Annotated in this window: 110 protein-coding genes, 2 tRNA genes and 2 riboswitches (2 of these 114 only partly in view); of the genes, 59 read left to right on the top strand and 53 right to left on the bottom strand. The window is 60.3% G+C overall.

The window, feature by feature from the left end:
- A protein-coding gene (locus IFT66_RS05305) for a BMP family ABC transporter substrate-binding protein (protein WP_062456782.1) crosses the window boundary here: on the top strand, positions 1-875 show its 3' portion. 199 nt of this gene lie to the left of the window's left edge; the window shows 875 of its 1074 coding nt (coding positions 200-1074); its start codon lies off the left edge, out of view; it ends in the stop codon at positions 873-875.
- Positions 876-895: 20 nt separating this feature from the next.
- Here the strand turns inward: IFT66_RS05305 and IFT66_RS05300 are convergent, their stop codons facing one another.
- Positions 896-1072 carry a hypothetical protein gene (locus IFT66_RS05300; RefSeq protein WP_192077169.1) on the bottom strand — a complete coding sequence of 59 codons (177 nt, stop codon included), beginning with the start codon at positions 1070-1072 and terminating at the stop codon, positions 896-898.
- On the opposite strand from IFT66_RS05300, the gene glmU reads away from it, so the two are divergent.
- The 3 genes from glmU (at position 1008) to IFT66_RS05285 (ending at position 5209) form a co-directional block, all read left to right on the top strand.
- The gene (gene glmU, locus IFT66_RS05295) at positions 1008-2363 is read left to right on the top strand and encodes a bifunctional UDP-N-acetylglucosamine diphosphorylase/glucosamine-1-phosphate N-acetyltransferase GlmU (RefSeq protein WP_192076926.1); all 1356 of its coding nucleotides are present in this window, start codon (positions 1008-1010) and stop codon (positions 2361-2363) included. The two genes, IFT66_RS05300 and glmU, sit on opposite strands and share 65 nt — an antisense overlap.
- 203 nt (positions 2364-2566) lie before the next feature.
- Positions 2567-4393: a glutamine--fructose-6-phosphate transaminase (isomerizing) gene (gene glmS, locus IFT66_RS05290; protein ID WP_192076925.1), complete on the top strand. Its 1827-nt coding sequence runs from the start codon at positions 2567-2569 to the stop codon at positions 4391-4393.
- Positions 4394-4489: 96 nt separating this feature from the next.
- The gene (locus IFT66_RS05285; protein WP_192076924.1) at positions 4490-5209 is read left to right on the top strand and encodes a DUF502 domain-containing protein; all 720 of its coding nucleotides are present in this window, start codon (positions 4490-4492) and stop codon (positions 5207-5209) included.
- Here IFT66_RS05285 and recG read toward each other — a convergent pair.
- Positions 5206-7311, bottom strand: a complete 2106-nt coding sequence (recG, locus tag IFT66_RS05280) for an ATP-dependent DNA helicase RecG (protein ID WP_192076923.1) — start codon at positions 7309-7311, stop codon at positions 5206-5208. The genes IFT66_RS05285 and recG overlap by 4 nt on opposite strands.
- Before the next feature lie 91 nt (positions 7312-7402).
- Here recG and IFT66_RS05275 point away from each other — a divergent pair, with 91 nt between their 5' ends.
- The gene (locus IFT66_RS05275) at positions 7403-7726 is read left to right on the top strand and encodes an FAD assembly factor SdhE (RefSeq protein WP_192077143.1); all 324 of its coding nucleotides are present in this window, start codon (positions 7403-7405) and stop codon (positions 7724-7726) included.
- Positions 7723-11253, top strand: a complete 3531-nt coding sequence (gene mfd / locus IFT66_RS05270; protein WP_192076922.1) for a transcription-repair coupling factor — start codon at positions 7723-7725, stop codon at positions 11251-11253. The genes IFT66_RS05275 and mfd overlap by 4 nt, the downstream gene beginning before the upstream one ends.
- An 82-nt stretch (positions 11254-11335) precedes the next feature.
- Here mfd and IFT66_RS05265 read toward each other — a convergent pair whose 3' ends face one another.
- From IFT66_RS05265 to IFT66_RS05255, 3 genes are read right to left on the bottom strand one after another with little or no spacing between them, the layout of a single operon-like run.
- Positions 11336-12277, bottom strand: a complete 942-nt coding sequence (locus IFT66_RS05265) for an EamA family transporter (RefSeq protein ID WP_192076921.1) — start codon at positions 12275-12277, stop codon at positions 11336-11338.
- Between the two features lie 20 nt (positions 12278-12297).
- Positions 12298-12969: a DsbA family oxidoreductase gene (locus IFT66_RS05260; protein ID WP_192076920.1), complete on the bottom strand. Its 672-nt coding sequence runs from the start codon at positions 12967-12969 to the stop codon at positions 12298-12300.
- Between the two features lie 53 nt (positions 12970-13022).
- A complete protein-coding gene (locus tag IFT66_RS05255; protein ID WP_192077142.1) occupies positions 13023-14792 on the bottom strand; it encodes an extracellular solute-binding protein in 1770 nt (589 codons plus the stop codon).
- A gap of 333 nt (positions 14793-15125) precedes the next feature.
- Between IFT66_RS05255 and IFT66_RS05250 the strand changes: the two genes are divergently transcribed.
- The gene (locus IFT66_RS05250) at positions 15126-15782 is read left to right on the top strand and encodes an invasion associated locus B family protein (RefSeq protein ID WP_062456811.1); all 657 of its coding nucleotides are present in this window, start codon (positions 15126-15128) and stop codon (positions 15780-15782) included.
- Between the two features lie 88 nt (positions 15783-15870).
- Here the strand turns inward: IFT66_RS05250 and hspQ are convergent, their stop codons facing one another.
- The 4 genes from hspQ to IFT66_RS05230 all read right to left on the bottom strand — a co-directional run bounded on the left by hspQ (position 15871) and on the right by IFT66_RS05230 (position 19168).
- Positions 15871-16200 (bottom strand): heat shock protein HspQ, encoded by a 330-nt coding sequence (gene hspQ / locus IFT66_RS05245; protein WP_062456814.1) that lies wholly within the window; start codon positions 16198-16200, stop codon positions 15871-15873.
- Positions 16201-16292: 92 nt separating this feature from the next.
- A complete protein-coding gene (locus IFT66_RS05240) occupies positions 16293-17216 on the bottom strand; it encodes a DMT family transporter (protein WP_192076919.1) in 924 nt (307 codons plus the stop codon).
- Between the two features lie 132 nt (positions 17217-17348).
- Entirely contained in the window at positions 17349-18758 is a 1410-nt protein-coding gene (gene glnA / locus IFT66_RS05235) for a type I glutamate--ammonia ligase (RefSeq protein WP_192076918.1), read from the bottom strand.
- 71 nt (positions 18759-18829) lie between these two features.
- Positions 18830-19168, bottom strand: coding sequence for a P-II family nitrogen regulator (locus tag IFT66_RS05230; RefSeq protein ID WP_007753933.1), 339 nt, complete (start codon positions 19166-19168; stop codon positions 18830-18832).
- A 331-nt stretch (positions 19169-19499) separates the two neighbouring features.
- Here IFT66_RS05230 and IFT66_RS05225 point away from each other — a divergent pair, with 331 nt between their 5' ends.
- Complete coding sequence (locus tag IFT66_RS05225; protein WP_192076917.1) at positions 19500-20987, top strand: NAD(P)H-hydrate dehydratase; 1488 nt, start codon at positions 19500-19502, stop codon at positions 20985-20987.
- Here the strand turns inward: IFT66_RS05225 and IFT66_RS05220 are convergent.
- Positions 20984-21793, bottom strand: coding sequence for a DUF72 domain-containing protein (locus IFT66_RS05220; protein WP_199864755.1), 810 nt, complete (start codon positions 21791-21793; stop codon positions 20984-20986). The two genes, IFT66_RS05225 and IFT66_RS05220, sit on opposite strands and share 4 nt — an antisense overlap.
- Positions 21794-21832: 39 nt before the next feature.
- On the bottom strand, positions 21833-24754 hold the full coding sequence (uvrA, locus tag IFT66_RS05215; protein WP_192076915.1) for an excinuclease ABC subunit UvrA: 2922 nt from the start codon (positions 24752-24754) through the stop codon (positions 21833-21835).
- Between the two features lie 244 nt (positions 24755-24998).
- Between uvrA and IFT66_RS05210 the strand changes: the two genes are divergently transcribed.
- Positions 24999-25580 carry a single-stranded DNA-binding protein gene (locus IFT66_RS05210; RefSeq protein WP_192076914.1) on the top strand — a complete coding sequence of 194 codons (582 nt, stop codon included), beginning with the start codon at positions 24999-25001 and terminating at the stop codon, positions 25578-25580.
- Between the two features lie 17 nt (positions 25581-25597).
- On the opposite strand, the gene IFT66_RS05205 is transcribed toward IFT66_RS05210, so the two are convergent.
- Positions 25598-26773, bottom strand: a complete 1176-nt coding sequence (locus IFT66_RS05205; protein WP_113110525.1) for an HPP family protein — start codon at positions 26771-26773, stop codon at positions 25598-25600.
- Positions 26774-26807: 34 nt separating this feature from the next.
- Complete coding sequence (locus IFT66_RS05200; protein WP_113110524.1) at positions 26808-27440, bottom strand: MarC family protein; 633 nt, start codon at positions 27438-27440, stop codon at positions 26808-26810.
- 228 nt (positions 27441-27668) lie between these two features.
- Here IFT66_RS05200 and gyrA point away from each other — a divergent pair, with 228 nt between their 5' ends.
- Positions 27669-30530 carry a DNA gyrase subunit A gene (gene gyrA, locus IFT66_RS05195; protein ID WP_092662378.1) on the top strand — a complete coding sequence of 954 codons (2862 nt, stop codon included), beginning with the start codon at positions 27669-27671 and terminating at the stop codon, positions 30528-30530.
- Positions 30531-30981: 451 nt separating this feature from the next.
- Here the strand turns inward: gyrA and IFT66_RS05190 are convergent, their stop codons facing one another.
- Complete coding sequence (locus IFT66_RS05190; protein ID WP_192077168.1) at positions 30982-31164, bottom strand: hypothetical protein; 183 nt, start codon at positions 31162-31164, stop codon at positions 30982-30984.
- 420 nt (positions 31165-31584) lie between these two features.
- On the opposite strand from IFT66_RS05190, the gene coaD reads away from it, so the two are divergent.
- The 5 genes from coaD (at position 31585) to tgt (ending at position 35563) form a co-directional block, all read left to right on the top strand.
- On the top strand, positions 31585-32079 hold the full coding sequence (gene coaD, locus IFT66_RS05185; RefSeq protein WP_192076913.1) for a pantetheine-phosphate adenylyltransferase: 495 nt from the start codon (positions 31585-31587) through the stop codon (positions 32077-32079).
- Between the two features lie 31 nt (positions 32080-32110).
- Positions 32111-32683 carry a peptidylprolyl isomerase gene (locus IFT66_RS05180; RefSeq protein ID WP_062456848.1) on the top strand — a complete coding sequence of 191 codons (573 nt, stop codon included), beginning with the start codon at positions 32111-32113 and terminating at the stop codon, positions 32681-32683.
- Positions 32684-32760: 77 nt separating this feature from the next.
- The gene (locus IFT66_RS05175) at positions 32761-33270 is read left to right on the top strand and encodes a peptidylprolyl isomerase (protein ID WP_062456851.1); all 510 of its coding nucleotides are present in this window, start codon (positions 32761-32763) and stop codon (positions 33268-33270) included.
- A gap of 74 nt (positions 33271-33344) precedes the next feature.
- Entirely contained in the window at positions 33345-34433 is a 1089-nt protein-coding gene (queA, locus tag IFT66_RS05170; protein ID WP_192076912.1) for a tRNA preQ1(34) S-adenosylmethionine ribosyltransferase-isomerase QueA, read from the top strand.
- Complete coding sequence (gene tgt / locus IFT66_RS05165; RefSeq protein WP_192076911.1) at positions 34430-35563, top strand: tRNA guanosine(34) transglycosylase Tgt; 1134 nt, start codon at positions 34430-34432, stop codon at positions 35561-35563. Before queA ends, tgt begins: the two co-directional genes overlap by 4 nt.
- 47 nt (positions 35564-35610) lie before the next feature.
- Here tgt and IFT66_RS05160 read toward each other — a convergent pair whose 3' ends face one another.
- Positions 35611-36036, bottom strand: a complete 426-nt coding sequence (locus IFT66_RS05160; RefSeq protein ID WP_092662372.1) for a DUF4864 domain-containing protein — start codon at positions 36034-36036, stop codon at positions 35611-35613.
- A gap of 206 nt (positions 36037-36242) precedes the next feature.
- Here IFT66_RS05160 and IFT66_RS05155 point away from each other — a divergent pair, with 206 nt between their 5' ends.
- The 3 genes from IFT66_RS05155 to IFT66_RS05145 all read left to right on the top strand — a co-directional run bounded on the left by IFT66_RS05155 (position 36243) and on the right by IFT66_RS05145 (position 38682).
- Positions 36243-37388, top strand: coding sequence for an MFS transporter (locus IFT66_RS05155; RefSeq protein ID WP_192076910.1), 1146 nt, complete (start codon positions 36243-36245; stop codon positions 37386-37388).
- Between the two features lie 165 nt (positions 37389-37553).
- Positions 37554-38138 (top strand): J domain-containing protein, encoded by a 585-nt coding sequence (locus IFT66_RS05150; protein WP_062456866.1) that lies wholly within the window; start codon positions 37554-37556, stop codon positions 38136-38138.
- A gap of 64 nt (positions 38139-38202) precedes the next feature.
- Positions 38203-38682 carry a GNAT family N-acetyltransferase gene (locus tag IFT66_RS05145; protein WP_192076909.1) on the top strand — a complete coding sequence of 160 codons (480 nt, stop codon included), beginning with the start codon at positions 38203-38205 and terminating at the stop codon, positions 38680-38682.
- Between the two features lie 14 nt (positions 38683-38696).
- Here IFT66_RS05145 and IFT66_RS05140 read toward each other — a convergent pair whose 3' ends face one another.
- A complete protein-coding gene (locus IFT66_RS05140) occupies positions 38697-39860 on the bottom strand; it encodes an MFS transporter (protein ID WP_192076908.1) in 1164 nt (387 codons plus the stop codon).
- Between the two features lie 127 nt (positions 39861-39987).
- Between IFT66_RS05140 and IFT66_RS05135 the strand changes: the two genes are divergently transcribed.
- On the top strand, positions 39988-40761 hold the full coding sequence (locus IFT66_RS05135; protein ID WP_113110515.1) for a DeoR/GlpR family DNA-binding transcription regulator: 774 nt from the start codon (positions 39988-39990) through the stop codon (positions 40759-40761).
- A 69-nt stretch (positions 40762-40830) separates the two neighbouring features.
- Positions 40831-41211: a glyoxalase/bleomycin resistance/extradiol dioxygenase family protein gene (locus IFT66_RS05130; RefSeq protein ID WP_062456878.1), complete on the top strand. Its 381-nt coding sequence runs from the start codon at positions 40831-40833 to the stop codon at positions 41209-41211.
- 300 nt (positions 41212-41511) lie between these two features.
- On the opposite strand, the gene IFT66_RS05125 is transcribed toward IFT66_RS05130, so the two are convergent.
- The 7 genes from IFT66_RS05125 to IFT66_RS05095 form a co-directional block, all read right to left on the bottom strand.
- Positions 41512-42369, bottom strand: coding sequence for an MBL fold metallo-hydrolase (locus IFT66_RS05125; RefSeq protein WP_192076907.1), 858 nt, complete (start codon positions 42367-42369; stop codon positions 41512-41514).
- A 4-nt stretch (positions 42370-42373) separates the two neighbouring features.
- Positions 42374-43156: a TatD family hydrolase gene (locus IFT66_RS05120; protein WP_192076906.1), complete on the bottom strand. Its 783-nt coding sequence runs from the start codon at positions 43154-43156 to the stop codon at positions 42374-42376.
- Between the two features lie 8 nt (positions 43157-43164).
- Positions 43165-44721, bottom strand: a complete 1557-nt coding sequence (gene metG / locus IFT66_RS05115) for a methionine--tRNA ligase (RefSeq protein WP_192076905.1) — start codon at positions 44719-44721, stop codon at positions 43165-43167.
- A gap of 94 nt (positions 44722-44815) precedes the next feature.
- Positions 44816-45847, bottom strand: a complete 1032-nt coding sequence (locus tag IFT66_RS05110) for a DNA polymerase III subunit delta' (RefSeq protein WP_192076904.1) — start codon at positions 45845-45847, stop codon at positions 44816-44818.
- Entirely contained in the window at positions 45844-46566 is a 723-nt protein-coding gene (tmk, locus tag IFT66_RS05105) for a dTMP kinase (RefSeq protein ID WP_199864754.1), read from the bottom strand. Before tmk ends, IFT66_RS05110 begins: the two co-directional genes overlap by 4 nt.
- Positions 46567-46587: 21 nt before the next feature.
- Positions 46588-47757, bottom strand: a complete 1170-nt coding sequence (locus IFT66_RS05100; RefSeq protein WP_249406343.1) for a D-alanyl-D-alanine carboxypeptidase family protein — start codon at positions 47755-47757, stop codon at positions 46588-46590.
- 157 nt (positions 47758-47914) lie between these two features.
- A complete protein-coding gene (locus tag IFT66_RS05095) occupies positions 47915-49051 on the bottom strand; it encodes a septal ring lytic transglycosylase RlpA family protein (protein ID WP_082476292.1) in 1137 nt (378 codons plus the stop codon).
- A 324-nt stretch (positions 49052-49375) separates the two neighbouring features.
- Between IFT66_RS05095 and IFT66_RS05090 the strand changes: the two genes are divergently transcribed.
- Positions 49376-49465 (top strand) — tRNA-Ser (locus IFT66_RS05090).
- A 121-nt stretch (positions 49466-49586) separates the two neighbouring features.
- Positions 49587-50018 (top strand): response regulator, encoded by a 432-nt coding sequence (locus tag IFT66_RS05085; protein ID WP_192076903.1) that lies wholly within the window; start codon positions 49587-49589, stop codon positions 50016-50018.
- An 82-nt stretch (positions 50019-50100) separates the two neighbouring features.
- Here IFT66_RS05085 and IFT66_RS05080 read toward each other — a convergent pair whose 3' ends face one another.
- The 3 genes from IFT66_RS05080 to IFT66_RS05070 are packed head-to-tail and all read right to left on the bottom strand — an operon-like array spanning position 50101 to position 53759.
- Positions 50101-51108 carry a sensor histidine kinase gene (locus IFT66_RS05080; RefSeq protein WP_342344748.1) on the bottom strand — a complete coding sequence of 336 codons (1008 nt, stop codon included), beginning with the start codon at positions 51106-51108 and terminating at the stop codon, positions 50101-50103.
- 4 nt (positions 51109-51112) lie between these two features.
- Positions 51113-51571: a response regulator gene (locus tag IFT66_RS05075; RefSeq protein ID WP_062456905.1), complete on the bottom strand. Its 459-nt coding sequence runs from the start codon at positions 51569-51571 to the stop codon at positions 51113-51115.
- Positions 51564-53759 (bottom strand): ATP-binding protein, encoded by a 2196-nt coding sequence (locus tag IFT66_RS05070; protein ID WP_192076902.1) that lies wholly within the window; start codon positions 53757-53759, stop codon positions 51564-51566. Before IFT66_RS05070 ends, IFT66_RS05075 begins: the two co-directional genes overlap by 8 nt.
- 351 nt (positions 53760-54110) lie before the next feature.
- Here IFT66_RS05070 and IFT66_RS05065 point away from each other — a divergent pair, with 351 nt between their 5' ends.
- The 7 genes from IFT66_RS05065 to IFT66_RS05035 all read left to right on the top strand — a co-directional run bounded on the left by IFT66_RS05065 (position 54111) and on the right by IFT66_RS05035 (position 61533).
- Positions 54111-54272, top strand: coding sequence for a hypothetical protein (locus IFT66_RS05065; RefSeq protein ID WP_092662350.1), 162 nt, complete (start codon positions 54111-54113; stop codon positions 54270-54272).
- Positions 54273-54597: 325 nt separating this feature from the next.
- On the top strand, positions 54598-56490 hold the full coding sequence (locus tag IFT66_RS05060) for a peptidylprolyl isomerase (RefSeq protein ID WP_192076901.1): 1893 nt from the start codon (positions 54598-54600) through the stop codon (positions 56488-56490).
- A gap of 19 nt (positions 56491-56509) precedes the next feature.
- On the top strand, positions 56510-57526 hold the full coding sequence (trpD, locus tag IFT66_RS05055) for an anthranilate phosphoribosyltransferase (protein ID WP_062456914.1): 1017 nt from the start codon (positions 56510-56512) through the stop codon (positions 57524-57526).
- Positions 57527-57530: 4 nt separating this feature from the next.
- Positions 57531-58346, top strand: coding sequence for an indole-3-glycerol phosphate synthase TrpC (gene trpC, locus IFT66_RS05050; protein ID WP_062456917.1), 816 nt, complete (start codon positions 57531-57533; stop codon positions 58344-58346).
- The gene (moaC, locus tag IFT66_RS05045; protein ID WP_062456920.1) at positions 58346-58825 is read left to right on the top strand and encodes a cyclic pyranopterin monophosphate synthase MoaC; all 480 of its coding nucleotides are present in this window, start codon (positions 58346-58348) and stop codon (positions 58823-58825) included. Before trpC ends, moaC begins: the two co-directional genes overlap by 1 nt.
- Entirely contained in the window at positions 58825-60042 is a 1218-nt protein-coding gene (locus tag IFT66_RS05040) for a molybdopterin molybdotransferase MoeA (protein ID WP_192076900.1), read from the top strand. Before moaC ends, IFT66_RS05040 begins: the two co-directional genes overlap by 1 nt.
- A 24-nt stretch (positions 60043-60066) precedes the next feature.
- Positions 60067-61533: a cryptochrome/photolyase family protein gene (locus IFT66_RS05035; RefSeq protein WP_192076899.1), complete on the top strand. Its 1467-nt coding sequence runs from the start codon at positions 60067-60069 to the stop codon at positions 61531-61533.
- Between the two features lie 46 nt (positions 61534-61579).
- On the opposite strand, the gene IFT66_RS05030 is transcribed toward IFT66_RS05035, so the two are convergent.
- The 4 genes from IFT66_RS05030 to IFT66_RS05015 form a co-directional block, all read right to left on the bottom strand.
- The gene (locus IFT66_RS05030; RefSeq protein ID WP_192076898.1) at positions 61580-63208 is read right to left on the bottom strand and encodes a CTP synthase; all 1629 of its coding nucleotides are present in this window, start codon (positions 63206-63208) and stop codon (positions 61580-61582) included.
- A gap of 135 nt (positions 63209-63343) precedes the next feature.
- On the bottom strand, positions 63344-63796 hold the full coding sequence (gene secG / locus IFT66_RS05025; RefSeq protein WP_062456931.1) for a preprotein translocase subunit SecG: 453 nt from the start codon (positions 63794-63796) through the stop codon (positions 63344-63346).
- Positions 63797-63890: 94 nt separating this feature from the next.
- Positions 63891-64661, bottom strand: coding sequence for a triose-phosphate isomerase (tpiA, locus tag IFT66_RS05020; protein WP_192076897.1), 771 nt, complete (start codon positions 64659-64661; stop codon positions 63891-63893).
- Between the two features lie 244 nt (positions 64662-64905).
- A complete protein-coding gene (locus tag IFT66_RS05015) occupies positions 64906-65793 on the bottom strand; it encodes an alpha/beta hydrolase (protein ID WP_192076896.1) in 888 nt (295 codons plus the stop codon).
- A 195-nt stretch (positions 65794-65988) separates the two neighbouring features.
- Between IFT66_RS05015 and parE the strand changes: the two genes are divergently transcribed.
- The gene (parE, locus tag IFT66_RS05010; protein ID WP_082471923.1) at positions 65989-68040 is read left to right on the top strand and encodes a DNA topoisomerase IV subunit B; all 2052 of its coding nucleotides are present in this window, start codon (positions 65989-65991) and stop codon (positions 68038-68040) included.
- 37 nt (positions 68041-68077) lie between these two features.
- Here parE and IFT66_RS05005 read toward each other — a convergent pair whose 3' ends face one another.
- Positions 68078-70621: an HWE histidine kinase domain-containing protein gene (locus IFT66_RS05005; RefSeq protein WP_192077138.1), complete on the bottom strand. Its 2544-nt coding sequence runs from the start codon at positions 70619-70621 to the stop codon at positions 68078-68080.
- A gap of 268 nt (positions 70622-70889) precedes the next feature.
- Here IFT66_RS05005 and IFT66_RS05000 point away from each other — a divergent pair, with 268 nt between their 5' ends.
- Both IFT66_RS05000 and IFT66_RS04995 read left to right on the top strand, forming a co-directional pair.
- Entirely contained in the window at positions 70890-72098 is a 1209-nt protein-coding gene (locus IFT66_RS05000; protein WP_062580694.1) for an AI-2E family transporter, read from the top strand.
- An 84-nt stretch (positions 72099-72182) separates the two neighbouring features.
- The gene (locus tag IFT66_RS04995) at positions 72183-72620 is read left to right on the top strand and encodes a hypothetical protein (protein ID WP_062456943.1); all 438 of its coding nucleotides are present in this window, start codon (positions 72183-72185) and stop codon (positions 72618-72620) included.
- A 2-nt stretch (positions 72621-72622) separates the two neighbouring features.
- On the opposite strand, the gene IFT66_RS04990 is transcribed toward IFT66_RS04995, so the two are convergent.
- The 3 genes from IFT66_RS04990 to IFT66_RS04980 all read right to left on the bottom strand — a co-directional run bounded on the left by IFT66_RS04990 (position 72623) and on the right by IFT66_RS04980 (position 75082).
- Complete coding sequence (locus IFT66_RS04990) at positions 72623-73750, bottom strand: DUF2336 domain-containing protein (protein ID WP_192076895.1); 1128 nt, start codon at positions 73748-73750, stop codon at positions 72623-72625.
- A 149-nt stretch (positions 73751-73899) separates the two neighbouring features.
- A complete protein-coding gene (locus tag IFT66_RS04985) occupies positions 73900-74502 on the bottom strand; it encodes a flavin reductase family protein (protein ID WP_062580691.1) in 603 nt (200 codons plus the stop codon).
- 4 nt (positions 74503-74506) lie between these two features.
- Positions 74507-75082 carry a nitroreductase family protein gene (locus IFT66_RS04980; RefSeq protein ID WP_192076894.1) on the bottom strand — a complete coding sequence of 192 codons (576 nt, stop codon included), beginning with the start codon at positions 75080-75082 and terminating at the stop codon, positions 74507-74509.
- A 108-nt stretch (positions 75083-75190) separates the two neighbouring features.
- Between IFT66_RS04980 and IFT66_RS04975 the strand changes: the two genes are divergently transcribed.
- The gene (locus IFT66_RS04975) at positions 75191-76180 is read left to right on the top strand and encodes a hypothetical protein (protein WP_174196665.1); all 990 of its coding nucleotides are present in this window, start codon (positions 75191-75193) and stop codon (positions 76178-76180) included.
- A 15-nt stretch (positions 76181-76195) separates the two neighbouring features.
- On the opposite strand, the gene IFT66_RS04970 is transcribed toward IFT66_RS04975, so the two are convergent.
- From IFT66_RS04970 to IFT66_RS04955, 4 genes are all read right to left on the bottom strand, one after another.
- Positions 76196-77038: a lysophospholipid acyltransferase family protein gene (locus IFT66_RS04970; RefSeq protein WP_192076893.1), complete on the bottom strand. Its 843-nt coding sequence runs from the start codon at positions 77036-77038 to the stop codon at positions 76196-76198.
- Positions 77039-77144: 106 nt separating this feature from the next.
- Entirely contained in the window at positions 77145-79145 is a 2001-nt protein-coding gene (thrS, locus tag IFT66_RS04965) for a threonine--tRNA ligase (RefSeq protein WP_192076892.1), read from the bottom strand.
- A gap of 210 nt (positions 79146-79355) precedes the next feature.
- Positions 79356-79712: a membrane protein insertion efficiency factor YidD gene (gene yidD / locus IFT66_RS04960; protein ID WP_092662328.1), complete on the bottom strand. Its 357-nt coding sequence runs from the start codon at positions 79710-79712 to the stop codon at positions 79356-79358.
- Positions 79712-80161, bottom strand: a complete 450-nt coding sequence (locus tag IFT66_RS04955; RefSeq protein WP_062456964.1) for an iron-sulfur cluster assembly scaffold protein — start codon at positions 80159-80161, stop codon at positions 79712-79714. The genes yidD and IFT66_RS04955 overlap by 1 nt, the downstream gene beginning before the upstream one ends.
- Before the next feature lie 289 nt (positions 80162-80450).
- Here IFT66_RS04955 and folE point away from each other — a divergent pair, with 289 nt between their 5' ends.
- From folE to IFT66_RS04940, 3 genes are all read left to right on the top strand, one after another.
- Positions 80451-81065, top strand: a complete 615-nt coding sequence (folE, locus tag IFT66_RS04950) for a GTP cyclohydrolase I FolE (RefSeq protein ID WP_062458053.1) — start codon at positions 80451-80453, stop codon at positions 81063-81065.
- A gap of 8 nt (positions 81066-81073) precedes the next feature.
- Positions 81074-81544 carry a phosphoribosyl-AMP cyclohydrolase gene (gene hisI / locus IFT66_RS04945; protein WP_092662326.1) on the top strand — a complete coding sequence of 157 codons (471 nt, stop codon included), beginning with the start codon at positions 81074-81076 and terminating at the stop codon, positions 81542-81544.
- 104 nt (positions 81545-81648) lie between these two features.
- Positions 81649-82611, top strand: a complete 963-nt coding sequence (locus IFT66_RS04940) for a patatin-like phospholipase family protein (RefSeq protein ID WP_062458055.1) — start codon at positions 81649-81651, stop codon at positions 82609-82611.
- A 33-nt stretch (positions 82612-82644) separates the two neighbouring features.
- On the opposite strand, the gene IFT66_RS04935 is transcribed toward IFT66_RS04940, so the two are convergent.
- The gene (locus tag IFT66_RS04935) at positions 82645-83079 is read right to left on the bottom strand and encodes a CBS domain-containing protein (protein ID WP_062456971.1); all 435 of its coding nucleotides are present in this window, start codon (positions 83077-83079) and stop codon (positions 82645-82647) included.
- 100 nt (positions 83080-83179) lie between these two features.
- The gene (locus tag IFT66_RS04930) at positions 83180-83953 is read right to left on the bottom strand and encodes a rhomboid family intramembrane serine protease (protein WP_192076891.1); all 774 of its coding nucleotides are present in this window, start codon (positions 83951-83953) and stop codon (positions 83180-83182) included.
- Between the two features lie 226 nt (positions 83954-84179).
- Between IFT66_RS04930 and IFT66_RS04925 the strand changes: the two genes are divergently transcribed.
- From IFT66_RS04925 to IFT66_RS04900, 6 genes are all read left to right on the top strand, one after another.
- Complete coding sequence (locus IFT66_RS04925) at positions 84180-84767, top strand: PAS domain-containing protein (protein WP_062456974.1); 588 nt, start codon at positions 84180-84182, stop codon at positions 84765-84767.
- 73 nt (positions 84768-84840) lie between these two features.
- Positions 84841-85452 (top strand): PilZ domain-containing protein, encoded by a 612-nt coding sequence (locus tag IFT66_RS04920; RefSeq protein ID WP_192076890.1) that lies wholly within the window; start codon positions 84841-84843, stop codon positions 85450-85452.
- A gap of 574 nt (positions 85453-86026) precedes the next feature.
- Entirely contained in the window at positions 86027-86593 is a 567-nt protein-coding gene (locus tag IFT66_RS04915) for a transglutaminase-like cysteine peptidase (RefSeq protein ID WP_092662577.1), read from the top strand.
- A gap of 227 nt (positions 86594-86820) precedes the next feature.
- Positions 86821-87576, top strand: a complete 756-nt coding sequence (locus IFT66_RS04910; protein WP_174196669.1) for a hypothetical protein — start codon at positions 86821-86823, stop codon at positions 87574-87576.
- A gap of 118 nt (positions 87577-87694) precedes the next feature.
- Complete coding sequence (locus IFT66_RS04905; RefSeq protein ID WP_113167411.1) at positions 87695-89212, top strand: D-alanyl-D-alanine carboxypeptidase; 1518 nt, start codon at positions 87695-87697, stop codon at positions 89210-89212.
- A 103-nt stretch (positions 89213-89315) separates the two neighbouring features.
- Positions 89316-89600, top strand: coding sequence for a hypothetical protein (locus IFT66_RS04900; RefSeq protein ID WP_062456991.1), 285 nt, complete (start codon positions 89316-89318; stop codon positions 89598-89600).
- 19 nt (positions 89601-89619) lie between these two features.
- Here IFT66_RS04900 and IFT66_RS04895 read toward each other — a convergent pair whose 3' ends face one another.
- Together IFT66_RS04895 and IFT66_RS04890 are read right to left on the bottom strand one after the other, a co-directional pair.
- On the bottom strand, positions 89620-90057 hold the full coding sequence (locus tag IFT66_RS04895) for a DUF1489 family protein (RefSeq protein ID WP_062456994.1): 438 nt from the start codon (positions 90055-90057) through the stop codon (positions 89620-89622).
- A 75-nt stretch (positions 90058-90132) separates the two neighbouring features.
- Entirely contained in the window at positions 90133-91533 is a 1401-nt protein-coding gene (locus IFT66_RS04890) for an L-serine ammonia-lyase (RefSeq protein ID WP_192076889.1), read from the bottom strand.
- A gap of 218 nt (positions 91534-91751) precedes the next feature.
- Here IFT66_RS04890 and IFT66_RS04885 point away from each other — a divergent pair, with 218 nt between their 5' ends.
- Both IFT66_RS04885 and IFT66_RS04880 read left to right on the top strand, forming a co-directional pair.
- Positions 91752-92483 (top strand): DUF599 domain-containing protein, encoded by a 732-nt coding sequence (locus tag IFT66_RS04885; protein WP_062457000.1) that lies wholly within the window; start codon positions 91752-91754, stop codon positions 92481-92483.
- On the top strand, positions 92480-93469 hold the full coding sequence (locus IFT66_RS04880) for a heparan-alpha-glucosaminide N-acetyltransferase domain-containing protein (RefSeq protein ID WP_192076888.1): 990 nt from the start codon (positions 92480-92482) through the stop codon (positions 93467-93469). Before IFT66_RS04885 ends, IFT66_RS04880 begins: the two co-directional genes overlap by 4 nt.
- Before the next feature lie 4 nt (positions 93470-93473).
- On the opposite strand, the gene IFT66_RS04875 is transcribed toward IFT66_RS04880, so the two are convergent.
- On the bottom strand, positions 93474-93860 hold the full coding sequence (locus IFT66_RS04875) for a MerR family transcriptional regulator (protein ID WP_092662576.1): 387 nt from the start codon (positions 93858-93860) through the stop codon (positions 93474-93476).
- Between the two features lie 77 nt (positions 93861-93937).
- Positions 93938-95356 carry a magnesium transporter gene (gene mgtE / locus IFT66_RS04870; RefSeq protein WP_092662312.1) on the bottom strand — a complete coding sequence of 473 codons (1419 nt, stop codon included), beginning with the start codon at positions 95354-95356 and terminating at the stop codon, positions 93938-93940.
- Positions 95357-95570: 214 nt separating this feature from the next.
- Here mgtE and IFT66_RS04865 point away from each other — a divergent pair, with 214 nt between their 5' ends.
- Both IFT66_RS04865 and IFT66_RS04860 read left to right on the top strand, forming a co-directional pair.
- Positions 95571-96062 carry a peptide deformylase gene (locus IFT66_RS04865; protein ID WP_192076887.1) on the top strand — a complete coding sequence of 164 codons (492 nt, stop codon included), beginning with the start codon at positions 95571-95573 and terminating at the stop codon, positions 96060-96062.
- Positions 96063-96136: 74 nt separating this feature from the next.
- Positions 96137-96634, top strand: coding sequence for a BON domain-containing protein (locus IFT66_RS04860; RefSeq protein ID WP_092662308.1), 498 nt, complete (start codon positions 96137-96139; stop codon positions 96632-96634).
- 56 nt (positions 96635-96690) lie between these two features.
- Here IFT66_RS04860 and lipB read toward each other — a convergent pair whose 3' ends face one another.
- Positions 96691-97428 (bottom strand): lipoyl(octanoyl) transferase LipB, encoded by a 738-nt coding sequence (lipB, locus tag IFT66_RS04855; protein WP_192076886.1) that lies wholly within the window; start codon positions 97426-97428, stop codon positions 96691-96693.
- A gap of 176 nt (positions 97429-97604) precedes the next feature.
- On the opposite strand from lipB, the gene IFT66_RS04850 reads away from it, so the two are divergent.
- The 9 genes from IFT66_RS04850 (at position 97605) to fghA (ending at position 103501) form a co-directional block, all read left to right on the top strand.
- Positions 97605-97689, top strand: a tRNA-Leu gene (locus tag IFT66_RS04850).
- Positions 97690-97834: 145 nt separating this feature from the next.
- Positions 97835-98071, top strand: coding sequence for a hypothetical protein (locus tag IFT66_RS04845; protein ID WP_062580664.1), 237 nt, complete (start codon positions 97835-97837; stop codon positions 98069-98071).
- A gap of 141 nt (positions 98072-98212) precedes the next feature.
- Positions 98213-99133, top strand: coding sequence for a DMT family transporter (locus IFT66_RS04840; protein WP_192076885.1), 921 nt, complete (start codon positions 98213-98215; stop codon positions 99131-99133).
- A 74-nt stretch (positions 99134-99207) separates the two neighbouring features.
- On the top strand, positions 99208-99804 hold the full coding sequence (locus IFT66_RS04835) for a GNAT family N-acetyltransferase (RefSeq protein WP_249406341.1): 597 nt from the start codon (positions 99208-99210) through the stop codon (positions 99802-99804).
- Between the two features lie 105 nt (positions 99805-99909).
- A complete protein-coding gene (locus IFT66_RS04830) occupies positions 99910-101037 on the top strand; it encodes an S-(hydroxymethyl)glutathione dehydrogenase/class III alcohol dehydrogenase (RefSeq protein ID WP_184655013.1) in 1128 nt (375 codons plus the stop codon).
- Positions 101034-101495 (top strand): GNAT family N-acetyltransferase, encoded by a 462-nt coding sequence (locus tag IFT66_RS04825; protein ID WP_249406340.1) that lies wholly within the window; start codon positions 101034-101036, stop codon positions 101493-101495. The genes IFT66_RS04830 and IFT66_RS04825 overlap by 4 nt, the downstream gene beginning before the upstream one ends.
- Positions 101492-101938, top strand: a complete 447-nt coding sequence (locus tag IFT66_RS04820; protein WP_062457036.1) for a YaiI/YqxD family protein — start codon at positions 101492-101494, stop codon at positions 101936-101938. Before IFT66_RS04825 ends, IFT66_RS04820 begins: the two co-directional genes overlap by 4 nt.
- 31 nt (positions 101939-101969) lie before the next feature.
- Positions 101970-102641 carry a DUF1345 domain-containing protein gene (locus tag IFT66_RS04815; RefSeq protein WP_192076883.1) on the top strand — a complete coding sequence of 224 codons (672 nt, stop codon included), beginning with the start codon at positions 101970-101972 and terminating at the stop codon, positions 102639-102641.
- Positions 102642-102667: 26 nt separating this feature from the next.
- Positions 102668-103501 carry an S-formylglutathione hydrolase gene (gene fghA / locus IFT66_RS04810; RefSeq protein ID WP_062457042.1) on the top strand — a complete coding sequence of 278 codons (834 nt, stop codon included), beginning with the start codon at positions 102668-102670 and terminating at the stop codon, positions 103499-103501.
- 54 nt (positions 103502-103555) lie between these two features.
- On the opposite strand, the gene IFT66_RS04805 is transcribed toward fghA, so the two are convergent.
- The 6 genes from IFT66_RS04805 to crcB form a co-directional block, all read right to left on the bottom strand.
- On the bottom strand, positions 103556-103939 hold the full coding sequence (locus IFT66_RS04805) for a DoxX family protein (protein ID WP_062457045.1): 384 nt from the start codon (positions 103937-103939) through the stop codon (positions 103556-103558).
- Between the two features lie 93 nt (positions 103940-104032).
- The gene (locus IFT66_RS04800; protein WP_192076882.1) at positions 104033-104524 is read right to left on the bottom strand and encodes a hypothetical protein; all 492 of its coding nucleotides are present in this window, start codon (positions 104522-104524) and stop codon (positions 104033-104035) included.
- 56 nt (positions 104525-104580) lie between these two features.
- Positions 104581-105372, bottom strand: a complete 792-nt coding sequence (locus IFT66_RS04795; RefSeq protein WP_174196678.1) for an ATP12 family chaperone protein — start codon at positions 105370-105372, stop codon at positions 104581-104583.
- 9 nt (positions 105373-105381) lie between these two features.
- Complete coding sequence (locus tag IFT66_RS04790; RefSeq protein ID WP_192076881.1) at positions 105382-106035, bottom strand: HAD-IA family hydrolase; 654 nt, start codon at positions 106033-106035, stop codon at positions 105382-105384.
- Positions 106032-107024 carry an RluA family pseudouridine synthase gene (locus IFT66_RS04785; RefSeq protein ID WP_062457061.1) on the bottom strand — a complete coding sequence of 331 codons (993 nt, stop codon included), beginning with the start codon at positions 107022-107024 and terminating at the stop codon, positions 106032-106034. The genes IFT66_RS04790 and IFT66_RS04785 overlap by 4 nt, the downstream gene beginning before the upstream one ends.
- A gap of 38 nt (positions 107025-107062) precedes the next feature.
- A complete protein-coding gene (gene crcB / locus IFT66_RS04780; RefSeq protein WP_062457064.1) occupies positions 107063-107440 on the bottom strand; it encodes a fluoride efflux transporter CrcB in 378 nt (125 codons plus the stop codon).
- 117 nt (positions 107441-107557) lie between these two features.
- Between crcB and IFT66_RS04775 the strand changes: the two genes are divergently transcribed.
- A complete protein-coding gene (locus tag IFT66_RS04775) occupies positions 107558-107839 on the top strand; it encodes a hypothetical protein (protein WP_192076880.1) in 282 nt (93 codons plus the stop codon).
- A 3-nt stretch (positions 107840-107842) separates the two neighbouring features.
- Here the strand turns inward: IFT66_RS04775 and IFT66_RS23455 are convergent, their stop codons facing one another.
- Both IFT66_RS23455 and IFT66_RS04765 read right to left on the bottom strand, forming a co-directional pair.
- Positions 107843-109030 (bottom strand): GNAT family N-acetyltransferase, encoded by a 1188-nt coding sequence (locus IFT66_RS23455; RefSeq protein WP_192076879.1) that lies wholly within the window; start codon positions 109028-109030, stop codon positions 107843-107845.
- An 87-nt stretch (positions 109031-109117) separates the two neighbouring features.
- On the bottom strand, positions 109118-109663 hold the full coding sequence (locus IFT66_RS04765; RefSeq protein WP_192076878.1) for a copper chaperone PCu(A)C: 546 nt from the start codon (positions 109661-109663) through the stop codon (positions 109118-109120).
- 173 nt (positions 109664-109836) lie between these two features.
- A riboswitch (glycine riboswitch) is annotated at positions 109837-109923 on the top strand.
- Positions 109924-110008, top strand: a riboswitch (glycine riboswitch).
- An 85-nt stretch (positions 110009-110093) separates the two neighbouring features.
- Here IFT66_RS04765 and gcvT point away from each other — a divergent pair.
- The 3 genes from gcvT to gcvP form a co-directional block, all read left to right on the top strand.
- A complete protein-coding gene (gene gcvT, locus IFT66_RS04760; RefSeq protein ID WP_192076877.1) occupies positions 110094-111230 on the top strand; it encodes a glycine cleavage system aminomethyltransferase GcvT in 1137 nt (378 codons plus the stop codon).
- Positions 111231-111309: 79 nt separating this feature from the next.
- Complete coding sequence (gene gcvH, locus IFT66_RS04755; RefSeq protein ID WP_192076876.1) at positions 111310-111672, top strand: glycine cleavage system protein GcvH; 363 nt, start codon at positions 111310-111312, stop codon at positions 111670-111672.
- Positions 111669-113069 carry the beginning of an aminomethyl-transferring glycine dehydrogenase gene (gene gcvP / locus IFT66_RS04750; protein WP_192076875.1) on the top strand. 1473 nt of this gene lie beyond the right edge of the window, so 1401 of the gene's 2874 nt are visible here — the first part of the coding sequence; it begins with the start codon at positions 111669-111671; its stop codon lies beyond the right edge, outside the window. Before gcvH ends, gcvP begins: the two co-directional genes overlap by 4 nt.

Below are 113069 nucleotides of genomic sequence, written 5' to 3'. Positions count from 1 at the left end.
TCGAAAGCGTGCCGGAAGGTCCGGATGCCGAACGTGCGATCGAGCGCATGGCCCGCTCCGGTTGCGCGATCGTCTACACGACCTCGTTCGGCTTCATGGATGCGACCGTGAAGGTTGCCGCGAAATTCCCGGACGTGAAGTTCGAACATGCAACCGGCTTCAAGGCTGGTCCGAACCTCGCGACCTACAATTCGCGCTTCTACGAAGGCCGCTACATCCAGGGCCAGATCGCTGCGAAGATGTCGAAGAAGGGCGTTGCCGGCTACATCGCATCCTTCCCGATCCCGGAAGTGGTGATGGGCATCAACGCTTTCGAACTCGGTGCGAAGTCGGTCAATCCTGATTTCAAGCTCAAGGTCGTATGGGCCAACACCTGGTTCGACCCGGGCAAGGAAGCCGATGCCGCCAAGGCACTGGTCGACCAAGGCGTCGACATCCTGACCCAGCACACTGACACGACGGCACCGATGCAGGTTGCAGCCGAGCGCGGCATCTTCGCATTTGGTCAGGCATCCGACATGATCGCCGCCGGCCCGAAGACGCAGCTGACCGCGATCGTCGACACCTGGGGCGCCTATTACATCAAGCGTACCAAGGCACTTCTCGACGGTTCCTGGAAGTCGGAGCAGATCTGGGACGGCCTGAAGGACGGCATCCTGACGATGGCGCCCTACACCAACATGCCTGACGACGTGAAGGCGATGGCGGAAGAGACCGAAGCCAAGATCAAGTCCGGCGAACTGCATCCGTTCACCGGCCCAATCAACAAGCAGGACGGTTCCGAGTGGCTGAAGGCCGGCGAAAAGGCCGAGGACGGCGTTCTGCTCGGCATGAACTTCTACATCCAGGGCGTGGACGACAAGCTTCCGAAGTGAGCTCGTCTATAAGCTGAATTTCAAAGGGCGCCTTCATCGGCGCCCTTTTTGTTTCTGATGGACATATGCCGTTTATCGCCCTTCAAGACACTTGCTGCTACACAGGCGGCGATCGCCGAAGGAGATTCTGAAATGAGCCGTTCCTGCCTTGCCGTCATTCTTGCCGCTGGCGACAGCACGAGGATGAAATCGTCCATGTCGAAAGTTCTGCATCCGGTTGCCGGGCGGCCGATGATCGCGCATGTGATGGCAGCGGTCGCTTCGGCCGGCATGACGGACGCGGCGCTTGTGGTCGGCCGCGACGCAGACAAGGTTGCCAAGGCAGGCGCGATCGGCGGGATATCGGTCAAAGCTTTCCTGCAGACGGAGCGGCTCGGCACCGGACACGCAGTTCTCGCGGCGCGTGACGCGATCGCGGAAGGTTTCGACGACGTTCTGGTGGCCTATGCCGACGTTCCGTTGATCACCGCTGCCCCGTTCATGGCCGCTCGGGCTGAGTTGCAGAATGGCGCCGATGTCGTGGTCATCGGCTTCCACACGGACAAGCCGACCGGCTACGGGCGTCTTCTGGTGGAGAATGGTGAGCTTGTCGCCATCCGCGAGGAGAAGGATGCGACTGAGGAGGAACGCAAGGTCACCTGGTGCAATAGCGGCCTGATGGCAATCAATGGCGCCAAGGCTCTGGCCCTGCTCGAACAGATCGGCAATGCCAATGCCAAGGGCGAATATTACCTGACGGATCTGGTGGAGATCGCCCGCGCCAATGGCGGCAAGGTCGTTGCCGTGGATGCGCCGGAAACGGAGCTGACCGGCTGCAACAACCGGGCGGAACTCGCTTACATCGAGCGCCTGTGGCAGGAGCGTCGCCGACATGAACTGATGGTGTCCGGTGTCACCATGATTGCGCCGGAAACCGTTTTCCTTGCTTTCGACACGCAGATCGGACAGGACGCGCTGATCGAGCCGAATGTGGTGTTCGGACCCGGGGTGACGATCGATAGCGGTGCGGTCATTCACGCGTTTTCCCATATCGAAGGTGCGCATGTCAGTTCGGGTGCGACAGTCGGGCCATTCGCGCGTCTTCGCCCAGGTGCTGATCTCGCCGAGGGCTCGAAGGTAGGGAATTTCTGCGAGGTGAAGAACGGCAAGGTCGGCGAGGGCGCCAAGGTGAACCACCTGACCTATATCGGCGATGCCGTCATCGGCGCGCATGCCAATATCGGTGCCGGCACGATCACCTGCAACTATGACGGCGTCAACAAGCATGAGACCCGGATCGGCGCGAACAGCTTTATCGGATCCAACTCGTCATTGGTTGCGCCGGTGTCGATCGGCGATGGGGCCTATGTCGCGTCAGGCAGTGTAATTACCGAGGATGTGCCTGACGATGCGCTGGCCCTTGGTCGCGCCCGGCAGGACGTGAAGCCGGACCGCGCAAAGGTGATCCGCGAGCGCGCGCTGGCGATCAAGGCATCGAAGGCGAAGTAGCCGTCCGGGGCTACATTGAAGACGGAAGGATCCGTCGCTGCGGGAGGGGCAAGAACTGCTTCGAACAGGCCGCAGCGGCAGGTCCGACCCATTAAGGATTTCGCGTTACTGTTCGACATCGAAAGTGACCGCGCCGGTGATTGCACGGCGAGGGCAATCGGCTAGGACTTCGCGATCGAACGAGAAGAATTGGAGAGGCCTATATGTGCGGGATTGTCGGGATCGTAGGCCATGAGCCGGTAGCGACGCGTCTGGTCGAGGCGTTGCGGCGGCTGGAATACCGCGGCTATGATTCCGCCGGCGTCGCGACGATCCACAAGGGCAAGCTCGATCGCCGCCGCGCCGAGGGCAAGCTGTTCAACCTCGAGAAGAAGTTGGACGGAGAGCCGCTGCCGGGCACGATCGGGATTGCCCATACCCGCTGGGCAACGCATGGCGTTCCGAACGAGACGAACGCGCATCCGCATTTCGTCGACGGAGTCGCGGTTGTTCATAACGGCATCATCGAGAATTTCTCCGAACTCAAGGACGCCCTGATCGCCGACGGGGCTGTCTTCACCAGCCAGACGGATACGGAAGTCGTGGCACATCTGCTGGCGCATTACACGCGCGAAGGCCTGGGGCACCGCGAGGCAATGCTCGCCATGCTCAACCGCGTTTCCGGCGCCTATGCGCTGGTCGTGATGTTCGAGGACGAGCCCGGCACGATCTTTTCGGCGCGATTCGGGCCGCCGCTTGCCGTCGGTCATGGCCGGGGCGAGATGTTCTTAGGATCGGATGCGATTGCGCTCTCGCCCTTTACCAACGAGATCACCTATCTGGTCGATGGCGACTTCGCCATCATCACCCATGATCGTCTCGATGTCATCGACTACGAAGGCCGACCGGTTACCCGCAAGAGCCAGATCTCGCAGGCCGCGACCTTCATGGTCGACAAGGGCAACCATCGCCACTTCATGGAGAAGGAGATCTACGAGCAGCCGGAGATCATCTCCCATGCGCTTGCCCATTACATCGACTTTGCCACCAACACGGTGAAGCCGACGGATACGGCGATTGATTTCTCGACGGTGTCCGGTCTCGCGATCTCCGCCTGCGGTACGGCCTATCTGTCCGGTCTTATCGGCAAATACTGGTTCGAGCGGTACGCTCGCCTTCCCGTCGAGATCGACGTCGCCTCGGAATTCCGCTACCGCGAACTGCCGCTGTCGCCCAGCCAGGCGGCGCTGTTCATCTCGCAGTCCGGCGAGACAGCCGATACGCTCGCATCCCTGCGCTACTGCAAGGATCAGGGCCTCAAGATCGGCGCTATCGTCAACGTCCGCGAATCGACGATCGCGCGGGAATCGGATGCAGTGTTTCCAATTCTTGCAGGACCGGAGATAGGTGTCGCCTCGACCAAGGCCTTCACCTGCCAGCTCGCGGTTCTGGCGGCTCTTTCGATCCGTGCCGGTCGCGTCCGCGGGACGGTGACGGAGAGCGACGAGAAGGCGATGGTAAAGCACTTAGCCGAGATGCCGCGGATCATGAGCCGGGTATTGAACGACATCCAGCCGCAGATCGAGGCGCTTTCGCGAGAGCTTTCGCGCTTCAAGGATGTGCTTTATCTCGGGCGCGGCACGAGCTATCCGCTTGCACTGGAAGGTGCTCTGAAACTCAAGGAAATCTCCTACATTCACGCGGAAGGCTACGCAGCCGGCGAACTGAAGCACGGACCGATCGCCCTCATCGACGAGCACATGCCGGTCATCGTGATTGCACCACATGACCGGTTCTTCGAAAAGACCGTTTCGAACATGCAGGAAGTGGCGGCGCGCGGCGGCAAGATCATCTTCATCACCGACGAGAAGGGGGCCGCTGCCTCGAAACTTCCGACGATGGCGACGATCGTGCTGCCGAATGTAGACGAAATCATTTCACCGATGATCTTTTCGCTGCCGATCCAGCTGCTTGCCTACCACACGGCCGTGTTTATGGGCACCGATGTCGATCAGCCTCGCAACCTCGCCAAATCCGTCACCGTGGAGTGATCGGGAAAGGGTTGCTTTCCCTTGCATCGCAGCATTGCATCTTGCATTGTCGCATTCGATGAATGCGACAATGCAAGTCACAGGTAAGGAATTTTCATGAGCGACAGCCCAGAGCGCTTATCGCTGGCCGGTCGGCTCAGAAACAACTTTCTTACCGGCCTGATCATATGCGCGCCTTTGGCGATCACCATATGGCTGACCTTTACCTTCATCGACTGGGCCGATAGCTGGGTAACGCCCTACATTCCGCAGCGTTACGACCCCCAGTACTACTTCGACGTAACGATTCCCGGCACGGGTCTGCTGCTGGCCATGGTGATGATCACCATCATCGGCTTTCTCGGCAGGAACCTGATCGGTCGCTCGATCGTCAGTTTCGGTGAGTCGATCCTCAACCAGATGCCGCTTATCCGGACGATCTACAAGAGCGTCAAGCAGATCCTCGAGACGGTCCTGAAGGAACAGTCCACGTCCTTCAAGAAGTGCGGCATGGTGGAGTTTCCGACACCCGGCACCTGGGTGCTCGTGTTTATTGCCGGCGATGCACAGGGCGAGATTGCCGAGAAGCTCAACGCAGACGGCGAGGAGATGGTGGCGGTGTTCATGCCACCGACGCCTGTTCCGACGGCAGGTTTTCTGATGTTCGTGCGCAAAAGCCAGATCATCATGCTCGACATGACGCCGGAAGAGGGCGCCAAACTGTTAATCTCGGGTGGGCTTATATCGCCGGCCTATACGCCGAAGCCGGGCGAGGTCCCGATCCTCTCGGCACCGCAGGACATGCCCACTGTTACCACTCCGCCGACCGCCCTTTAGCCTGCGCGCAGGAAGCGGATCGCTTCGTCGCGTCGATGCAGATAGAGCAGGGCGCGTACGGCCTCGCCGCGTTCGCTTGTGAGGTCCGGATCTCGATCGAGGAGGTAGGTCGCGTCCTTGCGGGCGATCTCGAGAAGATCCGCGTGTGCTTCGAGGCTTGCGATCTTGAACCCGGGCGTGCCTGACTGGCGGGTGCCGAGGAGCTCTCCCTCGCCACGCAGTTTCAGGTCTTCCTCGGCGATCAGAAATCCGTCCTCGCTGTCGCGGAGAATCGACAAGCGCGCATGGCCGGTTTCGCTGAGCGGTCCCTTGTAGAGAAGAATGCAGGTGGAGGCTTCTTCTCCACGCCCCACACGCCCACGCAACTGGTGGAGCTGCGCCAGACCGAACCGCTCCGCATGTTCGATCACCATGATCGTCGCATCGGGCACGTCGACGCCGACCTCGACGACGGTGGTTGCCACAAGCAGGCGGATCTCGCCATTCTTGAAGGCGCTCATGACGGCGTCTTTTTCCGGTCCGGCCATTCGGCCATGGACAAGGCCGACATTGTCGGCACCGAGTTCCCGGGCAAGCACCGCGTAGCGTTCCTCGGCCGACATCAGTTCTGATACATCCGATTCCTCGACCAGCGGGCAGATCCAGTAGGCTTTCTTGCCCTCGGCGACGGCGCTTCGCAGGCGGCCGACGACGTCGCCTATCCGTTCGGTCGGGATCGTTACGGTCTGGATCGGCTTTCTGCCGGCCGGCTTCTCGGTCAGCTTGGACACATCCATGTCGCCGAAGGCAGCAAGAACCAGCGTGCGCGGGATGGGAGTCGCGGTCATGACGAGCATGTGCGGGGAGATGCCCTTGGCGGTCAGACGCAGACGCTGATGCACGCCGAACCGGTGCTGTTCGTCGACGACCGCCAGCATCAGGCTGTGATAGCTGACGGTATCCTGGAACAGCGCGTGGGTGCCAATGACGATCTGGGCCTCGCCCGAGGCGATCCGCTCGACGATGGCTTCGCGTTCGCGACCCTTGGTGCGGCCGGTCAGAAGTTCGACCGTGACGCCGGCGGCACCGGCCAGTTTCGAGATGGTCGAGAAATGCTGGCGGGCGAGGATTTCGGTCGGTGCCATCAGAACGGCCTGGCCGCCGGCTTCGACGGCGGCTGCCATCGCCAGAAGGGCCACCAGCGTCTTGCCGGCGCCGACATCGCCCTGCAGCAGCCGCAGCATGCGGTCTTCGCCTGCCATGTCCTTGATGATATCGTCGACGGAGGATTTCTGGCTGGGCGTCAGCGAAAAGGGCAGCGCGGCGACGAGACGGGCGGCAAGCTCGCCCTTTACCCGGATCGGCTGTCCCGGCACCTTGCGGATCTTCTGGCGCACCAGTGCCAGCGACACCTGGCCTGCGAGAAATTCGTCATAGGCCAAGCGGCGGCGTGCCTTGGACTGGGGATCGATATCCGTCTCGTCGCGCGGATCGTGAAGTTCCTGAAAGGCTTCCGTTACGGTAGGAAAGCCCTGACGCTGCGTGAGGCTCAAATCCGCCCATTCCGGGAACTGCGGCAGGCGTGCGATTGCAGCTTCGATCGTCCGGCGGAATGTCTTTGAAGAGAGGCCCGCGGTCATAGGATAGACTGGTTCCACAAGCGGCAGGTTTTCGGCTTCCGATACCTTCACCATGAAATCCGGATGGATCATCGAGGCGCGGCCGTTGAACCAGTCGACCTTGCCGCTGACCATGACCTGTTCGTTGACAGGAAGCGTCTTGTGCAGCCAGTCGCCCTTTGCCCTGAAGAAGGTGAGGGCGAGTTCGCCCGTCTCATCGTGCAGAAAGACCCGGTAGGGCTGGTTGGTCCGGGCCGGTGGCGGCTGATGCCGGTCGACGCGTCCCTCGATGGTGACAATCGCTCCCTGCGGCGCGAGCGCGATGCCCGGACGATTGCGGCGATCGATCAGCGAATAGGGCGCATGGAACAGGAGATCGACGACCCGGCAGTCTTCCGCATCCTCGCGTCCGGTGACACGCGCGATCAGGTCGGCGATCTTCGGGCCAACGCCGGGCAGCGATGAGACGGAGGCAAACAGCGGATCGAGGACGGCAGGACGCATGGTTGGCTAAATGGCGCAAGTTTTGCCCATTTGGCAAGGTGACGCGAGCCGAAAACAATCCTATATGAACCGCAAAACAGGGACTTGGCTTATGACTGGATTGGCACGCACCAGCGCGGATCTCGACCCCCGTCGCCGACGTATTCTCTATCGCTGCTGGCATCGCGGTATTCGCGAGATGGATCTCGTGTTCGGCAGCTTCGCCGAAGCGGAGATTTCCAACCTCTCCGATACCGAACTGGACGAGTTTGAAGTGATCATGGATGAGCAGGACCACGACCTGCACGCATGGATCACCGGCGCTATGGCGCTGCCCGAGGAGCGCAATACACCTCTGTTTGCGCGTATCGCCGCCTACAAGCCGGATTTCGATCCGGTAACGAAAGAGTCGTTGCAAGAGAAACTCGGCCAATGATTTCCGGATTTAACGCGAAGAAGATCGCGGCGGCCTCAACACCGCTGACGATCGGCAGTGTGCCGGCCGGCACCGAACCGCTTGTTCTTGCGGAACTGGCGCGGGCCGGACAGTCGGTTGCCTACGTTCTCTCGGACGGCCAGCGGATGCCGGATCTGGAGCAGATGCTGTCCTTCGTCGCGCCGGAAATCCCGGTTCTGTCGCTGCCGGCCTGGGACTGTCTGCCCTATGACCGTGTGTCGCCGAGTGCCGATGTCTCCGCGAGGAGACTTGCCGCCCTGTCGGGGCTGATCGCGCATGCCAAGAAGCCGCATCCGGCAATCGTGCTCGTCACGGTCAATGCGATGTTGCAGAAGATCGCGCCTGCTTCGGTCATCGAAAGCCTCGCGTTTTCGGCCAAGCCCGGCAATGTGATCCGCATGGATGACATCGCGGCGCGGCTTGAGCGCAACGGCTTCGACCGCGTTTCCACGGTTCGCGAAGTCGGCGAATTTGCGGTGCGCGGCGGTATCCTCGACGTGTTCGTGCCGGGTTCGGAAGAACCGGTGCGGCTGGATTTCTTCGGGGATACGCTGGAAAGCATCCGGTCGTTCGATCCGGCAAGCCAGCGCACGACGGGCCAGGCCCGCTCGCTCGACCTTAACCCGATGAGCGAAGTGACGCTGACGCCGGATACGATCAGCCGCTTCCGCACGAATTACCTTTCGCTGTTCGGTGCTGCCAACCGTGACGACGCGCTCTATCAGGCCGTATCCGAGGGGCGTCGCTACGCCGGCATGGAACACTGGCTGCCGTTGTTTTACGAGAAGCTCGAGACCGCATTCGACTATCTGAGCGGCTTCCGGATCGTTACCGATCACAACGCGCGCGAAGCGGCACTAGAGCGCTCCAAGCTCGTCAACGACTACTTCGAGGCACGCCGCGATCAAGCGAGCCTGGGCAAGGGCGCGGCCGCGCAGGCAACGCCCTACAAGCCGGTATCGCCGGGCCAGCTCTATCTCGACGGCAAGTCTTTTGCCGAAACCCTCGATGAGGTCGCGGCCATCCGGCTCACGCCCTTCAACGAGATGGATTCGGCCGGCCGGCCGGTTCTGACGCTGGATGCCCATACGGGGCCGCGCTGGGCGAAAAGCCAGGCGGAGACTGGGTCCGAGACCCAGGAACACGATTCCGATAGCGAGGTTCGTGTCAATATTTTCGATCTCGTCGTCAAGCACATCGCCGACAAGCGTGCCGAAGGCACGAAGGTTCTGATCACGGGTTGGTCCGCCGGCTCGCTTGACCGCCTGCTGCAGGTGCTGGACGAACGCGGCCTGAAGCGCATCAAGCCTATCGAAAAGCTGTCGGACCTTCAGAAGCTTGAAAAAGGCGAAGCGGCTTCGGCCGTAATGAGCCTGGAGGCGGGTTTCGAGACGGGCGACATCGCCGTGATCGGCGAGCAGGATATTCTCGGCGACCGCATGGTTCGGCGCGGCAAGCGCCGCAAGCGCGGTGCAGATTTCCTGACCGAAGTCGCGGGTCTCGATGAAGGATCGCTTGTCGTCCACGCCGAACACGGCATCGGTAAGTTTGTCGGCCTGATCACGATCGAGGCCGCCGGCGCGCCGCGGGCCTGTTTGGAACTGCATTATGCGGATCAGGCGAAGCTTTTCCTGCCCGTCGAAAATATCGACCTTCTGTCCCGCTACGGGTCGGATGCAGCGGAAGCCAATCTCGACAAGCTGGGTGGCGGCGCCTGGCAGGCCCGCAAGGCCAAGCTCAAGAAGCGCCTGCTCGATATGGCCGGCGACCTCATCCGCATCGCTGCGACACGCATGGTGCGCCGTGCACCGGTTCTGGCAACGCCGGAAGGGCTCTACGACGAGTTCGCAGCCCGTTTCCCCTATGACGAGACGGAAGACCAGGCAACTGCGATCGAGGCCGTGCGTGACGATCTGGCCGCCGGACGGCCGATGGATCGCCTCGTTTGCGGCGACGTCGGTTTCGGCAAGACCGAAGTGGCGCTGCGCGCGGCCTTCTTTGCCGCGATGAACGGCGCTCAGGTTGCGGTCGTCGTTCCGACGACCCTGCTGGCACGCCAGCATTTCAAGACCTTCACCAACCGCTTCCGCGGGCTGCCGATCCGGATTGCACAGGCCTCGCGTCTTGTGCCGGCAAAGGAACTGGCGCTGACGAAGAAGGAATTGTCCGAGGGCAAGGTCGATATCGTCGTCGGCACCCATGCGCTGCTGGGCAACAGCATCCAGTTCGCGAACTTGAGCCTTCTGATCATCGACGAGGAGCAGCATTTCGGGGTCAAGCACAAGGAACGGCTCAAGGACATGAAGACCGACGTGCATGTGCTGACGCTGTCTGCGACGCCGATCCCGCGGACGCTGCAGTTGGCCATGACGGGCGTTCGCGAACTGTCGCTGATCACCACGCCGCCGGTCGACCGCATGGCTGTGCGAACCTTTATCTCGCCGTTTGATCCCTTGGTCATTCGCGAGACGCTGATGCGTGAGCATTACCGAGGTGGCCAGAGCTTCTACGTCTGCCCAAGGCTTGCCGACCTAGCCGATATCCAGGCATTCCTGCAGTCGGACGTGCCGGAACTCAAGGTAGCCGTTGCGCATGGCCAGATGGCTGCCGGCGAGCTGGAAGACATCATGAATGCCTTCTACGACGGCAAGTATGACGTGCTTCTCTCGACCACGATCGTCGAATCCGGTCTCGACGTGCCGACCGCCAATACGCTGATCGTGCACCGCGCCGACATGTTCGGTCTGGCACAGCTCTATCAGCTGCGTGGCCGCGTTGGGCGCTCGAAGGTTCGGGCGTTCGCGCTGTTTACGCTGCCGGTCAACAAGACGCTCACCCAGATGGCGGACCGTCGCCTCAAGGTGCTGCAGTCGCTCGATACGCTGGGCGCCGGTTTCCAGCTGGCAAGCCACGACCTCGACATTCGCGGTGCCGGCAATCTTCTCGGCGAGGAACAGTCGGGCCACATCAAGGAAGTCGGTTTCGAGCTTTACCAGCAGATGCTGGAAGAGGCGGTTGCCGAGGTGAAGGGCGAAGACGAGATCCTCGATACCGGCTGGTCGCCGCAGATTTCCGTCGGCATCACCACCATGATCCCGGAGAACTACGTGCCAGATCTGCATCTGCGCATGGGTCTCTATCGCCGCCTCGGCGAAGTCCAGGAACTGTCGGAAATCGACGGGTTCGGCGCGGAAATGATCGATCGCTTCGGGCCGATGCCGCCCGAGGTGCAGAACCTGCTCAAGGTCGTCTATATCAAGACACTCTGCCGCAAGGCGAATGTCGAGAAGGTGGATGCCGGTCCAAAGGGCGTGGTCATCGTCTTCCGCGACAAGCAGTTCCCCAACCCGGCGGCGCTTGTCGGCTATATCGCCAAGCAGGGATCGCTCGCGAAGATCAGGCCGGACCAGAGCATATTCCTCAACCGCGACCTGCCGACGCCGACAAAGCGGCTAACGGCTGCAGCTCAGGTGATGACGCAGTTTGCGGAACTGGCGAAGACCTGAAGCGTCACGTCGCTTTGACAACAAACAAAAGGCCGGTGAGCAGAGCTCGCCGGCCTTTTTCGTTCCATCGATACTGTGGCTTTCAGGGCTTCGTGTCTGGCGTTTGCGGCGCCATCACCGCGGCGGCCTGCGTATCCGAGCCAAGGGCCGGCGGGAGTGGCGTGCCGCGAACACGTTCGCGAATGAGCGTCAGCATGCCGGATCCGATGATCAGGATGATGCCGATCACCATCGCCAGATCGATATGGTCTCCGAAGACCAGGTAACCGAACAGCACCGCCCAGAGCATCTGGCTATATTGCGTCGGGCCGATCAGGGTCGCTGGTGCATAGGCCGCGGCATACATGACGAGAATGGAGCCGAGCGCTCCGAGAAGCCCATAGCCGGCCAGCCAGAGCCACTGCATTGCCGTCGGCGCCTGAAAGCCGGGCAGGGCGAGCAAGCCGCACACGACGAGGGTGCCGAGCACGCCTGCACCGTAGAGCGATATGTTCTTTTCCGACGGTCCCATGGCCCTGAACACGACAATCGAGATGGCCCCGCTCAGGCCGCCGAAGACGGCGCCGAGATGGCCGATCGAGAGTTCGCGAAAGCCGGGGCGGAGCACGACCATGACGCCGACAAAGCCGATGACGACGGCTGCCCAGCGCTTGTATCCCACCTGTTCCTTCAGGAAGAGGACGGACATGATGGTGACGAAGGACGGAAGAAGGAAGATCAGCGCGAATGCTTCGGCCATCGACAGATGGGTGAAGGCTGTGACGCTGCCGATCGTGCCGCCGGCCTGCGCCACGAACCGCAGGATCCAGAGCGGGCGGTTGGTGGTGTTGACGATATCCGTCCAGCGGTCGCCCTTCTTCATGAGGAAGGGCAGACCGACGAGGCAGAAGACCGCGCCGAGGAAGGAGGATTGATAGGGGCTCAACTGGCCCTCGATCAATTTCACGCTGGCATCGCTCCACGCATAGGCGGCAAAGGCCGCAAAGGCGATGAGGACACCCTTGAGGGGCTGGTCTTTCTGCACCGGGGACACTTTCCGAAAAGCTAGATCATGCCCTTGCGAGCTTCGGCCTTGAGCTGGGCGATTTCGCGGAACGCGTTCGCGAGAACATCCGGCATCTGGGCGCCGCTCACCGCATACTGTCCGTCGATGATGAAGAACGGCACGCCGTTGACGCCCATCTTCTGCGCAGCGTCGATCTCGGCAAGGACCGTATCCTTGTCGGCGTCACCTGCCAGAAGGTTCTCGACAACCGTGCGATCCATGCCGGCTTCGACGGCGATGTCTGTAAGAACCGCGTGGTCCCCGACAACGCGCCCTTGCTCGAAATTCGCCTTGAACAGCGCGGTCACAACGCGATCCTGAACCTCGCGGCCTTCCACCATCGCCCACTGAATCAGACGGTGGGCATCGAGCGTGTTCGAGCCGACTGTGATCGCGTCGAAATTGAACGCGATGCCGACTTCCTGGCCGAGCTGGGTCAGCGCCCCGTGCGCGCGGGCGACCGTTTCGCTGCCGCCGAGCTTTGCTTCGAGAAAGGCCTTGTGGTCCACACCTTCAGGCGGAATGTCCGGGTTGAGGCGATAGGGACGCCAGTTCAGGTCGACACCGATCTCGTCCTGGACTTCGGCAATTGCGAGCTCGAGCCGCGCCTTGCCCAGGTAGCACCAGGGGCACACGACGTCGGAGACAATATCTACGGTGATGCGCTCCATCGGCGTTCTCTTTCCAATCAGGTTTGGCTTGCGATCGGGAGGTGGCGAGCTGTCTACTGCGCCCGCACATCCCACCAGGTGTTGAGCTGATAGCCGTATAGCGGCAAGGTTTCCGGATAGCGTATCTGCTTGCGCCGCGCCACCCACTGGTCGGCAATATGGTAGAGCGGCACCATGTAATGGCCTGAAATCAGCAGGCGGTCATAGGCGCGAACCGTTGCTTCGAAATCTTCCTTGCTACGGACGGCTGTCATGGTCCCGATCAACCGGTCGATATCGGGATCCGCTGTTCCTGCAAAATTGAAGCTGCCGGGCGTGTCACGGGAGGTGGAGCCCCAGCGTCCCATCTGTTCGATCCCGGGAGACAGCGACGACGGATAGGATTTGACGATCATGTCGTAGTCGAAGCTGCCCGAACGCGACTGGTACTGCGAATCATCGACTGTGCGGATCGCCATGTCGACGCCGATCATCCGAAGGGCTCGCTGGTAGGCGATGGCGAGCTTTTCCTGATCGACGGTCTGGGTCATGACCTCGAACGACAACTGGCGCCCGCTGGCATTTGTCATGCGGCCGTTCTTGATCGTGTAACCACCCTTGTTCAGAAGGTCGACGGCCTTTCGCAACACTTTGCGGTCGGCACCGGACGCGTTGGTCTTTTCGATACGGTAGGTACCATCGAGTACGTCGGGCTCGATTCGGTTCTTGGTGTCACCGAGGATTTCTAGCTCGCGCTGGTCCGCCGGTTTGCCGAGAGAGGTCAGCGGCGAACCCTGCCAGAAGCTTTCGGTGCGGGTATAGGCGTTTTCGAACAGGTTCCTGTTCGCCCATTCGAAATCGAAGGCCAGCGAAAGGCCGGCGCGCACGTTGACGTCTGCAAAGATCGACCGGCGCGTGTTGAACACGAAGCCCAGCATGCCTGTCGGCAGTTGCGGCGTGAAGGCTTCCTTGACCGCGTCTCCAGTCCGGATGGCCGGGAAATTATAGGCGCGCGCCCAGTGGGTCGGGCTGCCATCGGGATAGATGTCGATCTCGCCCTTCTTGAACGCCTCGAACAGGGTGTTGTCTTCCAAAAAGTATTCGACGCTGATTCGGTCGTAATTGTCGAAACCGACTTTGGCCGGAATATGCTTGCCCCAGTACTTCTCATCGCGCTCGTAGACGATGCGCTGGCCCGGCGAGATGGATTTGATGAGATAGGGTCCCGAGCCCAGCGGCACCTTCAGGGTCGACTGATCGAATGTCTCCGGGTCGATCGCGTGTTTCGGCAGGATCGGGGTGGAGGCGGCGATGATCAGTGGGAATTCCCGGTCGACCTTGTCGTTGAAGGTGAAGCGGACACTGCGCTCGCCGACCTTTTCCATCTTCTCCACGGGGGCGAGACGCCTGGAGAACGGTACCCGACCCTTGTCGCGCAGCACCTCGAAGGAGAAGATCACGTCCTCAGGCGTCACCGGCTGGCCGTCGGACCATTTTGCCTTGGGATTGATGTTGAACTGGATGAATGTGCGCTCGTCATTCCACTCGACGCTTTCGGCCAGAAGACCATAGAGCGTGAAGGGCTCGTCGGCGGAACGTGTCATCAGCGTTTCATAGATCAGGTTGCCGAAGGCCGGATCCCAGACGCCGCGGGCGGTGGTACGGATGCTCTTCAGATTGAACGGGTTGAGGCTGTCGAACGTGCCGACGACGCCGTAGCGGACGCTGCCCCCCTTCTTCACTTGCGGATTGACGTAGGTCAGATGCTGGTAATCGGCGGGCAGGGCAGGTTCGCCATGCATGGAGATCGCGTGCACAGGCTGCGCCCGCGCCCCGGATACCATAACAGGCACAAACAGCGTCGCTGCGATCAAGAAGGATATACTGCGCTTCATGAAAGCATTCCGTTTCTCTCAATACTGCTGATTCGGGCGGAAAATAGCGGATAGGTGACAATGCACCAAGCACAGGCTCTTCAAACTTGCGTTGCAACGGTGAGGTTTGTCAAAATAGCAAAAGAAAGGCTGGATATCGCCGTCGCGTCGATGTAACAGATTGGCAACACCCGCCGAGTCATTCAATTGCCTCATTTGAGCGACAGGTGACAGGCAGTAGGACATCTCGACGGGGTGGACGGCGCATGCTGCGCCCGCGGATTTCAGGAGACGGATTTCGTTATGATGCTCAAGGCAACCAAAGTTATGCGGACGGCCATGTCTGCTCTTGCTGTTTCGGTCGGCGTAGCTGCGCTGCCGGTTGCAGCCTTCGCCCAGCAGGCAGCTCCCGCACAGGGCGGCGCCGGTGCCGGCGGTCCGCCGCTTGGCTGGTTCAAGACCTGCACCAAGCAGGACGATGCTGATCTCTGCGTTGTGCAGAACATCATTCTGGCCCAGAACGGCCAGCTGATCACGGCAATCGGCCTCATCAGTGTCGAAGGCAAGGTCAACCGCAAGATCCTTCAGGTTTCGGTTCCGACCGCACGTATGGTGCAGCCTGGCATCATCATGCAGATCGACGGTGCCAAGGGTCAGAAGCTCGACTACGCCGTCTGCCTTCCCGACAAGTGCACAGCTGAAGTGCCCCTGACGGATGCGATGATCGCCAGCCTCAAGAAGGGCACCGACGTCGTGTTCACGTCGATGAACTTCCGTCGCGCGCCGAACCCGATCAAGGTTTCGCTGACCGGCTTCACCGGCGCTTATGACGGTGCCGCTATCACCCAGTCGCAGCTTGCGGAAAGCCAGCGTAGCCTGGAAGAAGGCATGCAGAAGAAGGCTGAGGAAGCGCGCAAGAAGCTTGAAGAAGCTCAGAACGCTGCCAAGCAGGGCCAGTAAGGCTCGAATCTCAAAGCAACAAAAAAGCCCGGTCGAAAGACTGGGCTTTTTTCGTTTCAACGATTTATCTCGACCAGGCTGGCCCCGATTAATGGGCGAGGATGACCTTCGGCTTTAGGTTGCCGGAGGGGCCGGCGTCGAAGATCTGGTAGACCTGCGGGTTGCGCAGGGGTTGGTCGCTCTCGTCATGGACCAGGTTCTGTTCCGAGACATAAGCGACGTATTCGGTTTCGTCGTTCTCGGCCAGAAGGTGGTAGAAGGGCTGATCCTTGCTTGGGCGGATCTCGGCCGGAATCGCGTTCCACCATTCCTCGGTATTGTCATATTCGGGGTCCACATCGAACACGACGCCGCGGAACGGGAACACCTTGTGGCGAACGACTTCCCCGATCGTAAACTTGGCATTTCGCTGTTTCATGGTGCGACATCCTTTCGCAACATAATGTGGGTGTAAATCCGTTGCTGCTCAAGTGGCAAATGCGGTGTGGTAAGGATAGTTCCACTTTGTTCTCATCCCGTTCCTGCTCGTCTTCCCTTCAACGTTGCAAGAATGACGCCTCCGAGGACGCACACGATGCCGACACCATGGTAGGCCTCGAAGGTTTCGCCGAGAAACGCCACGGCCATGACGATCGAAACCGGGGGCATGAGGTAGAGCGTGGTCCCCGCCGTGACCGAACCGAAGATCCGCACCACCTGCTGGAAGCAGAAGAAGGCGGCGAGCGAGGCGAAGAGAATGATGCCGGCAAGCTTCATCCAGGCGGACTGGCTGGTGGGAAGAAGACCGCCGTGAAACAGTTCCCAGATCGCCGGCACGATCAGGATGAGCGAGCCGGAGAAGGCGATCAGTCCGAACAGCGTGAGCGGACGAACGGCTTGAGCTGCCGGGCGCCGTAACAGAATTGAATAAAAGGCAAACGCGATCGCAGCGATCAGAATGCCGAGATCCCCGAGATTGAACCGCATGTGAAGAACGGCAGCCAGATCTCCGCGCAACACGATGACAGCGACGCCCGCGAAGGCGAGCGCCATGCCGCAGATTTCCTTGATGCTGATGCGTCGGCTGGCGAACAGCCATTCCAGCAGAATGATGAAGAGCGACGACGTGCTGTAGATCAGCGTGGCATTCGAGGCCGTCGTCATGGTGAGCGCCCAGTAGACGAAGCCGCCGCAAATGCCCATGCCGAGGAAGCCGAGCCAGAGCCACAACCACGTATGGGCCCGCACAAAGGCCGCAGCAGCGCGACGATCCATATAGAGCAGCGGCACCATAATAAGCGTCGAGCCTGCCCAGCGGATAAACGCGGTCATATAGGGACCGATCTCGCCGACAATGCCGCGACCGAAAACGAGATTGCTGGAAAAGAAGACCGGGACAAGAAGGAAGATCAGCCAGTCGAGGGGACGGGGCGTGCTGCCGGTATCGGTGCGCATGAGGCAATCCAAGGGGCGGTGACGCAGGCACGGGCCTGTGACCACAAGTTAGGAGCCTGCTGCTCCGATGAAGCACGAATGAAAAACGGCGGGTAAGCCCCGCCGTTTCTGGTTTTCAGGTTCGTCCGCGGATCAGGCCGAATAGTACATGTCGAATTCAACCGGGTGCGGCGTCATTTCGAAGCGCATGACTTCCACCATCTTCAGTTCGATATAGGCGTCGATCTGATCGTCGTCGAAGACGCCGCCGGCGGTGAGGAACTTGCGATCCTTGTCGAGGCTGTCGAGCGCTTCGCGCAAGCTACCGCAGACCGTCGGGATCTTGCGCAGTTCCTTCGGCGGCAGGTCGTAGAGATCCTTGTCCATGGCCTTGCCGGGATGGATCTTGTTCTTGATGCCGTCGAGGCCTGCCATCAGCATGGCGGCAAAACCGAGATAGGGGTTCTGCGCCGGATCTGGGAAGCGGACTTCGACGCGCTTTGCCTTCGGGTTCGACCCGAACGGAATGCGGCAGGAGGCGGAACGGTTGCGGGCCGAGTAGGCAAGCAGAACCGGTGCTTCGTAACCTGGGACGAGACGCTTGTAGGAATTCGTCGTCGAGTTCGTAAAGGCGTTGATCGCCTTTGCATGCTTGATGATGCCGCCAATGTAATAGAGGCAGCTTTCCGACAGGCCGGCATACTCGTCGCCGGCAAAGGTCGGCTTGCCGTCCTTCCAGATCGACTGGTGAACGTGCATGCCAGAGCCATTGTCGCCGAAGATCGGCTTCGGCATGAAGGTAGCCGTCTTGCCATAGGCATTGGCGACCTGATGCACGACGTATTTGTAGATCTGCATCTTGTCGGCGTTGCGCACCAGCGTATCGAACTTCACACCGAGTTCGTGCTGGGCGGCGGCGACTTCATGGTGATGCTTTTCGACGACCACGCCCATTTCGGTGAGGACGGTGAGCATTTCCGAGCGCATGTCCTGAAGGCTATCGACCGGCGGAACCGGGAAGTAGCCGCCCTTGACGCGCGGACGGTGGCCGAGGTTGCCGGTCTCGTAATCGGTGTCGTCGTTGGACGGCAGTTCCGAACTGTCCAGCTTGAAGCCCGTATTGTAGGGATCGGCCTTGTACTTGACGTCGTCGAAGACGAAGAATTCAGGCTCGGGGCCGACGAAAATCGTATCGCCGATGCCCGATGCCTTGAGATAGGCCTCGGCCTTCTTGGCCGTGCCGCGCGGATCGCGGTTGTAGGCTTCACCGGAAATCGGATCGAGAATGTCGCAAACGATGACCATGGTGGATTGCGCGAAAAACGGGTCCATGTGCACGGTCTGCGGATCGGGCATCAGCACCATGTCCGACTCGTTGATGGCCTTCCATCCGCCGATCGAGGAGCCGTCGAACATGACGCCATCGGCGAACATATCCTCATCGACGGCCGAGACGTCCATCGTCACGTGCTGCAGCTTGCCGCGCGGGTCCGTAAAGCGCAGGTCCACGAACTTGACGTCGTTTTCCTTGATCTGTTTCATGATTTCGCTTGCGCTCGTCATATGACCTTTTCCTCGCCTGTATGATTGTTATGAACTGTCCGCGCGGCTTCTTATCAGCCTTCAAAGTGCGGTCAGATAGCGTCCACACCCGTTTCGCCGGTGCGAATACGAATGACTTCCTCCACGTTGGAAACGAATATCTTGCCGTCTCCAATTCGTCCAGTCTGTGCCGCGTTGCGGATGGCCTCAATGACCGCGTCTGCATTCTCGTCAGCCAGCACAACTTCAACCTTCACCTTCGGGAGAAAGTCGACGACGTATTCCGCGCCACGATAAAGCTCGGTATGTCCTTTTTGGCGTCCAAAGCCCTTGGCCTCGGTCACCGTAATCCCTTGCAAGCCGACTTCCTGAAGGGCTTCCTTCACTTCATCCAGCTTGAACGGTTTAATGATCGCTTCGATCTTCTTCATGAGAAACCAACTCTCCGCTTCTCCCAGTCGCAGGCCCATGCCCGCCAAACAGGCCGATGCACTATTCGTGCCAAACTCTTTCACGTTTTTCAGAAAATAACACGGGTTTGCGTCAAAACTTTCCATTTTTCGGTGGATTGCCTGCTGAACGCGGTCGGCCACGTCCGGGTTTGTGCGCCTGACGCCGTATCCTTGCCGAAATCGCTTCCGCCCGCCGCACCGAGCGCATGCCTGTCCACCTACTAAATAAGCATGTTTTCTGTGCATTTGATGATTTCTTGATCACTAAGATCGCGCTTGTATTTCCCCTGTTTTGCCTTTGAATAGACAAATGACCAATTCATTCGCTCATTTGCTCCTGACGCCTAACGATATGGCAGCCGTCGACACGGCCGCGGCAGCATCAGGCATGTCCTCGATAGGGCTGATGGACCGCGCGGGCCGGGCTGTCGCGGCGTCGGCTCTTCGACACTTTCCCGGCGCGTTGCGCTTTGTCGTCCTGTGTGGACCCGGCAACAATGGCGGTGACGGCTATGTCGCAGCGGCGGCCTTGAACGAGGCCGGCACACGCTGCGTGGTCTACAGTCTCGGGGATCCCGCACAACTGCGCGGCGATGCGCTTGAGGCCCGTTCACGCTGCCCGCTCGATACCCAGCCGTTGGACAATTATGTGCCATTGCCTGGTGATGTCGTCATCGATGCGCTCTTCGGGGCAGGGCTCTCCAGAAACGTCTCCGATAGCGTGGCGGCACTCGCTGATCGTCTGGCAGCCACCAATACACCCGTGCTTGCCGTCGATCTGCCGTCTGGACTATGCGGCCGGCGCGGTGTGGCGCTTGGCGCGGCGTTGCGTGCAGATCGGACGGTGACATTCGTTGCGCGCAAGCCTGGCCACGTCCTCATGCCGGGACGCGAGCTCTGCGGTGAACTTGAGGTTTTCGATATCGGCATCCCCCGTCGAATCGTTTTGAGCAAGGCCGGCAGTCTTGCCGAGAACGCGCCGTCGATCTGGAGCTCAGCTGTGCCGTCACCATTGGGTGACAGCCACAAGTATACGCGTGGACATCTGGTCGTGTTCAGCGGTCCCGCGGACAAGACGGGCGCAGCCCGGCTTTCGGCGACGGCGGGTCTGAAGCGCGGGGCAGGGCTCGTTACCGTTGCAAGCCCAACGGACGCACTTTCCGTCAATGCCGCCTCGCTGACAGCAATCATGCTTCATGCAATCGACGATGTCGCAGACCTCGCCGACTGGCTGGGTTCGGCAAAACTCTCCGCCTTCGTGCTCGGCCCGGGGTTCGGCGTCGGGGAGAAAGCCCGCGAGTTCGTGCTGGCACTGAAGGGCAAGCGGCTGGTGCTGGACGCGGACGGCATTTCCTCGTTCAAGGACGATCCTGATACGCTGTTTTCAGCCTTCTCGGAGGGCGAGACGCGCCTGGTACTGACCCCACATGAGGGGGAGTTTGCGCGGCTGTTTCCGGATTTGGCTAAGGACAAAGAACTCAGCAAGCCCGAGAAGGCGCTGAAAGCCTCGGCGCGGGCCAACGCCGTCATCGTCTACAAGGGTGCAGACACGGTGATCGCTTCACCCGATGGCCGCGCCCTGATCAACACGAATGCGCCGCCCTGGCTTGCCACCGCAGGCTCCGGAGATGTGCTCGCCGGAATGATCGGAGCGCTGCTCGCCCAGGGCATGCCCGCCTTCGAGGCCGCGGCGGCAGGCGTCTACCTGCACGGCGAAGCGGCCAATAGCCTGACCCCAGACATGACCGCGGAAGATCTGGCCAAGAGAGCAGGGATCATGCCGAACAGAAAGCCCTAGCTCTTGGCGTCTAGCATCTCCTGCATGGCCATTGCGCCGCCGGGGGCGTTGACCTTGCCCTCGTGAATGAAGAAGGCGTAGACGTCGCGCGCCGTCTGGGCGGGCTTACGCGTTTCGTCGATCAAAGGCAGATCGTCGGGGACGCTACCGGCAGACCAGGTTTTCAACCTTTTCGCCCAATCTTTCATATCCGGCTTCGTGTAACAGGTTTCGATCTCGTCCGACCCTTTTTGCAGCCGCGCATAGACGAAATCAGCGGTAACGTCGGCGATCATCGGATAGTCGAAATGATCGGCGCAGACGGGCGCGACATTGTATTTCGCGAGAAGCTCGACGAATTCCGGAACCTTGAAGCTGTCGTGCCTGACCTCGACGACGTGGCGTAAAGGCAGCCCTTCCAGCGCGTCCGGCAGCAGCTTCAGAAACGCTTCGAAATCGTCAGGCTCGAATTTCTTGGTCGGCGCGAACTGCCACAGCAACGGCCCAAGATGGTCGCCGAGTTCGACGAGCCCCTGCTGCAGGAAGCGTTCGATCGATTCGCCCGCCTCGGCCAGGACCTTGCGGTTGGTAGTGTAGCGGCTGGCTTTGAGCGAGAAGATGAATCCGTCAGGCACTTCGGACGCCCATTTCGCAAAAGTCTCGGGCTTTTGCGACCCGTAATAGGTGCCGTTGACCTCGATGACCTTGAGCTTGGACGCCGCATATTCAAGCTGGCGTTTCTTCGCCAGCTTGTCCGGATAGAACGTGCCCTCCCAAGGCGCGAAGGTCCAGCCGCCGATACCTGTTCGAATTATGCCTGGTGTCATCACTCATCTCCCCGGAACAGGTATTGGCGGCGGTAAAAACTATTCTGCCGCTTGGACTTTCTTGACCGGACGCCGTTCCAGAAGCTCCTTAAGGAACTGGCCGGTATAGGAGCGCTTCTCCTTGACGACCTGTTCCGGCGTGCCGCAGGCAACAATCTCCCCACCACCCGTGCCGCCTTCGGGGCCAATGTCGATAACCCAATCGGCGGTCTTGATGACTTCGAGATTGTGCTCGATGACCACGACCGAATTGCCCTGGTTGACCAGCTCGTGCAGCATTTCCAGAAGTTTCGCGACGTCGTGGAAATGCAGGCCCGTGGTTGGCTCATCGAGAATATAGAGGGTGCGGCCGGTGGCACGCTTCGACAGCTCCTTGGCGAGCTTGACGCGCTGCGCTTCGCCGCCTGAGAGCGTGTTTGCCTGTTGACCGACCTTGATATAGCCGAGACCGACATCGAACAGCGATTGCAGCTTGTCGCGCACGGCCGGAACCGCGGCAAAGAACTCGACACCTTCCTCGACCGTCATGTCCAGGACATCGGCGATCGACTTGCCCTTGAAATGCACGTCGAGCGTTTCGCGGTTGTAGCGTTTGCCGTGGCAGACATCACAGGTGACATAGACATCCGGCAGGAAGTGCATCTCGATCTTGATGACGCCGTCGCCCTGGCAGGCCTCGCAACGGCCGCCCTTGACGTTGAAGGAGAAGCGGCCGGGTGCGTAACCGCGGGCCTTGGCTTCCGGCAGGCCGGCAAACCAGTCGCGGATGGGGGTGAAGGCACCGGTATAAGTGGCCGGGTTGGAGCGCGGTGTGCGACCGATCGGCGACTGGTCGATATCGATCACCTTGTCGATATGCTCGAACCCGTCGATCCGATCGTGCTCGGCCGGGATTTCTCTCGCGCCCATGACGCGGCGTGCGGCCGACTTGTAGAGCGTTTCGATCAGGAAGGTCGACTTGCCGCCACCCGATACGCCGGTCACGGCGGTAAAAACGCCGAGCGGTACCGCCGCGGTAACGTTCTTGAGGTTGTTGCCGCGGGCTCCGAAAACCTTGAGTTCCTTGCCTTTTTTGACCTTGCGCCGCTCAGTGGGAACTGCGACCCCGAGTTCGCCCGACAGGTATTTACCGGTCAGTGACTTGGGGTTTGCCATGACCTGCTGCGGCGTGCCTTCGGCGACGACCGTGCCGCCGTGGATGCCGGCGGCAGGGCCGATATCGACGACGTAATCGGCGGTCATAATGGCGTCTTCGTCATGTTCCACGACGATGACAGTATTGCCGATGTCACGCAGATGCTTCAGCGTTTCGAGCAGGCGGGCATTGTCGCGCTGGTGGAGGCCGATAGATGGCTCGTCCAGCACGTAGAGCACGCCCGTGAGGCCGGAACCGATTTGCGATGCCAGACGGATGCGCTGGCTCTCGCCACCGGAGAGCGTGCCGGAGTTTCGCGACAGGCTGAGATAGTCGAGCCCGACGTCGTTCAGGAACTGAAGGCGCTCGCGGATCTCCTTGAGGATACGGACAGCGATCTCGTTCTGCTTCGCGTTCAGGTGCTCGGGGAGCGCCGCAAACCAGTCGCGTGCCAGACGGATCGACATTTCTGTCGTCTGGCCGATATGCAGCTTATTGATCTTGACCGCCAGCGCTTCCGGCTTCAGGCGATAGCCGGCACAGGACGGGCATGGAGCGGCCGACATGTAGCGCTCGATCTCCTCGCGCGCCCAGGCACTGTCGGTTTCCTTCCAGCGCCGTTCGAGATTGGGAACGATGCCTTCGAACGTCTTGGTCGTCTTGTAGGACCTGGCACCATCGGCGTAGTTGAACTCGATCTTTTCCTCGGTGCCCTCGAGGATCGCCGAGCGGGCGCTATCCGACAGCTTGTCCCAGCGGTCCGTCAGCTTGAAACCGAAGACCTTGCCGAGACCCTCAAGCGTCTGGTTGTAATAGGGCGAGGTGGACTTCGCCCAGGGCGCGATCGCGCCATCCTTCAGGGTCCGGCCGGGTTCCGGCACGATCATGTTCCGGTCCACCTTCTGCTGTGATCCGAGACCATCGCAGGTGGGGCAGGCACCGAAGGGATTGTTGAAGGAGAACAGCCGCGGCTCGATCTCCGGAATGGTGAATCCGGACACAGGGCAGGCGAATTTTTCCGAAAACAGAACCCGTTCATGGGTTTCGTTGAGCGACTTGTTGGCAGATCCGCCTGCGGAGGTTTCCTTCTCCGGCAGAGGCTTGTCGGCGAACTCCGCAACGGCCAGGCCATCCGCCAGTTTCAGCGATGTCTCAAGGCTGTCGGCGAGGCGCGCGGCAATGTCGGAACGCACCACAAGGCGGTCCACAACGACGTCGATGTCGTGTTTGTATTTCTTGTCGAGCGCTGGAACGTCGGAGATTTCGTAGAACTGGCCATCCACCTTGACGCGCTGAAAACCCTTCTTCATCAGCTCGGCGAGTTCCTTCTTGTACTCGCCTTTGCGCCCGCGGATCATCGGCGCGAGAATATAAAGACGGGTGCCCTCTTCGAAAGCAAGGACCCTGTCGACCATCTGGCTGACGGTCTGGCTCTCGATCGGAAGACCCGTCGCTGGCGAATAGGGAACGCCGACGCGCGCAAATAGCAGGCGCATATAGTCGTAGATCTCGGTGACCGTGCCGACCGTCGAGCGGGGATTTCGCGAGGTCGTCTTCTGCTCGATCGAGATCGCCGGCGACAGGCCTTCGATCTGGTCGACGTCAGGCTTCTGCATCATCTCAAGAAACTGGCGAGCATAGGCCGACAGGCTTTCGACATAGCGTCGCTGTCCCTCGGCATAGATCGTGTCGAACGCAAGCGACGACTTGCCTGAGCCGGACAGGCCGGTCATCACGATCAGCGAGTTGCGGGGCAGATCGAGATCGATACCCTTCAGATTGTGCTCGCGCGCACCACGGATGGAAATGGTTTTGAGTTCGCTCATCGTTATGCCTTCGGGGAGGATCGAAGGTCCTTATGTAGTTATCGAAAGCCGCCTGTCGAGACGAAACTGTTGCAACGCAACCCGGTTCCGAATGCTTGACAGAACTATACGAAGAAAATAGAACAAAGAAAGAACAAAATTCACTGTGGATTAAAGCTCGGCATTGCCCAATCCGGGCGGTCGATGGTTTAAGGTGGGTAATTGGTTTTCAAAGCCGCGCTTGGCGGCAAACGAGGTGAATACGATGGCGGGCAGCGTGAACAAAGTCATTCTGGTGGGCAATGTCGGCGCCGACCCGGAAATCCGCCGGACGCAGGATGGCCGCCCGATTGCAAACCTGCGCATCGCCACGTCGGAAAGCTGGCGCGATCGTACGTCGGGCGAGCGTCGCGAAAAGACAGAATGGCATACGGTCGTCGTGTTCAACGAAGGCCTCTGCAAGGTCGTCGAGCAGTATGTCAAAAAGGGCGCCAAGCTTTATATAGAAGGCGCACTGCAGACCCGCAAATGGCAGGACCAGACCGGCAACGATCGTTATTCAACCGAAATCGTGCTGCAGGGCTTCAACTCGACCCTGACAATGCTCGACGGTCGTGGCGAAGGCGGCGGTGAGCGCGGCGGCGCACGTGGTGGCGCAAGCGACTTCGGCGGCGGTGGCGGTGATTTCGGCGGCAACTACGGTGGCGGCGGCGATGACTATGATCGTCCGCGTTCCGGGGGTGGAGCACCGGCAGGGCGCGGTGCTCAGGGCAGCCAGGGTGGCCAGTCCTCCGGTGGTGGCGGCGGGAACTTCTCCCGCGACCTCGACGACGACATCCCATTCTGATCAAAAAAAGGCGCCGCTCAGGCGCCTTTTTCATGTTCGGTTGGAGCATGAGTGGCACGGTCCGAAAGCATCGCTACAAGCACGTCGGACTGCGAGAGTATCCCGGCGAGTTTGCCGTTCTCGCCGACGATCGGCAGGTAGTGCAGGCCTTCCTCCGCAAACATGACGACCGCGTCGTTGAGCGGTGCCGACGGCTCGATCGTCCGGACCGGCGCAGTCATGATATCCCTTACGATATGGTTTGGCGCTGTTGCGCCTTGCATCATCAGGCGCAAACGCTGGCGCGGGCCGATCGTCGGGCGACCGCCGGTCCAGATTGGCTTGTCCAGAAAATCCGTCTGCGTAACGATGCCGACCACCTCAGCCTTTTCGTTGGTGACGGGCAGGGCCTTCAGACGGTGGTTGCGCATGGACTGATGCGCCTTCCCCAGGGGATCATCCGGTGACACCGCGATCACGTCGCGGGACATGACGTCGGCGCAGGTGAGGTGGCTGGCGCGCTGGCGGTAGGAGCGCAGTTCGGTCAGGCGAATAATTGTTTCGAGGTCGCTGCGATCGATATCGAGGACCTGATCATAGTCCCTGAGGACGGCGTCGAGATCCTCCCGGCGGAACCCGATACGGCCGCTCGGCGGCGGATCCTTGGTGCCGTGCGAAGGGGAAGGCGTAGCGGGCGCATGCGGATAGCGCCGGCCTGCCAGATTGTTGAGAATGATCGCAAGCAGCAGCAAAGCCAGCGAGTTGCCCAGAACCGGCCAGAGGACGAATCCGTATCCCATCGCGTGGATGGACGGGCCGCCAAGCACGGCCGTCAGGGCAATCGCACCGCTTGGCGGGTGCAGGCAGCGCAGCGCCATCATCGCCGCGATCGCTATGCCAATGGCGAGGCCTGAGGCGAGGGCAGGGTCTGGCACGAGCGCAGCGACTGTGACGCCGACAGTGGCCGAGAGAATATTGCCGCCGAGGATGGACCAGGGTTGTGCGAGCGGGCTCGAGGGGACGGCAAAGAGCAGCACGGCGGAGGCACCCATCGGGGCGATCAGTGCCGGCAATGACGGTTCGAAGCCGACGACGAGACTTCCGCCCAGTCCCGTCAGGGAAATGCCGAGCAAGGCGCCGCCCGCAGAGCGAAGCCGTTCCCTCATGCTGATCGGGTTCGGTGCCTGTCCGATGAGACGGTTCAGAATGTGCATGGATTGAGCTTTCGGCCGTCCGTCTCAGAAAGGATCAGGGTATCGCGAATGCCGACCGGATGCCATCGACCACGAACTGAACGGACAAGGCAGCAAGGATGACTCCGAGAAGCCGGGTGAGGATCGCGCGCCCTGTCACACCCAGGAAACGGTCGAGCTTTTCCGCGATCAGAAGCGTTGCGTAGAGCACCACCATGATCAGCGCGAGGACACCGATAAGAAGGGCGCGGTCGAGAGCGCTGGTGAATGTTCCGGACAAAAGGACGGTCGCGGAAATCGCTCCGGGGCCGGCGATCAGCGGCAAGGCGAGCGGAAACACGGCGATATCGTGGATGTGGTCGATCGTGACCGCCTTTTGCGACGTCTTTTCCTTTCGCTCCTGGCGCTTCTCGAAAACCATTTCGAACGAGATCCAGAACAGCAGCAGGCCGCCCGCGATGCGGAAGGCGCCGATCGAGATGCCGAGCAGGCCGAGAACGCTCGATCCGAACAGGGCAAACACCGCGAGGATCCCGAACGCGATCAGCGCACCGCGAAAAGCGACAAAGCGCCGTTGTGCCGTCGTCATGCCGACCGTCAGGCCCAGAAAGACCGGCGCCAGACCCGGCGGGTCGAGCGTGACCAACAAAGTGGTCAACGCGTTGATGAGAGCATCGGGTGAGGCCATGGATACTCCTAGAGGACGCTCGGCTTGCCGTTCAATGATAAGATTGTTAGGACAGCCGGGCGCTTTAGGGAAGTCTTGCAACGAATGTATCCAACGATCGTGGCAAACACCTTCCAAATGCCGCAAAACCTGTTCACAACTACAAAGCAAATTCAGTGGAAATTGGCGCCCGGAGCCGCTTTCCGCTATAAAAATTCAAATGATTCCGAACAGAGATCGTGATCCGATTTGACTGAGCAAAGCACACCCGGCGGCGGAAAGCTGCCTCCAGGCATCGAACCCATTTCCATTATGGAAGAGATGCAGCGGTCCTATCTCGATTATGCGATGAGCGTGATCGTCAGCCGCGCACTTCCCGACGTTCGTGACGGACTGAAGCCCGTTCACCGGCGCATCATGTTCGGCATGTCCGAGCTCGGGATCGACTGGAACAAGAAATACGTCAAATGCGCCCGCGTAACCGGTGACGTGATGGGTAAATTCCATCCGCACGGCAACTCCGCGATCTATGATGCGCTGGCACGTATGGCGCAGGACTGGTCGCTGCGATTGCCGCTGATCGACGGACAGGGCAATTTCGGATCGATCGACGGGGATCCGCCGGCGGCCGAGCGCTACACCGAGTGCAGGCTTGAAAAGTCGGCCCATGCGCTACTCGACGATCTCGACAAGGAAACCGTCGATTTCCGCGACAACTATGACGGCACCCTGTCGGAACCGGTGGTTCTGCCGGCGAAATTCCCGAACCTGCTCGTCAATGGCGCAGGCGGCATCGCCGTCGGCATGGCGACCAACATCCCGCCGCACAATCTGTCGGAAGTGATCGACGGCTGCATCGCGATGATGGACAATCCGGCGATCGAACTGCCCGAGCTGATGCAGATCATTCCCGGTCCGGACTTTCCGACAGGTGCAATGATCCTTGGCCGTGCCGGCATTCGGCTGGCTTACGAGACGGGCCGCGGCTCTGTCATGATGCGCGGTCGTGCGACGATCGAACCTTTGCGCGGCGACCGCGAGCAGATCATCATCACCGAAGTTCCCTACCAGGTGAACAAGGCCTCGATGGTCGAAAAGATTGGTGAGCTCGTCCGTGAAAAGCGGATCGAAGGGATTTCCGATCTGCGCGACGAGTCCGACAGACAGGGTTACCGCGTCGTCGTCGAACTGAAGCGCGATGCGAATGCCGACGTCATTTTGAACCAGCTCTACCGCTACACGCCACTGCAGACGTCGTTCGGCTGCAACATGGTGGCGCTCAATGGCGGCAAGCCGGAGCAGCTGGCGCTGATCGACATGCTGAAGGCCTTTGTGTCCTTCCGCGAGGAAGTCGTCAGCCGCCGCACGAAATACCTGCTGCGCAAGGCGCGCGAGCGTGCGCACGTGTTGGTGGGTCTGGCGATCGCCGTTGCCAATATCGATGAAGTCATTGCGCTCATCCGCCGTGCACCGGATCCTGCGACGGCGCGCGAGCAGTTGATGACGCGCCGCTGGCCGGCCCATGACGTCGAGGCTCTTATCCGGCTCATCGACGATCCGCGTCACAAGATCAACGAGGACCTGACCTACAACCTCTCCGAGGAACAGGCCCGCGCGATTCTCGAACTGCGTCTTGCCCGCCTCACGGCGCTCGGCCGCGATGAAATCGGCGACGAGCTGAACAAGATCGGCGCCGAGATTTCCGACTATCTCGACATCCTGTCGTCACGGGTTCGCATCCAGCAGATCGTCAAGGACGAACTCATCGCCGTTCGCGACGAATTCGGTACACCACGCCGCACCGAGATCCTCGAAGGTGGTCTCGAAATGGATGACGAGGACCTGATTGCCCGCGAGGACATGGTCGTTACCGTTTCGCATCTTGGCTATATCAAGCGTGTTCCGCTGGCGACGTATCGCGCCCAGCGTCGTGGCGGCAAGGGTCGCTCCGGTATGGCGACGCGTGACGAGGATTTCGTTACCCGGCTATTCGTGGTCAACACCCATACGCCGGTCCTGTTCTTCTCCTCGCGTGGCATCGTCTACAAGGAAAAGGTCTGGCGCCTGCCGATCGGCACGCCGCAATCGCGCGGCAAGGCCCTTATCAACATGCTGCCGCTGGAAGCCGGCGAGCGCATCACCACGATCATGCCGTTGCCCGAAGACGAAACGTCCTGGGATAACCTCGACGTGATGTTCTCCACGACACGCGGCACGGTTCGCCGCAACAAGCTTTCGGACTTCGTGCAGGTCAACCGCAACGGCAAGATCGCCATGAAGCTCGAGGAGGAGGGTGACGAAATCCTCTCCGTCGAGACCTGCAGCGGTCCGAACCTCGACCTCAACGAGCCCGGCGACGACGTGTTGCTGACAACCGCGCTTGGACAGGCGATCCGCTTCCCGGTCGAAGAGGTCCGCGTCTTTGCCGGCCGTAATTCCATCGGTGTCCGCGGTATCAATCTGGCCGAAGGCGACCGCATCATCTCGATGACGATTGTCGGGCATGTCGATGCCGAGCCGTGGGAACGTGCAGCTTACCTCAAGCGCTCGGCGATCGAGCGCCGTGCTGCCGGAGTGGACGAAGAGGATATCGCTCTGGTTGGTGAGGAAGTCACCGAAGAGGGACAGCTCTCCGATGAGCGCTACGAATACCTGAAGCAACACGAACAGTTCGTGCTGACGGTTTCGGAAAAAGGCTACGGCAAGCGCTCGTCTTCCTATGACTTCCGCACCTCGGGCCGTGGCGGCAAGGGTATCCGTGCCACCGATACCTCGAAGACTGCGGAAATCGGCGAACTCGTGGCCGCCTTCCCGATCGACGAGGGTGACCAGATCATGCTCGTTTCGAATGGCGGCGTTCTGATCCGTGTTCCGGTTGGCGGCATTCGCATTGCCAGCCGTGCGACGAAGGGCGTCACGATCTTCTCGACCCACAAGGATGAGAAGGTGGTCTCCGTCGAGCGCATCAGCGAGCCTGAGAACGAAGACGAGAACGGCGAGTTGCCGGGTGAGATCTCGGCCGAAACCGGTGACCTCGGGATTGCTCCCGATACCGACACCGACGCGCCCGAAGCCGATACGCCTGATGCTGACGGGGATGCGACCGAATAGGTCGCGTCCACCCGGACGGCAAAAGACGAGAAAAACGAAAAAAGCCGGAGGATGGGAAACCATCCTCCGGCTTTTGTTTGAGTAGCTCCATGGGGTTGGGCATCTCGCCAGTATTTGGCACCGGCGATCAAACTAGTGGCGCGGTGTTCGATCATTGGATTGGGATGCGACCGAGTAGGTCGCGTCCTTCCGGAGGGCAGAGGACATCAACAACGAAAAAGCCGGAGGATGGGAAACCATCCTCCGGCTTTGTTTGAGCCGCTTCGCGCGGAAAGGGCATCGCGCCCTGTTCGCTACCGTTCACGAAAATAATGCTGTGGCTTGTCGCTCTAGATCTTCCCGACAACGTGCCCAAAGAGCAGGGGGCACGATTGCGGTTTCTGTGATCGCGGATGTTTCAGAGGAGCGGCCAAAGGGATGAGGTCCCAGTCCAGCTCCTTGCGGCAGGCGATCAATAGTAGGAGATGTCGCTGTAACGACCGGTAACCTGCGGGTAGTTGGAGCCGTCGACATCCGAGCGGTCCTGGTAGAGAGTGACCGTCGCCGTCAACATGACAGCAATCATGGCGCTCCATACGAGGTTAATCATGGTGATCTTGTCGGGCATAGTCATCTTTTTGTTTGCGATCATCATATCCGATTATCCTTTTAATTGCCTGAGCGCGTGAACTGCGCGCAGCGACACCACATTATGGGAGTGACCTATCTGAACGGCTCTGAAGCATGCTTGAATGGCGTGTTCATCTGGCGTTCAGATTCCGGATCGCGTTTCCACTTCTCAGAGGTCTGCCGATCCGAATACGTAAATCGCGGCGTCCAATAAAAGCGCTGCAACGATTGCAGCGAAAATCATCAAAGCCAGCATTTCCGTGTCTCTCAACTCAGCGGGACGATGATCTCGCCCTGTCATGTTTGTCAGTTAAACATGAGCCGGCTGAAACGGCATTGAACGACGCATTCATCTTTCGTTCAGTTTTTGGGAAAGCCTTGCAGCGGGCGGCCTTCCATGACAAAAGGCCGTTGAAATTCAGCTGGAACAGGCTCCGACTTCGGTATGACGATCGCTCTTTATCCCGGCTCATTCGACCCGATGACAAACGGCCATCTCGATATTCTCGTGCAGGCGCTGAACATCGCTGAACGGGTGGTGGTGGCAATCGGTGTTCATCCGGGCAAGGTGCCGGTATTCAGCTTCAAGGAGCGCGCGGCATTGATCGCAGCGGCACTTTCGGAGGCTCTGCCTGCTCGCCGCGACAGTCTTTCGGTGGTTTCCTTCGAAGGATTGGTGATCGACGCTGCCCGGGAGCAGGGGGCGACAATCCTGGTGCGGGGCCTGCGCGACGGGACCGATTTCGACTATGAGGTTCAGATGGCCAGCATGAACCGGACAATGGCGCCAGACCTTCAGACGGTATTCCTGCCCTCTGCGGCCGCCTCCCGGCCCATAACGGCCACATTGGTCCGCCAGATCGCTGCCATGGGCGGCAATGTCGGTGAATTCGTGCCGGCTGTGGTACTGCGCGCCCTGAACGAAAAGCACAAACGCTGATTCTGCGACAAAAGATAACAGGAGTTTTCTGATGAAACTGCTTCGCCTCGCCATAGCCGGCGCCCTCGCGCTCGCTGCCACGGTCGGAACAGCCGTTGCGGCGGCAGACGATTTTCTGACCATCCAGTTGAAGGATGGCCCGGTCGTGATCCAGCTGATGCCGGAGTCGGCACCGAAGCACGTTGCGCAGGTGAAGGCGCTGGCTGCCAAGGGTGCCTATGACAACGTCATATTCCACCGCGTCATCGATGGCTTCATGGCCCAGACCGGCGACGTCAAGTTCGGCAAGCAGGGCGGCCCGAGCTTCAATGCTTCGCGCGCCGGCACCGGCGGCTCGGATCTTGCCGATCTTCCCGCAGAGTTTTCCAAGACGCCGTTCGAGCGCGGCACTGTCGGCATGGCCCGTTCGCAGAGCCCGAATTCTGCCAACTCGCAGTTCTTCATCATGTTCGATGAAGGCCCGTTCCTGAACGGTCAGTACACCGTAATCGGCAAGGTCGTGTCCGGCATGGAAGCCGTGGACAAGATCAAGCGCGGCGATGGCAGCAATGGCGAAGTCACCAATCCCGACAAGATGGTCAAGGTGACCGTCGGCAAGAAATGATCGACTAACAGTCGATTGAAACGGCAACGGCCCATAGGGCTGATGTCCTGAGACAGAGATAATCAAGGAGAAATACCATGGCCGAGATCAAGGATCCCGAAAACACCCTCATCATGGAAACCACCAAGGGCAAGGTCGTCATCTCGCTCCTGCCGGATCTGGCACCTGAGCATGTTGCGCGCATCAAGGAACTGGCCCGCGAAACCGCCTATGACGGCGTTGTATTCCACCGCGTCATTCCGGATTTCATGGCGCAGACCGGCGACGTCAAGTTCGGCAAGCAGGGTGGAGCGGACTTCAACCCTTCGCGCGCCGGCATGGGCGGCTCCGACAAGCCTGACCTGAAGGCTGAATTCTCGGCTGTATCGCATATCCGCGGCACATGCTCGATGGCCCGTTCGCAGAGCCCGAACTCCGCAAACTCGCAGTTCTTCATCTGCTTTACCGATGCTCCTTGGCTGAACAAGCAGTACACGGTCTGGGGCCAGGTCATCGAAGGCATGGACATCATCGACCTGATCAAGAAGGGCGAGCCGGTCAAGGATCCGGACTCGATCGTTTCCGTCCGCGTCGCCGCAGACGTCTGATCTGATCCGCCATTTCTGGCCCGCTCCGTCTTCTCGACGGGGCGGGCCTTGCCTATTCTGGAAGCTCATCCATCATGCGTGTCGATCTTTTCGATTTCGATCTGCCCGAGGAAAACATTGCGCTGCGGCCGGCAAACCCGCGCGACAGCGCCCGGCTGCTTGTCGTTGACGCAGGCGCCGATCCTGTCCTCTCCGACCAGCGGGTCAGTGATCTGGTGGCATTCCTGAAGCCGGGCGATGCGCTGGTCTTCAACGACACGAAAGTCATTCCCGCGCAGCTCGAAGGCATCCGTCATCGTGAAGGCGCCGGCGGTCAGCAGGTTTCGGCGACGCTGCATATGCGCACCGAACCGGATGTCTGGAAGGCGTTTGCAAGGCCCGGCAAGCGGATCAAGATCGGCGATCGGATCGAGTTCGGCCGCTCCGGTGAGAGTACCTGCCTGTCCGGGTCGCTTGTCGCGACAGTCGAGGAGAAGGGAGAGGGCGGCGAGGTGACGCTGCGTTTTGATCTTTCCGGTCCGGCACTCGACGAAGCGATCCTGTCGGTCGGCCATATTCCACTGCCTCCCTATATCGCCGCCAAGCGGCCTGAGGATGCGCAGGACGCCAAGGATTACCAGACGATCTACGCCCGCGAGCAGGGAGCGGTCGCAGCGCCAACTGCAGGGCTGCATTTCACGCCCGACCTGTTTGCCAGGCTGGACGCGGCGGGCGTCGAGCGGCATTTCGTGACGCTGCATGTGGGGGCCGGAACGTTTCTGCCGATGAAGGTGGACGATACCGAAGACCACAAGATGCATCAGGAAATCGGTTACGTGAGTGCCGAGACCGCGCAGCATCTCAACGCCGTCAGGGCGAGGGGCGGGCGCATCGTCTGCGTCGGCACGACCTCGCTGCGGCTGATTGAAAGTGCTGCGGCTGACGACGGCACCATACTGCCCTGGAGCGGTGCGACCGGCATCTTCATCACGCCCGGCTATCGGTTCAAGGCAGTCGACATGCTGATGACCAATTTCCATTTGCCGAAATCGACGCTGTTCATGCTGGTTTCGGCCTTCTGTGGGCTCGAGACGATGCGCTCAGCCTACGACCATGCCATCTCGTCCGGCTACCGCTTTTACTCCTACGGCGACTCAAGCCTGCTTTTCAGGAACGACCGATGACCACCGAAAATTTCCAGTTCAATCTGAAGGCAACAGACGGCGGCGCCCGTCTCGGCGAAGTCTCCATGCCGCGCGGAACGATCCGCACACCGGCCTTCATGCCGGTCGGCACCGTCGGGACCGTCAAGGCGATGTATCTCGACCAGGTGCGCGATACGGGCGCCGATATCATACTCGGCAATACCTATCACCTGATGCTGCGGCCGGGCGCCGAACGGGTTGCGCGGCTCGGTGGACTGCACAAGTTGATCCGCTGGGATCATCCGATCCTCACCGATTCGGGCGGCTTTCAGGTCATGTCGCTTTCGGCGCTCAGAAAGCTGGACGAGAAGGGCGTGACCTTCAAGAGCCATATCGACGGATCCAAGCACCATATGTCGCCGGAGCGTTCGATCGAAATCCAGGGCCTGCTTGGCTCGGATATCCAGATGCAGCTCGACGAATGCGTGGCGCTTCCGGCCGAGGCCAAGGAAATCGAGCGCGCGATGGAATTGTCGCTTCGCTGGGCAGAGCGCTGCCGGGTGGCCTTCGGGGAGCAGCCGGGCAAGGCCATGTTCGGCATCGTCCAGGGTGGTGACATTCCGGCGCTCCGCGTGCGGTCTGCCGAAGGGCTGAAACAGCTCGACCTCAAGGGTTATGCGGTGGGCGGGCTTGCTGTCGGCGAGCCGCAGGACGTGATGCTGCGCATGCTGGAGGAGACGCTTCCGGTTCTGCCATCGGAAAAGCCGCGCTATCTGATGGGCGTCGGCACGCCTGACGATATCCTGAAATCTGTGGCGCGCGGTATCGACATGTTCGACTGCGTGATGCCGACGCGGGCCGGCCGTCACGGTCTCGCCTTCACCCGTCGTGGCAAGGTGAACCTTCGCAACGCACGCCATGCCGAGGATATGCGACCGCTCGACGAGGAGTCCGGCTGCCCGGCCACGCGCGACTATTCCCGCGCCTATCTGCACCATCTGATCCGCGCAGACGAATCGCTGGGCGGGATGCTGCTGTCGTGGAACAACCTCAATTACTATCAGGATCTGATGAAGGGTATTCGCGAGGCGATCGCGAATGGTCGTTTCGAGGATTTCTGTGCAGAGACCCAAGCGGAATGGGCCAAGGGCGATATCGACCCGGTCTGACAATATTCGAGCGGGCAGGGGCGGTGCCCCTGCCGACCATATTTTGGCTAGATGCCCTGGCTCGCCGTATTGCGGATCATCCGGACGCCGTTGACCTTGTAGGATCCGTCGTCCATCAGCCGCATGTCGTAGATTGCGGTCCAGTCCTTGCCCTGCTTGGCGCTGATCATCACCTCCTGCAGCACGACTTCGCCGCCGCCCACCAGTTTGGAGCGGCCGAAGGCATAGGTTCCGGCCTGATAGACAGCCTCATAGTTGTCGCGGACCATGGCGAAGAAGACTTTTTTATCCGGATAAAGACTGCGGATCCCCGGCGACGCGAGAGAATAGGCCTTATCCGCATCGTCGTTCATCAAGGCGGAGATCTGGGCGGAGATGACGGCGCGGGCGTCGGCGACCGGATCTTCGGCGTGGACGACACCTGCGGGTGACAGAAAGAGGAATGCGGCAAGAGAGGCTATTCGAAAGCGCATCTGACATTCTCCAGCATCGGCTTCCATAAAGTTTAGAGCATACTCACCAAAGGGAAAGGTGGCGTTGCGGATATTTTCAGCATCACCGCGATCTGCCCAGTCGGACGGCAAACCTTAACGCAGGGCAGGGTCCCACGTTCATGTCTTGTCGTCGTCAAAGTCGCGGTGCACCAGTGTGTCTGATGTGATTGCTTCGGAATTCCGTAATGACCCTACTTGCGCCGGCTCTGCTCTATTTCAGCAATGCTCTTCTGTTCGTTTCCCTGTTCACGCGGCTTCCGGCCATTCAGGAATCGATGGGCATCGACAAGGCGGTGCTCGGGATGGCGCTCTTGAGCGCCCCGGTTGGCACGTTTCTGGCGCTACCTCTGGCCGGACGGATCACCGATAGGCTTACGCCACGGCTGACCGCGGTCATCACGCTGCCCATTGTCGCGCTTCTGAGCCCGATCCTGGCGGCCGCGCCGCTCCCTTTATTTGTCCTCGGTTTCTTCCTGTTCGGCTTTTTTCGCACGATCTTCGATGTGTCCGCCAACATGATCTCCGCCGGTATCGAGCAGCGGACCGGCACAAAGGTTCTGGCGAGAAGCCACGGGTTCTGGTCGGTCGGGCTTCTGTTCGGATCGCTTGCGTCCGGTTTCCTCGCAGCGCAGGGCGTATCGCCCTTTGTGCAGCAGAGCGTGGCGGCGCTACTTGTCCTCGTAGCCTGCTTTGCCGTCTTCCGGGTGACGGCCGCCGACCCGGCGCCAGCTGCGCCGACGACGAAAAGAAAATCCGCATACGTCATGCCGGACAAGACCATCATCCTCATCTGCATCATGGTGTTCGGGCTCTGCATCGTGGAAGGCGCGGTCTACGACTGGGCGATCTTCTTTCTGCGCGAGGAAATGGGGGCGGATCCGGCGATGGCCGGCGTCCTCTACGCCGTCTTCACCGTCGGCATGGGACTGACGCGGCTGTCGGGCGACAAGCTGCGGGAAGTCGCAGGACCGATCTCGCTGATCCGGGGATCCGCTATCGCCGTCGCGTTCGGTACCGTGCTGCTGGTGACCGCCGCAAACCTCGTCGTTGCCGGCGTGGCGCTGTTTCTAATCGGCTGCGGGATCGCGCTGGCCTTTCCCCTGGCAGTCTCGACCACGATTGCCCGTGGCAAGGGACAGCCCTCCGACAATCTCGCCGCGCTCGCCTTAACACTGATGCTCTCGACCATCGGCGTGCCACCGCTTCTCGGCTTCATTGCAGAGCATGTGAGCCTGGTTGCCACGTTCGTCGTTCTTCTGCCGACCGTTCTCATCAGCTTCCTGATGGCGCCCGTGGCCGATGGGCGCCGGCCGTTTCGTCTCAGGCGTTGATCGCTTGCATGTGGAAAACCGGTCGGTTTTGGGGCAGGGGCAAGACTTGCCGGCTGATGGCCCCTAATTGGCCACATCAATGGATAATGGCTTGAGCCGACTGGACTTCGTCGCTACGACTGGATTGGCGTTTTCTGATATGACTTTCCGAAAACAGGTGGCACTGTGATCGATCCCTATGAAATTCTTGGTGTTTCGCGCGAGGCGGATGTGACGGCGATCAAGCTTGCCTACCGCAAACGGGTGAAATCCGCCCATCCCGATACCGGCGGCGATGCGGAAACGTTCGGACAGCTGAAGGCATCCTTCGAGCTCCTGAACGACCCGATCCGCCGAAAAGTCTATGACGACACCGGTTACGATCCCGAGCTTGCCGACAAGAAGGACCTGCAGGGTCTCGTCATTTTGGAGATGCTCGTCAACGAGATGATCCTCGATGAGCGCGAGCCTGGCAGCTTTGATCCGGTTTCCTCGATGCGGCGCAAGCTCACGGACCGGATCGTCAATGCGCGCTTCCATATTCTCGAAATGGAGCGCCACCGCGCCCGCATCCGCAATCACATCAACCGGATCGGCCGCAAGCCGGAAACGGATGTTCTGGGTCGCATGCTGAAATCCCGCTGCGAAACGATTGCCGATGCGATCAGCAAGGCCGATTCCGAGATCCAGACCATTGAGCAGGCCTATGGCATGCTGGATGGATACAGTTACGAGATCGAAATTGTCGAGGTGAAGGACGCGGCCGAATAGGTCGTGAACGCTCACGCGGCCAATCCTTCTCGTTTTCGGCGCGGCCAACCCCACGGACTTTTCCATGACACTCTCGATCCGAGAAGCAACACGTTCCGATGCCGGGACGCTTCTGTCCTTCATCCGCGAACTCGCCATTTTCGAAAAAGCCGAGCATGAGGTCGCGGCTACGGTCGAGACAATCGAGACATCGATGTTCGGCCCGGCATCCGTCACGCGCGGCCTTATTTGCGAACGCGATGGCGAACCGGTCGGCATGGCCATCTGGTTCTTCAATTATTCAACGTGGCAGGCACGGAACGGGCTCTACCTCGAGGATCTCTACGTGACGCCGAACGCTCGCGGGCTCGGGGCCGGGAAGGCGCTGTTGCGGCATCTCGCGAAGATCGCTGTCGAGAGCGGGTGCGGACGGTTCGAGTGGAGCGTGCTCGACTGGAACGAACCGGCGATCGGTGTCTACGATGCGATCGGTGCCGAACCGCAGAAGGAGTGGATCCGCTACCGGATGGCGGGTGACAAGCTCAGGGACTTTGCTGACGGCTAGGCCGGGTCAGCGCGTTACCATCGCGCGGTCAAAGGCCAGGTGAGCGCGACGAACGCCATGCCGCCAGCAACCAGAACGAAGGCCACACCCAGACTATAGTGATGGGCGACGAAACCGATGGCTGCCGGACCCATGAGAATTCCGGCGTAGCCCATCGTCGTGATGGCAGCGATCGCATGGCTGGGTGGCATTTGGGTCTGCTTGCCGGCGGCTGTGAACAGAACCGGCACGATATTGGAAGCGCCGAGCCCTACCAGAAGGAAGCCCGCAAACGCCAGGGGCTGGTTAGGAGCCAGGACTGTCAGCAGGAAACCCAGTGCTGCGAGCGTGCCGCCACCGACCACGACTTTCATGCCGCCGAGCGTTTTGACGATCCAGTCGCCCGTCAGCCGACCGACGGTCATCGCGATGGCGAACATCGTGTAGCCAAAGCCTGCCTGAGTCGGATCGACCAGGTGTGCGCCGATGAGGAACAGAGCGCTCCAGTCGAGCACCGCGCCCTCGCCAAGAAAAACCAGAAAGCACAGCAAGCCGATGAAGGCCACGATGCCGCGCGGAATGGTGAACAACGGCGCATCCCCGGTCTCCTGGTTTCCGTAGGGCAGGAGGCCCCGAAAGGATTGCGCCAGCAGGCCAAGCAGCAGCGCACTTAACATCAAGGTCGCGGTCAGGGGTGAAACGCCGGCGCCGAGCAAAAGGCTCATGCCGCCCGCGCCGACAATGCCGCCAACGCTGAACAGACCGTGGAAGCCGGACATCATGTTGCGGTCGCTATCCTTCTCGACCATCACGGCCTGAATATTGATCGCGACGTCGACCGCGCCAACACTTGCCCCGAACAGCGCCAGCGAGATCGCCATGGCTGGAATAGTATCTGCGATCGCCAACAGCGGCAGCACGAGGGCAAGGGCGAGGGTGCTTGCCACGATGACGGCCCGGCACCCGAAGCGGCTCGCGATAATGCCGACCATTGGCATGGTCACGATAGAGCCCAGGCCAAGACACAGGAGCAACAGGCCAAGCGTGCCGTCATCTACGCCGATTCGAGCCTTGGCGACAGGAACCAGCGGCGCCCAGGCCGCCATGGCCGAGCCGGCAATGAGAAAGCTGGAGCGCGTGGCCCATTGGTGTCGGCCTCCGGTGCGGGGGCGTCCTGTGAGGATCTGGGCGTTCGGCATCTCGGTAGCTCCTGGATTACAGCGTTGGACCTCGGCAGAGATCGTCGCCGTCCTTGATGGTGCCCTGTTTACAGAATGCGTAAGAATGTGCAAGATCGTGCAGAAACTTTGATGAGGGACCCGGCACGTGCTGACAGAAGAGAGGCTCGACCGCATCCGCGAGCAGTTGACCATCCGCGGCAAGGTCGTGGCGAGCGAGCTGGCGACGCAGTTCGACGTTTCCGAAGACACGGTTCGCAGAGACCTGCGCGAACTCGCCAAGCTGGGCTTCTGCCGTCGTGTCTATGGCGGCGCGCTGCTGCCGACGCCGGATTTCGGCACGCTGGCCACCAGAACTGCATTGGATAAGGATCGAAAGTCGAGCCTTGCACGGGCAGCGGCGCGGCTTGTCGAGGACGGCCAGACCGTGTTCATCGACGCCGGATCCACCAATCTTGCGGTCGCGAACGCGCTCGATCCGAGCCAGACGCTGACGATCATCACGAACGCGCCGGTGATTGCGACGGCGCTATCAGACCGACCGAACTTCACGGTCATTGTACTCGGCGGTCTGTACGATCAGGCGAAAGGCGCGTGCCTCGGGCCGCAGGCGATACGTGAAGCCATGCAGGTCTATGCGGACATGTTCATCATCGGCGTATGCGGCGTGGACAGCATCGCCGGCGTCACTGCGCTCGATCCGAGCGAAGCCGAACTCAAGCGGACCATGGTGAACCAGAGCAGCATTCTCGTTGTCGCCGCGACGGCCGAGAAGCTCGGCACAGTCGCGCCGTTCAAGGTCGCGGACACGTCGATGATCGATCATCTCATCGTGGAGGATGGCGAATTCGACCGCGGAGACTTCGCGCGGTGCGATGTCCAGGTGCATGTCGCACTAGATGGCGGTTCTCCGTCGACGTGAAGCATGTGGCGGCAACGTCCGCATCTTTCGTAGCTTCGCACGTTCGTCAAACGAGGAATTCAACGACCCATGCGCATCGCCCACACAGCACTTTGGACCCGCGACCTCGACGCCGCTGCCGGGTTTTTCGAGACCTATTTCGGCGCAACGGTGGGAGAACCTTACCACAGCAAGAACAGGGTAGGGTTCACATCGAGGTTCGCCAACCTGCCCGGTGCAGAGGACCAGATCGAGCTCATGTCCGGGCCATGGGTGACGGACGCCACAGAAGAAAGCGTTGGCTGGGATCATATCGCCATCGCCCTTGGCAGCGAGAGTGCAGTCGATGCTTTGGCGGAACGTTGCCGACTGGCCGGCTGTCTGCGGTCAGGACCCAGATGGACCGGTGACGGGTTCTACGAGGCCGTCATCGTGATGCCGGATGGTAGCGCCGTCGAGATCACCGTTTGAACGCGATGCCGACGGCGCACAAAGTTGTTGCGTTCGATCATCAATGTTCTGGGTACTGAAACGTATGGGATGTGATCCGGCGGATCCGGCGCTCGCTCAGGTCAAGACCATGCGCCAGTGACACTATTGTCATCAAGCAAGATCCGGCCTTGGACGAAACTTCGATCCGCCGCAGATCGCGCTCGCTACTCACATGCGGGGAGTGTGACAGTCCAGCTTTGCAGCAACATCCAAAGATCAGATAAGATAGATTATGGAACTAAAGAATGTGGCTGGAAGCGTAAAACTTGGCCTTCTCCCTTAGAGCTGCAGATCATCCGCCGTCACATCGACTTCGAACGCCAAACCGTCATAGGCCGGTTCGACATGGCCCGGCGTTTCAGCCATGACGCGATCGTAGTCCAGTGGAATATGCATGTGGGTCAGCAACGCGCGCTTTGGCGCCAGATGGCTGATCCAGTCGAGTGCCTGCTGAAGTGAAAGATGGCTCGGATGCGTGCGGTACTGGAGCGCGTCGATGATGAGCGTATCCAGTCCTGTAAGCTTCGGCACGGTTTCCGGCGGAAAGTCGCTGACATCGCTGCAGTAAGCGACGTTGCCGATCCGGAAGCCTAGTGAATTGATATCGCCGTGGATCTGCCTGAGCGGCTGGAACCGGATGGCACCGCCCGGACCGTCTATGACGATCGGCGCGTCCATCGTCTCGATCAGCACCGGCTTGACGATCGGCGGATAGCTGCCGCCGGCCGGTGTTTCCAGGCAATAGCCGAAGCCCTGGCGGATGCGGTCCATCGTCGGCGGATCGGCATGGATCGGAATGCGGTGCTTCTGCAGAATGAAATAGCCGCGCAGATCGTCGATCCCGTGCAGATGATCGGCGTGTGGATGGGTGTACAGAACGGCATCGATGCGCTGGACGCTTGCGGCAATCATCTGCTCGCGAAAGTCCGGGCCGGTATCGATCACGACGGTGGTCTTGCCGCCATCCGGCGCGATCTGCTCCACCATGAACGAGGCGCGCGTGCGCCGGTTCTTCGGGTTTTGTGGGTCGCAATCGCCCCAGTCGCCATTCAGCCGCGGAACGCCCGGCGAAGACGCGCAGCCGAGAACGGTAAAGCGCCGCCGATATCCGGTGCTCGTTCCGACCCGGGCCGCCATCACCTCAAAGCCTCGGCATCTTGGAAAAGCAGCGGACCGCGTTATCCGTCGTGATCGCAGCCATGTCCGCGTAAGTCAGGCCGTGAACGTCTGCCAGCACCTCCGCAGTGTTGACCACGTAGGACGGTTCGTTGCGCTTTCCACGCCAGCGCTTCGGCGCCAGATAAGGTGCGTCGGTCTCGACCAGCAGTCGGTCCGTCGGCAGCGTTTTCGCGATGGCCCGGATGTCCTCGGATTTCGGGAATGTCAGGATGCCCGAGAAGGAGACGTAGCCACCAAGCTCGATACCGGCACGGGCGAGGTCGGGTCCGGCCGAAAAGCAATGCAGAATGAAGGGGAAAGCCCCCTTCCCGCTTTCTGCCGTCAGGATCTCGATCATGTCTTCGTCGGCACTGCGACTATGGATCACCAGCGGCAGCCCGGTTTCGCGCGCAGCTTCGATATGTCTGATCAGACCGGTCTTCTGGTCGGCCGGCGTCTGCGTGTCGTAGAAATAATCGAGACCCGCTTCGCCGATCGCGACGATCTTGTCATGCGAATTGGCAAGCCGGATCAGGTCTTCCGCCTGGATATCCAGCTCTTCGCTGGCATTGTTGGGATGCGTGCCGACCGAGCAGAACACCGACGGGTATTTTTCGGTGATCGCCAGCAGGCTGTCGAGCTTCCTCACGCGTGTCGAAATCGTTACCATCTGCCGGACACCGGCTTCATGGGCGCGCTCGATCAGTTCGTCGCGTTCGGCGTCGAAATCGGCAAAATCCAGGTGGCAATGGGTATCGATCAGCATGACTTGCCCTATGCCGCCGGCTGCGGCGCAACGTAGCGCGGAAAGACCGGGCTTGGAGCTTCCAGCACCGTGCCGGGTGTCAGGCGGCCAACCTCGCCGAGTGACGCAAAGTCACGCGATCCGGCAGGTGCAGCCACCAGATCGAGGAGCTTTGCCGACGAGTCCGGCACGAAGGGCTGCAACAGGATGGCGATCTGGCGCACCACTTCGGCGGCTACGTAAAGGACCGTCTCCATCCGGGCCGGATCGGTCTTTTTCAGCACCCATGGAGCTTGGGCTGCGAAATAGCGGTCGGTTTCCGACACGACGGCGATGATTGCCGCCAGCGCACGGTGAACGAGCTGCTTTTCCATGTCGTCGCGGCAGATCGGCAGGAGTGCATCGACGGATGCCAGCATCTGCCGGTCTGCGTCGGTCAATTCGCCGGGTGCCGGGATCTTCGCGTCGCAATTCTTGACGATCATCGACAGCGAGCGGCTGGCAAGATTGCCGATGCCGTTTGCGAGATCGGCATTGATACGCGTGCCGATCGCATCCTCGCTGCAGGTGCCGTCCTGGCCGAAGGAGATCTCCCGCAGCAGGTAATAGCGGATCGCGTCGAGGCCGAAATGGCCGATCAGTTCGAACGGATCGAGCACGTTGCCGAGCGACTTCGACATCTTCTCGCCGCCCTTCGCCAGAACGAAGCCGTGGGCATAGACGCGCTTGGGCAGCGGCAGGCCTGCCGACATCAGGAAGGCTGGCCAGTAGACGGCGTGGAAGCGGATAATGTCCTTGCCGATGATATGCGCATCCGCCGGCCAGTATTTGGCGCGCGGCCCATTTGGGTCGTCAAGGTAGCCGGTCGCTGTCAGGTAGTTCGTGAGCGCGTCGACCCAGACATACATGACGTGCGCCGGATCATCGGGAACCTTGATGCCCCAGTCGAACGTGGTGCGGGATACGGAGAGATCGCGCAGGCCGGATTTCACGAAGGAGATCACTTCGTTGCGGCGCTCGGCCGGGCCGATGAAGTCCGGATGATCCTCGTAATGCTTCAGCAGCTTGTCGCCGTATTCGGACAGCTTGAAGAAGTAGCTCGACTCTTCGACCCATTCGACCGGCGTGCCCTGCGGACCATAGCGGGTGCCGTCGCGCAGCTGCGTTTCGTCTTCCGCATAGTAGGCCTCGTCGCGGACCGAATACCAGCCCGCATAGGTATCCTTGTAGATGTCGCCGGCAGCGGACATCCGGTTCCAGATGTCCTTGCTCGCCTGATGGTGGCGCGGTTCTGTCGTGCGGATGAAATCGTCGTTCGAGGCATTGAGCAGCTTGCCCATTTCCCGGAACTGTTCGGTATTGCGCTCGGCCAGCGCTTCCGGCGAAATGCCTTCGTTGCGGGCCGTCTGCTGCATCTTCTGGCCGTGCTCGTCCGTGCCCGTCAGGAAGAAGACATCCTTGCCGTCGAGGCGCTGGAAGCGCGCCATCGCATCCGTCGCGATCAGTTCGTAGGCGTGACCGATATGCGGCTTGCCGTTCGGATAGGAGATCGCGGTGGTGATATAGAAAGGTGTCTTGTTCGGCATGGGCTGTACTCGGACAGATGTTAAGTCACGCCGCTCTTAGCGCATGTTGCAGACAAGCGAAACCCAAACTTCCCGCCATGGTCCGGATCGACGATCAGGCGAGCCTGGCGCTCTCGAGAATGGACATTAGCGTCTGCTTGCGATCGAGGTTATAGGCCTGGGCGATCTTCACCTTCTCGGTCATATCGGAAACCAGCTTTGCCCTGCGGTCCGCCGTGGCGAGATCGCCTGACAATGCGGCCTCCCTCGCCCGTTTGACGAGATGGTCCGACAGATGCTCCAGAAAGAAGCCGAAGATGACGTCGCTGTCCTTGCCGGAGAGAACGTCGGCGAGCCGGTGCATTGCCTTGCGCGCGGCCGGTCCGTCGGCAGAGACGGCATCGTCGAAGGCCGAAATGATATCGGCGCCGCCGTAGTTCAAAAGTTTGAGTGCCTGCGCGACGCTTCCCTTGGATTGCGACAGAACCATTTCCTCGGTCTTGCCGCCATCGAGTGGGCTGCCGAGGGCTGCGAGCGCGCTTGCAAGATCGGCATCACTGAGCGGTGACAGCCTGAGAGGCTGGCATCTGGACCGGATGGTCGGCAAGAGCCGTCCGGGGGCATGCGACAAAACCAGGAAGAGCGCACGCCGCGGCGGTTCTTCGAGGATCTTGAGGATCGCGTTGGCTGCATTGCGGTTGAGGTCGTCGGCCGCATCGATAATGACGATGCGCCAGTTTCCGGTTCCGGATGTCTGGGAAAAGAAGTGCCCGGCCCTGCGCACTTCATCGACGGTGATCGCCGTCTTCATCTTTCCGGTCTTGTCGTCGACCGGTCGAGAGAGATGCAGAAGATTGTGCGAGGCGCCCGAGGCGATCTGGCGGCTGACGGCGCTGTCTGGATCCGGATCGGCAATGTGATCAGGCGCGCTTTCCGGTTCCGGATGGGAGAGGACATGATTGGCGAAACGGAAGGCCAGCGTCGCCTTGCCGATCCCTTCCGGCCCCTCGATCAGGATGGCGTGATGGCCCTTGCCCGTTTTGTAGCTGGCACTCAGAAAATCCTCCGCGGCACGATGGCCGAACAGGTGCGGATTTCTGGCGGGCGAAATGGCGCCGTCCAGAATATGCGGATCCTGGTCGCTCATTCCGATGAACCCGTGACGCCGGCCTGATCAGCGCCGAGGCTCAAAGCCATGGGCTCGATCAGCGCTGCGATCTCCTTGGCGATGATCTCCTCATCGCGGTCGGCATCGATAACGTGACAGCGGCCGGGATCGGCGGTGGCAATCGCGAGATAAGCCTGGCGGCGCGTTTCGTGGGTCTCGATCTCTTCCCGCTCGAAACGGTCGGGGGCTTCGTCCGGCGCGCGTTTGCGGGCACGGCCAAGGCCGATTTCTGCGGGCAGATCGAGGATCACGGTACAATCCGGTTTGACGCCGTCGATCGCGACACGCTGCAAGGCCTCAATGAGATCGGACTCCAGATTGCCGGTGGCGCCCTGGTAGACGCGCGAGGAATCGATGAACCGGTCGCAGAGAACGATTGCGCCGCTTGCGAGCGCCGGCCGGATGACCTCCTCGACGTGGTCGTTGCGGGCCGCCGCAAACAGGATCGCTTCGAGCCTAGTCCCGAACTCTTGGGCTGCACCCGACAGCAGAACGTGGCGAACCGCTTCGGCACCCGGCGAGCCGCCCGGCTCCCGCGTCATCAGAACGTCGTAACCACGCCGGCGCAGGAGATCGGCAAGTCTGCGGATCTGGGTGGATTTCCCCGCCCCTTCCCCGCCTTCGAATGTCACGAATAGCCCGGATTGTTGTGTCACACCTAGTCCCGTATTGCGCCTGTCGATCGGTTCATAGCCCATATTGGCGCGTCACGGAACATGTCAAAGCCAGAACAACATCAGTTCCAGAACCGCGTCCGTCGCCTTGTTGAAGAGTGTCCCGTCTTCGATGGCATCCGCCGTCATCAGCGGCACTTCCCGGACCAGCCGATCTCCGGACGAGATCCTGAGAACGCCGATTTCCTGTCCTTTCGTGACAGGTGCGCGAAGCGGCCAGCGGTAGACGATCTGGCCCGAAAGGCGATCGGGGCTATTGGTCGGCAGGTAGAGATCGACCGGCTCCTGCGCGACGAGATCGACGTGGCGGCTGGTGCCGCCATAGACGCTTGCCTGGCCGATCACCTCGCCTTGCGCGAAGATCACCTTGGTCTGAAACGAGGAGAGCCCCCACTCCATCACCCGGCGCGCCTCTTCCACCCGTTCCTTGTCACTGGCAAATCCCCCCATGGCGAGGAAAAGCCGCGTTCCTTCGCGCTGTGCCGAAGCGACGAACGAGAAACCTGCGCCTTCCGCATAGCCGGCTCCAAGCCCGTCTATGCCGAGATTTAGAGCAAGCAGCGGGTTTTTGTTGCGCTGAAAGATCTTGTTCCAGGTGAAGTCCGGCTGGGCATAGAGCGGGTAGTATTGCGGATATGTCTTTTGAAGGTGCCGCGCGAGTTCCACCATGTCACGGGTGGTGGTCCGGCTTTCGGCAGACGGTAGGCCCGTCGAATTGCCGAATGCAGAGCGCGTAAGCCCCAGATCCTTGGCGCGCGCGTTCATGCGCGTCGCGAATTCGGCCTCGGAGCGGGACAGTCCTTCTGCCAGAATGATGCAGGCGTCGTTGGCATTCTGGATGATCACGCCCCGGATCAGGTCGTCGACCTTCATCTGCGATTTTAGCGCCGCAAACATGGTCGTAGTGCCGGAAGGCGCGCCACCGGTGCGCCAGGCGAACTCGGTTACGGGATAGCTGGTTTCGGGCGTGATCTCGCCGCGCTGGAGCGCGCTGAACACCACTTCCATGGTCATCAGCTTGGCGAGCGAGGCAGCAGGAAGAGACTGGTTTTCGTTTGCCGAAAGCAGCACCGTGCCGGTCTTTTCCTCGACCATATAGACCTGTCTGGCCTTGGTCGCGAAGGCTGGTGCGGCGTCCTGCGCAGACACGGTCTGTGTCGCGGAAAAGGCTGCCGTGACGCACAGGCAGGCCGAAAACAGAAAGCGTCGCATCATGCCCCCAGAAACGTTTCGACCTATGCCTACAGCATCGATCCGCGAACAGGAATCAATTTTCGGAGATAGGATGCTTTGTGGAAGACAGCGCGAACAACGCGCTGCCGATCGGGACGTCAGACGCGTCGCCTCAGGGGGTCGGGCCGTGCCGGGCCGCTTAGTCCTGCAGCAGGACGTTGCCGAACATGACCTGCTGCTTGTGGCCCTTAGGCGGCTCGACATAGGCAGTTTCGGAGGTCCAGGCCTGCTGTGCCCGGTTTGCGACCGGGCGGATCTGCTGTTCTGCCCGCGCCGGAGCGACTGGCTGAACGTAACGCTGCTGGCTTGCAACCTGCTGCTGAGCCGGGGCTGCGATCGCCTTCTGGGTCGGAGCCTGAACTGGTGCCGGCTTTGGCGCAACTGCCGCGACCTGTCGCTGCGGTGCTTGGGCACGAACAGTCTCAGCCGTCGAACGCTCGACCGGGCGCGGCGACGCCGCATACTGCTCGGCCTGTTGGAAGCCCCTCTTCGAGGATGCGTTGCTCTGCGCACGGCTCGGATAGGCGGCAGGCGTCGGTACGGACGAACCGAAGCTCTGCATCTGGTCACGCAATGGCTGGTTCGACGCGACCATCACGCCGCTTGAACTCTGACCGCCACCCGGATTGAAGGACGGCAGTCGATCGCCCTTGCGGATGTAGGACGCCATCAGGAACGGTGTATCCTCACCATCCATACGAGCGCGGCCGACATACTGGACATTGACCTTGGCAGTGCCCGAACGCTTCATATCGAGGAGCTCGGCCGTCTTGCTGGACACGTCGAGGATGCGGCCGGCGTGATACGGGCCGCGGTCGTTGACGCGGACGATGACCGACGAGCCATTTTCGACATTGGTGACGCGGGCATAGCTCGGCAGCGGAAACGTCGGATGGGCTGCCGTGAGGCTGGCAGAATCATAGACCTCGCCATTGGCGGTATAACGGCCATGGAAGGCCGAACCATACCAGGATGCGAGACCACTCTTGTTATACTGCGGATCTTCCTTGGGAACGTAGGTCTTGCCCCTCACCTGGTAAGGCTGGCCGACCATAAAGCGACCGCCGCCTTTCGGTACCGGCTGTCCGTCCTTGACGACGCGCGGACTGGCTTTGACGCCATACTCCTTCTCGGAGAAGTATTCCTTGCTGCGCACCTGCTTCTGCGCAGGTTCAGGCGTCGGCTTTGTCGTGGCACAGGATGCCATCGCCGCGAAAACCACCGTCATGCCAAGCCACTTCGCACTTAGCGAAACAATACCGCCACTCAAACGCAAAACCTGTCCGCCCCATAATTTCTTGCCACAACGAGCGCTTGAGCTTCGAAGATCGATTCGTCGTTCCGATCAATGAACCAAGCGAGACCCGTTCGGCCCCGTCTTTGATGGATGCCTAGATTTGCTTTTTTCGTGGCTAAAATGCGAACGAAAACTGTTGAGTAATTAAAATTGTATCCAGTATGGTTAACGGATACTTAAAGTAATATTCTATTAATACTTTGATTGCCGCCTTCTCCTCCAAAGACTAGGGTACCAGTGCAGCAATCGAAGCGCATCTCCAGTTGACGAGAGCAGTTCTGCGATTATAAAGCCTGACAGCGAGGAAGAGTGTCCGAGTGGTTTAAGGAACCGGTCTTGAAAACCGGCGTGCGGGAGACCGTACCGTGGGTTCGAATCCCACCTCTTCCGCCATCAGCCGATCGCATCGAAAAGAGTGGCAGCGTTCCATACACGTCATGTCTGTAATGCTTGCGGGCTTTTTGCCCTTGAAAAAAGCGTACCGCTCGCCATTTCGCAACTTCCTGTTTTAACCATGCGTGAAATGATGTCCGACAGCACAGCCTATACCGAATCCGCGAAAATCCTCCTGTTGGAGGATGATCTCCTTCTTGCCATGGACATGGAGGATTACCTCCTCGACCGTGGACACGAAGTCGTCGGACCGTTTGGACGTTTGGTCGATGCGCTCGATGCCATTCCTCGCAACGAGCTTGCCGGTGCGGTGGTCGATCTCAACCTGCACGGCGAGTTGTCCTTTCCGGTGATCGAGGAACTGCAGGCACGTTCTGTCCCCATCATCGTCTGCACCGGTTACGCCGAACTGCCGGAAGTCAAAACGAGGCTGCAGGGATTGCCGCTGCTTCCCAAGCCCTGGACGGCCCACAAGCTTTCCTCGCTGATGGAAGAGACATTCGGGGCCACTCAGGAGCCACGTGACGCGCCTTCGTCGAAGATCCAGAACTAGGCGCTCGGGCTCTCATCAAAGTTCGTTCTGACACAGTTTCGACGCGGCGTCTAAAGGCGCAGCCGCGCCGGAGTTCTGAACTTCAGTCGAATGACGGTATCGGGAAGGTGATCCGGCAGACGAGGCCTGTCTCGGCATAGTCTATTTCGACGTTCCCTCGGAGTTCATACTGGATGCTCCGCTCCACCAGCGTCGTACCAAAACCCTGTTGCTCGGGTGGCGTGACGGTCGGGCCGCCAATCTCCTGCCAGGTGAGGGTCATGGTTGCCTTTCCCACCTTCACGGCGTCGCGCACCCAGCTGATCGCGATATGACCGCCATCCTGTGACAGCCCGCCGTATTTCACCGCATTGGTCGTCAGTTCGTTGAAGACCAGGCTGAGCGCCAGTGCGGACTTCGGGTCAAGATGAACGGTCGGACCGGGATCGATCACGAACCGGTTGCCGCGGCCCTCCATATACGGTGCCAGGGTTCGACGTACGACGTCGGCAAGCTCCGCCTTGCTCCAGTTCGTTTCGAACAGGAGCGCATGTGCGTCAGCCATCGCCCGAAGCCTGCCAAGCACGTTCGACGCGTAGTCGTCGACCGTGTGACTGCTCTTTGCCGTCCGGCGTACGAGCGACATGACCATGGCCATGGTATTTTTCACCCGATGGCTCAGTTCGCGGACGAGCAGTTCCTTCTGGTTCTGCGCGCGCCGGTGCTCGGCTTTCTCGTGAGCCTCCGCCAGTGCCCGCTCGACGGCAGCGGGCAAGCGTATCAACCGTTGCTTCAGAACGTAGTCCGTCGCGCCACGCCGAAACGATTCGATCGCGGCCTCCTCCCCGAGGATACCGGAGACAAAGATAAATGGTATCTCCGGCACCTCGCGGCTTGCCATGTCCAGCGCCGCCATACCGTCGAAATCGGGCAGCGAAAAATCCGAAAGGATGAGGTCGAAATCGCGCGCTTCCAGCGCTTTCACAAATTCACTGCGGTTGCTGACGAGACGGATCTCCGGCTTTTTCGTCAACAGTTCAAGCTGCTCGCGGATCAATTCGGCATCGAGCGGGCTGTCCTCCAGCATGAGTAGGCGTGGATTGTGCTGCACTCTGTTAGCCTCCGTCTTTGGCGCGGTATCCAGGAGGTGGTTCGTTTAACAGAGCCCAAAAGACCCCGAGATCCTGAATGGCCTTGAAGAACTGCTTGAACTCGACAGGCTTCACGACGAAGGCGTTGACGCCAAGCTCGTAGCTTCGCACCAGATCCTGCTCTTCCCTCGACGACGTCAGCATGACGATCGGAATGTGGTGCAGTCTCTCGTCTTTCTTGACACGCTCGAGGACTTCGAGACCATCGATCTTGGGAAGTTTCAGATCAAGCAGCACGACGGTCGGATCGCCGGACGGGCGACCTTCATGAATCCCGGTTCCGAAGAGATAATCGATCGCCTCGGCGCCATCGCGAGCAACGACAATCTCGTTGGCAAGCTGGCACTTTTCCAACGCGGCGAGCGTGAGTTCCAGGTCGCGTGGGCTGTCTTCGACAAGCAGTATCGGGCGTAGTTCAGGCATGGGCGCGGCCTTTCTTCTCAGGGCCTGGCAGGGCAAAGACAAAGGTTGCGCCCTTGTCCACTTCCCCATGGGCGGTAATGCTTCCGTTATGGCGTTCGACGATCCTGCGCACAAGAGCAAGGCCGATACCGGTCCCCTCGAAGTCTTCGGCGCGCTGGAGCCGCTGGAAGACCCCGAACAGTTTGCCGACATAAGCCATGTCGAACCCGACGCCGTTGTCGCTGACGCTGTAGGTGGTCACATCGCCTTTGACGGAGCCCCGGACGCGGATTTCTGCGGGGTTGCGGTGCCTGCTGTACTTTACCGCGTTTTCGATAATGTTGAACCAGACCTGCCGCAACAGCGTGGCATCGCCCCAGGCGTTCGGCAACGGCTCGATCGACCACGAGATCGCTCGGTCGTCCTGGTTCAGAATCACGCTCTTCACAACCTCGGCGACAAGCTTGTTCATGTCGACATGCTTATGGATGATCGAGGCACGCCCCAGCTGCGAAAAATTGAGCAGGCCATCCACGAGCCTGCCCGCTGCCAGCGCCGAATCGGAGATGGTCCGAAGGTAGTGGCGCGATTTTTCGTCGAGACTGTTTTCCCTGTCTGTCAGCAACTGAGCGAAGCCGACGATGTGCCGGAACGGCGCCCTCAGATCGTGCGATACCGAATAGGAGAAAGCTTCAAGCTCCTTGTTGGAGCGCTGCAGTTCGCTGGTGAGTTCACCCAGCTCTTCAGCCTTTCGCAAGACGATCCCGACGATCGCGTTGCGAAGGTCGCGTGCAGCAGAAAGTTCTGCTTCGCTCCAGGCCTGAGAATGGAGCCGGACATTTTCGCTCCAGGCCTGAAAGGATTTCCGCGGATGGATACGTCCTTTTTCCTGGACAATCTTATGCGGGTCTCCAGCCCACTGGACGGTGCGGATCACCTCGGGCCGGAACCAGATCAGCCAGTTTTCGTAAAGCTCGGACAAACGAATGGCGATGATGCCGCTTGCCTCGCCGGCAAACGCTTCAGCCGATGGAAAGTCCGCAGCAAGCGATGTCGTGGCGAAGATGTCGTCGTCCGCTCTGCCGGAAAGCCAGCCGACGATGGAGCGAACTTCGTCGTCCGTCGGGGTGATCCCCACCTTGTGGCACTCTCCCTGTGCAATAATGGCGGCTCCCGAGGCCCCAACCTGCGCGACCAGATCTTTCGGCAAGGTCTCCAATCCCTCGCTCCAGGACGAAGCAGATGTCATTGCCCGCAGAAGATCACCGGAGATGCGCGCCAGCTCGACGCGGCGGGTGGCGTCCTGGGAGTGAACTTGCGCTGCGATCCGCATGGCGAGCGACTGGACGATAAAGTCGCAGGCATCGCGCACCCTGACCGGAACCATGTGAGGCTGGGCGCTATGGCAAGCGACAAGCCCCCAAAGGCGTCCGTCGATTATGATAGACATGGACATGGATGCGGCCGTGCCCATGTTGTGCATGTATTCGAGATGCACCGGCGAAACGCTGCGCAGCTGCGAGAAGCTCAGATCAAGCGGACTGCCTGTGGTCCCGATCTCGCGACCAGCGTCTATCGGCACAGGTTCATAGGATGCGTCGGGAATGACCCGCAAGCGATTGGCGGCGTAGAGCGCACGTGCCTGTGCCGGTATGTCGCCCGCCGGGAAACGCAGGTCGAGATACGATGGCAACCTGCCATTGCCTGCTTCCGCGACAACGTGTCCGTTCCAGTCGTCGTCGAACTTGTAGACGAGGACGCGATCGAACCCTGTCAGGTCGTGAACAAAGCGAGCGGCCGCCGCAAGCGAACCCGCCACATCGGCCTGCGTCGACAGAACCTGCGCAAAACCGCGCAAGCGCGCAAACAGGCTGCCGAGTGTCTGCGTTCCCGAACGTTCGACTTCCAGGATGACAAGTCCACCAGATCGATGCGCCGTCAGTGTTGCATCGGAGATATCTGTCTGGAAAACGGCTTCGCTCGACTCATGCCAATTTCTAATGTCGTCATTCAGTGAATCAAGGATCGCCGGCGCCGGACCGCCGAGGCGCAGATCGGCACCAAAAAACGCGCCGGCATTGCGGCTTGCCTGCAGGACCGTGAGATCAGCCGGCCGCAGAACGATCAGCGCACCATGCGGCTGGATCGCACCCGGTATATGGATCGGCTCCTGCGCGCAGGATTCCAGGTTGATTTCCGATCGATCCAAAATGCTTTTTCTCCCTCATCTCCGCCCGCATTCCACCGCGGTTCAGAGCCAAACAGGCTTCTAAATTAGTCCTGTCGTTTCACAAGCCAAAATACAAACTGGACGATTCATGTAAACCGAGCCGCTACCCATCGGCTCGGAATCGAGGGAACTTCGCCGTCCCAACTTCATTATTCGCTGACAAACACGAGCAAGATTCGGATGAATGCCAATGGTCCTCAAACAGTGATTGCTCACCTTTACGATTGTCGGCGCCGCGTCTCTTCGCGCCAGAAGAACTCCAGTTCCACGCAAGCGCGATTATCTAGCCTGCCCTTGTCGGAATCAATCGCGACAGTTAGGGGACAATGAATGTCTAAAGAAACCGAACACACGAGCCAGCCATCCGAACAGGCCATTGGCCTTTTCCTGCAGGACGGCGATGGCGACAGCCTTACCGACGTGCTCGTCGAAGCGCTTTACGAAGCATTTCGCATCATGGACGACGACGTCTCCACCGAAACCTACCACTAACGCGCTAAAACGTACACTGGCGGCGAATGAGCGGACGCGACGCCGGGCCTGAGACGGCTCGCCCGTGGAGATGCTGAGCAGCGTTCGGCGAAACGGGTCGTTTCGATCAATAGCGGGGATAGAGTGCCCACCGGGCCCGGCTGTCGTGACTGTCGTCGTCATATAATCCCTGCCATTACCTTCACGAAATAGTCAGTGGGGCGGACAATGGTGATGCCTGCGCGCTTTTGCGCGTCAACGCCTTCATTTCCGTTGCAGATTGTTCTAGAGACATTCGCTCAAACCGCCGGAAAGGCGGCACTACGACTGATAGGTAATATCGCCGATGCTCAATTCGCTCAGAAACGCAGCCCGCTCCTGGGTCGCAAAACTCCTGCTCCTGGTTCTTGCCGCATCCTTCGGCATCTGGGGCATTTCGCACTCCCTGATCGGATCGAACAGCAATACCGTCCTGACGGTGGGCGATCAGCAGATCTCGTCTGAAGAGTTCAGGCTGGCCTATCAGCGACAGGTCGCTAATATCGGTCGTCAGTTCGGCGCACCGCTGACCGCGGAACAGGCACGTGCATTCGGCGTCGAGAACGAGGTGTTCGCACAGCTCGCCGCAGGCGCTGCACTCGATCAGCTTTCCGACGACATGAATCTCGGTCTTTCAGAAGACAAGCTCGGTATCCTGATCAGCGAAGACCCTGCATTCCAGGGCGTCAACGGTCAGTTCGACCGTGCCTTGTTCACATCCCGCCTGCGCAATGCCGGCCTTCGCGAGGACGATTACATCAAGGAGCGCAGCAAGGTTGCCGTCCGCAGCCAGATCGTCGAATCGGTGTCCGACGGGTTCAAGCCGCCGCAGGTTCTGATCGATGCATTGAAGCAGTATCGGGACGAAAGCCGCACAGTCGAATATCTGCTTTTGTCGAACGCCAATATCGATCCCGTGAAAGCACCGACGGATGATATTCTGGCGCAGTGGTTCGAAGGTGCGAAGAGCCGCTATCGGGCCCCGGAATACCGCACGTTTGCCTATGTGAAGCTGCAGCCATCCGACATCGCGGATGCGTCTTCGATCACCGACGAGCAGGCGCGGGCCGAATACGACAAGCGGATCGCCAGCTTCAAGACGAGCGAGACCCGCACCATCGAGCAGCTGCCCTTCCCCAACATGGAAATGGCAGAAGCTGCGGCGACGCAGTTGCGCGCCGGAACGACGACGTTCGACCAGGTCATGGCGGACCAGGGCAAAACCGCAGCCGACGTTCGCCTCGGCGACTTTACCCGCGACGCTGTTCCGGACGAGGCAATTGCAGAAGCGGCCTTCAAGCTTGGCGCGAATGGCGGCATCACGCCAGCCGTCCAAGGTACATTCGGTCCCGTCATTTTGCGGGTCTCCAACGTTCGCCCGGAAACCACCCGCGCCTTCGACGAAGTCAAGGGCGAGTTGCGCCAGCAGATGGCGGTCGCGGCCGCCTCGCAGGAACTCAACACGGCACATGACCGCTTCGAGGAGTTGCGCAGCAACGGGACGACGCTTGAAGACGCAGCAAAGGATCTGAACCTCAAGCTCGTCACGGTCACGGCCAATGCATCCGGTCTTGATCCGCAGGACAAGCGCATTGCGGATCTCCCGAGTGGTACCACGCTTTTGACCGACGTCTTCCGCACCGATCCCGGCGCCGATACGCTGCCGCTGACGGTTGGCACCGACGGCTTCGTCTGGTTCGAGGTCCGCAATGTCACGCCGGAACGGGAACGTCCGCTTAGCGAAGTCCGCGACCGGGCCGTTGCCGACTGGACGGCTGATCAGCAGCGTCAGGCGCTTTCGGCACGCACGGCCGACCTCAAGGGTCGCCTCGACAAGGGCGAGACGCTGGCAGTGATCGCTGAGGATCTCGGCGTCGCCATCGAAACGAAGCCCGGCCTGCGCCGCAACGGCGAGGACGCCATCTTCGGCAACGAGGCGATTGCGGCAGCCTTTGCAGGTCCGGTCGGTGTGACTGGAACTGCGCTCGGATCGGACGGCGAGAGCCGCCTTCTTCTGAAGGTGACGGCGGTCGATCAGGCCACGAGCGATGCGCTTGCCGGCGACGAGCAACTCCAGCGCATGGCCGATTCTGCCGGCGATGACATGCTCGATCAGATGGTCAACAGCCTCAAGAACACCTACGGTGTTTCGATCAACCAGGCCGCCGTCAATCAGTCGGCTGCGCCCGCGCAATACTAAGCGACTTGAGAGCCAAAGAATGCCTGAGCTGAAACCCTTCATTGCCAAAGTTGCTGCCGGGGAGAGCCTCACGCTGGATGAGGCGCGTCAGGCGTTCGACATTCTGATGTCCGGCGAGGCGACGCCCTCGCAGATAGGCGGGTTTCTGATTGCGCTGCGCGTACGAGGAGAAACGGTGGCGGAAATTTCCGGCGCCGTAACGACCATGCGCGAGAAAATGCTGCGGGTCGACGCACCAGCCGATGCCGTTGATATCGTCGGCACGGGTGGGGATGGTGCCGGCACCTACAACATCTCGACACTGGCATCGATCATCGTGGCTGGTACGGGCGTTCCCGTCGCCAAGCATGGCAACCGGGCGTTGAGTTCCAAATCGGGGACGGCGGACGCTCTGTCGGCTCTCGGCGTCAACCTGGAAATCGGTCCGGACCGCATTGCCCGTTGTATCCGCGAGGCCGGGATCGGTTTCATGTTTGCGTCTATGCACCATGCCGCGATGCGCCATGTGGGGCCTAGCCGCGTCGAACTGGGTACGCGGACGATCTTCAACATTCTGGGTCCTCTCTCGAATCCTGCAGGCGCCAAGCGTCAGTTGCTCGGCGTTTTCGATCCGAAATGGCTGCAGCCGATCGCAGAGGTGCTGCGCGGTCTTGGCTCCGAGACTGTCTGGGTCGTGCATGGCCAGGGTCTGGACGAGATCACCACGACAGGCGTGACGCAGGTCTGCGCTCTGGAGGGCGGCAGTATCCGCTCCTTTGAGCTGACCCCAGCCGATTTTGGCGTGCCGCAGGCAACGCTTGCCGACCTCAAGGGTGGTGACGGCATCCACAATGCGAAGGCGTTGCGGGCGGTTCTCGGCGGGGCGAAGAATGCATACCGTGACATTTCACTCTGCAACGCGGCGGCAGCGCTTGTCGTCGCCGGAAAGGCCGAAACGCTGAAGGATGGCATGACGATCGCCACGAACGCGCTCGAAAGCGGCAATGCCGCTGCAGCGCTTGATCGGCTTGTGGCCGTATCGAACGAGAAGGATTGAGCGAATGGCGGATATTCTCAAGAAGATCGAAGCCTATAAGCGCGAGGAAATCGCAGCGGCCAAGGCGAGTGTACCGCTCACTGAGCTGAAGGCTCGTTCCGCCGACCAGCCTGCTCCGCGCGGTTTTCTGCGTGCGTTGCAGGCCAAGAAGGATGCCGGCGTTTTTGGTCTCATTGCCGAAATCAAGAAGGCGAGCCCTTCGAAAGGGTTGATCCGTGCAGATTTCGATCCGCCGTCGCTCGCCGCAGCCTATGAGGCCGGCGGTGCAGCCTGCCTGTCTGTTCTGACAGATACGCCGAGCTTTCAAGGTGCGCCGGAATTCATGGTCGCAGCAAAGGCTGCCTGCGCCCTGCCCGTTCTGCGCAAGGATTTCATGTTCGAGACCTACCAGGTGCACGAAGCGCGCGCCTGGGGAGCCGACTGCATCCTGATCATCATGGCGGCGCTGTCGGATGACGACGCGCTTGCGATCTACGAGGTCGCCGGCGAGCTTGGCATGGATGCGCTGATCGAAGTGCACGACGCCCCTGAAATGGAGCGGGCGCTGAAGCTCGAGGCACCGCTGGTGGGGATCAACAACCGCAATCTGCGCACGTTCGAGCTCGATCTCGCCATCAGTGAGACACTTGCACCGATGGTGCCAGCCGATCGACTCCTCGTCGGCGAAAGCGGCATCTTCACCTACGCCGACTGCCAGCGGCTTCAGAAGGCTGATATCGAGACCTTCCTCGTCGGTGAAAGCCTGATGCGTCAGGACGACGTTGCTGCGGCGACGCGGCTGCTGCTGTCCGGCGAGCTCTCCGCACAGGCGGCCGAATAATGGCAACACTCACTCATATCGATGCGGCCGGCGAAGCGCATATGGTCGATGTCGGCGACAAGACCGAAACCGTGCGCTCGGCGACGGCCGAGGGTCATGTCAGGATGCTTCCCGAGACGCTGGCGCTGATTCTGGATGGCAATGCCAAGAAGGGTGACGTCATTGGAACAGCGCGGCTCGCCGGGATCATGGCGGCGAAGAAGACCAGCGATCTCATTCCTCTTTGCCATCCGCTGATGCTGACCAAGGTCTCGGTCGAGATTACCGAAGACGCCGCCCTGCCCGGTCTGCGTGTCACGGCGACCGCCAAGCTGACCGGCAAGACCGGCGTCGAGATGGAAGCGCTGACGGCGGTGTCCGTTGCCTGCCTGACGATCTACGATATGGCGAAAGCCGCAGACAAGGGCATGCAGATCGGCGGCATCCAGCTTCTCGAGAAGACCGGCGGCAAGTCCGGAACATACCGCCTGGAGGGCTGATGAAAGCACTACTCCCCGTGGCGGATGCCAGGAGCCGGCTGCTCTCTGCAGCGCGTCCGATCGACGATATCGTGAATGTTCCGCTTGGCGAGGCCGACGGTCGCGTGCTGGCTGCCGATCTGGCCGCGAGGCTGACGCAGCCACCGTTCGACGCGTCCGCCATGGATGGCTACGCAGTACGGGCAGAGGACGCGTCTACGATCGGCACGGAACTGTCGGTCATCGGGACGGCGTCTGCGGGCCATGCCTTCGAGGGCATTGTCGGCCCGGGCGAGACGGTGCGGATCTTCACGGGTGCACCTCTGCCGCAGGGCGCTGATTCCGTCCTCATCCAGGAAGATGCCGAGCGAATCGCGGACGACCGGATCCGCACTGCATTTGCCGTCGTCGAAGGACGGCATGTGCGGCCCCGCGGCCAGGATTTCGCGGAGGGCGAGATCGTCCTCAAGCGCGGCACGGTGCTCGACTTCGCGCATCTAACCGTCGCCGCCGCGATGAACCATCCGACGCTTGGGATCTATCGGCGACCAAGGGTCGCGATCCTTGCGACCGGTGACGAGCTTGTAGTTCCTGGCGGTGTGCCGGCGACCGCGCAGATCATTGCCTCCAATACGTTCGGCGTCGCCGCACTGGTGCGGTCCAACGGCGGTGAGGTTCTCGACCTTGGCATCGTCAAGGACAACCAGGCGGATATCGCTGCAGCTGTCGCACGGGCGCAGCTCGAAAAGGCCGACGTGCTGGTCACGCTCGGTGGAGCTTCTGTCGGCGATCACGACCTCGTCCAGTCGACGCTGAAGGGCGCCGGTATGGAACTCGATTTCTGGCGGATCGCGATGCGTCCCGGCAAACCGCTGATGGTCGGTTCGCTCGACGGCATGCATGTGCTGGGCCTGCCCGGCAACCCGGTCGCAAGCCTTGTGACCAGTCTCCTCTTCCTCGAGCCGCTGCTGCGAAAGCTCGCGCATCTCAGCGAGAGGAACCGCGAGGTCATGGGTGTCACAGCGGAGCCTATCAAGGCGAACGACCAGCGGCAGGACTATGTTCGCGCGAGCGTGACGCGTGACGCGGCGGGAAATCTTGTTGCCAAGGCTTTCGGAAAGCAGGATTCGTCGATGATGAAGATATTTTCGCGATCCGACGGCCTTATCGTGCGTCCTCCGCACGCTCCGGAGCTGGCTGCCGGTGCACCCTGCCCTATATTGCTCATTCGTTCCTAAGGCGCTTTCCAGGCGTCCTTTGCGATGCCTCGAACGGAGAAGCGCGTGCCTGCCGATCATTCAACTGACAAAGACATTCCGACCATCCTATGGTTTCGCAAGGACCTCCGTCTCGATGACAATGCGGCGCTGAATGCCGCGATCGATGCCGGCGGCGCGGTCATCCCCGTCTATATCCGCGAACCCGACGAACTGAACATCGGGCCTCTCGGTGGGGCGCAGGAATGGTGGCTGCATCATTCGCTGACGGCACTCAAGGGCGCGCTGAAAGCGCTCGGCAGTGACCTCATCCTCGTTAGGGGAAAGGCCGAGGATGTTCTGTCCGAGATCGCCCACAAGACCGGCGCCCGCTCCGTCTTCGTCAACCGCGCCTATGAACGCACGGACTACGACCGTGAAATCGCGGTCGCCCTCAAAGACAAGGGCATCGCCATCAGCGCCTTTCATGGCCAGCTTCTCCACGAGCCGGACCGGATCCGCACGGGGGCAGGCAAGCCATTCAAGGTTTTTACACCGTTCTGGAACGCGATGCAGAAGCTCGGCGAACCGCACGAGCCGATGGATACCCCAAAGTCCATCCCTGCCCCGAAGCAATTTCCCCGTTCGGAAAGCCTGGACGGCTGGGACCTGCTGCCGACAAAGCCGGACTGGGCTTCGGGTTTTTCCGAAATGTGGACACCGGGAGAACAGGGCGCGCGGGAGAAGTTAAAGGACATCATCGACAGGGACCTGCACGACTACAAGCGCGGTCGGGACTTTCCGGCGATCGACGCCACGTCTTCGCTGTCTGCCCACCTCACCCATGGCGAGATTTCCCCTGCCCGCATCTGGTACGAGACGAGAGGTCTTCCGGCGAAGACATCGGAAGACGTGTCGCACTTCCGCCGCGAGCTTGCCTGGCGCGATTTCTGCTACGGTCTGCTGATCGAATTTCCCGGCCTCGATCGCGAAAACTGGGACGACAAGTTCGACGCATTCAAATGGCAATACAATGCCAAGCAATTCACGGCCTGGACAAAGGGGATGACGGGTTATCCGATCGTCGATGCCGGTATGCGGCAGTTGTGGAAACACGGCTACATGCACAACCGGGTGCGGATGATCACGGCGTCGTTCATGATCAAGGATCTGATGATCGACTGGCGCAAGGGCGAGCAGTGGTTCCGCGATACGCTTGTCGATGCGGATCCTGCCAACAATTCCGCCAACTGGCAGTGGGTGGCCGGCAGTGGCGCCGATGCCTCGCCCTTCTTCCGGATTTTCAATCCGATCCTGCAGGGCGAGAAATTCGATCCTGACGGTGATTACGTTCGCGAGCATGTGCCCGAACTGGCGAAGCTTGATCGCAAATACATCCACAAGCCGTTTGAGGCGCCGGCGGCCGTGCTGGAGAAGGCAGGCATCGAGCTGGGCAAGACCTATCCAAAGCCCATCGTCGATCACGGCTTTGCCCGCGACCGGGCGCTCGCCGCATACAAGGCGCTCAAGTAGAAAAGTGGGCAAAGAAAAACCCGGCCGAAGCCGGGTTTTTCTTGTCTTAGACGAGACGGCTCTGTTCGAGCGCTGCCTCGACGAAACTCGCAAACAGCGGGTGCGGATCGAGCGGTCGGCTCTTCAGTTCCGGATGGTACTGAACGCCGATGAACCACGGATGATCAGGATATTCGACCGTTTCCGGCAGAAGGCCGTCCGGTGACATTCCCGAGAAGACGAGGCCGCAGTTTTCAAGGCGGTCCTTGTATTGGACGTTCACTTCGTAACGGTGACGATGGCGCTCGGAGATATCCGTCGATCCGTAGATCTCGGCGATCTTGGTGCCCTTCTTCAGAGCTGCCTGATAGGCGCCGAGACGCATCGTGCCACCGAGGTTGCCGGCGGTAGACCGCTTCTCGAGCTCGTTGCCCTTCAGCCATTCCGTCATCAATCCGACGACCGGTTCCTCCGCAGGACCAAACTCCGTCGAGGATGCGTCTTCGATTCCGGCGAGATGACGGGCGGCTTCCACCACTGCCATCTGCATGCCGAAGCAGATCCCGAAATACGGAACCTTACGCTCGCGGGCAAACTGCGCCGCGAGGATCTTGCCTTCGGAACCGCGCTCGCCGAACCCACCGGGAACCAGAATGCCGTGAACCTTTTCAAGCCACGGAGCCGGGTCTTCCTTCTCGAAGACTTCCGATTCGATCCACTCAAGATTGACCTTGACGTGATTGGCGATGCCGCCGTGATGCAGGGCCTCGATCAACGACTTGTACGCGTCCTTGAGGCCTGTGTACTTGCCGACGATCGCGATCGTGACTTCGCCTTCCGGCGTGTGGATGCGGTTGCAGACCTCTTCCCAGGCGTCCAGACGGGGCTTGGGAGCGGGTTCGATGCCGAACGCAGCCAGCACTTCCGAATCGAGGCCTTCCTTGTGGTAGGCCATCGGGACGTCGTAGATGTTGGCGACGTCGAGCGCCTGGATGACCGCGGATGGGCGAACGTTGCAGAACAGCGAAAGCTTGCGGCGCTCGGCCTCCGGGATTTCCCGGTCTGCGCGCACCAGCAGGATGTCCGGCGCGATACCCAGCGCCTGCAGTTCCTTGACGGAATGCTGGGTCGGCTTGGTCTTCAGCTCGCCGGCTGCCGCAATGAACGGCATCAGTGTCAGATGCAGATAGATCGTTGTTCCGCGCGGCAGGTCGTTCTTGACCTGGCGGATCGCCTCCATGAACGGCATCGCTTCGATGTCGCCGACCGTACCGCCAACTTCGCAGAGGACGAAATCGTAGTCCTCATTGCCCTCGGTAACGAAATCCTTGATCTCGTTGGTGACATGCGGAATGACCTGAACGGTCGCGCCGAGGTAGTCGCCGCGGCGTTCCTTGTCGATGATGTTCTTGTAGATGCGGCCGGTGGTGATGTTGTCGGTCTTGGTCGCCGAACGGCTGGTGAACCGCTCGTAGTGACCGAGATCCAGATCGGTCTCAGCGCCGTCGTCGGTCACGAAGACCTCGCCGTGCTGCGTCGGGCTCATAGTTCCCGGATCAACGTTGAGATAAGGATCGAGCTTCCTCAGCCGAACCCGGTAACCCCTCGCCTGGAGCAGTGCTCCGAGGGCCGCGGCCGCAATTCCTTTTCCGAGGGAAGAAACCACGCCGCCTGTGATGAATACATATCGCGCCATGGGAGCCACCGAATACCTTCTGATTTCTGATTCCGCCAGCGGAATTTTCTTTTTCCGAAAAAAGTCTGTGGAATCTCCACAAACGAAAACCGGCAGGCTTTTGGCCCGCCGGAGTTTGTTGCCTTCAACCGTGCCTTACTGGCCGGTTGGAACGCTGTTCGTCGGAGCGGGCGTTGCCGGGGCCGGTGTCGCCGGAGCCGGTGCTCCCGTTGCCGGTGCTGTCGGAGCAGGCGCTGAACTCGCGCCATCCGATGGGACGCCGTTGCTTGCCGGCGGAGCGGTCGGTGCCGGGCCGAGCTGGTTCAAGATACCATTGCCTGAACCCTGCTGGCTCTGCGGAATGCGGTCGAGAATATCCGTCGGACGCGATTCGTAGCGTGCCAGAATGCCGAGCGCCAATGACGTGACGAAAAACAGCGTCGCCAGGATCGCCGTCGTGCGGGTCAGGGCGTTTGCCGTGCCGCGCGCCGACATGAAGCCGGAACCGCCGCCGATGCCAAGCCCTCCGCCTTCGGAGCGCTGGATCAGCACGACGCCGACAAGCGCCAGCACGATCATGAGATGAATGACGATCAGAACAGTCTGCATGAATAAGATCCCTGCCCCGTTGGCGAGGCAATAGAAGAAGTTTGGCGGCTCTTTACATGAGGCCCGCCCGCTTTCCAAGCCCCTATTGAACGGCTCAGGCGGTCAAGGCCTCATAGACGCCGTAGATGGCGAGAAAATCGTCGGCTTTCAAGCTGGCGCCGCCGATCAGTGCACCGTCGACGTTTTCGATCCCCATCAGCTCTGCCGCATTGCCCGGCTTGACCGAGCCGCCGTAGAGGAGACGCATCCCCTTGCCGTCGTCGCCGAACCGCTTCACGAGTTCTGCGCGCATGAAAGCATGCGCGGCTTCCACATCGGTTGCGGTCGGCGTCACGCCGGATCCGATCGCCCATACGGGCTCGTAGGCAATGACCGTGTTTGCGGCCGTGGCATGGTCAGGCAGGGAGCCAGCGAGCTGACGCTTCAGGATATCGAGTGTCTGGCCGGTGTCGCGTTCGTCCGCCGTTTCACCGACGCAGACGATCGCGATCAATCCGGCCGTGTGCGCAGCCTCGGCCTTCGCGCGAACGATCCGATCAGTTTCACGATGATCGACGCGCCTTTCGGAATGGCCGACGATCACATGCGTGCCGAAGCAGTCGGCGATCATGTCGGCGGAAATTTCGCCGGTATGCGCACCGCAATCCTTCTGATGGCAATCCTGGGCGCCGATCATCAGCGGGCTGTCCGTCGAAAGTGCCGTCGCCACATAGAGAAGCGTGGCCGGTGGACAGATCAGGGTTTCGACCTTGTCCGAGAGAGGTCCCATCACGCCCTGCGCGATTGCCTTGATCTCGGGAAGGCTGTCCCGTGTGCCGTTCATCTTCCAGTTTCCGGCAATAAGCGGGCGAATTTCTGGTGTCATGTCGATCCCTGGTCCTCTCCTCCAGCCGACGCCGTTGAGCGCCGCCACCTAAACGTGCAGGACATGCCTCCCGACATATCCTTTCACACTTCGTACGCTGAATAATGAACGTATTTCAAGTGCTTGCATGGATCATGGATGGCGCAGCATGGCCCAGATGTCGTCCCGTTGCGGGTGGGACGCGATCCACGCCGCGATTCAATCGGTTGAGAACCATTTAAACGCGCGATTGCAGCCAAACCGGTTATTTGTGGGCAATAAGCACGAAATTGAGGGCTTTGCGCCAGTCGATCATCCGGATGGGTGTTCCGTGCCCGCCTGTATTGAAAACGGACATACGGACCGGGTATCCAGCGCTCTGCAATTTCCGGTAGATCTCGGTCTGTCCGCTGGCTGCGTAGACGCTGTCGGCACTGCCATGGGCGATATAGACCGGCAGTTTCGCCTTGGCGAACGGCGTCGACGGCAGACCCGGATCAGGTGGACCGCCGAGCAGGACCATTCCCTCCAGAAAGCGGATCGTCGTGGCGTCACGGCTAACGGCCTGACAGATGAAGCCACCCATGGAGGCGCAGGCGAGGATGATTGGACGTCCTGCCGATTTCTCCGACGCATAGCGAATAAGGGCGGCGATATCGGCTGCACCTTTGTCGTCGAAGGATTTTACGCTCGGCGAATAGTAGGTCCCGCCTGACGCGGTGACGAGGTTCTTCAGCCGGTTGAAATTGCCGCCGAACGTGTAGTCGTTGACGCCGAGCCGCCTGTCGCCGCCCCTGCCGTGGATGAAGATCACCGTGAAGGCGCCACCTTGCGAAGGTCCCACCCTGGTGACATCGAGGGTCCGGCCGGAGAGGGCCAGGGTTTCATTTTCCTGGACACGGCGCGGTCCAAGCGCCACATAGGCATTCTTGACCCGCCGCTCAGGCTCGCTGTCACGTCCGTTGATGTCGCGCAGTTCCTGGTAGTCTATCATCTCGTAAGCGCCGCCGTCCTTAGTCTCCAGCACCTCGAACCTGGAGAAAAGCTCGTCCTTGAACGGCTTGATGGGGCCTTCCTGCGCGAGGCTTGCTGAAGCGGTAAGCGCGACCATGCCAGCAAGAAGCGTGCCGAAAAAGAAATGAACTGTGGACATGCGGGCTTTCATTCGGAACCTTCTGTCTTCCAACTTGCCATGCTAAAGCCGAGGCAGCATTGCTGGCAGAGCCGCCGTGTGCGTACGGCATCGCGAGAAAGCCGGTTTTCTGGCAAAATCGCATGTGATTCGAAACAGCACGAGATGGGTATGGCTATCTCCTCCGCACCCCGACAGGTAGTACCGACACCGCCAATGGATGACAATAACGACCTTTTTGCCGATACGCCCGCTCTCCCCAGATCAGCGCCAGCGGAACCTGTACCCGCTGTCAAGGCAGCGCCTTCGCCGCGACGTCCGGCTACAATCGCCGCCGACGGCGACGACTACGGCGCATCGTCGATCCGCGTGCTGGAGGGTCTTGAACCGGTGCGTATGCGCCCGGGCATGTATATCGGCGGCACGGACGAAAAGGCTCTCCACCATCTGTTTGCCGAGGTCATCGACAACTCGATGGACGAAGCCGTGGCCGGCCATGCCAATTTCATCGAGGTGTATCTGGATACCGAAGGTTGCCTGACTGTGACCGACAACGGTCGTGGCATTCCTGTGGAAAACCATCCGCAAGTGCCCGGCAAGTCGACGCTCGAAGTCATCATGACCAAGCTTCACGCCGGCGGTAAGTTTGACGGAAAGGCTTACGAGACCTCGGGCGGTCTGCATGGGGTTGGCGTCTCCGTGGTCAATGCGTTGTCCGACATGCTGGAAGTCGAGGTTGCGCGCAACAAGAAGCTCTATCGCCAACGTTTTTCCCGCGGCGTTCCGCAAGGTGGGCTCGAAGAACTCGGTGACGTACACAATCGTCGCGGCACCCGCGTCCGCTTCCATCCGGATCCGCAGATCTTCGGCGATCACGCGAAGTTCGATGCCGGTCGCATTTTCCGCATGGCGCGCTCGAAGGCTTATCTGTTCGGCGGCGTCGAAATCCGCTGGAGCTGCGATCCGTCACTGGTTCAGGCCGGTGGCGACGTGCCGGACAAGGCGGTCTTCCATTTTCCCGGCGGTCTGAAAGACTATCTTTCGGCCACGCTCGGCAAGGATTTCACCGTCACTCGCGAAATCTTCGCGGGCCGCACCGAAAAGACCGGTGGTCACGGCGCCATGGAATGGGCCATCACGTGGTATGGTGGCGACCCGCAGGTTCACTCCTACTGCAACACCATCCCGACGACCGAAGGCGGCACCCATGAAGCCGGGTTGCGCATTGCGCTGACCAAAGGCCTGAAGAATTACGCCGAACTGACCCAGAACAAACGTGCCCGCGAGATTACCACTGATGACGTGATGATCTCGGCCGTGGGCATGCTGTCTGTCTTTATCCGCGAGCCGGAATTTGTCGGCCAGACCAAGGACAAGCTTGCGACCGTGGAGGCTCAGCGGCTCGTCGAGAACGTTCTGCGCGACCCCTTCGATCATTACCTGACCGGAAATCCCAACGAGGCCGCGAAACTGCTCGATTGGGTGATTGAGCGCTCCGAAGAGCGGCTTCGTCGCCGCAAGGAAAAAGAGGTCAATCGCAAGACGGCCGTGCGCAAGCTGCGCCTTCCCGGCAAGCTTGCCGATTGCTCACAGAACACGGCCGAGGGCGCCGAACTGTTCATCGTCGAGGGTGACTCGGCTGGCGGCTCGGCGAAGCAGGGCCGTAACCGGTTGAACCAGGCCATTCTTCCGCTCCGAGGTAAAATCCTCAACGTCGGCTCGGCAAGCCGCGAAAAACTCTCGGCCAACCAGCAGATCGCAGATCTCGTGCAGGCGCTTGGCTGTGGCACGCGGACGAAATACCGCGAGGAGGATCTTCGCTACGAGCGGGTCATCATCATGACCGACGCCGACGTCGACGGCGCCCATATCGCATCGCTGCTGATCACGTTCTTCTATCAGGAAATGCCCGAACTCATCCGCGGCAGCCATCTTTATCTGGCCGTGCCACCGCTTTACGTCATCCGGCAGGGTGGTAAGACCGTCTATGCCCGCAACGACGCGCATCGGGCCGAATTGATGGAAACGGTGTTCAAGGGCAAGAAAGTCGAAATCGGTCGCTTCAAAGGCCTTGGCGAGATGATGGCTGCGCAGTTGAAGGAAACGACCATGGACCCCGCCAAGCGCACGTTGCTGCGCGTCGGGATCGACGAGGTGGATTTCGAAGGCACGCGCGAGGCGGTCGACAATCTCATGGGCACGAGGCCCGAGGCGCGATTCCGGTTTATCCAGGAACGCGCCGCCTTTGCCGATAACCTCGATATCTGATTGCTGCGACCGCGAGACTTCCGGTCGCATTTTGAAGCTATCGTTCCAGAACCTTGCTGACGGCGGCGATCAACGCCGTCGCTTCATAGGGCTTGCGCACAACCGGCGCTGAAAACGTCGCCGGAATGATCGAGCGATCGCTGTATCCCGTCGCAAACACGAAGGGCACGTGACGACGCAGAAGTTCTTCCGCGATTGGAAGCGACGTACCGGATCCCAGATTGACATCGAGGATCGCGACGTCCGGGGTGAAATCCTTGAGGCGGCGAAGCGCGTCCGAGACCGAAGGCGATGTCGTTACCTTGTCGATACCATTGTCCGCCAGCATCGCCTCGACATCTGCTGCGATCAGCATCTGATCTTCCACAAGAAGGAACTCCAGATTGCCGAGTGATCGCTCGCTCGCCGTCCGTCCGCCGAGCCCATCAAGGTGGAGATCGTCCTCGGATGCCGCGTCGTCATCGGCGTGAACGTGCTTGGAGGGGATGACAAAGACCGCGTTGACGCCCTCGGGCGGGTATTCGACCGATGCCCTACCATCCAGCTCGAAAGGCATGCTGCGGCTGATAAGCACACTGCCGAACCCACTGCGACTGGGCGCCTTTGTGACCGGACCACCGGTTTCTTTCCAGGTCAGCTCGCAATCGCCATCGGCACTTCGGCCCCACTCGATGTCGAGCCGACCGTCAGATACCGAGAGCGAACCGTATTTCGCAGCATTGGTAGACATTTCGTGCAGGACGAGGGCCATGACGGAAAACGCACGGCTATCAAGCCAGAATCGCGGTCCGCTCATCGTCACGATGCGGCCGCTTCCCTTATAGGGCTGCAGTTCGGCTTCGAGAAGGTCGGCGAGATGTCCGCCATCGCCGCTGCGGACGACCTGATCGTGCGCATAGGCCAATGCCTGAATGCGTCCCTTCAGCGAGCCGACGTAATCGGACAGCGGTCTTGAGTCATCCACAGGATGCCCCACGAGCGCCTTGATCACAGACAGGATGTTCTTGACGCGGTGGTTGAGCTCCTCGTTGAGCATGCGCTGGCGCACGTCCGCCTTACCGCGCTCGTCCGCAAGCAGTTCGTTATGATGCAGTACGGTTTCGACAAGAACTGCCCTGATGGCGTCGGCAATCTCGAGATCCGTATCGGTCCAAGGTTGAGCCTTGAGGCGTACCTGTTCTTTCCAGATGGCGAAGCTCGACCTCGGCGTCAGTCGCTCCCCATGCGGTCCGCTGGTATACTGCTTGTCGGGATTGCCTGCCCAATCAAGGGTCTGCACGACTTCCTTGCGGAAGAAAAACAGATAGTCGCGAGGGCGCTGGGACAAGGAAATGGCAAGAACGCCGCTCACGTCGTCCGGCGAGATCATCGACAACGGTAGCGACCGAGACAATTCGGCCGTCGACCAAATCCGTCCGCCCGCGACGCCGCCGACCAGTTCCGCCAGTTCGGCAACGAGATGCTCCTGTGGGACGAGGCCCTGCCCCGTCCAGATCCCGTCAAGCCAAAGCCCGACCCCATCGCAGGGTAGCATGCCGCCGAAATCATCCAGCGAACTTCTCAACAGCCCGCTGATATCGTTGTGGTTGGAAGCGATCTGAAGGAATCGGTCAAGCGAACGTCTGGCAAGATTTGCCGTTTCGACCAGTTGCTTCTGTTTCAGCGCGCTCAAATGCAGGGAGAAGAACTCGCCGAACGTTTCTGCCGCAACGCGCTGGGGCATCGACAAGGTCTTTGGCGAATAGTGGTGGCAGGCCATCAGCCCCCACAACTCCCCATCAACGATGATGGACACCGACATCGAGGCAGAGACGCCCATGTTGCGAAGATACTCGCAGTGGATCGGCGAAACACTCCGCAGATGTGCGAAGGACATATCAAGCGGCAGGCCGTCTTCGCCCAACTCAGGGACGATGGCCACACGCTCGTTGTCAGCGTTGGAGATGACGCGGATGGTGTTCTTGATGTAGAGAATGCGTGCCTGTTTGGGGATATCCGCTGCAGGAAAATACTGGCCCTTGAAGCTCTCGAGGTCGCGGCGTTTGTATTCGCTGACGACCTTGCCGGACCCTTCCTCCTCGAAACGATAGACCATCACGCGGTCATATCCGAGCATGGCGAACATCAGCCTTGCAGCGTTCTCGATAAGCCTGTCGATGCTCTTCATGTTGCGAATGCGGCTGATCAACATGCGCGCAACTTCGAGCGGCTGGTCGGCGTCGTTTGAAGCCGGCTCGAACTCGATGATCACCTTGGAATCGAAACGATGCAACGAGATGTCGAAAGCTTTGCCTGACGGGAGTCGCAAGGCATGGCGTAGCGCCGGGCGTGCTGGATCATCGGAGGTCGCGAGCGCGTTGCGAAGCGAATGGGCCGCTTCGCCACCGACGACGTCCTCGAGTCTCCGGCCGTTGATGTCACCTTCAACACCGAGCATCTCTCCGACATTCGCAGAGTGGTGAAGAATCTCAGCGCCAGTTAAGTCGCAGGCAAGAAGGCAACCATGCGGTTGAATGCTCCCTGGGATGTGAATTGGCTCGCGGTCGCAATTTGTGAGGTCGACCGCCTCCGCATTGAGCATCATTAAAGTCCTTGGATCTCGTCTCTTATAAAACACGCGTACGTTACGGTTATCTATTGTTCTGCTCTACCGAAACAAGGGGCGCTGACAAAGACGGTTTAGCCATCGCAATGCCCTAGACGAAGTTATGGTTCGGTGTTTTCACATTTGTATCGTATCTGAAGGATAGGCAGACGATGAAGGGCTCGGTTAAGAGGTCCACGGTAGGCTTGCAGCGTAATGGCCGAGACACCATATCGGCGACAGCAATCGGGAGTGGCAGTATATCGTGAGCGCGCAAGATGATCGGAACATCCCTATAGAACCGCGTTGGCTGGGACCGGTCTCTCCCAATCGCATTGCTCTGATACCGGCGATATCGGCAGCTCGATGGCTTCTGGTCCTGATTGTTGCTGCGTCGATTTATTTCTTCTACGGCTTCCTTGTGCCGGTTCTGGCCGCCTTGGTCATTGGATTTGCGAGCTGGCCACTTTATCGGAAGCTCTTGGTCCGCGTTGGCGGAAACACGACAATCGCCGCGACGCTTGCCATTCTGTTCATCCTCGCCTTTCTGATTGTGCCGATCGGCGTCGCGATCAGCTACACCACGGGTGAACTGCGCCAGTGGTTCAGCTGGGCGGTCGAAGTGAACAGGTTCGGGGCGCCGCCTCCAGCCTGGATCATCGGCCTTCCCTGGGCCGGTGATTGGCTCGGGTTGCAGTGGACAAAGCATGTTGGGTCACCCGGCGCTATCGGCGAGCTTGTACAGATCGTTAGCGGAGCCAATATCGGCAATATCTACCGCGCCGTGATTGCTGCCGGAGATGGCGTCTTCCATCTTGTTCTGACCATGCTGTTCATGATGATCGCGCTGTTTTTCGTTTATCGTGACGGCGCATCGTTTTCACGCCAGATTGATCTCGTTGGTGAGCGCATCCTGCCGTCGCGGTGGGAGCGGATTTCGCGTGTCGTACCGGCGACAATTAGTTCGACGGTGACCGGGATGACGTTGATTGCGATCGGCGAAGGCATCGTGCTTGGCGTGGCCTACTGGATTGCTGGCGTCCCCTCGCCTGTGACACTTGGGGTCATCACTGGCGTAATGGCGCTTATTCCGGGCGGCGCGCCGCTTTCGTTTACGCTGGTATCTGCCTATCTCGTTGCCAACGGCTCGTTCGTCGCAGGGATCGGGCTGTTCACGTGGGGTGCGGTGGAATTGTTTATCGTCGACAAGACAGTTCGTCCACGCCTGGTTGGCGGCCCCATCAAATTGCCATTCCTTCCCACATTCTTCGGCCTTGTCGGTGGTGTGAAAACCATGGGCTTTCTCGGACTGTTTATCGGTCCGGTTCTGATGGCGCTGATTGTGTCGATATGGCGGGAATGGATTCGCGAGGTCCGGATGGCAGAGACGACCGAAGTGCAATCGGCCGACCTTGCGGTGTCGCCGAGCGAAGCGGCGGAGCGGGCCTATAAGCGAAAGGCGCAAACGCCTTAAGCGTTCAGCCCCGCTGCGGTGACGCCTCGCTGGCGCCATCATTGAGCAATCTAACCCCCAACAACCGCCATTGGGGAAAACAGCATGAATTCCGCGCTCATCGTCATGACTATTTTGGGCTGCAACGATTCGGCCACGGACTGCCGCTACATCTCGACGGTCGACCAGAGATGGCCGACGGTCGCAATGTGCGACGCCGTTTCCGAAGACAGGCTACCGTCCTATGCCAATCAGCCTTATCCGGTAATCATCGCCGTCTGCCAGAATCCGGACGATGCGATCGAGACAGCAACACAGTCGCAAACCCCTCCCGTGCGGGATCAAGCGTCCGAGCCGATAGCGGCGGCTCCGGAGCCAAACAGCGACGTAAGCGAGAAGCAGAAGGAAGGTCTGGCCAGCCGTGCGATCCAGCGGGTTCGCAACGTTTTGCCAACGACCGAAGGCGTCAAGACGCTCGTGACGACGCCCGTAAGGCTTGTCGAAGGCGGTTATTCGTGGGTTGCCAAGCGTTTCGACCGCTAAGCTCAGGCAGCAAGCGCTAACTCGCTCGCATAGGCCCGTGCGGCGAACCGCATCTCCAGACGATGCCGTCTCTCGATCATCTGGATCATATCCGAGACTGCCGGATGCTGCCCTGCAGCCCCTGAAAACCTCTCGATCAGACGACCGCAGACATCAGCGGTGGAACGACCCGCCGACGCGTCGCGCCAGAGCAGGACTGCCTCGACGAAGACGGCGGCAATCTCCCTTGTCAGACCACAGGCTTCAAAAAGGGCGCGAACGGCATGAAGGCGGCCTGTCGCCAGGATAGGCCTCACGCGACGCTCTCCGAGCCCGGAAAGGGTCGATACCGCCTCTGCAACGAGATCCGCCTTGCCAAGGCAGAGGGCGTGGATCAGGAAAGACGGTGTGAGGCGTCCCGATGCCCGGAGATGCTCGACGAGTGCCGGCACTTCCTGCTGAGACGTCGTTCCTGCAATTGCGACGGTTGCCGCTTCGTCGGCCTCGCGGCCCACATATTCGATACGGCCGCGAGCAAGCGTCGAGCGGACCAGACCGCAGTTGAGAAGCGTGTCCGCGATGTGGCTAACGAGCATGTGGCGCGCTTCTGAAGGAAGGTCTTCGCGCTCGAGCAGAAGGTTGCGAATGTCGTGGCGCTGTCCATGCCGCTCGGCGATCCGGCGCAGGGATATGCCTGTGATCAACGCAGTGCCACTTTCGAGCAGAATCAGAATTTCCGGCTCGTCGCCGATTTCTGCAAGTGCTGCACAGGCGCCGCGGGAAAGATTTGGCCGCGAGGCGATCAGACGCCGGGTCATTCCATCGCCTCGGCCGATCAGGTCGACAAGATCCGAGTCGCTTATGACGGGCGAGCGGGCAATCACCGTACAGGCGATCTCGACCTGATCTTCCGCAAGCGCGAGGATGATCGCACGAGGAGCCTGGGGCGAATCGGCGATCGATTCTGCCAATGCGAGACGTACGCGCGGCGAAGGGTCATCGAGAAGGTAAGTGATCGCCATTCCGGCAGCCTTGCGCTCTTCCGCCCCCATCGCCGCGTGGAGATATGCCCGACCAAGGGCATCCGCTGCGCGGGAACGGTCCCCAGTTCTTGCCGTCTCAGCCCAACGAAGAAATGCCTGTACGATCACGACCTGCCCCGGAAACACAACGCTGCTGCTCCGTCTGGAACAGCCTGGTGCCACGGTAGAGACAAAAAGTTTAAGATTGGTTCACCATGTTCCACACCCGGCGCGGCGCACCTCACGCGTAGCCTGAACCAGGCCGAGAGTATGAAATCTCACGTCGGACGGATCAGTTCGAACACGCCCTCGCCGGCATCGGAATAGTCACGGTAACCCATGCGGCCGACCGGTCGGGCAAGCTGCATGTCGATTCGGCCATCCCGGATGATGTCTTCGGAGATATGGATTCCGACCACCTCGCCAAACACCATGTAAGCGTCGGTGAGCTCGCCCTTGAGATCCTTCGGCTGGATCACTTCGGTAAGACGGCATTCCAGCGCGGTATAGGCCTCCGCAACGTAGGGCGCGTCGACGACCTCTCCCATTCTGGCGGTGAGGCCAGCCAGGTCGAACTCATTCACCCCGTAATCTACCGGAGCAGAGGAAGCGTTGACCTGTTCGGAAACATGGCGGCTGGCCATGCTTGCCGTGAAAAAACCCGTGTCCGACGCATTCTTCAGACTGTGCTTGCGTCCCGACGAGGAGAACATCACGATCTTGGGGCTATCGGACACGATGTTGAAGAAAGAATAGGGCGACAGGTTCAGCGAACCGTCGCGGCCTTTGGTACCGATCCAGCCGATCGGCCGCGGCGCCACGATGGCCTTGAAGGGATCATGGCGCATGCCGTGGGCGTTTGTGTCGGTGCGATAAAACATGCGTTCAACCTGCATAGGTGACAATGTCGGCAAGAGCCGGCCGCGGCCGGTCCGGCGTCGCGAAATCGCTCGAGCCGATATGAATGAAACCCGCGACCTTTTCGCCCGGGCTTATGCCAAGAGCGGCGAGGGCTCGCTCGTCGTAGCACACCCACTCGGTGCGCCAGTTGGCAACATAGCCATGTGCATTTGCAGCCATCAGCATGTTGAGGCAGACAGCGCCAGCCGACAGGACCTGCTCCCATTCAGGGATTTTGACGTGGGGCTGCGCGGTGCTGACAACGGCAACGACAAGCGGTGCACGTGTGAAACGCGTCAGTTCAGCCTGTTTGGCCGGTTCATTCATCTCCGGGTTACCGGCGAGCGCGAGTTCAAGGAACGTTTCGCCGAGCTTTGTGCAAACGTCACCCCGATAGACGACAAGGCGCCACGGCGCGATTTTGCCATGATCGGGAACGCGGACCGACATGCTCAAGATCGATTCGAGCTCTTCTTGCGATGGGCCCGGGCCTGTGATCTGGGCAACGGGCGTCGAGTGGCGCTCTTGCAGGTAATCGCTGAGCTTCAGGTTGTTTTCCATGTCGAAAGCTTCCGATCGATACGTGATATAGAGGTAGGCCTTGAAAATGCCCGGACGTTCGTCTTCAAGTGGCTTCTCGCAAAACAAGAGTCAACGGGTCATATCCTGATGCCAGGCCTATCGTTCGTTACCCGTATCGCTGCTGCAGGCCTGCTGCTGTTGACCGCTGCTGACCTGGGTTTCGCGCAAAGCGATGCGTTCGGAAGCTTCCGCCAGCTCGACAGCACGGGGAAGATGCCCAAGCTGAACGCCTTCTCGGCCACACCGGGCGAAAGCGCCGGCTCGATCGCGAAGGATGTGCGGTTTGATGCCAGGCTGACGGCTGACAGCGACGTGATGCAGGAAGGTCTTGCCTGGCGCGTGTTCAGCCCGATTGCCGGTGTGGACGGCAAGCTTCCGCTTGTTGCAAGCTCCGACGGCGGATCCGCCGCTTTCCAGCTGGCGCCGGGTGATTATTTCGTGAATGTCGCGTTCGGCCGCGCCGGCGTCACGAAAAAAGTAACTGTACCTTCTGAAGGCGACTTCCAGAAACAGACCCTCGTCCTTGATGCCGGCGGGTTCATCCTGAACGCGGTTGCCGGAGCGGACCAGACTATCCCACCGGCACAGCTGAGCTTCTCCGTCTATGCGGCCGAAGTCCGCGAAAACGGCGATCGGGCCCTCGTGATGTCGGAGGTGAAGCCCAACACCATCGTGCGGCTTGCGACAGGGACCTATCACGTGGTTTCTGAGTACGGTGACATCAACGCCGTCGTGCGTGCTGACATCCAGGTGGAAGCGGGCAAGCTGACGCAGGCAGTCTTGCAGCACAAGGCCGCGGAGGTGTCGCTGAAGCTCGTGTCTCAGCCGGGTGGCGAAGCCATCGCCGACACGGCCTGGTCGGTGCTGACGGCTGCGGGCGACGTGGTCAACGAAAGCGTCAGCGCCCTGCCCTCCATGGTGCTGGCCGAGGGCGACTATCTCGCCGTTGCCCGCAACAAGGACAAGATCTATCAGCGCGAATTCAAGGTGACGGCTGGTAACAACGTGGATGTCGAGGTGTTGATGCGCAACGCCAACCCGTCAGATGCCACGACCGCTGCCGTCGTGCCCGACTGACATCGGCTTCCTGGGTCAACTGGCCTTCTTGAGAAACCGCTGACGTCTGACGGGTCGCATGGAGAAGACGGCACTGTGGAGCAGACCGAGCAACTCCTTGCGGTCGGTGGTCCCAGCCATATCGTCCCAGCTCATCACCCTGCCCACCCGTGCCGTGATCGACGTTCCAGACAGGCGTTTAAACTCGCGGATGAGAAGCGACAGCCTGAATTTCATCGAGATCCGGCTGGCCAGGTGAAAGAGCCGACCATTCTGCCCCTCGAAATAGACCGGAACCACGTTGGCCCTGGTAGCCTGAATGAGTTTTGCGGCGAAGATCTTCCACGGCAGGTCGTCGGCAATGCCGAAGCCCTTCTTCGCGGTTGCGACACCGCCGGCTGGAAAGATAATGATGGTCGTGCCGTCTTTCAGCAGCCGTATCGCTTCGTTCCGCGTGTGCATGTTCAGCACCAGCGCCTCCTTCGTCTCCTCGAAGGATACGGGCAGCGAATAGTGTTCCATCTCAGGAACCTTCAGGAGATCGTTGTGGATCAGCACGCGGAAAGGTCGGCCGAGCTGTTCGGCAAGTGCCAGCACGGCAATTCCGTCTCCGATGCCGAACGGATGGTTTGCAACGATGACCAGTGGAGACTGCAGCTGTTCTTCGGGAGGCCATGCGCCTTCGATCTCGAGACCCACGTCGATGATATCGAGCATCTTGCCGAAGACGCGGTCGCTCTTGCCGACGATGTCGGTGCGCCAGATATCATACAGCCGGGCGAAACGATCGCGTCCCGAGAGCCCTTCGATAGACCGGATGAACCAGCGCTTGAAGCGCGGATCCCTGTCATTGGCGTAGGACAGTTCTCTGAACCGCAAATCAGTCTCCCAACGGAAAGGCGCATCCGATGGGAAGGCAATATTACAAAACGATTGCAGTTTTTTGACAGCACCCGCGGACATGGCCCGCGGGCGCTGGTCTTGATCAGGCCGGGCGCTTTCTCAGTGCTGCGCGGCGGCGAAGGTCCGGCGGCGTCGCTTCTTCCGCAAGCGACCGAATCGCCTCTTCAAGCGTCATCGACGTTTGCGCCTGCGAGCCGAGACGACGGATGTTGACCGAGTTCTCCTCGGCTTCCTTCTTGCCGCAGACGATAATGACCGGAACCTTGGTCACCGAATGCTCGCGGACCTTGTAGTTGATCTTCTCGTTGCGGAAGTCGGTCTCGACCTGCAGGCCGGCATCGCGCAACTGTTCGGCAACTTCCCGACCGTAGTCGTCTGCGTCCGAAGTGATGGTCGCGACAACGACCTGGGTCGGTGCAAACCACAGCGGCATGTGGCCTGCGAAGTTCTCGATCAGAATGCCGAGGAACCGTTCCATCGAGCCGCAGATGGCACGGTGGATCATCACCGGCTGCTGCTTTTCCGAGTTGGCATCGATGTAGAAGGCTCCGAAGCGCTCCGGCAGGTTAAAGTCGACCTGGGTCGTTCCGCACTGCCATTCGCGGCCGATGGCATCCTTCAGCGTATATTCGAACTTCGGGCCATAGAAAGCGCCCTCGCCCGGAAGAATGCCGGTCTTGATACGACCGCCGGACTGTTCTTCAATGGTTTTCAGAACGTCCGTCATGACGCTTTCGGCGCGATCCCAGAGATCATCGGTGCCGACGCGCTTTTCAGGACGCGTCGAGAGCTTCACGACCACTTCCTCGAAGCCGAAATCCTCGTAGACGGAGAGGATGAGGTCGTTGATGCGCAGGCACTCGGCTGCCATCTGCTCGTCCGTGCAGAACACGTGTGCGTCGTCCTGCGTAAAGCCGCGCACGCGCATCAGACCATGAAGCGCGCCAGACGCTTCGTAGCGGTGAACGAGACCGAATTCGGCAAGCCTGATAGGCAGTTCACGATAGGACTTCAGACCGTGCTTGAAGATCTGGACGTGGCCGGGGCAGTTCATTGGCTTCAATGCGAAGACGCGATTGTCCGCTCCCTCGTCCTTCGGATGCGTGAACGCGTAAGCGGATTTCACCGCGAACATGTTTTCCTGGTACCAGCCCCAGTGACCTGACGTTTCCCAGAGAGACGCGTCGAGAACCTGCGGTGCGTTGACCTCTTCGTAGGTGCCGGCCAGGCGGCGGCGCATGTAGGACGTCAGGGTCTGGAACATGCGCCAGCCCTTGCCGTGCCAGAAGACGACGCCGGGGCCCTCTTCCTGGAAATGGAAAAGGTCCATTTCACGCCCGAGCTTGCGGTGGTCGCGCTTTTCGGCTTCGGCCAGGATATGCAGGTAGTTGTCGAGCTGCTCCTGCTCCGCAAAGGCCGTGCCGTAGATGCGCGTCAGCATGACGTTGTTGCTGTCGCCGCGCCAATAGGCGCCAGCCACCTTCATCAGCTTGAAAGCCGTGCCGATCTGGCCAGTGGACGCCATATGCGGTCCGCGGCACAGGTCGAACCAGTCGCCCTGATAATAGATTTTCAGATCCTGGTCTTCGGGAATGGCGTCGACCAGCTCGACCTTGTAGGCCTCGCCCTTGGCTGCAAAAACCTCGCGCGCCTTGTTGCGCGGCCAGACTTCCTTGGTGAAGGGCTTGTTGCGCTGGATGATTTCCTTCATCCGCTTTTCGATCTTCGGCAGGTCGTCCGGGGTGAAGGGCTCGGCCTTGGCAAAATCGTAATAGAAGCCGTTCTCGATGACGGGACCGATGGTCACCTGCGTGCCGGGCCAGAGCTCCTGCACCGCTTCTGCCATCACGTGCGCGGCATCGTGGCGGATCAGTTCGAGTGCCTTGGGGTCCGTACGGGTAACGATCTCGATCTGACCGTCGACGACGGGGTCGGAGAGATCGCGCACGGTCCCGTCGATCGCGATCGCGACAGACTTTTTGGCAAGCGACTTGGAAATGGACTCGGCAACTTCACGGCCGGTCGTGCCGGCATCATACGTGCGGACGGAGCCATCGGGAAATGTAAGGGAAACCTGGGACATGTTCTATCTCCTGTCCAGTCCCGCCAACGAATGCGGGTGGTGGTAAAATGGCCAGATCGACCGGCCGGCAACGGGCGCGGTGATAGTGTGTTTCGGGCCGTTAGTAAAGGTTTGGAACCCGCGAACGGATGGTCGGAAAGCCTTTAGCTTCCGAGCTCTGGCGAGCTGCAAGGACTGACGCCTTTTGAGATAGCTGGGCTGGTGTCACGCTTATCCATGACGCCAGTAGCGCCAGGGCATCCACCAGACCTGGCGTTGCCTCTGCAGGTCCGGAACCGGGTCCAGTCCGCCGGAGCCACCAGGACCGCAGCGCGCGACTCGGTACAGTGTCATCCAGAGACCGGGCCAGAGCCCGTGTCGGGCGATCGCCTCGTAGCCATACTCGGAACAGGTCGGAATATGGCGGCAGCCGTTTCCGACAAAGCCGGAAAGAGTGAGCTGATAGAACCGGATCAGTCCCATACCGGCGAGGCGTCCGGGCGTCTTTTTGAACGGGCCCTGCCAGTTGCGCGATCGATAGGGCCCGCCGCGTTTCGTGTCGTGGTCACAATCCGGCGAGCCGCACATCAGGCGGTCGCTTTGTCGGCCCGGTCGCGGACGTCGATCTGATCGAGCGCGTCAACGACCGCATCGAACGTCAGCATGGTAGACGGATGCCGGGCCTTGTAATCCTTCACAGGCTTCAGGTAGCGCATGTCTTCGAAGCGGCCGACCGGGCCTTCGCCGCCCTCTTTCAGCATCGACAGCATGTCGACCCTCGCCTGGCGCAGTTCGTCGACCGGCGCGCCGACGATATGCCGTGCCATGATCGACGACGACGCCTGACCAAGGGCGCAGGCCCTCACCTCGTGAGAGAAGTCGCTCACCACGCCGTCACTGACTTTCAGGTAAACACGAACTTTTGAACCACAGAGCTTGGAGTGCTTTTCGGACGTCGCATCCGCATCGTCCATTGCACCCGCGCGGCCAATGTTCCCCGCAAACTCAAGAATTTTCTGGTTATAGATCTCGTCCATGTCGCTCGCTCACGTCATCGTCCTCGACATCCGCTCGACCGATCGAACGCACCGTCTACCGGGATGACCTACCACAATCTGGATTAGGCCCCTATATGTTGTCCGCGACGGGAATTATCAAGGAAACACGTTTTCGAGAAACGCGCGAAAACGGCGATGGTATGCCTTGAAAATTCGGAACGCGCAGACGAAAAGTCAGGAAACTGGTATTCCGGCGTGATCCATGGCGATCAGCTTTTTTACCATAGTGAGATCGGATGTGGCCCTGGCCCGCATCGAGGGACACAAGATGGATGCTATTTTGAAGAATTTTCCGGCCTCCAGCCAGAAACAGCCTCGTCCGACCCAGCAGGAAGCTGAGGACGCCGTGCGCGTCTTGCTCCAGTGGTCCGGCGACGATCCGGAGCGCGAAGGTTTGCTCGATACGCCGAAGCGCGTTGCAAAAGCCTATCGCGAGCTCTTTTCGGGCTATGATCTGTCGGCCGAAGAGGTTCTCGGCCGGACCTTCGAGGAGGTCTCGGGTTATGACGATATGGTTCTCGTTCGCGATATACCATTCTTCTCCCATTGCGAGCACCACATGCTGCCCATCAAAGGCAAGGCGACCGTTGCCTATCTTCCGCAGGGCCGGGTTCTGGGGCTGTCCAAGATCGCGCGTGTGATCGAGATCTACGGTCGTCGCCTCCAGACACAGGAAAATTTGACGGCACAGATCGCCAGCGCGATCGACACGACATTGAAGCCGCGCGGTGTGGCCGTCCTGATCGAGGCGGAACACATGTGCATGGAAATGCGCGGTGTGGAGAAGCAGGGATCTCAGACGCTGACGACCCGGTTTACCGGTGCGTTCAAGACCGACGCGGCCGAGCAGGCGCGTTTCTTTACCATGGCCCGCAACCGCTGAGCGCCGAAATGACAATGACTTTTCAAGCGCCGTCGTCGGATAAGGCCGAGCTCGAGGGTGACGGCGCCTTTACGCCCCGTTTCGATTCCGACGGTCTTGTGACCGCTGTCGTGACCGACATTCGCGATGGCGAATTGCTCATGGTGGCGCATATGAACGCCGAGGCGCTCGCGCTGACGATCGAGACGGGCGTCGCTCACTACTACAGCCGGTCGAGAGCGAAACTCTGGAAGAAGGGCGAGACCTCCGGCAATCTGCAGACTGTGCATGAGGTCAGGACCGATTGCGATCAGGACGCCGTCTGGCTCAAGGTCTCGATGTCCGGCCATGACGCCGCTTGCCACACCGGGCGACGCTCCTGTTTCTATCGTGCGGTAAAGAAAAGTGACGGTGGCGCTGTCCTTGAAATACAGGATCAACAGCGTCACTTTGATCCAGAACATGTGTATTCTGGTCATGATGAGACGGGGAAGCGGTAGGCGTCTGCACCGCTTTCATACCATCCCCACCTGAATAACGAATTGGCAACCAAACGATGCGTTAATTGGTGTACGTGGCTGTGTGCAGCTGAGAGGTGATGGCGATGATGAATTGGAGTTGGAGTCGCAACGAGCGGCAGGCCGCGCCAGCAGACGCTGTCACAAATCGGCTCCAGACGTCCCCTCCTCCCATTGTCATTGAGCAGCCACGCAAGGCAAAGCTGTCTCTAGCACTTGGTGGCGGCGCGGCCCGCGGATGGGCGCATATCGGCGTGTTGCGCGCGCTTGACGAAGCCGGTATCGAAGTCGGGATGATTGCCGGCACATCGATCGGCGCGCTGGTCGGAGGCTGTTATCTCGCCGGCAAGCTCGACGAACTCGAAAGCTTTGCCCGATCGCTGACCATGCGGCGGATCGCGGCGCTTCTCGACCTCACCATCGGTGGCGGCGGCCTGATCGGTGGCATGCGGTTGACGAAGCGAATGCAGGAACACCTGCAGGGCATCTCCATCGAGGATCTCGACCGCCCCTTCGTCGCAGTCGCGACGGAACTTCATACCGGGCACGAAGTGTGGATTTCGGCCGGCTCTCTGATCCGAGCCCTTCGGGCGTCCTACGCGCTGCCGGGGATTTTCGAACCTGTGAAATGCAGTGGCCGCACGCTGGTCGATGGCGCGCTGGTCAATCCGGTCCCGACCTCCGTCTGTCGCGCCTACGAGCAGCCGCTGGTCGTGGCCGTGAACCTCAACTACGATGTCTTCGGCCGGTCCGCGGTTGTCAAACACACTGCAGCCGATGCGCCGGACGATCACGAGCGTTCGCGCCATCAGGACGACCCCCGCGTCGGTGTCACCGGCACCATGGTGCAGGCGTTCAACATCATCCAGGAGCGCATATCGCGCGCCAGACTGGCCGGCGATCCGCCTGATCTGGCGCTGCATCCACGCCTCAACGATATCGGTCTGTCCGAATTCCACCGCGCCGGCGAGGCGATCGACCGGGGCTATGAGGCCACCATGTCGCAGATCGTGGCGCTTCAGCGCATGCAGGAAGTTTTCGCCCGCTGAGATGCGGGCGAAAATGCCGCTCTCCCAGCCGCCTTACCCGGCGATATAGGCCTTCATCTGTTCGGCTTCGATCTCCACTTCACGCAGCCGCGATTTCACGACGTCGCCGATCGAAATGATGCCGGAGAGCTTGCCGTCGGCTTCTACCGGGACATGGCGGAACCGTCCCGCCGTCATCATACCCATCACCTCGTCTGCCGTCTGATCCTCCCGACAGCGCTGCACGGAAGTTGTCATGACGGCCTTGACAGGCTGCTCCAGCGCATCGACGCCTTTAGTGGCGATGCAGTGGACGAGGTCTCTCTCGGTGAAAATGCCGGCAATACGCCCCTCCATCCCGGCAATGATCACGGCACCGATGTTTCGGTCGTTCAAGATGCCCGCGATCTGGCGCAACGTCTCGTCCGGGCTGACGGTCACGACGTTACGGCCCTTCGAATCCAGCATGCTCTTTACGGTCGTCGACATGGCTCGCTCCTCCAAAACCATTCGAACCGAAACGTCTCCCCTCAAAGACATTTGCGGCACAGTCCCTCGGCGCGAAGTTTAAGACGACAGCAACTGGAGATCAAGCGGGCGCCAATGGTTGGTCATCGGCGGCAATTCTGTCGAACAGGCCGAAAAACAAAAAGCCGAAGAGAAAGCCACCGATATGAGCATCCCAGGCGATCTCTCCGACATCGGATCCGATCAGCGGCAGGCCGATGGCGACAAGCACGTTTCCGAAGAACCACATCGCCGTGAAAACTACCACTGTCCGGTTCCGGAAAGAGCCGAGTATGGACTGACGTGGATGGAGATGGCCGAAACTGCGGTCGTATCCGCGGCCGTCCGGGAACGCGAACCGGCACGCGGCGCCCATCAAGCCTGAGACGACGCCTGAAGCGCCGACGAGTAGCGTCTGGTCGCCCCAATGCAGGCCGGCATGGAAGAAAGCTGCCGCCGCTGCCGAGAAAATCCAGAACAGCATATAGCGGAGAGTTCCGATGCGGCGCACGACCGGCGCTCCAAAGGCGACCAGCCAGAGTGCGTTAAAGCCAATATGCTCGATACCGCCATGCAGGAAGGAATAGGTGACAGGCGTCCACAGCCATTCGAAATTCTGCTCCGCAAACGGAACGACGTAGCGTACGGGCGTGAAGGCGAACCACATCAGCACCGAGATCTGCGCCTCCTCGTCGAGCAAGTAAGCATCGACTAGATAGACGACGGCCAGGAACAGGACCGAGATCACCAGACTTCGGGGAAGATTGAAAACTGGCTGCGACGACTGGTCGTCGATGGCGTCCGCATCCCTGTCCGTATCGTTCGCGGCACCCGGCAGGTCTTGCCTGTCGCTCATCACAATTCCTTCCCTGTTGAAGCGTCAGGCTTACAGGACGACCCGCCTGAAGAAAAGCTGCAGATAGCACCGGATACAAGCACTTAGTCGCCGGGTTCGACATTCTTTCGTCTAGGCTCACCGCTCTGGCATGGTTTTCGCAGCGTTAAGGCTGACCCTCGTGTTGTGCCTTAGAAAGCGGTTCAGCACGGGATGAAGCGTCTCGAAATGGATCACGGGAAAGCGAATGCGAAATCCGGCTACGACGGAAATCTTCGAATACTGGACAGGTCTGTGCGACGGGCGGTTGCCTCCCATGCGCAACGAGATCGATCCGGTCGCCCTGCGCAGATTTCTGCCTCATCTCTTCATCGTCGCAAACGAGGCAGACGACCAATTGACGTTTCGGCTTGCGGGAACGCGGTTATGCGAGTTGTTCGGTGGCGAGTTTCGCGGGATGCCGTTCCGCACGATCTGGGATCTCGAAGAAAACGATCGCGCCCAGGAGGTCGTCATGCAGATCCTCGTCCATGAGAAACCCGCGATTGCCGACGTAGTCCTGAACGTAGCCGGCACGTCAATCGAATGCGAAATGCTGATGATGCCGCTTCGCTCTTCCGAAACCGGAAGCGACCGGGTACTCGGAGCACTTCTGCCTGCCGACGGCCCGTTCCCGGTGGCGGCCAGACCGGCAAGTGGGCTGCATCTTCAAGATTGGGGCTTTGTCGAAAGCGATGAAACCGGCGGGTTGTCCGTCTGCGGGCATGACCAGCCGCAGTTGGTCCAGTCAGGACTTCTGCGCCGCTTCCTGCCGGCGAGCTTCTTCCCACAATGACGGCTTCGGGAACCATATATTAACGCCCTGTCGCTAATGTAGGCTAGGACTCTAGCTGAAAAAGCGCTCATCCATGTTTTCCGGCACCTCGTCTCAGGCATCCGTTTCGCGAGCAACTGCAGCGCAGCGCTCATTCCAACGCGTCTCCGTGAACATCGGCGGCCGCTTGATGCTGGCCGACCATGAGGAATATGCTTGCACCGCGATCGAGATGTCCCCCGGGGACGTCAGCTTCCAGTGTGCCGGTCGTCCACGGACCAACGAGCGGGTCATCGCCTATCTCGATCACGTCGGCCGCCTTGAAGGGACAGTTCTCAGTGTTGCCGGCGGCGGCTTCCTGATGATGATCAACGCGACCGACCGCAAGCGCGAAAAACTTGCCGCACAGTTGACCTGGATCGCCAACAAGCATGAACTCGGGCTGCCGGAGGACCGTCGCCACGATCGTCTCACCCCGCGCAACACCCGTTCGGAGATTACTCTCGACGACGGGCGCCGCTATCCGTGCCGGCTGCTTGACCTATCGCTTTCCGGTGCGGCGGTCGACATCGAGACCCGTCCGTCAATCGGGACCCCGCTTCGCCTCGGAAACATGCGCGGACGCGTGGTGCGTCACTTCATGGAAGGCGTCGCGATCGAGTTTCACTCGGTCCAGTCCCGCGAAGCGCTGACCGAGTTCCTCTAAGCCTCATCATATCCATTTTCTAACCCGCCTGCCCGCAGCTGAGTTGTGCTGTGTCTGCTCCGGCGTGAATTCTTACGATCACCGCCATCGTCAGCGGCGCTGGACTCGCTGGTCCGACACACAAAATCCCGAAAAAACACGTCGACAGAATTATTTTGTGTCTTTTCGGGATTTTTTTCGCGCAGTTTTAGGCGGCGAAACGGGCTGTTTTGCTCGCGATTTTTTCCCGGAACGCGGCGAAGCAAAGCAAAAGGCACAGGCAGATCTAAGACTCCGCTCACCTTTCGATGATGTCACGTTTCATCAAAGCGATGCAGTATCAGGGAGATAGGAGCGGATAGGTCAAATTTACCTCGCATTTTATGCAAATTCGCCGAAAAAGCAGTGCGTATTTTATGAAAAAGCACGTCGAATTCGACGCGTATTTTCGCCAAAGTTGATTAGAATAAGCATCTGATTTTACTGCGGTATTTCGCGGTCAATCAAAGGGTCTGAGGCATTGTTTCCCCACAACGGGGAGACAAGAAAAATGAACTGCCGTAAAGCTCTCGCATTCGCAATCGCCGCCGCTGCAATGATCGGCTCCATGACCGTCCAGTCCTTTGCGATGCCATCCGGCGCCATGCGCGTTATCGGCAAGGCAAACCCGCCGATCGGTCATTACGAATTCTGCAAGACCTACACGAGCGAATGCGTGGCATCCTACAAGGACGCCGGCCCCGTGGCACTCACCGAAGACACCTGGCGCACGATCCTCGACGTCAACTACACGGTCAACACCTCGATCACACCGATGACCGACCAGGAGATCTACGGCGTCGAAGAGCGCTGGGCATACCCGCGGACCGTCGGCGACTGCGAGGACTTCGTGCTCCTGAAGCGGAAGATGCTGACGCAGCAGGGCATTTCGCCATCCAACCTGCTGATCACGGTCGTGCTGCAGCCGAATGGCGAAGGTCATGCAGTTCTGACCGTCCGCACTGATCGCGGCGACTTTGTCCTCGACAACATGCGCAACAAGGTCATGATCTGGACCGATACGGAATACACATACCTGAAGCGCCAGGCGACCGATGATCCGGCGCGTTGGGTCAAACTCCAGGACGGCCGCGCCACCGCAGTCGGCAGTGTCAGCCAGTAAGTCAAGATTACCCCGACGAACGATCGACCATGTCATCATTCAGAACGCCGGCAAGGCCTCCGAGGAGGTATCCTGCCGGCGTTTCCGTTTATGGCGCTCACCGCTGTCGCGCGACTATGACTAACGATCCATTAACCACAGATCCGCAACAATGGCGGTATCGCTGCCGGCGCGGTCGCACCCCTCGTTCGGTCCGCCGGCCACTCCAGTGACGAGAGCCCGGCCGCATGCAACCCGACAGCCTTAGTGAAACGGACAGCCCGCTTCTATCCAGGCGAACCCTGTACAAGATCACCGGCATCGTGGTTGCGCTTGGCATAGTGACCAGCGCCATCAGCGTTGGCGGCCGATGGCTCGGCGAGCGGATGATGCTGGGTGGCCATTCCGAGAGCACCGAGACATTCGACTTGGTGATCGGTCAGGATACGATCCAGCTTTCAGCCAACACGCTCCGTTTCAAAGAGCAGAGACGGAGCGGTGCAACTGAACGGGCGGATCTTTATCTGACCTGGCCGGAAATGATGGGCTACAGCGCCACAAATCGGGCGCGATTCGACACCGTCTCCCAGCCGGCATCTCTGATCTTCGTACAAATGTCGCAGAGCACCATGTCGCGCGACATGTCGGGGCGGCTTCAGCCGATCTACGAGGGACTTTTCGAAGGCCCGGCAGAACCGGCTGAGCATGGGCTGACACTGCATCGCCTCCGGGCGGACAGCGGTTACGGGAACGAAGTGATTCTGACGGGCGCACAGCCTGGTGCCGCCTCCCCCTACGCCGTGCGTTGCCTTTTTCCATCGGCGGGAGAGCGCCCTACCAGCGGCGACTGCCAGCGCGATATTCGAGTCGGGCAGGATCTGACCGTGCTTTATCGATTCTCGAGCGTGCTTTTGCGCGACTGGCAGAAGATTGACGCCGGAGTTCGGACATATGTCCAAACCCGCCTTGTGACCGGGCACCCGGTAACGCAGGTCAATCGGTAAAATGGTCCTCTGCGAAGCAACCAAACGTTCATCATAAACCTCTTGGTAACGCTGTTCCCCTAGATTGCCTGACAACGGGCCCATCGGGGGCGCTGAGCCCGGACGTAATACAACCACCATGCAAGCGATGAGTGCGGCAGTGTCGAAGAGCATGTTTTCCACAATCCTCCCCAAGGGACGCGTGGCAGTGCCGGGAAAATTTCTCGGTTGTCTTTTTACGGTGATCTTGGCCTTTTCGAGCCTCGCCAGTCCGGCGCATGCCGATCCGAAATATGCAGGGATCGTCGTCGACGCCAAGTCTGGAAAGGTTCTTTACGGCGAGGATCCGGATGGTCTTCGCTATCCAGCTTCGCTCACGAAGATGATGACGCTTTACCTGACCTTCGAAGCGCTCGAGGCTGGTCGTATCACGCTTGACACCAGGGTTCCGGTTTCTGCGCATGCTGCGTCCGAGCCGCCTTCGAAACTGGGTGTGCGCCCCGGCGGCGCCATCAATGTCGATCAGGCGATCCGTGCACTCGTTACGCGGTCGGCCAATGATATGGCGACAGCTCTCGGCGAGTTCGTCGGTGGATCCGAAGACCGCTTTGCGCAGATGATGACGAACAAGGCACGTGCCCTCGGCATGACGCGTACGACGTATCGGAACGCACACGGCCTGCCCAACACGGCGCAGATGACGACGGCACGTGATCAGGCGCGTCTCGGCATCGCTCTTCGCCAGCATTTTCCGCAGTATTACGGTTACTTCTCCATCCGCACTTTCAATTTCGGCAAGCAGACGATCGGCAACCACAATCGCCTGGTCGGAACTGTCCGCGGCGTCGACGGTATCAAGACCGGTTATACCCGCGCAGCCGGCAGCAATCTGGCAACGTCGGCACAGCTCGACGGTCGCTCGATCGTTGCAGTCGTGCTCGGTGGCCGCTCCAGCGCTGCTCGTGATGCAACGATGCGCAAGCTTGTAGCGGAATATCTTCCGAAAGCCTCCCGCGGCGGTCAGAGCAACCTGATCTCGCAGGCTCCGTCCGCTCCGGTTCCGACACCATCGCTTCCCGTTGCAAGCCAGCCGCGTGTCGCTGCTGCAGTATCCGATGCCCGTCAGGTTTCGGCTCTCGACCTTCCTAACAGTGGCCCCATGCCCGGCGCTCGCTATGACGAGACGGCAGCACCTGCTGCGACTGCCTATCTCGGCGAACCGTCGCAGAAGCGGACGGCTTCGGCAGCGATGAACTCCGCCATGCTCGGCTCGGGTGCTGTCCCGACCCCTGCCCCGGAATATGTTCCGAAGCGCAGTGGCGCCGGCGAGCGGACCGAAATGGCGGCAATCGATTCCGTCACCACGGCATCCACCCGCGATACGCCCAAAGTGTCTCTCAAGGGTGATGTGTCCGGTTGGGTCATCCAGATTGGCGTCTCGCCCAATCCTTCGATGGCAAACGAACTCCTGCAGGATGCGCAGGATAAAGGCGGCAAGGTATTGCGTTCCGCCAAACCCTTCACAGTCGCCTTCAGCACCAATGGCGGCCAGGTCTATCGGGCACGTTTCGGAGGCTTCGGCGACCAGAAGTCCGCGATCGATGCCTGCAATATCCTGAAGAAGAAAGGCGTGAACTGCTGGGCGTCGATACAGTAATCGGCCCATCAGACGACCACTGAAAAAAGCTGCGCCAGCCACCGTGTTTTGTATCCGCCGGCGCAGTGAAATCTCGATAGTAATGCGTAAAACGGGGTTTCCTATGGGAATGAATGAAAACAGTATCGGCTTCGTCGCCAACGCGACGAAGTCCAAGGCCCGCGGCATTGCGCTCAATCCGCTGCACGAAGCGGCCATGCGGCTTGCGGGAATGGGAATGGCGGGAATGAACCTGTCTTCGCGTTCCCGGGAAAAGACCAAGGATCTCGTCACCCTGCTGCTCAGCCATGGAGCCCGTGCGTGGCGGCAGTCGCAGCCACCGGCTCAGATCCATCTGCATGTCGGGCTGCGTGCCGGACGCGCGTCGGTCCGTTTGAGACTTCGCTGACTGAGACTGGGCTGAATAGCTAGAGAAGACCGAGTTCGGCGAGGTGTCGCCGCAACTCTTCCGGCAGCTGGGTGACATCATCTCCCAGTCCGCCGAGGTCCTTCGGGATCTCGTTATCGAGGAGATAACGCCAGCCCTGAAATGGCCGCTTCGGCATCGGCGCGGTTTCGATGACTTCGGGACCGAGCACCAGCTGGCAACGGCCGATACCATCCTCGCCCTTAACTGTGCGAACCTCCAGAAGCTTCTGGCGCGCAGAGACCTGCCCCTTGATCACCCAGTAGAGCGACCCGCCATCGACGAGCTCTTCCACGCGCTTCGGCATCATTCGCGTCGTGTGGATGCTGTGGGGTTCAAGGCCGGCGGACATGGCGGTCAGAGACCGCTCGGCCACCCAGTCCCTCAGGTCCTGGATGGAGTCGGCGCCGACGCAGAGCTTGATCAGATGTAGAGCCATGTCCGTTCAAAGCCGCAAGGACTGCGCCGGGTCAAGTCGGATCTTTCAAAACGGACAACGCCCCACAGGAAGCTCTCAGCACTCGACCACGTTCACGGCAAGCCCGCCGGTCGAGGTCTCCTTGTACTTCTCGCTCATGTCCATGCCAGTCTGGCGCATGGTTTCAATACAGGCGTCAAGCGGCACGAAATGGCTGCCGTCACCCTTCAGCGCCAGAGATGCCGCCGTCACGGCCTTTACGGCGCCAAGCGCATTGCGCTCGATACACGGCACCTGGACGAGGCCTGCAATGGGATCGCAGGTCATGCCGAGGTGATGCTCGAGCGCGATCTCCGCAGCATTTTCGATCTGCTCCGGCGAACCGCCCATAACGGCGGCGAGACCCGCAGCGGCCATGGCCGCAGCCGACCCGACTTCACCCTGGCAACCGACTTCGGCACCAGAAATCGAGGCATTGTGTTTGATGATGCCGCCGATCGCTGCCGCGGTCAGAAGAAAGGTACGGATGTCTTCCTGCGTCGCGTCGTCGTGAAAATGCAGATAATAGCGAACCGTGGCCGGGATGACCCCGGCAGCACCGTTGGTCGGCGCCGTCACGACCCGGCCGCCCCCGGCATTCTCTTCGTTGACCGCCATCGCATAGACCGAAAGCCAGTCATTGGCGAGAAGCGGGTTGAGCCGATTGCTGCGCCATTCCTCGTTAAGGCGGTCGTGGATCGCCCGCGCACGGCGCTTCACCTTGAGGCCACCCGGCATGATGCCGTCGACCTTCAGACCGCGATCGATGCAATTCCTCATCGCGTCCCAGATCCGGTCGACGCCTTCGTCGAGTTCGGCCGCGCTCATCTTTGTCAGCTCGTTGGCGCGTTTCATCTGAGCGATCGTCAGGCCAGAACCCTGCGACATTTCGAGCATCTGTTTGGCGGACGAGAATGGATAGGGCACGCGCGCATCGCTTGCCGTCTTCTTGGACGCCCGCATTGCCTCCAGTTCGGTGTCGGTCACGACAAAGCCGCCGCCGATCGAATAGTAGATGCGCTTCAAGAGCAGCCGTCCGTCCCGATCCAGCGCCGAGAAGCTCATGCCGTTCGCATGGCCGGGCAGCGGCTGCTTCTTGTCGAAGATCAGGTCCGTTGCCGGCTTGAACTCGTAGCTGGGGTGGCCCGGCGGGGTGACGCGACCGGTGCGTTCGACGTCTGCAATGATCGCGTCCATCCGATCGGGATCCACGCTGTGCGGCTCTTCGCCGACAAGACCGAGGATAACTGCCCTGCCCGTTCCGTGCCCAATGCCGGTAAAGGCGAGCGACCCGTGGAGGCTGACCTTCAGCGCCGCGACGGCAGCACCCGTCGGGCGTGGCCAGTCATTGGAAAGGAGGAGCTCCAGGAAACGATTGGCTGCCGACATCGGCCCCATCGTGTGCGAGCTGGAAGGACCGATACCGATTTTGAAAACGTCGAAAACTGAAAGAAACATGATTGTTCACGGGACCGTTCGTTTGGGCAGAGGCTACGCCAAACCTGAGTTCGGCTCAGGCGATCACCCGACATCCGCTTGGACACGAGCGACATGCATCACAGAGACACGCTCTACAGATAGGTGTTGCAAAAACCTATACCAGGCACACGCCTCTTGCCCGGACAGCCGAAACAAAGCAAGACGAAACGAGGCATACACGATTTGTGGCGAGACCCATGACGACTGCGGACTATATCGCGCTGGCACTGTTTCTCGCCCTCTGGGCCCTTTATTCCTGGCTCACAGCGGGGTCTGGCAGTCGCTTTTTCCCCCGCTTGAGCCTTAACCGGGCCATGGCGGAGCGGCGTCGGAACTGGATCTACAACTCGCTTCGGCGCGATCTCAAGATGATCGACACGCAAATCCTGGCCGGTCTGCAGAACGGGACGGCCTTTTTCGCCTCGACCTCGATCTTCGCGATTGGTGGCTGCTTTGCGCTGCTTGGCTCGACCGACAAGGTGGAGGACGTGTTCAGCAATCTGCCCTTTGTCTATTACGGCGGGCGCACCGCGTTCGAGCTCAAGGTTGCCGGTCTAACGGTGCTGTTCGGCTATTCCTTCTTCAAATTCGGCTGGGCCTACCGTCTGTTCAACTACTGCACCATCCTGTTCGGCGCCTTGCCGATGATGCACGACACGAATGCTGATCGTGCCAAAGCTGAGATCGCCGCAGATCAAGTCATCCAGATGAACACGATCGCCGCCGGCCACTTCAATGCCGGCCTTCGGGCGCTGTTTCTTTCCATCGGCTACCTGGGCTGGTTCGCCGGGCCCTACATGTTCATGGCGATGACCGCGATCGTGGTCTTCGTTCTGACACGCCGCCAGTATTTCTCCGACGCCCGTCTCGCGCTGATGGACCCGGTGAGCGACACCAAAGACAAACAAGAGCGGGACATGCGAACGTGACATCATCAGAGATCCAACCCAATGCCCCCCGCGTGCCGCGCATTGTCTTGATCGATACGCTGCGCGGCGTGGCACTGATCGCCATGGCGACCTATCATTTCACCTGGGATCTCGAATTCTTCGGCTATCTCGATCCGGGAACAGCGACGCAGGGTTTCTTCAAGATCTATGCGCGACTGATCGCCAGTTCGTTTCTGTTTCTCGCGGGCGTCAGTCTGGTCCTTGCGCATACGCCGCAGATCCGCTGGCAGTCCTTTGCGAAACGGCTCGGCATCGTTGCCGGCGCAGCCCTTGCCATCAGCGTCGCGACATTCGTCGCCTTCCCGGGCGAATGGATCTATTTCGGCATTCTGCATAACATCGCCCTGTCGAGCCTTATCGGCCTGGCGTTCCTGCGGCTTCCTCCGGCGCTCACGGCTGCGGTCGCCGCGATGATCGCTGTTCTGATGCTGGTCGATTACGTCGCTATGCCGGGAACTCTCGATTCGGCTCTGTTCGACACGCGCTGGCTTGCCTGGATGGGCTTCGCCGAGGCTCCGCCCCGTTCGAACGATTACGTGCCGTTGTTTCCCTGGGTTGCCGCTCTATTGGCTGGTATCGCCGCAACCAAGTTCCTGATGTCACGCAACGTGCTGCCGCGCATTGCGAAGGTCCAGACAAGACAGAACCTACTCTCAAAGGCCGGTCAGCACAGCCTGCTGATCTATCTCGTGCATCAGCCGATCCTGATCGGTCTCGTCTATCTCTTCTCGCTGGTCCACCCCGCTCCGCCGCCGGATGTCCGCAAAAGTTACATCTTGAGCTGCGAGAGGGGCTGCATAGAGAATGCCGACGCCAACATCTGCCGCGCGTTCTGCACCTGCACGGCCGATCGGCTGATTGCCCAGAACCTCATGACGCCCATGCAGTCAGGCGTGATCACGCCACAGGACGACCGGATCCAGATGATCGCACAGGAATGCGCCATCGCTTCGCCGCCTCCCTGAGAGTTCAGGTGCCGACGCCGATTTCGGCGAGACGGGTCAGGCAGGCCTCCTCGACATTGTCGAGTTCGAGCAGCGTTTCCTCAATGTCCTTGCGCTTCTGGCGCAGGTCATCGCGCTTCTCGTCGACCTTCTTCATCAGAAGCTTGAGCTGGCCCATTTCGCCTGGAGGCTCCTTGTAGATCTGGACGATCTCGCGGATCTCCGCGATGGAAAAGCCGATGCGACGTCCACGGAGAATTTCCATGATCAGACGGCGGTCTGCAGCCCTGAAAAGACGCGTACGTCCGCGGCGCTCCGGATGGATCAGGCCCTCATCTTCATAGAAGCGCAAGGTGCGCGTGGAGACGCCGAACTCGCGGGTCAACTCGGTGATGCTGTAATATTTGTTCACGGCCACATCCTGACATTTCTGCCTCAAATAATTGACTTTTACGTAACAGTCAATTTTTCGGATGTTTGCTGCTTTCGTTACCCGATCGCAAACCACCAAGTGGCGAGGCCCAGAAAAGAGAAGAACCCGGTCGTGTCGGTGATCGCAGTCACAAATACCGCGGAGGAAACGGCGGGATCCGCCCCTGCCCGGTTGAGGAGAATCGGCACCATCAGACCGGCGCTGGCGGCCGCGACCATGTTGATGAGCATCGCCGTCGCAATTAGTCCGCCGATGTTCGGATCCTGAAACCAGAAGCCCGCCACCAGCCCGACGAGTGTGCCGATCAGACACCCATTGATCAGGCCGACGCAGATTTCACGCCGCGCGACGCGCCAGGCATTGTGGATATCGAGATCGCGGGTCGCGATGGCGCGCACCGTGACCGTCATCGTCTGCGACCCCGCATTGCCGCCCATGCCGGCGACGATCGGCATCAGGATCGCCAGCGCGACCACTTCTTCGATCGTGGCTTCGAACAGCGAGATCACGGAGGCCGCTACAAATGCGGTCAAGAGGTTGACGAGCAGCCAGGGCACGCGAGACCGCGAAATATCGACCACGGTGTCGGACAGTTCTTCATCGCCGACGCCGCCGAGGCGCATGATGTCTTCTTCGGCCTCTTCCTGCATCACGTCGACGATGTCGTCGATCGTCAGGACGCCGACCAGCCTGCCGTTTTCATCGACGACAGCGGCCGAGAGAAGGTCGTATTGCTCGAAGAGCTGTGCTGCCTCTTCCTGGTCCATGTCGGCGGGGATCGGATAGTTGGTCTCCCGCATGATCGTCTCGATCTTCACCTGCCTGTTGGTGCGCAGGATGCGGTCGAGATAGATGACGCCGAGCAGCTTGAAGGTCGGGTCGATGACGAAGACCTGCGTAAAGCTTTCCGGCAGGCCTTCATCTTCGCGCATGTAATCGATCGTCTGGCCGACCGTCCAGAACGGCGGCACGGCCACGAATTCGGTCTGCATGCGGCGTCCGGCCGAGCTTTCCGGATAGTCGAGCGCGCGTCTGAGACGAACGCGCTCCGTAAACGGAAGCTGCGCAAGAATCTCTTCGCGGTCCTCCTTGTCGAGATCTTCGAGAATGTAGACCGCGTCGTCGGAATCGAGACCGCCAATACCCGCAGCGATCTGCGCGTTGGACATATGCTCGACGATCTCCATACGGATCGCCTCGTCCACCTCGGTCAGAGCCGTCAGGTCGAAGTCGGTGCCCAGCAGCCGAACCATCGCCCGGCGCTGGTCGGGCATGATCGATTCGAGAAGGTCGCCTAGTTCGGATTCGTGCAGGCGCGCTACATGCTGGCGCAGATAGAGAACATCGCGATCGGCGATTGCTGCCCCGACCCTCGCGAGGAAATCGGGCCGAACCGCACCTTCTTCGGTATAGATGTCGTGGGCCGGTTCGTTGGCCTTGCTGCGACCGCGGGTCTCTTCGCCGATATCGCTCATTGCCGCCCTCGCTATCCGCATCTCGCAGGTTGAAGATAACGGCAGAAACTGATTTTCAACAACCAGATAACCGTCTTAGATCGAACGCGTTTGCCGCTTCATTCCAGCTAGAGCAAATGGTCGGGATGGTCCAGTGCGCAATGGTCAAACATCTGTGGCGAAACGGTTCTCGCCATGCCAATGGGAACGCTTGAGAGACGAGGAAGGATAACGAATGGCACCCCTGACGATATTGCGATATCCGGATCCCGGCCTGTCAAAGCCGTGTCAGCCGATTACCGTGTTCGACGCAGCACTCGAGACGTTCGCGCAGGATCTGCTCGCCACCATGCGGGCTGCACCGGGCGTCGGAATCACCGCCGCGCATGTCGGGGTTCACATCCGGCTTGTCGTGCTCGAACTGTCGGCGAAAGACGGTCCGCGCTTTTATGCCAACCCGGTAATCCTTTCGTTCGGTGAACAGCCCATGCGCTACACCGAGGGAAGCGTATCCATGCCAGGTGCGACCGAAGAGGTCGAGCGTCCCGCCATGATCCGGTTCCGCTATCAGCGCCTGGACGGGACGCACGCAGAAGAGGACGCCACGGGCTTTTACTCCGTCTGCATGCAACATGAGATCGACCAGCTGGACGGCGTCTTCTGGCTGAAGCGTCTATCGAGGTTGAAACGCGACCGGTTGGTCCGCAAGTGGGAAAAAGGTCGGTAGAGGAACCAAGGCTGTTCCTGACGGTTATCGAGGCAACCCTCTACCGACTGACGAACCTTACGGAAGGAACCACAATGCCCGCCACCCGCAAGCCCGACGATATTTCCCGCGAAGAAGATTTCCGCGATTACGACGACCGCAACATCGACGAAGGCTGGCCTTATGACGATGCAGCCGGTGCCGGTGCGCGTCCGGTCGGCAACGCCGCCTATGGCGAGCCTGCTGCGAACTTCGAAAGCGATCGTAACGAAGGCTACCAGGTAGAAGGCATCGAGGCCGACGGGCAGCAGGAACGGCTTGTCGACAGCGATACGCCCGCAACGATCGGGGTCGAAGAATCAGACGATCTTGAAGAGCGCATCACGGACGCGATCGAATCGCTCGATATCGCCATGATGGATGCCATCGACGTGCATGTCGATGACGGAGAGGTCACGCTCGAAGGCCTGGTCGACGAGGCATCTGCCGTGCGCATCATCGCTGCCAAGGTAAAAAGCATTTCCGGCGTGAAATCCGTCGTCAACAACTTGCGCGCTGGCGGCGTCGATGGACGTATGCCCGACGAGGACTAAGACTCGCAAGCCGGTCGTTATGACCGTCGCCTCCAACGATCAGACGATTGCACAGGTCACCGTGAGGTGACCTGTTCTCGTTCGTTCACAGTCGGGCCGAAGATCTGCTCGAACGCCTCACGAAGCCGGATATCGACATCCGTCATCATGACCGGCAGGCCGAGATCCATCAGGCTGGTCACACCATATCCAGTTATACCGCAAGGCACGATGCCGGAGAAATGCGACAGGTCGGGCTCGACGTTGAGCGACAGACCGTGAAAGCTCACCCAGCGGCGCAGGCGAATACCCAGTGCGGCGATTTTGTCCTCGGTGACAGACCCATCAAACATGGTGGGCTTGTCCGGCCGCTTCACCCATACGCCAACACGATCCTCGCGCCGCTCGCCGCGAACGTTCATCATGTCGAGCGTCTGAATGACCAGCTCCTCGAGGCCCGCCACATAGGCTCGAACGTCCTGACGCCGGCGCTTCAGGTCCAGCATAACATAGGCAACGCGCTGGCCCGGGCCATGATAGGTGTATTCTCCGCCGCGACCCGTCGCAAAGACGGGAAACCGATCCGGCTCGATGAGGTCGGCCGACTGGGCGCTGGTACCCGCTGTATAAAGCGGCGGATGCTCCAGCAGCCAGACGAGTTCGTCGGCATGGCCGTCGGCAATGGCTGCCACCTCCGCCTCCATCGTGGCGATCGCCACGTCGTAAGGCACGAGTTCGTCCGAAACCCGCCATCTTACGGGCGGACAGTCGGCTTGCGGCAGCATGGAGAGATTGAGATCGGTGCGTGTCAGCATGGCCAGTCTTCTGTCAAAAGCGAACAAGGGCGGCAAGAGCCTTGTTTTCCGGGACTTTATATAAGGTTATCCCCAACCCGTTTAAATCCTTCAAAAATCTGTCACGACGCACTTGTGCACCCCAAATCCTTTTGCTACATGCTCGCTCGCCGGAGCAATTCGGCTCTACCACGGATGCGGTCGTGGCGGAATTGGTAGACGCGCAGCGTTGAGGTCGCTGTGGGGCAACCCGTGGAAGTTCGAGTCTTCTCGACCGCACCAAAAGAACCCGGCTTCGGCCGGGTTTTTTCGTTTCTGGCGTCAAGCGACGTTTCAAGCCTCGTCATGTCACCCAATTCACATCTTCACAAACGAATTGACTTCTTGCTCCTTATGGAACATAAACAGAACAACACAGGAGCGTAACATGGCAACCGCAGAAAAATTCATCGTTCTCCAATTCAAGAAGAACCGCGGCCACGTCGTCCCCGGTGAAATGCGCCAAGCCTCGAACGCGGCCTCCGCCGAGAAGATCGCGACGGCCATGTCGGTGCGCGTCATCGGAGTCGCTGCCTATTCGGTAATGGTGGACGAAGAGACCGGCGACATGACCTCCCCGCGCCTTCTCATCGAACACGGCGAGACCACGGAACTCGCGGCCTAAGATACCGCGACCTCTGTATCTGAGCATCGGATATGTTTTCCGGTGCTTGCAGCACCAAGCGTTGCTGATGTGCCCGCACCTGCGGCTTGCCGACAAGGTCAGCCTGTGTTTGAACTCAGGTTCAATTGAAAGCGCAGGCCGATGCCCCCAAAGACTTCCGAAAACCCGCTCAAGGGCATGGCGATCATGGCCTCGTGTATGGCCATTCTGCCTGTCATGGATGCCATCGCCAAATACATGGCGAATTTCGAGCACATGTCGCCCGGACAGGTCACTTTCTATCGGTTCCTGTTCCAGTTCCTGAGCCTGCTGCCGCTGGCACTGCTTTCCACCAGGTCGCTCATCCATGCGAATCGCCCGTGGATGAACCTGTTGCGCGGCACGTTGCATGCGTCGGCAAGCCTGATGTTTTTCGCAGCCGTTAAATATATGCCGCTTGCCGACGTGTTCGCGATCTACTTCGTCGAACCGTTCATGCTGACGATGATGTCTGCCATCTTTCTCGGAGAGAGGGTCGGCTGGCGGCGCTGGCTTGCTATCGTCGTCGGATTCGGCGGTGCGATGATCGTGATCCAGCCGAGCTATTCGATATTCGGCTGGACGGCGCTTCTGCCGGTCGCCTGCGCCTTTCTCTTCACGCTCTATCTGTTTCTCAACCGCGCCATTGGTGAGAGTGATTCGCCGCTGGTGATGCAAACCATCGCAGGCCTCGGCGGCACCGTCTTCATGGGCCTCGCGATGACTGCTGGAAGCAGTTTCGGCGTGGCGGACTTCGAGCCGTCCCTGCCCGCCTCCGCGCTCGGGTTGCTGCTGCTGGTCGTCCTGGGTTCGATCTCGGGATACATGCACCTCCTGGTCGTCAAGGCGTTCAGGATGGCACCCCTGTCGCTGCTCGCGCCCTTCCAGTATTTCGAGATCATCTCGGCGACCGTCCTTGGCTATGCGCTGTTCGGTGACTTTCCGACGGCATCGAAATGGTTCGGCATCCTCATCATCGTGGCATCGGGGCTGTTCATCATCTGGCGCGAACACGCGCAGTCGAAACAGCTCGTACCTGCGTGATCTTCGTTGACAACAACCATCAAACATCGTGAAAAGACCTTATGAGCCAAGACCCGATGTCCCCTGACAATCCCATGATTTTGAGCGGATATTCCAATGTTCCGCCGGGAATGATCGCCACCGTGGTGACCTGTCTGGAGATGCAGGAACGACCGGAACCCGGTTCCAATCCTCCTTCAGGATCGCTCACCGTCGAGCACTGGCCGTCGCCGTCGATCGCGGATTATCGCGCGCTCTACAGATCAGTCGGCGAACACTGGATGTGGACTTCGCGCCTCATCATGGATGACAGCGAGCTTTCCGCTATCCTTCAAGACCCACTGATCGAAGTTCATGCCCTAATGGATGGCGATCGCGCGGTTGGGCTTCTGGAACTCGATTTTCGCAAGGAAGGCGAATGTGAGATCGGCTATTTCGGTCTTGCCGCCGGTACAATCGGCAAGGGAGCCGGCCGGTTTCTGATGAACGCTGCAATCGAAAAGGCGTGGTCGCGGCGGATCTCCCGCTTGTGGGTTCACACCTGCCATCTCGATTCGGCGCAGGCGCTGCCATTCTACCAGCGCTCCGGCTTCAAACCCTTCAAGATGATGGTCGAAGTCGTCGATGATGTCCGGCTGACGGGGTTGGTGCCGCGCAGCGCCTCTCCGCAGGCGCCGATCATCGAGCTCTGACCGATCACCCGATTGCGACTATTCATACCGTCTTCCGGCTTGAGCCCGGACCACTTGCCGTGCAAAAGTCCCGGCAGAATCTTATAGATAAAATGGAGTGACACCATGGATGTCCGCGCCGCCGTTGCCGTTCAGGCTGGCAAACCGCTCGAAGTGATGACCGTACAGCTGGAAGGCCCTCGCGCCGGCGAAGTGCTGATCGAGATCAAGGCGACCGGCATCTGCCACACCGACGATTTCACCCTGTCGGGCGCCGATCCGGAAGGCCTCTTCCCTGCCATTCTCGGCCATGAGGGCGCCGGCATCGTCGTTGATGTCGGACCGGGCGTCACCTCGGTCAAGAAGGGCGACCACGTCATTCCGCTCTACACGCCGGAATGCCGCGAGTGCTATTCCTGCACATCGCGCAAGACCAACCTTTGCACCTCGATCCGCACCACGCAGGGCCAGGGCGTGATGCCTGACGGCACCAGCCGGTTTTCGATCGGCAAGGACAAGATCCACCACTATATGGGTTGTTCGACATTCTCGAACTTCACCGTTCTGCCCGAGATTGCCGTTGCCAAGGTCAATCGCGACGCGCCTTTCGACAAGATCTGCTACATCGGCTGCGGCGTCACGACGGGCATCGGCGCCGTCATCAATACGGCCAAGGTTGAAATCGGTTCGACCGCGATCGTCTTCGGTCTCGGCGGCATCGGCCTTAACGTCCTTCAGGGCCTGAGGCTTGCCGGTGCCGACATGATCATCGGCGTCGACATCAATCCCGACCGCAAGGAATGGGGCGAGAAGTTCGGCATGACGCATTTCGTCAACCCGAAAGAGGTCGGCGAAGATATCGTGCCCTATCTCGTCAACATGACCAAGCGCAACGGCGATCTGATCGGCGGCGCCGACTACACGTTCGATTGCACCGGCAATACCAAGGTCATGCGCCAGGCGCTCGAATCGTCACACCGCGGCTGGGGCAAGTCGGTCATCATCGGCGTTGCCGGCGCCGGTCAGGAGATCTCGACCCGTCCGTTCCAGCTGGTCACCGGCCGCAACTGGATGGGCACGGCTTTCGGCGGCGCCCGTGGACGCACCGACGTGCCGAAGATCGTCGACTGGTACATGGAAGGCAAGATCCAGATCGATCCGATGATCACCCACACAATGCCGCTCGAAGACATCAACAAGGGTTTCGAGCTGATGCATTCGGGCGAAAGCATCCGTGGCGTGGTGGTCTATTGACCACCGGGCCGTCCTACACGACCGACGTGCGGAGACTCGAAGAGTTCTCCGCACTCGACCTTTATGCCATGATGAAAATGCGCGTGGACGTGTTCGTCGTCGAGCAGACCTGCCCCTATCCGGAACTCGACGGCAACGATACGGCCTGTCTGCATCTGCGTCTTCTCGATGGCAGCGATCTGCTCGCCTGCGCCCGCATCTGGCGGCCAGAGCCCTCAGACAATCCGCGTATCGGGCGCGTTGCCGTCTCGCCGGATCATCGGGGCAAGCGGCTGGGCGAAGCGCTGATGCGCGAAGCGATCACCGTCTGCGAACAGGCCTATCCCGGAGAAACGATCGAGATTTCCGCGCAGGCGCATCTTCAGAAATTCTACGCCTCGTTCGGCTTCTCGCCGATATCAGAGGAATATCTGGAGGACGGTATTCCGCATGTGGACATGCTGAGGGCAAAGCCTTGATCTATGTCGATGCTGATGCCTGCCCCGTGAAGGCGGAAATCCTTAAAGTCGCTGAGCGTCACGCGTTTGAGGTGACGTTTGTTGCCAATTCCGGCTTGCGTCCGTCCCGCGATCCGATGGTGAAGAACGTCATCGTCTCGGCCGGTTTCGACGCCGCCGACGACTGGATTGCCGAGCGCGCCGGCCCTGCCGACATCGTCATTACGGCCGACGTGCCGCTTGCCGTGCGTTGTGTGGCCGCCGGTGCCTTTGTCACGGGACCGACCGGGCGCGTGTTCGACGAGACCAATATCGGCATGGCGAGCGCCATGCGCGATCTTGGCCAGCATCTGCGCGAGACGGGCGAAAGCAAGGGCTATAACGCAGCCTTCTCGCCACGCGACCGATCCAAATTCCTGGAGACGCTGGACAGGCTCTGCCGGCGCGCCAAATCAAACGGCTAGACCGCGCTATCAAGTCGGTACGGGAGGGCGGATGTCGACACAACAGGGCAAGGCATCGCTGTGGCACTGGCGCCGCCGCCGGCATGGACCCTTCTTCGCGTCGGCGATCGTCGCAGTCGTCGCGTTGCCTGTGCTGATCTGGCAGCTGCCGGAGCTTGCCGCGGCGCTGACGGCGATCATCTTTTTCGTCGTCTATCTTGGATTGATGGCATTCCGAATCCCGCATCTGGACGCCGACCGCTTCGAGAAAAGCGGCCAGAACACCGACGAACCGGCACCGCTTATCCTGGCCGTCACGCTCGCAGCGGCGGCGATTTCGTTGGTGACGCTGTTTGAAGCGATGAACGACAAGCAGACGTCAGGTGCGTTGGATGTGATGGTCGGCTTCGCCGCCGTCATTCTCGGCTGGTTTTCGCTGCACATGATGTTTGCCCTACACTACGCCCACCTTTACTGGCGCCCCGGCGACGACAAGGTCGAAGGCCCGGTTGGCGGCCTCGACTTTCCCGGAACCGATCGTCCGGGCGGCTGGGAGTTTCTCTATTTCGGCTATATCATCGGCATGACCGCCCAGACGTCCGATGTCGCGATCACGGCGACCGACATGCGCAGGATCAATCTCCTCCACTCGGTCGTGTCTTTCTTTTTCAACACGGTGCTGGTAGCCGCTGCGGTCAATGCCGTCGTTTCGCTGGCCGGCTGAAGTCCCAACATCGAGGAACATGACCGATGAAGATCATCTCACAGAACACCGCATTTGGCGGCATGCAGGGCGTCTATTCGCATCCCTCGGATGCCTGCAAATGCGATATGACCTTTGCCGTGTTCGTGCCGCCGCAGGCGGTGTCGCAGCCGTGCCCGGTTCTCTGGTATCTGTCGGGTCTCACCTGCACCCATCAGAACGTGATGGACAAGGGCGAGTATCGCCGGCTGGCTGCAGAGCTCGGTCTCGTCATCGTCTGCCCCGACACAAGCCCGCGCGGAGACGACGTCGCGGATGAGGCGACCAACTGGCAGATGGGCAAGGGTGCCGGATTTTATCTCGATGCGACTCAGCAGCCCTGGGCCGAGAACTACCAGATGTACACCTACATCACGCAGGAACTGCCCGCCCTCATCGGCGAACAATTCCGCGTCGACATGAGCCGTCAGGGAATTTTCGGCCACTCCATGGGGGGTCACGGCGCCATGACGATTGCTCTCAAAAACCCCGACCGGTTCAAGAGCTGCTCGGCCTTTGCGCCCATAGTCGAGCCGACAACCGCCGACTGGTCTGCGCCGGCACTCGAAAAATATCTCGGTGCCGATCGGTCAACGTGGCGGCCATACGACGCCTGCGCGCTGGTGAAGGACGGGGCGCATTTTCCGGAATTCCTGATCGATCAAGGCAACGCCGACAACTTCCTCGATAGCGGCCTGCGGCCATGGCTGTTCGAACAGGCAATCGAGGGCAAGGACATTGCTCTGACGCTCAGGATGCATGAGCGCTACGACCATTCCTACTTCTTCATCTCGACATTCATGGACGACCATCTGCGCTGGCACGCCGAGCGTCTGGCCTAGTCTCCCGTTCGAGAATCAGGACGCCCGCGCGCAATCGCTCGCGGGCGTAAAATCTCAATTCTTGTCGACTGCCCAGGCACCGGGGCCGGAGAAGACGAGATACAGGAAAATGAAGCAGAACAGGATGGCGCCTTCGCCGCCGTTCAGCGCCGGCCAGAAGCCCTTGCTGGCATGCGCCATGAAATAGGCGACGGCCATCTGGCCGGACAGGAGAAACGCGACCGGGCGGGTCATGAAGCCGACAACCAGCAAGGCGCCGCCGACCACTTCAAGCAGCGCTGCAATCAGCAGAAGCGGCGGCAAAGCACCGTCGCCCATCGGTGCCGGAAAACCGAACAACTTCATAGTGCCGTGCTCGATGAAGAGCAGGGCTGCAATGATCCGCAGCACGGCGAGCGCCTGCGGACGGTATTGTCCCAGACTATTGAAAAACTGCATGTCAAATCCCTCTCGTAGCATTGCCGCGGCTGCGCGGCAGCAAACGAGTTAAGCTCGGTTTGCCTGCGGAAATCAAATGCATTTCGTCAAGAATCAGGGCTCGAACAGGGCAGATGTGATGGTTGCGGAATGTCCGCTGCGCAGACGGAACTCGCTTGCCACCCGGTCGGCGATCTTTCTGGCAAGAGCTGCATCGGCATCCTTGTTGCCGAAGAAAAAGACCGATGTTTCGAACGAGCCGGTTGCGACCGGTTCGCCTGTCGAGACGGAGACGGCCTGAACCGTGACCCTCGCCTCCAGCCGCCGACCGAAGACGACGGGAACGGGCGCTGCCCGGTCGATCCGGACGGAGATGATGGTTCTCGGCAGCATGCTCGGCCGCATCGTCGAGCGGACAGCCTCATCGATCAGCATGTCGGTGGCAATGACGAGGCCCTGTGGCACGTCGGGCCGTGCCGTCACGAAAGCTCCCCTGACGTCGTAGAGAAGCTTGTCGCGCACACCATCTTCCAACGGCATGCGAAACGCCATCAGCGATGGCGTCAGGGTCAAGATCAGGGCTAGGCGCAGGACACCGGAACGCATGGGGAAACTCGATACGCAGACTGTACCGATCTTCCCCCAACAGGGTTAGAGAAGGATTAAATCCGCCCTGTGGTTGCGTCAAAAACCGCAGCAGCGGCCTGCATCTCTTCGAACCGCTTTGCGCGGCGATGTTCGGCCTCGGCATCGGATCCCCAATGCTCGATTGCCCAGTCTTCCTCCAGATGCGCAAGCCGCCATGTGTCATCGACGGAGAGTTCGCCTTCGGCGAAAGCAATCGCTAGGATTGCGGAGCCCGTCAGCGATGTCACCGTGTGGAGAGACGCAAGCTCGATCGGGGACGCATATTTGCGCAACACCCCGGAAAGGGCGGCGATCGCTTCCTTAGGCTGCTCCTTGGGCATGACGCCCTCGATCACCTCGAAGCGAGCGCCGATCGCGTTGGCGGCCCAGTCCAGGACCGGATCCCACTGCTCGGCCTGACGAAGCGTAAGGTTTGCAGGTGTTTCTGCGCGGTAGCACAGCATGTCGCTCGACGAGAAGCGAAGGATGTCCTCGAACACGGCCTGCGGGTCGGCGGCAATGCCGTCGATCGCGGTGTTGACGAGCCGTGTCACCGGCATCGTGCGCGGATCGATCACATCCACCTGCGATGCCCATTCGTCACGGACGAGTTCGGCAACCCGTGTGGTCGGCATTCTCAAGGCGTTCTTGGCGGGTGTCTTCACCGGCCGCCCGTCGAGAAGGATAGCAAAGTCACCCTCGCCCGCCTCAACCGAGACTTCCTTGTAGAAGCGCTTCGGCAGAGGCTTGTGCATCTGGATCTGTGCCCGCCGGGTCGGGTCTTCGTGGCTCAAACCGGCGTTCGGGTCGGATAGTATGTCGCGCATGGAAAACCCTCAGCCGATCAACGGCAGCAATTCGCTTGGATGATGGACGATGTGGTCGGCTCCGGCCTTCTGAAGCTCGCCAACCGAGGCGTATCCCCAGGAAACACCGATTGCCGTTGCACCGGCCGCCTTTGCCATCTGCATGTCGTAGATCGCATCGCCGATGACAAGAGTGTCGGCAGGCAGAATTCCAGTGGCGTCACAGCATTCGGTGACCATCGCCGGATGTGGTTTGGACGGGCAATCATCTGCCGTGCGGCTGACGGCGAAATGGTCTGCATAGCCGTGCGTGTTCATGATCATGTCGAGGCCGCGACGGGATTTGCCGGTGACAGCGCCGATCAACAGGTCGTCTCGCGGTCCGATCGTGTCGATCAGGTCCTTTATTCCCTCGAACAAAGGTTCGCGGAAATCGAGATCCTGGCGGACGACGGAGAAGAGCGACTTGTAGTAGGCCATCATCTCGACGGCCTCTTCATCGGCATGCGGCTTGCCGTCGATGCGGGCAATCGCGATGTCGAGCGTCAGGCCGATGATCGACTTCGTCTGCGCCAATGTGGGTTCAGCCTTGCCGAAGTGACGGAAGGTGCGCAGCATCGTCTCGTGGATCAGTTCGGCGCTGTCGACCAGCGTGCCGTCGCAATCGAACAGGACAAGCTTCATTCCTGGTCCTCCCGCCGACCGTTCTCCATGTCGAAGCCCAGAAGGTTCCAGGACTGCACCATGTGCGGCGGCAGCGGAGCCGTAACCCGCAGACGACCGCCATCCGGATGCGGGATGTCGATGTGGCGCGCGTGCAGATGCAGCTTTTTCTGGATGCCGCCCGGGAACGGCCAGTTGTGGTCGTCGTCGAAATATTTCGGATCGCCGATGATCTGGTGACCGAGATGCAGCGCATGGACGCGCAGCTGGTGCGTACGGCCGGTATAGGGTTCCATCTCCAGCCACGCCATCGTCTGCGCGGCGGTTTCCAGAACGCGGTAGTAGGAGACCGCGTGATCGGCGCCCTCCTCGCCATGTCTCGCGATCCGCATACGGTCGCCGTCGGGCGTCTGTTCCTTGACCAGCCAGTTGGAGATCTTGTCCTCGCGCTTGCGCGGAACGCCCTTGACCAGCGCCCAGTAGGTTTTTTTGGTATCGCGCTCGCGGAATGCCGCGGTCAGCTTCTGTGCAGCGCCGCGGGTTCGGGCAACAACCAGGACGCCTGATGTGTCGCGGTCGATCCGGTGGACGAGACGCGGTTTTTCGCCTCTCTTGTTGGTGAAGGCATCCATCATCTGGTCGATATGGCGGGTCACGCCGGATCCGCCCTGTACAGCCAGACCCGCGGGCTTGTTCAGTACGAAGACCTTGTCGTCTTCATGCAGCATCATCCGCTGCAGAAGCTCGTAGTCGCCGGCGTGCTTCAGATCCTTGCCCGCGATCGGCCCGCTGTTCTTCGCGTCGGTATCCATCGGGGGAATGCGGACCATCTGGCCGGGCTCGACGCGCGTGTCGCTTTTCACACGGCCACCGTCGATGCGCACCTGCCCGGAGCGCAGTAGTTTCTGTAGAGGGCCGAAGCCGAGACCCGGGAAATGGATCTTGAACCAACGGTCGAGGCGCATGCCTGCCTCGTCCGCCTCGACGCGGATATGCTCGATGCCTGCCATCAAAGCTCTTTCATCTTATCTGTGATCAGTCCTGCCCTTTAGAGCATTGCCCGCCCGAGCGCCAGCCCAGCAAAGACCGCACACAGCGACACACCAACGCTTGCGATCACATAACTTGCCCCCGCCACGGTCGCGCCGCGCTCGAACAGCGAGATGACATCCAGCGAAAAGGCCGAAAACGTCGTGAAGCCGCCGAGAAATCCAGTCACCAGCAGGAGACGCATCTCAGGCGAGGCGTTGAGGCGCCGGGCAATCACCTCGCTTAGCAAACCGATTGCGAAACAGCCGACGATGTTGACGGTCAGCGTTCCCCAGGGAAAGTTCGGCCCGAACCGGCGCAGCGTCCAGACGCCCACGAGGTAGCGGGCGACGGAACCGAATGCGCCGCCGAGTGCGACAAGTATGATATTGATCATCGAGATATCCAGAAAAGTCCTAAATCGTGCCTACCGTTAAAATGCCGGGATTTCGGTTAAATCGCGGCAAACTCGACGCATATTACATATGTGCCGAATGGGTTGAAGGCGGTTGCTATGGTTCAGGTGACGACAATTTCGGCAAGCATGGCAGCGCTCGCCATAGAGACGTTACGAACGCCGCCGCAACTGTCCGTCAAAGCGAGAATTGGTGAGGCCAAACGTGTCGCCGAACGCGCTTCTGCGCGTGATCAGAGTGCGACCGATCCGACGGTCACCGGGGCGATGACCCTTGCGACCAGCCTGTCTCTCGATTTCCTCGATGCCGGCCAGCAGCCTCCGCAGCAGCAGGCATCGCTGCACATGGCCGAAGCCGCCTATCGTGACACGGAAGAGTGACCTTCAGACCCCGAGTACAAGAAGTCCGACACCCTGAATGCCGCTGAGGAAGCGGCGCCAGCTTTCGGGTATCGTGAAATACATCCGCTTGGCGAATGGACGGATGACCGGAAGCCAAGCCTGCGCGTAGAGGCGCCCTTTCCACGAGAATGGCAGGCTATAGCCGTTCAGCACCAGTTTCTGGTTTGCCCAGGATTGTTTGTAGGCGCCATCGCCGCCGAGAAGATCGTAGGTCTTGATACCGTTGTCGATCAGCCAGCAGACGGTCATTTCCATCTGCACCTTGCCGGCGGAGAGATGCCGCAGGCTCCAGTCGAAGCTTCCGAGATAGGCATAGTAGTGCCCTGCCCGCACGAAGCCGAGCTCGATCGCCACCGTTGCATCGCCAGCCCGCAGGATCGAAAGGCACGCACCCTCTAGCAACGCGGCATCACCCGTCAGGCTCGCCAGGAAATCGTCCAGGCCATCGAAGGAAAAACCGCTGCTGCTTCTCCCGGTCTCGCGCAGCCAGACCCGCTTCATCGCCGCACAGTCGCGAACGTATTCGGCAAACCTTCGATCGGAGGGCCAGATCATCTCGAAGGTGAGTTCGCCGAGCCGCGCCAGGTGGTTGCGCCGACGGTTGCGATTGCGCTTCTTCAATTTGCCGCCGTGCGAGCGGTATGCGTCCGAGCCCGCAAACTGCGTGAGATCGAGCACGGCGCTGCTTCCGCCGTAGCCTCGGATCGTCGGCTGTGAGCGAAGCAGGAGACCCAGCGAGGATTGATGCGGAACGGGGTGAAAGACCGCGACATCACAATCGGGCATCATCTCGATACGGGTGAGCAACTTGCCCATCAGCAATCCGGCAAGATGGGCGTCGTCGCACAGGAGATTGCAGTATTGCGAGTGGGGTGCGCCGAGGTTTTCCAACACCCTTATGCCGCTGACGGTCTGAACCATCAAAGGCCAGACTGCGACGAGACTGCCGTTGCGCCACACAGTCTCGATCCGGAATTCGAACGCGGAGCCATTGCCGGCAAAGGCTGCGACCCAGCCGCGGCACCAATCGAAACTCTGAAAATAGGTCAGCCGGTCTTCGCACCGGCTTTCAAGGGCCCGCCAGGCGTCGGCAACCGTGTCGATTTCTGCAAGCGTGCTGAGGCGTCGGTAAATGCCGGCGTCCGGCTCCGGTGCACTGGAAATATCCACGATCTTCGTCCCCACAAAGCCAACCCATCGGTAGAATAGATGGCGGAGCTAAACGAGATATTACGCCTGAGATCACATCCCGCGTGATCAGTTATGCTGGTTGCCGGGACGGAAACCCTGGACCGGGAGCGTGAGATCGAAACTGCCGGATTTCTCGAAGGCCAGCTTCAGGGGCACGCTGTCGCCCTGCTTGAAAGGAGTCGCGACTTTGGTGAACATCAGATGCAGTCCACTGGGCTTCAACTCGACGGTCTGGCCGGCTGGGACCGCAATACCGCCTTCGAGCCGGCGCATCTTCATGATCTGGCCCTGCATCGACATTTCGTGGATCTCCACGGCAGGCGACAGAGGCGATGAGGCAGAGACGAGTCTATCGTCTTCGCTGCCCGTGTTGCGGATCACGAGATAGCCACCGCCGACCGGCTGGCCGGGAAGCATGGCGCGAACATAGCCGCCGGAAATCTCGAGCGTACCGACTTTGACTGTGGCGCCCGATGTGGCCGCCGGATCGGACGATCCGTGCATGTGCATGCCACCACTTCCGGAACCGGCATCGCCCGCCTGGGCATAGGATTGATCTGCCGCCGCACCAAGTGTCGCTGCAAACAGCGCCAGAGTCGCAAGAAATTTCATGACAACGCCTCCCATCGTCTTTCAAGACGACGGGTAGAGCAGATTCCTGAACGTCCGGAAAGCTTGAAGCTCGGCACTCAGTCGCGATGCCTAAACCTATGGTGTACGACAAATATCTTGGTCACGACGACATTCTCCCCTTGTCAAACCTGTCGCCTCCTCGATAATGAACCTCATACCCGTTGGGAGAAGCCGCTTCGATGCGGTGCCGAAGGAGCAACCGCCCCGGAAACTCTCAGGCAAAAGGACCACGGGCGACCAACCGGAACTCTGGAGAGTAGCAACCGTCATCGGGGGCTCGCCGAAGGGATAACAATCTCAGGCGAAAAGGACAGAGGGGGCTCGAAACAGGCGCGTAACCGCGCCCTGATCAGAGCCGGCGTGTGAGCTGATTTTACGCAGCGAGCGCCCAAAACCTGGAGGCGCCTTTTTGGACGATCACTCAGTTCTCAAGACCACACCGCTCAACGCGCTGCATCTCTCGCTTGGCGCGAAGATGGTGCCGTTCGCGGGCTACGACATGCCGGTGCAATATCCGCTCGGCGTGATGAAGGAGCACCTCCATACGCGCGCCGCCGCAGGCCTGTTCGATGTCTCACACATGGGTCAGGTCATCGTCAGAGCGAAGTCCGGCGACTATGCAGATGCAGCACTTGCGCTGGAAACGCTCGTTCCGGTCGACATCCTGTCGCTCAAGGAAGGCCGCCAGCGCTACGGGTTCTTCACCGACGACAATGGCTGCATTCTCGACGACCTGATGATCACCAATCGCGGCGATCATCTTCTCGTCGTCGTCAACGCCGCCTGCAAGGATGCCGACCTTGCGCACATGAAGGCGCACCTTCCGGACTGCGAGGTCACCCTGCTCGACGACCGCGCGCTGATCGCCCTCCAGGGGCCACGCGCCGAAGCTGTTCTGGCCGAGCTTTGGGCTGGCGTCTCCTCGATGAAGTTCATGGATGTGCGCGAAGTGCCGCTGCACGACGTTCCCTGCATCATCTCGCGCTCCGGTTATTCCGGCGAGGACGGTTTCGAGATCTCGATCCCGCAAGACCATGCCGTGTCAGTTGCCAAGGCATTGCTCGAGCACCCAGACTGCGAAGCCATCGGCCTCGGCGCCCGTGACAGCCTGCGGCTTGAAGCCGGTCTGTGTCTTTATGGAAACGACATCGACACTACGACGTCGCCGATCGAGGCATCGCTCGAATGGGCATTGCAGAAGGCCCGCAAGGCCGGCGGTGACCGCGAAGGCGGGTTTCCGGGAGCTGACCGCATCCTTGGCGAACTGGCAGACGGTACCAGCCGCCGCCGCGTCGGCCTGAAGCCGGAAGGCAAGGCGCCGGTGCGTTCGCATGCGAAACTGTTTGCCGATGCGGACGGGCTGCAGGAACTTGGCGAAGTCACCTCTGGTACGTTCGGCCCGACGGTCGAAGGTCCGGTTGCCATGGGTTACGTCCCCGTCAGTCATGCAGCAGCGGGTACGCAGGTCTTTGCCGAGGTCCGTGGAAAATACCTGCCGATGACGGTGGCCGCGCTGCCATTCATCACGCCGACCTACAAGCGATAAACATGCGCGGGCGGCCTGGCCCCACCCCCGGCCTCCCCCACGTCATCCCCATTCACGCTTTCCTCAAGAGGACATTCCCATGCTGAAATTCACCGCCGAACACGAATGGCTGAAACTCGAAGACGGCGTTGCCACCGTCGGCATCACCACCCATGCTGCCGAGCAGCTCGGTGATCTCGTGTTTGTCGAACTGCCGGAAGTCGGTGCCGAGCTGGTGAAGGACGGCAATGCCGCAACCGTCGAAAGCGTCAAGGCAGCCTCCGACGTCTATTCGCCGCTCGACGGCGAAGTCACCGAAGTCAATCAGGCGATCGTTGACGACCCGTCGCTGGTCAATTCCGATCCGCAGGCTGCCGGCTGGTTCTTCAAGCTGAAGCTCAAGAATGCGGCCGACGCCGACGCGCTGATGGACGAAGCTGCCTACAAGGAACTGATCGGATGAGCGACTCGACCGACTTCCACTTCACCGACTACGACCCGTACGACTTTGCCAATCGTCGCCATATCGGTCCCTCCCCGACGGAGATGAGCGATATGCTTGCGGTCATCGGCTACAAGTCGCTCGACGCGCTGATCGATGCCACGGTCCCCGCCTCCATCCGCCAGCAGAACCCGCTGACCTGGGGTGCGGCGCTGACCGAACGAGAAGCGCTCGACAAGCTGCGCGAGACCGCCAACAAGAACCAGGTGCTGACCACGCTGATCGGACAGGGCTATTACGGCACCGTGACGCCGCCTGTGATCCAGCGCAACATTCTGGAAAACCCTGCCTGGTACACGGCATACACGCCCTACCAGCCGGAAATCTCCCAAGGCCGCCTCGAAGCGCTCCTGAACTTCCAGACGATGATCTGCGACCTGACCGGCCTCGACGTCGCCAATGCCTCGCTGCTCGATGAAGCGACGGCGGCTGCCGAAGCCATGGCGCTTTGCCAGCGCCAGGCGAAATCGAAGGCAACCGCCTTCTTCGTCGATCACGCCTGTCATCCGCAGACGATCGCGTTGATCGAGACACGTGCAGCCCCGCTCGGCTGGAGCGTGATCGTCGGTGATCCGATGACCGATCTCGACCCGGTCGACGTGTTCGGCGCGATCTTCCAGTATCCCGGCACGAACGGCGAAGTGCGTGACTTCTCGGGCCTTATCTCCCGCCTGCACCAGACCGGTGCGGTCGCTGCTATGGCGGCCGATCTTCTGGCGCTGACGCTTCTGAAATCGCCCGGCGAAATGGGTGCGGATATCGCGATCGGCTCGTCGCAGCGGTTTGGCGTGCCTGTCGGTTACGGCGGCCCGCACGCGGCCTACATGTCGGTCAAGGATGCGCACAAGCGCGCCATGCCCGGCCGCCTTGTCGGCGTTTCCGTCGATGCCCGCGGCAATCGTGCCTACCGCCTGTCGCTGCAGACCCGCGAACAGCATATCCGCCGCGAGAAGGCGACGTCGAACATCTGCACGGCGCAGGTTCTGCTCGCCGTCATGGCCTCGATGTACGGCGTCTTCCACGGCCCGGAAGGCCTGAAGGCGATTGCCCAGGCCGTCCACAAGAAAGCCGTGCTGATGGCCAAGGGCCTCGAAAAGCTCGGCTACACGATCGAACCCGATACGTTCTTCGACACGTTCACCGTCGAGGTCGGCCACATGCAGGGTGTGATCATGCGGGCGGCCGTTGCTGAAGGCGTCAACCTGCGCAAGGTCGGTGAAACCAAGATCGGCATGTCGCTCGACGAACGCACCCGTCCGGCAACGCTGGAAGCCGTCTGGCGCGCATTCGGCGGCGACTTCAACGTGTCGGACTTCGCGGTCGAATACCGCCTGCCCAACGCACTTCTCAGAAAATCG

Origin of the sequence: Rhizobium sp. CFBP 13726 (assembly GCF_014841925.1) — a bacterium.
Lineage (GTDB): Bacteria > Pseudomonadota > Alphaproteobacteria > Rhizobiales > Rhizobiaceae > Neorhizobium > Neorhizobium soli.
The sequence above is the reverse complement of the archived record's forward strand: the minus strand, read 5'-3'. Positions and strand labels throughout refer to the sequence as shown.

Excerpts from the sequence above, each read along its gene's own strand:
- glmU (WP_192076926.1), top strand. The coding sequence starts at position 1,008 with ATGAGCCGTTCCTGCCTTGCCGTCATTCTTGCCGCTGGCGACAGCACG.
- IFT66_RS05300 (WP_192077169.1), bottom strand. The coding sequence starts at position 1,072 with ATGGACGATTTCATCCTCGTGCTGTCGCCAGCGGCAAGAATGACGGCA.
- glmS (WP_192076925.1), top strand. The coding sequence starts at position 2,567 with ATGTGCGGGATTGTCGGGATCGTAGGCCATGAGCCGGTAGCGACGCGT.
- IFT66_RS05285 (WP_192076924.1), top strand. The coding sequence starts at position 4,490 with ATGAGCGACAGCCCAGAGCGCTTATCGCTGGCCGGTCGGCTCAGAAAC.
- recG (WP_192076923.1), bottom strand. The coding sequence starts at position 7,311 with ATGCGTCCTGCCGTCCTCGATCCGCTGTTTGCCTCCGTCTCATCGCTG.
- IFT66_RS05275 (WP_192077143.1), top strand. The coding sequence starts at position 7,403 with ATGACTGGATTGGCACGCACCAGCGCGGATCTCGACCCCCGTCGCCGA.
- mfd (WP_192076922.1), top strand. The coding sequence starts at position 7,723 with ATGATTTCCGGATTTAACGCGAAGAAGATCGCGGCGGCCTCAACACCG.
- IFT66_RS05260 (WP_192076920.1), bottom strand. The coding sequence starts at position 12,969 with ATGGAGCGCATCACCGTAGATATTGTCTCCGACGTCGTGTGCCCCTGG.
- IFT66_RS05255 (WP_192077142.1), bottom strand. The coding sequence starts at position 14,792 with ATGGTATCCGGGGCGCGGGCGCAGCCTGTGCACGCGATCTCCATGCAT.
- IFT66_RS05250 (WP_062456811.1), top strand. The coding sequence starts at position 15,126 with ATGATGCTCAAGGCAACCAAAGTTATGCGGACGGCCATGTCTGCTCTT.
- hspQ (WP_062456814.1), bottom strand. The coding sequence starts at position 16,200 with ATGAAACAGCGAAATGCCAAGTTTACGATCGGGGAAGTCGTTCGCCAC.
- IFT66_RS05240 (WP_192076919.1), bottom strand. The coding sequence starts at position 17,216 with ATGCGCACCGATACCGGCAGCACGCCCCGTCCCCTCGACTGGCTGATC.
- glnA (WP_192076918.1), bottom strand. The coding sequence starts at position 18,758 with ATGACGAGCGCAAGCGAAATCATGAAACAGATCAAGGAAAACGACGTC.
- IFT66_RS05230 (WP_007753933.1), bottom strand. The coding sequence starts at position 19,168 with ATGAAGAAGATCGAAGCGATCATTAAACCGTTCAAGCTGGATGAAGTG.
- IFT66_RS05225 (WP_192076917.1), top strand. The coding sequence starts at position 19,500 with ATGACCAATTCATTCGCTCATTTGCTCCTGACGCCTAACGATATGGCA.
- IFT66_RS05220 (WP_199864755.1), bottom strand. The coding sequence starts at position 21,793 with ATGACACCAGGCATAATTCGAACAGGTATCGGCGGCTGGACCTTCGCG.
- uvrA (WP_192076915.1), bottom strand. The coding sequence starts at position 24,754 with ATGAGCGAACTCAAAACCATTTCCATCCGTGGTGCGCGCGAGCACAAT.
- IFT66_RS05210 (WP_192076914.1), top strand. The coding sequence starts at position 24,999 with ATGGCGGGCAGCGTGAACAAAGTCATTCTGGTGGGCAATGTCGGCGCC.
- IFT66_RS05205 (WP_113110525.1), bottom strand. The coding sequence starts at position 26,773 with ATGCACATTCTGAACCGTCTCATCGGACAGGCACCGAACCCGATCAGC.
- IFT66_RS05200 (WP_113110524.1), bottom strand. The coding sequence starts at position 27,440 with ATGGCCTCACCCGATGCTCTCATCAACGCGTTGACCACTTTGTTGGTC.
- IFT66_RS05190 (WP_192077168.1), bottom strand. The coding sequence starts at position 31,164 with ATGATGATCGCAAACAAAAAGATGACTATGCCCGACAAGATCACCATG.
- coaD (WP_192076913.1), top strand. The coding sequence starts at position 31,585 with ATGACGATCGCTCTTTATCCCGGCTCATTCGACCCGATGACAAACGGC.
- IFT66_RS05180 (WP_062456848.1), top strand. The coding sequence starts at position 32,111 with ATGAAACTGCTTCGCCTCGCCATAGCCGGCGCCCTCGCGCTCGCTGCC.
- IFT66_RS05175 (WP_062456851.1), top strand. The coding sequence starts at position 32,761 with ATGGCCGAGATCAAGGATCCCGAAAACACCCTCATCATGGAAACCACC.
- queA (WP_192076912.1), top strand. The coding sequence starts at position 33,345 with ATGCGTGTCGATCTTTTCGATTTCGATCTGCCCGAGGAAAACATTGCG.
- tgt (WP_192076911.1), top strand. The coding sequence starts at position 34,430 with ATGACCACCGAAAATTTCCAGTTCAATCTGAAGGCAACAGACGGCGGC.
- IFT66_RS05160 (WP_092662372.1), bottom strand. The coding sequence starts at position 36,036 with ATGCGCTTTCGAATAGCCTCTCTTGCCGCATTCCTCTTTCTGTCACCC.
- IFT66_RS05155 (WP_192076910.1), top strand. The coding sequence starts at position 36,243 with ATGACCCTACTTGCGCCGGCTCTGCTCTATTTCAGCAATGCTCTTCTG.
- IFT66_RS05145 (WP_192076909.1), top strand. The coding sequence starts at position 38,203 with ATGACACTCTCGATCCGAGAAGCAACACGTTCCGATGCCGGGACGCTT.
- IFT66_RS05140 (WP_192076908.1), bottom strand. The coding sequence starts at position 39,860 with ATGCCGAACGCCCAGATCCTCACAGGACGCCCCCGCACCGGAGGCCGA.
- IFT66_RS05130 (WP_062456878.1), top strand. The coding sequence starts at position 40,831 with ATGCGCATCGCCCACACAGCACTTTGGACCCGCGACCTCGACGCCGCT.
- IFT66_RS05125 (WP_192076907.1), bottom strand. The coding sequence starts at position 42,369 with ATGGCGGCCCGGGTCGGAACGAGCACCGGATATCGGCGGCGCTTTACC.
- IFT66_RS05120 (WP_192076906.1), bottom strand. The coding sequence starts at position 43,156 with ATGCTGATCGATACCCATTGCCACCTGGATTTTGCCGATTTCGACGCC.
- metG (WP_192076905.1), bottom strand. The coding sequence starts at position 44,721 with ATGCCGAACAAGACACCTTTCTATATCACCACCGCGATCTCCTATCCG.
- IFT66_RS05110 (WP_192076904.1), bottom strand. The coding sequence starts at position 45,847 with ATGAGCGACCAGGATCCGCATATTCTGGACGGCGCCATTTCGCCCGCC.
- tmk (WP_199864754.1), bottom strand. The coding sequence starts at position 46,566 with ATGGGCTATGAACCGATCGACAGGCGCAATACGGGACTAGGTGTGACA.
- IFT66_RS05100 (WP_249406343.1), bottom strand. The coding sequence starts at position 47,757 with ATGATGCGACGCTTTCTGTTTTCGGCCTGCCTGTGCGTCACGGCAGCC.
- IFT66_RS05085 (WP_192076903.1), top strand. The coding sequence starts at position 49,587 with ATGCGTGAAATGATGTCCGACAGCACAGCCTATACCGAATCCGCGAAA.
- IFT66_RS05075 (WP_062456905.1), bottom strand. The coding sequence starts at position 51,571 with ATGCCTGAACTACGCCCGATACTGCTTGTCGAAGACAGCCCACGCGAC.
- IFT66_RS05065 (WP_092662350.1), top strand. The coding sequence starts at position 54,111 with ATGTCTAAAGAAACCGAACACACGAGCCAGCCATCCGAACAGGCCATT.
- IFT66_RS05060 (WP_192076901.1), top strand. The coding sequence starts at position 54,598 with ATGCTCAATTCGCTCAGAAACGCAGCCCGCTCCTGGGTCGCAAAACTC.
- trpD (WP_062456914.1), top strand. The coding sequence starts at position 56,510 with ATGCCTGAGCTGAAACCCTTCATTGCCAAAGTTGCTGCCGGGGAGAGC.
- trpC (WP_062456917.1), top strand. The coding sequence starts at position 57,531 with ATGGCGGATATTCTCAAGAAGATCGAAGCCTATAAGCGCGAGGAAATC.
- moaC (WP_062456920.1), top strand. The coding sequence starts at position 58,346 with ATGGCAACACTCACTCATATCGATGCGGCCGGCGAAGCGCATATGGTC.
- IFT66_RS05040 (WP_192076900.1), top strand. The coding sequence starts at position 58,825 with ATGAAAGCACTACTCCCCGTGGCGGATGCCAGGAGCCGGCTGCTCTCT.
- IFT66_RS05035 (WP_192076899.1), top strand. The coding sequence starts at position 60,067 with ATGCCTCGAACGGAGAAGCGCGTGCCTGCCGATCATTCAACTGACAAA.
- IFT66_RS05030 (WP_192076898.1), bottom strand. The coding sequence starts at position 63,208 with ATGGCGCGATATGTATTCATCACAGGCGGCGTGGTTTCTTCCCTCGGA.
- secG (WP_062456931.1), bottom strand. The coding sequence starts at position 63,796 with ATGCAGACTGTTCTGATCGTCATTCATCTCATGATCGTGCTGGCGCTT.
- tpiA (WP_192076897.1), bottom strand. The coding sequence starts at position 64,661 with ATGACACCAGAAATTCGCCCGCTTATTGCCGGAAACTGGAAGATGAAC.
- IFT66_RS05015 (WP_192076896.1), bottom strand. The coding sequence starts at position 65,793 with ATGTCCACAGTTCATTTCTTTTTCGGCACGCTTCTTGCTGGCATGGTC.
- parE (WP_082471923.1), top strand. The coding sequence starts at position 65,989 with ATGGATGACAATAACGACCTTTTTGCCGATACGCCCGCTCTCCCCAGA.
- IFT66_RS05005 (WP_192077138.1), bottom strand. The coding sequence starts at position 70,621 with ATGCTCAATGCGGAGGCGGTCGACCTCACAAATTGCGACCGCGAGCCA.
- IFT66_RS04995 (WP_062456943.1), top strand. The coding sequence starts at position 72,183 with ATGAATTCCGCGCTCATCGTCATGACTATTTTGGGCTGCAACGATTCG.
- IFT66_RS04985 (WP_062580691.1), bottom strand. The coding sequence starts at position 74,502 with ATGTTTTATCGCACCGACACAAACGCCCACGGCATGCGCCATGATCCC.
- IFT66_RS04980 (WP_192076894.1), bottom strand. The coding sequence starts at position 75,082 with ATGGAAAACAACCTGAAGCTCAGCGATTACCTGCAAGAGCGCCACTCG.
- IFT66_RS04975 (WP_174196665.1), top strand. The coding sequence starts at position 75,191 with ATGCCAGGCCTATCGTTCGTTACCCGTATCGCTGCTGCAGGCCTGCTG.
- thrS (WP_192076892.1), bottom strand. The coding sequence starts at position 79,145 with ATGTCCCAGGTTTCCCTTACATTTCCCGATGGCTCCGTCCGCACGTAT.
- yidD (WP_092662328.1), bottom strand. The coding sequence starts at position 79,712 with ATGTGCGGCTCGCCGGATTGTGACCACGACACGAAACGCGGCGGGCCC.
- IFT66_RS04955 (WP_062456964.1), bottom strand. The coding sequence starts at position 80,161 with ATGGACGAGATCTATAACCAGAAAATTCTTGAGTTTGCGGGGAACATT.
- folE (WP_062458053.1), top strand. The coding sequence starts at position 80,451 with ATGGATGCTATTTTGAAGAATTTTCCGGCCTCCAGCCAGAAACAGCCT.
- hisI (WP_092662326.1), top strand. The coding sequence starts at position 81,074 with ATGACAATGACTTTTCAAGCGCCGTCGTCGGATAAGGCCGAGCTCGAG.
- IFT66_RS04940 (WP_062458055.1), top strand. The coding sequence starts at position 81,649 with ATGATGAATTGGAGTTGGAGTCGCAACGAGCGGCAGGCCGCGCCAGCA.
- IFT66_RS04935 (WP_062456971.1), bottom strand. The coding sequence starts at position 83,079 with ATGTCGACGACCGTAAAGAGCATGCTGGATTCGAAGGGCCGTAACGTC.
- IFT66_RS04930 (WP_192076891.1), bottom strand. The coding sequence starts at position 83,953 with ATGAGCGACAGGCAAGACCTGCCGGGTGCCGCGAACGATACGGACAGG.
- IFT66_RS04925 (WP_062456974.1), top strand. The coding sequence starts at position 84,180 with ATGCGAAATCCGGCTACGACGGAAATCTTCGAATACTGGACAGGTCTG.
- IFT66_RS04920 (WP_192076890.1), top strand. The coding sequence starts at position 84,841 with ATGTTTTCCGGCACCTCGTCTCAGGCATCCGTTTCGCGAGCAACTGCA.
- IFT66_RS04915 (WP_092662577.1), top strand. The coding sequence starts at position 86,027 with ATGATCGGCTCCATGACCGTCCAGTCCTTTGCGATGCCATCCGGCGCC.
- IFT66_RS04910 (WP_174196669.1), top strand. The coding sequence starts at position 86,821 with ATGCAACCCGACAGCCTTAGTGAAACGGACAGCCCGCTTCTATCCAGG.
- IFT66_RS04905 (WP_113167411.1), top strand. The coding sequence starts at position 87,695 with ATGCAAGCGATGAGTGCGGCAGTGTCGAAGAGCATGTTTTCCACAATC.
- IFT66_RS04900 (WP_062456991.1), top strand. The coding sequence starts at position 89,316 with ATGGGAATGAATGAAAACAGTATCGGCTTCGTCGCCAACGCGACGAAG.
- IFT66_RS04895 (WP_062456994.1), bottom strand. The coding sequence starts at position 90,057 with ATGGCTCTACATCTGATCAAGCTCTGCGTCGGCGCCGACTCCATCCAG.
- IFT66_RS04890 (WP_192076889.1), bottom strand. The coding sequence starts at position 91,533 with ATGTTTCTTTCAGTTTTCGACGTTTTCAAAATCGGTATCGGTCCTTCC.
- IFT66_RS04885 (WP_062457000.1), top strand. The coding sequence starts at position 91,752 with ATGACGACTGCGGACTATATCGCGCTGGCACTGTTTCTCGCCCTCTGG.
- mgtE (WP_092662312.1), bottom strand. The coding sequence starts at position 95,356 with ATGAGCGATATCGGCGAAGAGACCCGCGGTCGCAGCAAGGCCAACGAA.
- IFT66_RS04865 (WP_192076887.1), top strand. The coding sequence starts at position 95,571 with ATGGCACCCCTGACGATATTGCGATATCCGGATCCCGGCCTGTCAAAG.
- IFT66_RS04860 (WP_092662308.1), top strand. The coding sequence starts at position 96,137 with ATGCCCGCCACCCGCAAGCCCGACGATATTTCCCGCGAAGAAGATTTC.
- lipB (WP_192076886.1), bottom strand. The coding sequence starts at position 97,428 with ATGCTGACACGCACCGATCTCAATCTCTCCATGCTGCCGCAAGCCGAC.
- IFT66_RS04845 (WP_062580664.1), top strand. The coding sequence starts at position 97,835 with ATGGCAACCGCAGAAAAATTCATCGTTCTCCAATTCAAGAAGAACCGC.
- IFT66_RS04840 (WP_192076885.1), top strand. The coding sequence starts at position 98,213 with ATGCCCCCAAAGACTTCCGAAAACCCGCTCAAGGGCATGGCGATCATG.
- IFT66_RS04835 (WP_249406341.1), top strand. The coding sequence starts at position 99,208 with ATGATTTTGAGCGGATATTCCAATGTTCCGCCGGGAATGATCGCCACC.
- IFT66_RS04830 (WP_184655013.1), top strand. The coding sequence starts at position 99,910 with ATGGATGTCCGCGCCGCCGTTGCCGTTCAGGCTGGCAAACCGCTCGAA.
- IFT66_RS04815 (WP_192076883.1), top strand. The coding sequence starts at position 101,970 with ATGTCGACACAACAGGGCAAGGCATCGCTGTGGCACTGGCGCCGCCGC.
- fghA (WP_062457042.1), top strand. The coding sequence starts at position 102,668 with ATGAAGATCATCTCACAGAACACCGCATTTGGCGGCATGCAGGGCGTC.
- IFT66_RS04805 (WP_062457045.1), bottom strand. The coding sequence starts at position 103,939 with ATGCAGTTTTTCAATAGTCTGGGACAATACCGTCCGCAGGCGCTCGCC.
- IFT66_RS04800 (WP_192076882.1), bottom strand. The coding sequence starts at position 104,524 with ATGCGTTCCGGTGTCCTGCGCCTAGCCCTGATCTTGACCCTGACGCCA.
- IFT66_RS04795 (WP_174196678.1), bottom strand. The coding sequence starts at position 105,372 with ATGCGCGACATACTATCCGACCCGAACGCCGGTTTGAGCCACGAAGAC.
- IFT66_RS04790 (WP_192076881.1), bottom strand. The coding sequence starts at position 106,035 with ATGAAGCTTGTCCTGTTCGATTGCGACGGCACGCTGGTCGACAGCGCC.
- IFT66_RS04785 (WP_062457061.1), bottom strand. The coding sequence starts at position 107,024 with ATGGCAGGCATCGAGCATATCCGCGTCGAGGCGGACGAGGCAGGCATG.
- crcB (WP_062457064.1), bottom strand. The coding sequence starts at position 107,440 with ATGATCAATATCATACTTGTCGCACTCGGCGGCGCATTCGGTTCCGTC.
- IFT66_RS04775 (WP_192076880.1), top strand. The coding sequence starts at position 107,558 with ATGGTTCAGGTGACGACAATTTCGGCAAGCATGGCAGCGCTCGCCATA.
- IFT66_RS04765 (WP_192076878.1), bottom strand. The coding sequence starts at position 109,663 with ATGAAATTTCTTGCGACTCTGGCGCTGTTTGCAGCGACACTTGGTGCG.
- gcvH (WP_192076876.1), top strand. The coding sequence starts at position 111,310 with ATGCTGAAATTCACCGCCGAACACGAATGGCTGAAACTCGAAGACGGC.